Here is an 82,687-nt window from a genome sequence, read left to right on the forward strand (position 1 = left end):
CCAACTGGCGCACCAGGGGTATGTCCTTCCTAATCCTCTCGTACTAGGGAAGAATCCTCTCAAGCTTGCTACGCCCACGGCAGATAGGGACCGACCTGGCTCACGCCGGTCTGAACCCAGCTCGCGTACCACTTTAATGGGCGAACAGCCCAACCCTTGGGACCGCCTTCAGCCCCAGGATGTGATGAGCCGACATCGAGGTGCCAAACCGCTCCGCCGCTGTGGACGCTCGGGAGCGATCAGCCTGTTATCCCCGGGGTACCTTTTGTCCGTTGAGCAACGACCCTTCCACTCGGGATCGCTGGATCACTAGGACCTGCTTTCGCAACTGCTCGACGAGTATGTCTCGCAGTAAAGCTGGCTTATGCCCTTGCACTCGACGCACGGTTTCCAACCGTACTGAGCCAACCTTTGTGCTCCTCCGTTACAATTTGGGAGGAGACCGCCCCAGTCAAACTGCCCAGCAAACACTGTCCCTCGCCCGGCTTCACGGGAGTCGAGGTTAGGTCACAAACGAATTCAGGGTGGTATTTCAAGGGTGGCTCCATCCCGGCCAGAACCGGAACTTCAAAGCCTCCCACCTATCCTACGCAGAACAGGCTCGTGACCAATATTAGCCTACAGTAAAGGTCCACGGGGTCTTTCCGTCTTGCCGCGGGTAGGCGGCATCTTCACCGCCACTACTATTTCACCGAGTCGGTTGTGGAGACAGTGCTCCAATCGTTACGCTATTCATGCACGTCGGAACTTACCCGACAAGGAATTTCGCTACCTTAGGACCGTCATAGTTACGGCCGCCATTGACCGGTGCTTCAGTTGCAAGCTTCGCCTTGCGGCTAACCTACTTCTTTAACATTCCGGCATTGGGCAAGCGTCACACTGTATACGTCCTCTTGCGAGTTGGCACAGTGCTGTGTTTTTGATAAACAGTCGTCAGAGCCTTTTCTCTGCGCCCTCTCCTGGAACGGAGGAGGGCCCCCTTATCGCGAACTTACGGGGTCAATTTGCCTAGTTCCTTCACAACCGTTCTCTCGAGCCCCTGAGGTTATTCACCACGTCTACCTGTGTCAGTTTTAGTACGGAACCGGCGATTGTCCACGAACGGCTTTTCTTGGAACCTCCGCCCCCAGCGGGGCCCCGAAGGGCCCGGACATTTCTAACCGTCCTGCTGAGCTGAGAGATCCGTCGCGTCGCTTCAACCGCACGCCGGTGCGCAGGAATATTAACCTGCTGTCCATCGACTACGCCTTTCGGCCTCGCCTTAGGATCCGGCTGACCCTGGGCGGATTTACCTTCCCCAGGAAACCTTAGACTTTCGGGGAGCGGGATTTTCACCCGCTTTATCGTTACTCAAGCCGGCATATTCACTTCCTGACGCTCCACGAACCCTTCCGGGATCGCTTCAACGCTGACAGGAACGCTCTCCTACCACTCGCACAAGGCGAGTCCACGGCTTCGGTATCCGCCTTAATTCCCGATCATTATCGGCGCCGAATCCCTCGACCAGTGAGCTGTTACGCACTCTTTAAATGGTGGCTGCTTCTAAGCCAACATCCTGGCTGTCTGAGCGATTCGACTACCTTAATAACTTAGACGGATTCAGGGACCTTAGCCGGTGGTCTGGGTTGTTCCCCTTTTGACCACGGATATTATCACCCGCAGACTGACTCCCGCGACAGAGACCGATGGTATTCGGAGTTTGATTGGGACTGGTACTCTTGCGAGCCCAAGTCTCATTCAGTGCTCTACCCCCACCGGGTGTAACGCGAGGCTAGCCCAAAAACTATTTCGGAGAGAACGAGATATCTCCAGGTATGATTAGACTTTCACTCCTCCCCACAGCTCATCCCCCAGCTTTTCAACGCTGGTGAGTTCGGCCCTCCAGAAGGTCTTACCCTTCCTTCAGCCTGGCCATGGGTAGATCACCTGGTTTCGCGTTTATTCCCTGCGACTTCGCGCCCGTTTAAGACTCGCTTTCGCTGCGGCTCCGCCTCGGTGAGGCTTAGCCTTGCCACAAAGAATAACTCGCCGGCTCATTATGCAAAAGGCACGCCGTCACCCGTCTTTCGACAGGCTCCGACCGCTGTGTAAGCACATGGTTTCAGCTACTATTGCACTCCCCTCGTCGGGGTTGTTTTCACCATTCAGTCGCCTTACTGGTTCACTATCGGTCGTCAAGGAGTATTTAGCCTTACGGGGTGGGCCCCGCATGTTCATGCCGAGTTTCACGGGCTCGACATTACTCTTTGCACCCTCGCCGCTTCACCGCTGCTACAGGACTATCACCTTCTTTGGTCGCGCTTTCCAACGCGCTCGCAGCAGATCCACTTTGATTCCGGTGCCCCAGGCCGAAGCCTGGTTTGGGCTGGTCCGCGTTCGCTCGCCGCTACTGACGGAATCGCGTTTGCTTTCTTTTCCTCCGGCTACTGAGATGTTTCAGTTGGCCGGGTTTGCTTCATCAACCTATGCATTCAGTTGATGATGACCCTTACGGGCCGGGTTGCCCCATTCAGAAATCCCCGGATCGGTGCTTGTTTACCAGCTCCCCGGGGCTTATCGCAGGTTTCCACGTCTTTCATCGCCTCTTGACGCCAAGGCATTCACCATGTGCCCTTAGTGGCTTGGTCATGCCGACCTGAGCCCGTATCGATTCACACCGCTACGAACACAACTCGACATCTCCACGCGGAGGCTTTTGCGCACCTCCGCAGCTTCGAACCATCTTGCCGCCCGCCGCTCTCGCGACGGTCGCCGCCATGCCTCGAAGCCGCCCACCTGTCGTGCATTTGACAGGTCAACTCGAGATTTCTAACTCGATGATCTAAACCACGCCGCCCGGAAAAAGCGGCGTGATTCACGCGTTCTCGAACTCACTTGTCAAAGAGCGTCTGGCGAGCTGCACCGGATCATCCGGCCGCCTGCCAACAAAAACCGCCCCCTACAGGGGCAAGAGAGATAGTAGCTTTGAGCCGGGCAGCGTCAAGCCGCCGTGCTCGTCCAAACCACACATTTCTCACCCATCTTCTCAGCAACTACGCCGCTCGGGCGCCCCGGGTTCAAAACGAAAGCCGGAGGGCCCTTTGACCCTCCGGCAATACGGTAAGTCCCCGAGGCAGCCGGGTTTAGGCCCTGCCCGCCAGGGCCCGCAGGCGCTGACGCTCCGCCTCGATCCGCGGGTCGCTCGGGTCGATGACCTGGATCGAACCATCAGGCATCGCCACGAGGATCTGCACCCGCTGGTTCAGAGCCGAGCCGCCGTCCAGTTGCACAACGTCCAGCAGCGTGGCCCCGGTGAAGAAATCCACTTCCTGGGTTTCGCCGCCTGTCTCAGCAGGCGGAAAGGTCCGCTTCTCGCCGATCGGCTCGCCAGGCCGAACCGTCACGTTCATGACCCGGTGCTGACCTCTGGTGAAGGAGTACACCTCAAAGCTGGCGCTTCGATCGTCGACCGACTCGTTGTAGATGCCCGTCACTGCAAAGAACTGCCGCGGCGGATTCACGCGCACCGGCTCGGACCACTCCGTCCAAGGCGAGAGCACGCGAACGCTGCCCGCGAGGTTCTGCTGGGATTCCGCCAACCGCGACTCGCGGCCGAAGAACGGGTTGTACAACCCCACCGCCAGCCGATAGCGATACGTCGAACCCGGCTGGGCCGTGATGTCGTGCGACCAGACGCGGATGGACGGGTTCTCAAAGAGACTCTTGACTGCAGCGGTCTGGCCCATGCCCTTGGCCGTCGGCGGAGGAGCGTTGAACTTGCTGGCGCCGCCTCCTTCGAAGCCCGAGCCGCCGCCTTCAAAGCCCGTGCCGCCGCCTTCAAAGCCCGTGCCGCCAGCCTCGTCGGGCATGCCCTCAGGCGGCAGATACTCCTCCGAGCCTTTGGCTCCGCGGCCGGGCTGGGAGTAGTTGCGCCCGTCCTGCGGGGCGGTCGCATCCGGGAACTCAGCGTACTCGGGGTCGACCGCGAGCAGCGCTTTCTTGGCTTCGTCGTACGCGGCGCGGGCAGCGGCGATCCCCTCGTTGAGGCGGCGCTGGGTGCGTTCCTCGAGCGTTTCCTTGGGCCTGCCGGTGTCCTCAGACTGATCGGAGACGTCATTGCCGCCGCCTTCGAAACCGCCGGACTTGCCTCCCTTTCCGGTTCCACCGCCTCCGCTCTCGCCGCCACCAGTCGGCTGGGTCTTCTTCTTGGCCTGCTGTTCGAGGAAGCGGTCCAGAGCGCTCTGTGCCCGCCCGACCTCGCGCCAGGCCAGCTGCATGCGGCGCTCGGCGTCGATGACCTCGGGCGACTTGGGCGCCGCAGCCTTGACGATGTCGTACGACCACTCCGTGCCGTCCGCCAGGGTGAAGAAGCCGGGCTGATAGACGGCCGAGCCGTACGTCGCCACGTTGCGGAGGATCTCGTCCTTGTCGCGCGGCGCGGCCTTTTCAAGCCGGTCGCGTACGGAGAGTTGGCCCGGAATCGTGCTCACGCTTTCGGGGCTTGACCACGAGCCGTCGGGCAGCCTCTGCTGGCGCTCCACGACGACGTCAACGATGGCCATGTCCTGATCGACCCATTGGCTGGGAATCGGCTTGCGATTCTCGACCAGGCTCGACAGCGCGCTGCGCAGGGCTTTGCCGTCGAACTCGGCAGAGACGTGCACGGCGTGAATGTCGTACGGCGGCTCGCCTTCAAATCGCGACGCGAGTTCAGGCAGTTCGGTCACTTCTGCAGGGTCGATCGTGTAGTCGAGCGAAGTCACCTGGAGGTTCTTTGGTTGCGGCGCAGCGACCTCGGCGTACATCTCGGTCGCGGTGCTGGCGAAGCCTGCGTTTTCCGAGCCGATCTTGTACGTCACCGGCGCGACGAGCGCCACCGGCGGCGCCTCGGGCAGCGAGGGAGACTCGTGCTGCTGCTCGAGCCAGTCGGTCAACCGGCCGACGGACTCGACTTCAAGCGAAGTCGGGCTGTTGACCTTGGCATCCAACTGACGCGCCTTGTTCGCCAGAACCTCGTCCACTTCTGATGGCGCGAAGTTCTTTCCATCCAGGTTGACGGCGTTGGGTTCGGTGAGGAACGCCTTGGCGGCGAGGCCGAGCACAATGACGGCGGCCACGCCGATGACGATCTTCTCCACGTGCTGTTCAAAGAGGTTGATTCCCTTTGGTTTCATTTTGAATTCCTGCCTTTCGTGGCATGTTCAGGTCTGTCTCGATCAGCCTTCCGGCGCCGGCTCGACGATTCCGTAGAACGTGCGAACCGGGGGCGGCATGAGATCGACAGTCCAGTCCCTCAGCCAGAGCGTTTCGATTTCGAGTTCGACTTCGATGACCGGATCGGGGCCGTAGTAGAACCCCTGCGCCAGATCGCGGGTGACATCGAGCGGCGAGGTCTTGAAGCCCACCACACTCATGAAGTTGGTGCTGTGGAACGCCTTGAACACGTCCTGCAGCCGGCTGCTGTCCACGATGAGCGTGACGTTCACCGTGCGCTTGTCGTACAGGCCGGTCTTGGCGGGGCGGCCGCTGATCGACTTGGTGAAGTCGGGCGGGAAGGGCTGATTGGCGTCGGCATAGGAGCCGGGGTCCGCCGCGGGCGCGGCGCTCGAGGCCGCGCTGGGCGGCGCCGCTCCGTCACCGGCTTCGAAGCGGCCGAACTTGGAGATCATGGCTCCGCCTTCGGGCCCCATCGCAGTCCCTTCGGGTCCCATTCCCATGCCTTCCGGACCCATCCCCATCGGCTGGCCGGGGTCGGCTCCGCCGGGCCGGACGTTCCCTTCCGTGGCGCCGCTGAAGAGCGACTGAGGTTTGATGGTGACGATGCGCTTGATCACGCTCGAAGGCCGGCCGGCGATGGTCGTGGGCAGATCGTCTACACGATTGGCCTTGGCGACGGCCTGCATCAGGTCGAGATCGACCCAGTAGGTGTGCTGCCATTCGTACCAGCGGAACTTGTCCGGCGGGTTCTGGCTCTGCCAGGCCTCGAGATTGAAGACGGAGATGTCGGCGAAGACGGAATATTCCTGCGCCGCCTGCGCGTAGATGGCCAGCCGCCTGGCCGTCATGGCCTCGGTCAGCTTCTTCTGTTCAGAGTCGGAGAGCATCGTCTGCGAATCGACGTTGAACTGGCTGCGGCGGTAGTTGCGCTCGTACTCGACGAGTTGCTCCTGAACCGACTCCGGATCGGGCGGCATACCGGCGCCGACCTGACGGAGCAGTTCTTCATGCGCTCGCAAGAACGCACCGTGAATGCGGAACGGCAGCTCGTTGATCTCCGCGCGGGACGGCTCGGGCAGCAGGCCGGGTACGAGCTGCTGCTCCTTGCCCGCGCGGTTCACGGCGACGACCCACTGCTCGAGTTCGGTCGCGTCCTGCTTGATCTGCTCGCGCACGACGCGGTATTCCTCGAGCATCTTCTCGTTGACGGTCATGTTGTCCTCGATGGCCGGCGCACCGGGCACGAGAGGTTTGACCGTCACCGTCGTCGAAGACGCGTTTCGGATCTTTGTGTTCTGGGCGTTGACGCGGTCGGCAATCTGCTTGGCGATCTTGGCGTTCCAGGAACTGCTCGCGAAGATGACGACCGGCAGAACGATGACGCTGATCGCGCACATGATGACGATCAGCAGGTGAGCTTTGATCCAGTTAAGTACGGGTGTCATGACTTATTTGCCCTCCTGCCCGGTGGCGCCGTCGGTGGTCGCCGGGGCGTTGGGGTCGACCAGCTGGATGATCCAGGAGACTTCGACCTGGTAGTAATCGGTGTCGGGCGGCAGCGTCGCGGCCGGAGTCGGCAGCGGAGCGAGTGAATCGAGATTGAGCGACGAATTGCCCGCATAGCGGCCGCCGCCGGGTGTGACTCCGCCGGAGACGGCCATGCCCTCTTCTCCGCCGCGGCCCTTGGTGAATCCGACTTCGAAACCGCCCTCAGAGCCGCGACCGGGTCCGCGGCCGCCGGTGCTCTGCCCCGCAGTTCCTTCTGCCGGAGGCGTCTTCATCGCGTCGATGCGCACGGTCTTGGGCTGGTTTTCCGGCAGGTCGCGCAGGATGCGGTATGGCACGCCCGGGCGCTCGGCGTTCTTCCCCAGCCACTGAATGACGGACTTGTTCACGAGCGCAACGCTGTCCTTGTTCGAACTCTCGACGCGCATCCGCAGGCGCAGCTGTGGCATGGTCTGCTCGCCGCGCGGCGCCACAAAGGTGTAATCGAGCGACTTGAGTTCCAGCAGCCGCCGCTCAGCGGGCGGGATCGACGCGATCTCATCCGGATTGCCGCTGAGCAGTTCCGGCTGAGGCTTGGCCGATGCGAGCATGTTGGACACGTCGGCGAGGATGTTCGGCCACACGTCGCGGTTGTCGATCATGCCGCGAATGTTCACGGGCTTGCCGGTGATCTCTGTCTCCTGAGTAATCTTGTCAAAGTCGGTCTTGAGAGCCTGGGCCCGACTGACGATCGGCTCGATTTCGCCGCGGTAATCACTGGGCTGCGCGTTGTAGCGCTGGTCGATCATCGGGCGTGCAAACGCGATCATCGAGCCGAACACGACCAGGGCCGCGGCAGCGCCGAACCACTTGATCTTCTCGCTCCAGAGCCGGTCGCGCACCACGCTGACGGGGATAAGGTTGACGTCGATGGCGGCCATGCCGAGGCCCTGCAGGGCGAGGCCGTAGGCCGTGGCGGAGTTGAGAATGTGCTCGGCGAACACGGCGTTGCTGCCGCTGCTGAGCCGTTTGAACTCGTCGAGGCGAGAGATTTCCATCTGCACCTGCTGGCTGAGGAATTTGCGCAGCCCGGGCAGTTTAAACGTCGAGCCCACGCCGATGAGCCGGGTCAGGTTTGCATCGCGGTGGAGCGACTGGTAGTAGCCGATCGACCGCTGGACATCCTGGGCGAGGTCGCCGAAGACCGGGCGCATCGCCGAGAGAATCTGCCGGCGATACTTGCTCGTCTGGGCCTCCGACTTGAGCTTCTCCGCCTTGCTGTAAGTCAGTTTGAAGGAGTTGATGAGCGCATCGGTGAAGTTGTGCCCGCCGATGGGGAAGGTGCGGATCCAGGTGCGGCCGCCCTCGGCGATGATCAGGTCGGTGCTGGTCGTGCCGATGTCGAGGATGATCGTTCCCGGCGAGTCGGCTTCGATGTTCATGTCGTACTGCAGCGCGTTGTACGCGGCCACGGGCGAGATGTTGATGCCGTCGGGAACCAGCCCCAGTTCGTTATAGAGGTTCAGCCGCGCCTGCACGGCACCCTTGGTGATGGCGAAGATGCCGACTTCGACTTCCGGCGTCTCTTCGCTGGTGAAGGTCTCGTAGTCCCATTCGACTTCTTCGATCGGGAAGGGGATCTGCTGCACCGCCTCAAACTTGACGATGTCGGGCACCTTCTTAGGCTCGACGGGCGGCAGCTTGGCGAAACGGGCAAACGCGCCGTTGCCGGGCACGGAGACGAGAATCGGCCCCTGCCTCATGTCGGGCTGCTGGCTCATGAACTGCCCGATGGCGAGGCGAATCATCTCGTCGCCGTCCACGTCAGGCGTGGACAGCACTTTTTTGTGAGGCACGTATGCGAAATCTGCGAGACTCACGTCGTCGCCGTTGCGCTCCAGGCGCACGGCTTTCAGGGCATATGAGCCGATCTCAATGCCCCATGCACTCGAACTGGCCATAGCCAACTCCTTTGGAAACAGGTGCGTGTGAAGCGGGAACCTCGACCGCTGGGGTCGGATGGACCTGCTTCGCATGGCCGGCATGACCACGACGCGGGTTCAGTTGTCTGTGAAAAGTCACACCGTCTTTCAGCCTCTGCCAGAGGTCTGACATTCGTCATCGGGGTGGCTGGGCGTCGAAACGGATCAACCGGCTGCTGATCACCTGGGAACCGACGCTCGGTCGGCTGGCAGGGCTAAGGCAGGGGGCGGATCATTTGCTCGACGGGCAGCGTCCGAACGATTCCTGTCGGAGGTCTGGATGCCGGGAGGCCCGTACCGCGTGGGCAGGCCCGGACACAATCCGGGGGACCCACTTACCAGGATCGCCACGTGTGGCGATCGGTCGCACATCCTTTCTGGCCCGCACGGTGCGATTGATTGAATCGCCTCGGGCCGCTCGTCCGCCGACTGAGGTGCCCGCTACACACGGACAGGCCCGGCCGGCCACGAAACCCGCACGCGCCAGCGCCGAACGGCGCCAACACGATTGGGGGCTGTCTCCTACCTATTAGAACGGCCTCAACCACCGGTTGCAAGCGATTCGCCAACAAAAACTTCAAAATCGTGAATTCCGTCGCGATGGGATCCGTGCGGCGATCGATTTCGGTTCGCCATCGGCACGCCGCATGCCCCGGCGGGCGCTCGGCGCCGCACGCCCGCGCCGCAGCCGACTACACTGCACGGTCCCTGCCCCGGCTGCCACTCTTCGATGACTCTGCTTCTCTTCATCGCCATCTCGCTTCTGCTGTCCCTGTTTGCCGGCATGGCGGGCGCCATGCTCGGCCTGGGCGGCGGCGTCATCGTGGTGCCCGGCCTGACGCTGCTGCTGGGCATCGACATTCGCTACGCGATCGGCGCTTCCATCGTCGCCGTCATCGCCACCTCGAGCGGCGCCGGGGCGAGTTACGTGCGCCACCAGGTTTCCAACATCCGCGTGGGCATGCTCCTCGAACTTGCCACCGTTTCGGGCGCTCTCGCCGGCGCCTACGCCGCCGGGCAGGTCGGTGCCAAGTGGCTCCACCTCGTTTTCGGCGTGGTGCTGCTCGGAGCGGCGGTTGCGATGTGGAAGCGGCGCGAAGAGGCGCCGCAGGCGGCGAAGGCGGATGCGCTCGCCGACCGCCTGCGCCTGCACGGCTCGTACTTCGACCGCTCATTGAACGAGGTAGTTGAATACCGCGTGCGGCGCACTGCATTCGGGTTCGCACTGAGCGCGCTGGCGGGCGTGGTGAGCGGGCTGCTGGGCATCGGCGGCGGGGTACTCAAGGTACCAGCGATGAACATGGCCATGGGTCTGCCCATCAAGGTCGCCACTGCGACGAGCAATTTCATGATCGGCGTCACCGCCGCGGCCGGCGCCGGAGTCTACTTTGCGCGCGGCGACATCGATCCGTTCATCGCCGCGCCGGTTACCGTCGGAGTCCTCGCTGGCGCAATGATCGGCGCCCGCCTCATGCCGCACGTGCGCCGGCGCTATCTCAAGATCGCGTTCACGGTCGTGATGCTCCTCATCTCCATCGAGATGCTTCGAAAGGGCGTGCAGTGAGGCCTCCGGCTGAGAGCCCATCCAAACCAGACCGGCCGTCGCGCGTCGAGACGACCGTCGCCGCCTGGCTGCGCGTGGGCGTGATCGCGAGCGTGGGCATCATCCTCGCCGGCCTGATCGTGAGCCTTATGCGCAATCCCGAGTACCTCACGGACCCGGATGCGTACAGACAACTCACGTCGCCGGGCGCGGCATTTCCGCACACGGCCGAAGACCTGTTGGCCGAACTGATCGAGTTCCGCGGGCGCGCGCTGATCACGCTGGGCGTTCTGCTGCTGATCGCCACGCCGGTCGTTCGCGTCGGCCTCTCGCTGCGCGCCTATCTCCACGAGCGGGACTGGATCTACGCGATCATGACCGCGCTGGTCTTGGCGGCGCTGGCCATTTCATTCGCCGTCGGCGCGATTCCATGACGCTGGATCGGGCCGTGATCAGCCCGTGGGCAACTGGATCCCCTCGGGCCACAACCAGCCAAACGTCCCGGCGGTGAGCAGCGCGTAGATGAACCCATCGAACATGAACTTGGCCGAGATCGACCAGGGCTGTCCCTTCCAGATCGATTCGTGGAAGTAGCCCACGACGTAGCCGAGCACCGCGGCGGAGCCGGTAATGCGGAAGACGGTGAGGTAGTCAGCCGTGTGGCCAAGCGAATACCAGCCGGCGTAGGCCACGAGCACGCCCACGAGCAGGCAGTAGATGAACCACCAGATGAGGCTCTTGTTCATGTTCAGGCCGCCGGGCTGGAGCACGGTGAGCCAGCCGACCGGCCCGCGTTCGATTTTGGCCTTCATCTCCGGCGTGCACATCTCCTTCATCGAGCCCGCGCAGGGGAACATGTACATCCCCGGCGCCACGCCGCTGGCCCGAATGGAATTGAGCACCGCCTCTTCGCCCGCCATCTGCTTCACATCCGCCTTGTGGTACGGCAGGGCCATGTGAATGATCGAACTGGCGATGAAGACGAACACGGCAGAGAGCAGAATCGGAAGCCACAACTCAGTCAGGAACTCCATGAGCAGACTCCTTCGATCCACGAGGTTCCGCACCGGCTCCTGCCGCGCCACACACGCCCAGGCCGGTGCACTGCGACTCCCATCCGGGGCGCATTGTATGAACGCCCCGCCGGTGCAGGTGGGCAGGCGCTGGCGCGCTCGCATTCAGTAGGCTGTTTCAGCGTGCAGACATGGCCAGGGCGGGACCGCCGTCCGGCTCGCCGTCCCGGGCGCGGTCAGTCGATGGCTCCGGCGCGCCGCCGGCAAAGCTCGCTATGAACTGCCAGTGGAAGAGCGCGCCGGCGAGGACGGCGATGTGGAACACCTCGTGGCTCTCGATGACGCCGGGCACAAACGTGGGCCATTGCAGCAGTTCAGCCACGCCGCCCACGGTGTAGGCGATCGCGCCCCACATCAGGGGTCGGAGCATGGCCCAGCCGTACTGGCGGGCGATGAGCCAACCCGAGAGGGCGCCGAACCAGCCCATGAGCAGGTACAGCCCAGTGCCGAACCAGTCGGAGAATCCGCTGAAGAAAATGGCCTTGAAAGTGATGGCGACGATGGCCGCAGTCCAGATGAACGCCAGCGGCGCCCAGCGCCGCCAGCCGCGCAGCAGGATGATGTGCGTAGGGGTGAAGGTGCCGGCAATGAGCACGAAGATCGCGCAGTGGTCGAGCCGGGCCATGACCTCCCGAGCGGGGCCGCCTTCCGTCATCATGTGATACACGCCGCTCATAGCCATGAGCAGCATGGCGGAAAAGGCGTAGACGCCAAGGGAGATGAGCCGAGCCCGCTGGCCGCGGCCGCGCAGGATGAGCACGACGCCAAGGACGAAGAACAGAGCGGCGCCGAGCAGGTGGCTCATGGAGCTGAACGGTTCGTAGAAGCCGGGCAGTTGGAGGACCTGGGCGGCTGAGAGAAGTGCTCTGGTCATGAGGCAGAGGATAGAGCGCACGCGGCGGCGACGGCGGCAGGAATGTGGAACTCCGGGTGCCACTCCGCTATCCTTCTGTGTCTCCGTGGACGATAAGAGTCACTGGAAGACCGATGCCGGTGGCTTAGCGAGGATGCGGTCCGCGTCCGAAGACATTCCGGTTTCAAGGGCGCCGGAAGCCCGAACACTCCGGAATCAGAGAATCACTCTACATGAAGTTTGCAGCACTGGGGCTCGCTGAGCCCATCGTCCGCGCCGTCGCCGCCGAAGGCTACGCCGCGCCCACTCCCATCCAATCCCAAGCCATTCCCGACGTCATCGCCGGCCGCGACCTGCTCGGCTGCGCCCGCACTGGCACCGGCAAGACCGGCGCTTTTGCCATGCCGATTCTGCACCGGCTCGCGGCGGCGGAGCGATCCGGACAGCCCGAAGGCGGCCAGGGCCACGGTCATCGCCGGGGTCGTGACAGAAACCGCGGCCACGCGGACCGGGCGGTCCGCCTGCCGCGCGCCCTGATCCTGGCGCCGACGCGCGAACTCGCCTCGCAGATCGTCGAGAGCTTCCGCACCTACGGCCGCCATCTGCCGCTTCGCAGCGCTGCGATCTTCGGCGGCGTGAGCCAGCACGGCCAGGTCCGCGCCCTGCGGGGAGGCGTCGATGTCCTCACCGCCACCCCCGGCCGCCTGCTCGATCTCATTCAGCAGGGCCTGGTTGACCTCAGCCGAATCGAAATCTTCGTCCTCGACGAAGCCGACCGCATGCTCGACATGGGGTTCATCAACGACATCCGCAAGATCATCGAGCGCCTGCCGCGCGAGCGTCAGTCGCTGCTGTTCTCGGCGACGATGCCGGCCGAAATCCGCCGCCTCGCCGACACGATGCTCAACGAGCCGGTGTTCGTGCAGGTGGATCCCGCCGATTCGACTGCCGTCTCCATCTCGCAGTCCGTCTATCACGTCAGCCGCGCCAACAAGCCGGCGCTGCTCGAGCGACTGCTGCGAGGCGGCGGGATGGACCGCACGCTGGTGTTCACGCGCACCAAGCACGGGGCCGACAAGGTCGTCCGCCTGCTCGCGCGCGGCGGAATCAACGCCGCCGCCATCCACGGCAACAAGAGCCAGAACGCCCGTACGCACGCGCTCAACGGGTTCAAGAACGGCCGCTCGGCGGTGCTCGTGGCGACCGACATCGCCTCGCGCGGCATCGACGTCGATGAAATCACCCACGTCGTCAACTACGACCTGCCCAACCTTCCCGAGTCCTACGTGCACCGCATCGGACGCACCGCCCGCGCCGGCGCCTCTGGCACGGCCGTGTCGTTCTGCGACCAGGAGGAACTCGGCGATCTCAAGGCGATCGAGCGCCTCATCCGCCAGCAACTGGACGTCAGCGCCGACCACGCCGATCTGACGCAGGCGCCGCCGACTCATCAGCCGGCGGACTCTGAAGAGCGCCGCAGCAGCCAGTCGCAGCGCGGCAGGCGGTTCGGATCCAAGTCGGGGCCCGCGCAGCATGGAGGCGGGTCAAAGGCCGCCCGCTCGCGCGGCCCGCGCCGCCGGCGCACATCGCGCTCCGGCGCTTCGCGCTGATCGACAGCGCATCCTTTCAGCACCACGCGGCACGGGCTCGGGCTCGTGCCGCTTTCACTTTGACCCGGACCGCGGATCGTCCAGCCGCAGGGGCTCGCGGCCGCGCTTGCGGCGGAGCCAGTTGATCGGCCGGTGCACCCACCTCCGGCGAACCAACCACTTTTCAAACCGGTACTTGCCCGGCCCTTCGATGAGCAGCACGCCGAGAATCAACGTAAGCAACCCCTGCCCCGGCAGCGCCAGCATCGCCAGGCCCGCGATGACGAGCACCACGCCCAGTACGTTCTTGCCGATGCGCAGGGTCCAGCGCAGCGCCGGAGGCAGGTTCTGCCATCGGCCGGGCGGTCGCTTGCTGTGTGTGAAGTAATCCGCGGGAATGCGCACGGCGATGGCCGGCACCGCGACGAGACTACCCACAAAAACCACAAGCGAGGCAACTCCCAGAGCGATCAGCGGGCCGGGGTGGTCGTCGAACCAGTCAAACATGCCAGTGGAAGCCGTCGGCGGTCAGGGCGCGTGCTGGGCACCAATCTTTGTTCGGATGAAGCACGCGAGGCGCTGCGAATCGTCCGAGCCGATGCGGATGGTGCGGCCGTTGACGTCGAGCACCACGCATTCAGTGCCCCAGAGGTTATACGTCCAGCCGCGCCCGGGGACGTAGTGAATCCCCCATCCGTCAATGAACGAACTGCGCGCCGGCTCCGCCGACCGGATCGCTCCATACGCCACGCGCTTGCGCGCCAGAGGCAGCGGGCCGAAACGCACGAGCAGGCAAGCCCCTTCGTCCGTCACCGTCAGCGAGCCGAAGCACAGCGCCAGCGCAAGCATGACCGTGCCAAACAGCCCCGAGATCAAAGCAATCGCGGGGTCGCCCAGGCTGGCCAGCGCCATCGCGCAGCCCACCACGCCCAGGAGCGCGAGAATCCATGAAAGCGGCCCATGCTGTGTGTGCGCGTAATCCATGACCACTCAAAGCACCAGCGCTCCTCCCTATCTTATTGGGATGAAACGGCAAGGCGTTGCGCGGATTCTGCTCATGCTGGCGCCGGCGATGTCAGGATACCATCGGCCACCAGGTTCCATCACACTCAGAAAGGCTCCGCCATGGCCGTTCTCGCTCTCTCCTCGCAGGGCTACAGCATCATCGGGCTGATCATCCTCATCCTGGACATTTTCGCCATCGTCAGCGTCGTCACGAGCAGCGCTTCGATTGGAGTGAAGATCCTCTGGATCCTGCTCATCCTGCTGCTGCCGGTGATCGGCATGATCCTGTACTTCATCCTCGGCCGGTAGACAGCCCCGATCCGCGGATTCACTCGCCTTGCCCTCTGTGCGTCAGGGTTGCACCTGCCTCGCAATGACATTGGTCTTCTTCTCAAACTGGATCGCTTGGATCCAGACCAGTCTGCCCGCGGCGCCCGAGGGAATCGTCGTGGTCCAGCTCGCACGCCCGTTGGCGTCGGTGGTCTTGATCGCGCCGATCTGAACCGCGTTGCCGATCTCGATGGTGATCTGAAGCGGTGCGACGTACTGGCGGCGCAGGCCCTGAATCGTGTAACCCAGCGCAGCGCGCGTGAACGGGGCTGCATTTGAGATCGCAAACGTCGCTTGAGCACCGGCTCTCGGCGGATCGGGGGTTACCGAAAGCGTGAAGTGGACATCGTTAAACATGTAGGCAGCGCCCGTATTCTGGCCGTTGTCGCGTCGCGCGAAGGCCCCGACAATGGCGCGTGCGCCGTCCAGATCAACCGCGCTGCCGAACTCATCGAGCGCTGCACCATCAAAGGCGAAGAACAGAGCCGGCTGCGCAGTCCATGTTCCGCCAGACCTCGTGTAGACGTAGGCCGCGCCGCGGTCCGTTCCGTTCGCGTCACTTCCCCACGCGCCCACCAGAAGCGAATCTCCGACCACATCGACTCCCCCGCCGAATCGATCCCAGTGATGCGCACCGGCGCTCGCGTCGTACACCTTCTGTTCCAGCGGCCAGCTCGCATTGCCGCCACGGTACACGTAGACGGCGCCGCAGCGCACCGCGGCCGGCCAGTCATCGCTGGCGCCCACGGCGATCGTGTCGCCGTCGATGGCCACGTCCGAGCCGAACTTCGACTCTGCGGCGCCGTCGGCGGGAATGATCTTGGTCTGCTCAATCCACGCCCCGCCGAGTCGCTTGAACACGTACGCGGAACCAGAACTCAGTCCGTTGGGATCATCTCGCGGCAGACCGACCACGACGTAGTCGCCGCTGAGCGCCAACTCCTCGCCGAACCACTCGTTCGCGGACGGGTCATGGGCCCGAACCTCGGTCAGATACACCCACTGCTGCAACGAGTCCTCGTACTCGTAGATGTACACCGATCCTGCATCGTTGAACACGTCGGAGTCCATCCTGGCGCCGATGGCCATGTATCGCCCGTCAGCGTCAATCGAACACCCGAACGAATCGCCCTGCGCCGTGTCCGGCGGCACGATCTTCTGCACCTGGTTCCACGATTCGTTGAGCGGATTCCGTCTGAAGACATAGACCGCTCCGCCCGGCTCTTCGCTGATGGCCCCGACTAGGGCCATGTCGTTGTGCAGCTCCACGGCGTAGCCGAAGTAGGCAAACATCGTCGCGTCAGCGGCCTCGATCTTTTGCTCGAGTTGCCACAGCGCCCCCTCGCGCCGGAACATGTAGGCGGACCCCGAGTCGGTGCCGCCGACTCCATCGTCTCCGTACGCCCCGGCTATGGCCACGTCGCCCAGCACCGCTACCGCGTAGCCGAAGTCGTCGTACGCGCCGCCGTCTGGCGCGAGCAACTTGCTGTACTCGTAATGCTGCGCCAGCGCCCCGGTTGTCAGTGCTGCGGCGAGCGCCGCACACAACGTGAGAACCTGATGATCAATGTGTCGTTTGCACCGCATCGAATCCGCCCCTTTGCCCGCGTTCGGCTTGCGAGCCTCGCGTTTATGAGCAGGCTGCCTCGGGACGTTTTCACATATGCCATGGGACCGCTGCCTCGCCCCGAAGCGCCTGCTCTGTTGGGCGCCGCGCGCGATGCGCGGCGAGATTGGCTGCACGGTCCCCTGCACGATTCTGCCGCCAGCCCCAGCAGTCACGCACAGGGAAGCGGCCCTGCTTTGCATCGAAGCGCCAACCGTAGATACCAGCGCTTTGCGGGTGCTTCGGAGCCCGGCAGCGGGCGTTGAACAGAAAAGCACTCCCCGGCGCGGCGCCGGGGAGTGGGTGATTCACACAGCGAATCGTCGGTCCCGCAGATTACGGAATCTGCACCACGTTGCTCGGGTTGCAGCCGGAGATCTCGAGCATCTGCAGGTAGCCGCCGCATGCGCTCGTGCCGGCGTTGCCGTTGCGCTGCCCACTGCCGTTCGAGCCGGACGGGAACGTGTTCACGAGCCGGATGTTCTGATTGCCCAGCCCGAGTTGCGTGCCCTGGCACGGCCCGCCGGGAATCACGAACGAACCGGTGTTGCTCGCGAAGATCAACGCCAGCTGCCCGTTGGGCCGCGCATCGGACCAGCTGACGGTCACGGTGCCAGGGCAGGTGCCCGAAAGGCCCATGAAAAACCCGCCGGCGCCGACCTGGTCGTAGGTGAAGTTGTCAAAGTCGAAGCCGAAGAACCCGCCGTTGTTGCCCACGACGACGCGCGTGATGTCGCGCTGGTCGCTCACGAAGCCGTAGAAGCTGATCGAACTCGGATAGGGATGATTGAAGTGCTGCATCGGCCCCGAACTGAAGTAAATGTACACGTCAAAGTCATTCGAACCGAGCGATCCGAGGTCAAACCCGAACGCCCTCACTGCCCGCGGGCTGTTCGGGTCGGCGTTGTGGAAGTCAATCGTCACTTCGCGGTCTGACGGCTCGAACCCATCGAGGAACCCGCCGGTGTAGCCGCCGCCGGCGTCGATGTTGAAGAAGTTGCCCGTGCCGATCGGCGTCGAATACGTTACGCCCTCCTGAATCGTGCCGGGGAAGATCCCGATGCCCGGCAGGTTCGTCTCCGAGTTGAGAACACCCGTCGTGATCGGGAAGTGATACTGGGGCGTGAAATCCTCCAGCGTGAGCGGCCCGCCCGCGGCGTTCGTGAACGCATTGCGATCGGTGTACACCGTGATGACATCACCCAGAGCCGGCGCAATGGCGCCCACGCCCGCTGCGCACGCAGCTGCCAGACCAAGAATGAACTTCCGCATTGACATTCCCTCCTTCACACAAGCCCGGTTTGATTCTGGGGCCGCCAAACCCGACAGCCGCCACTTCACAACAGCCGCGCACGGCGTGGCTTGCTCCCTCCCGCGCGCGGCACCCGCATTGTACCAGATGATCCGGGGAGTCTGTCAAGGGTCAAACCACCCTGATCCAATCTTCACACCCACAAACCAGCGCCAGCAGGCCCGAATTCGCAGCAACACCCAACGCCGCCGACCGGCCTACGCCGCGCGCTCGACCTTCGCAGGCGTCCAGAGTTCCGTGCAGCCGCCCACCACGCGCCGCTGCGCCGGCTGCACAATCCCCTTGCCCGCTGGCGTCTGCCCCGCCCCCACCATCACCCGCGCCAGGTCGGTAAAGTTCGGAATGTCAAACGGCGCGACCGGCAGGTGCCGCGTCACACCCGCAATCACCACGCAGATATGCTTGCCGCCGCCGTATCGAAACGCCCGCTGCTGCTCTGCGAGCGACAGCCGCTTGCCTGCCGCGGCGGCGCGCGCTGGCCTTCGCCCGCTGCGCGCTCCCGCAGCCGGCTCGCCAGCCAGCGTGGGCAGCTCCACCTCCTGATATTCCTGCCCCGGCTCGAGTCCGAACACTTCGCGCTGCTCGCGCATGAGCCCGCCTTGCGTGCAGCGGGGGTAGCGCAGCTGCTCATGCCTGCCGCGCATCGTTCGGCCGACCCAGAAGATGTGCACGCGTCCCCGGCGCCGCGAGCCGTGCCGCGCCGCGATGGCCTCAAAGCCGCACGCGTTCCAGAACTCGTTCGCCTCAATATCCTGCGCGCACCACAGCCCGATCAGCCGGATCGTCGGCTCCATGTGATCGATGAAGTGCTGCACCAGCGCGGTGCCCACCAGCCGTCGGCGGGCATCGTACGACACCGCCGCCTGGTAGATGATCCCGAAGTGCGCATCGCGCAGGTAATGGCCCTTGCCCAGCAGATACGCAGCCGGCTCATCGTTCTCCAGCGCGATCGACACCCGGCCGCGCTCGATGTTGCTCTCCAGCGCCTGCGTGGGAAGAAACCCCACCTGGTTCGAAAACTTCTTCTGAAGATGATCAAGAAACTTCAGATCGCCCGGCTGCGCCGACCGGATGGTGATGCACTTGTGCTCACCATCCGGCAGACGCGCCAGTTGCTCGGCTGTGCGAATCATGTCGTCACCACCGGAAAGCCCGTGAATGCCTCGGCCGCCAGCCCCGAGCCCGCTGCGACCACATCAAACGGCGGCGGGCTGAACGTCACCGCAGTCACAGACGCCGGCGCAGCACTCAACGTGATCTGCACCACGCCTCCAACCACCGAAGCGCCCGTCACCGAAGCCGGGCCGCCCGTCGCCACCAGCCAGTTCGCCGTGTCCAGCACGCCGTCACTGAGCACCTGGTCGAAAACCATCTCCACCAGATTGGTCCCGCTCTGCCACGTCGCACTGCTCGGCTCAGGCGGATCAGGGAAAGGTCGGAATGGCATACGTACCAGCCGGGACGAAACCGCCCGCCGGTGTACGGATGCCAAAGTCACCCTCCTCTACCAAAAGACTGGTTCCCTGAACGTCGCCGGTGAACACGAGTTCAACGACGGTCGCGCTGATTTGCGAAATGCCCGAAACGGTCGCCGCCCCGGCTGCGCCCGCCCGCATCAACTGCGGCACCTGGCTCACAAGCACGCGCGGATTGAACGTGATGCGGATCGTGTCCGCCGCTTCGGCGGTGATCGCATTGATCGTGGCCGGCGCGTACATGCGCGGCACCGACGCGTCCATCGCCCGCCGATTGCGCACATACGTGCGACTGGTGGTCCTTGCTGTCATGGCTGAGTCTCCTGAAAAGCCTGTAAGGAATCAACACTTGTTGCAAACTCGGCCGCGATTGCGGCGCGCGGGGACTCGCCCCGCGCACTCCGCTTTCGCGCCGCTGCCCTCGATTTACGCTGCGATCTTCAGTTCGTCCTCGCCGCCGGCGGGCTGCCCGCCAGTCGGCACGAACATCTGCTGCTCGACCGGTCCGCCAAAGGCGATGCCCATCGCCACAGGCAGCGACCACGGCCCAACCAGGCCGCGCTGGGTGCGCCACCGCGCGAAGTACGTCGCGGTCTTGTTCGCATCGACCGGGTCGAACTCGTACAGAATCGGGTTCTTCGTGAACGCGCCCACGAACTTCGCATCATCCGGGTTCGCCGTCGCGCCCGTCGCGACGTACACATAGAGCTCGATCTGAATCGCGCCCGCTGGCTTGCGCCGGCTCGCCGGCGTGTTCTCATCGGCGTAACGAATCTGATGCGTGCCGCTGAACGCGCTGACGATGTTCAGCAGCGGCGCCGTCACCGGAGCCGGAATCGGCGTGGGCGTCGTGTCATCAACGTGGATGCCCAGCGCGAGCTTGTCATCGTTGGACACCGCGACGTTGCTCTTGATCATCATCGCGTACACGCGGCAGGAAGCCGTCGCCGAGGCCTTGAGCGCATCCTTCTGAGCGATCGAATTGGGCGTGCGCGTCGAGTTCGACTGCACGGTCTGATACGCCGCTGCATACTGCGTGTTGAGGTTGCTGATGATGACCGCGTCCGAAGCGTCCAGGCCATACTTGCCCGGATCGGCGGCGATCAGCGTCGAAAACGTGTTGAGCCAGTCCTTGAATCCCGCATCGGTTGAGGGGATGTAGGAGCCGCTCTGGTTGTATGCCTTGGTCATGGCATGATCTCCAGTGCCCCCAGCCGGCGCGCGAAAACCACGCAGCCGCCCGAAGGCGGTTCAAAGGAAACAGTTCTGCGGCTATGGTCAGTTTCCCACGAACCCGCGATCCCCGAGGGGGGACACGACATCGAAAGGCCCTGGCCGGACCGCGACAATACGAAGCGTTTCTCCCCACTCCGCATCACCGTCATGCCTCAAATCGGCGGCGAGCTCGGCAGTCTTGATACAGGCGGGGAAAAAAAGTTCAACTTATCGCTTCGGCCTCAAGAACGACCGCGATCCAGCCTCATTCGCGCGTTTGCTGCGGGGAAACAGGCAAACCGCACCGTGGTCGGCAATCGCCGAAAAAAGCCATCGCGCGGCGAGAGATTCAGCAGAGTGAAGCCCGGAAGAGAGAGCGGCCGTGCGGATCACAGGCCAGACTATGCAAATTCAGCCGCCAAGGCTTGGAGCTTGGAAATGTCCGCCTTGATCGTCGCGAGCGCGCAAGCAGCGCAGTAATGGTCAGGAGAGCGCCCGTTCCATACCTTGAGCCGCTTATCGCCTCGGGCCAGCCGATGCTTCCTGTTGTGCTGGCAATCGTGCGCTCTAATCGCTACGTCAACCGCGCATCGCTGAACCAGCGACTTCCTAGCCATCGAACACCTCCTTTTCCGCTGCGGAAACGATCGCCCCAAACTGCTCCTTGATCCCATCCAACTCTTGTCGGCTGAACTCATGGCGCTCCCCCTTGCCATGACCCAGCACCTCGTACACGCGTCGATTAATCGCGGTGATCAGAACTTGGAAGTTCGTGCGGCCAAGCCGCTTCTTATCCAAGTCATGCCCTTCATGATTGACATTCCGCTCCCCAAGAATTCGGCCAACCTCGTTACGTATTCGAGCATCAAGTGCAACTCTTGCCGCCTGGCGCTCGCGAACTCGAGTTGTGGGAACGGGCTGAAGAAGCGCATCGCGCGCTTGGTCCGCTGTCACGCCATGCTCGCGCAAGGTTTCGAAAGCCTGCTTAACATCATCTCTCTCGAGAAGCGGAATCTCTTGAAGTCGCACCGCGCTTTGCGAGCGAACCTCCAGATCCCCCGCTGCTGTTCGCACGCGCGGCGTCAGATGGAGTTCACTGGCGTTTGAGAAATCGAGAGACTCCACCGGAAGGAGTTCGCTAAAGTACTCTTGATCCGCGTCACTGTACTCGCGAAAATCATCCCACCGACTTGCGATGTTGCTTCCTGCGTGAAAAACGACCGTCCCCTGATTCAAGGCATGCCCCGGGGAGCCCTGCTGGATCACGCGCATAATCCGGCCCACGAACTGAATGAACGGAGAGAGGTTCGCGAAAATACTGAACACCGCTGCGACCGAGAGGTACGGATGATCAAAGCCCTCACCGAGTTTCCGCACTTGCACAATGACGTCCAGACCGTGATTGTCCAGTTTGTCGAACACTCGGTCGTTTGCTGCACTGTCCGCTCGGCTGTGAACATAGTCCGCCCGCTGCCCTCTCGCGCGGTAGGCCTCAACTACCTGAATGCAGTGCTCGTAGTTCAGGGCAGACGCGATGATCTTCAGTTGTTTCTCACCGGTGGACGCACGAAGCCGCTGCAATTCGCGAATCGATGCGTCTACGATTGTGTTCAGAGTTTCCGTTGAGGTCACGATGCTGCGGCGAAAATCGGCTTCCTGCTCGCCGAGCCGCCGCACCTCATCGAGTGCCACCTCGATCTCTTGACCATCTTCGCGTCGCACGTATCTCAGGCTCGCCGGATTCAGAACCAGCGCCTTCAGCCGCTTGCAGTAGCCCGCCTCGATCGCATCCGCTACAGGGTACGAGTAGATGATATCTCCGGCCATTCGCTGGCCGTCCGCCCGAAGCGGTGTTGCGCTGTAGTTGATGATCCGCGCGCGTGGAAAGTGATCCTTGAGGTTCGCCCACGTCTCCGCAACGCTGTGGTGTCCCTCGTCAAAGATGATCAGGTCGAAGTAATCGGATCGCAGCTTTCCCAACCACCGGTTGTCCGGTCCTTGCAATTGGTGGATGTTTGTGATGACAACGTGGGCTTCGTCCAGGTCACCGGTATTCGTCTTCGTTCCTCGAATCTCGACCGGTTCGGGATAGGGTGCCCCATCCAGCACTGCACACTTGATGTAGAACATCTCCGGCCGTGTGGGGTCGAAGTCATCGTGCAGCTGCTTGGCGATGCGGGTACCCGGCGCGACGACAAGAGTACGTTTCGACTCGAAGGCGAATGGCGCCAGGGTGATGCAACCGGACTTGCCGCAGCCGACTGGCAGCACGATGCCAAGCTCACGCCGCGTATCGCCGGTTGCTTTGACTTCGACGAGTTTGTTGTGCGCGGCGCGCTGGGGATCGCGGATCAACGCGTTCCCTTCGATCTTGGGCTGGCGAGTCTGAAATGGGTTGTCGGGCATAGCGTCACCTCGTTCTGTTCCGAATCGCGATCCCGTAAGGATACTGTTCGGGACAGCCCCAGGCAAGGGGGTCGGCGGACGAGATAGACACGCGAACCGCCCTCAGGAGCTCAATAAAGCCGTCGGACCTCGCGAAGCGGCCCGCAGTCGCGCGTTTGACTCGGTCTCACGGCCGAAATGAGCCGTTGTTTTGCGCGGATGGGGGGTTGCGCTGTATGTTTGCCGGTTTGGGTCATATGAATCCCCGGTTCCCTCGTATGCGGCGGCGCTTGGCCCGCCTGAGTCCCGGCCTGGCCCGTATGAATCCCCGCCTGCCCCCTGCGCGCCAGCGCGTGGCGCATCCAAGGGAACGCCCCCGCGATCAGCCCCAACCGGGCAAACATACGGCGCAACACTTCAACTCTCCGAGCCATGGGGTCAATCCATACGATCAGCGCGTGCATTCTCGCGCGTCGTGGGCGATCGGTCGGCGGTGACCCGCTTCCGACGCCGAGATTACTCCGACACGACCCGCTCGAACGTCTCTCGAAAATCCTCTTCCGTAAGTTCGGTATCCCACAGCCCCAGTTCCAGCGGGCGGTGTCGCTCCACTCCCATGTACCGCAGGCTCGCATCCTCGTACCGGCGGAACTTCCACACCGCGTCGTTCATCAGTTGGCTGTTGAACACGCCAAGTGTCACGAGCCGGTCAAAGTCCGCCGTGGTCAGGCCCGTCACTCTCTGGAAGAGTCGAGGCTCGATCTTCGTGATGACATCCTTCAATCGCTGCTCGCGATAATCGGTGAGGTACATGAACACGGGGACCCGAGCGGCAAACTTCAGAAGCTTCTCCTGCACCTGCTTTCGCAGGCTCTTGCGCTCCTTTTCTGCTTCGGTCAGTTCCTTCTTCTCCTTGGCCGACAAGTCATCACCGTCTGCAACCTTACGCTTGGCGTCCTTGATCTGCTCTGAGCGGTTGATGATCGTCTCCAGATCAGCGTTGAGATTACGGAAGCCCTCGATGTTCATCAGCGCCTTGAGTATTTCCTCATCTTCCATGAGCCGGCCGAGGGTCGCATCATCCACGTTCACCAGAAGAACGCTCTCCCAGCGCTTGGCCAGCAGCGTGGCGCTCGTGCCAGCCGTCGCGAGGTCGAGAATCGCTTCCGCGTCGAGTTGCCGCATCGCGCTGCCGTCATATGCGAGAACGGGCAGGAACCCGACCAACTCCGCCACGCGCTGCTCAGGCGTGGCATCATCCGTCGCCAGCCGCGAGCCGTAATCCGCGATCTGCCGCAGCGCGCGGTTCGGGGCGAAATCGAAGACGTAGCATTCCGGCTTGACGACGATCTCATCGCCGTTCTCTCCGGGTACGATCCACGGCGACTGCACGCGAAACGCACTTTGAAAGTACGTTTCCGGGCTGGAGCACTTGCGCAGCATCAGCATCCCCGTCCACGGCCGCACTGTGACTCCCGTCGTCAGCTTGCCGCAGGAGAGCGTGATGGTTCTCGTCGCCAGCGGTTCGCCCATCGCCTCCAGCACGGGCGGCAGCGCTTCGGCTCCGATTCCCGCCTGCGCTCCCGCCGCCACGACCACCTTGAAATCGTGATAGAACGTGTTCTGCCGCGCTTCGAGTAGATTGGCCATCGCATGACACGACGCCACGCTCGGCAGGAACCAGAAGGTGTGGTTCAGCACGCCCATCAGGCGCGCATCGGAGAACGGCAGCGGCGGCTTTTCCCGCCCAAGTTTCAAATCCTCAACCGTTGTCCCGCGGTACGCCCCGCGAATCAGGTCCAGCCACTTCTGAACTTCGTCCTCATGCTCGAATTTTGCCTGGGCTCTGTCCCCGTCTGCACGAAAGAACTCGTTCAGGTCGAACTCGTTGAACTCGCCCATCTCCGCAACCTGCCGAATGTCATCCGGAAGCGTATAGGTCATCAGGACCAGCCTCGGCAGCGCGGCGTAAGGATTCGGTCCCGGCCCCTGCCAGTCGCGCTTGGCGCGCTGTTCATCGCTGTAGGTCCAGTTGTAAATCTGCTCCTCGATGAACTCGCCTGATGCCAGCGCCCGGAACGGCGTTCCCGACAGGTACAGATAGTGCCCCGTCGTGATCGGCAAAATGTCTTCGTCAAACGCCTGCTCGTCTTTGGTCACTTCGGCCGTCACTTCGCCGGAATCTTCCTCATCCGCGCCGAAAAGTCCCTTGGCGTTCTCTCGCCATGCGCCGTAGTGGTACTCATCCAGAATCACGCAATCCCAATTGGTTTCGTGGACCCATTCATTGCGCGGCTTGATCGCCCCCGCTGGCGTGCGCTGAAGGAAATCCTGAAAGCTCCCAAAGCACACGATCGGCCTCTTCTTGTTGGCCTTCTGGTATGTCAGTTCTCCATCGCGCGTGATAAACTGCCAACCCTCGAAATCGATGTGCCGCTCAAGGTCTTCCGCCCAGGCGTGCTTGACCGCTGGCTTGAACGTCAGCACCAGGACCTTCTTCCACCCCATGCGCTTCGCAAGCTGATACGCGGCAAAGGTCTTACCGAAGCGCATTTTTGCGTTCCAGAGAAAGTGCGGCGTATGCCCCTTCTGCTCGGTGGCGGCGCGGGTGAAATAGTCGGCCGTCATTGCGACGGCCTGCTCCTGCTCCGGCCGCAGGCAAAAACTCAGCGTGCGGTCTTCGACGTTCGCCCGCCGCTCGCGCACAGCCAGAATCGCCGCCTGGACATCATTGATCGTGCAGCGGAACCATTCGTGCGACGGGTTGGGAATGCCACGCGCTCGCAAGTGACGGTGAACATCGCGGTCGGTGAAGCTCGATCCATCCGGCCTCATGGCCGGCTCGATCAATTTGATGTCGTACCCGGTGAATCCGCCGGGAAACTGCTGCGCTATGCGCCCCGCCGCGCTCTGCTCGGTGTAGCCGACCTTCAGTAAGCCCGCATGATCGGGGTGCGTGCTGGCAAAGGCGTAGATCGTCGGAGTCGCGCCAGGACGGGGCGGGAAAAAGTCGGCCATTTACTCGCTCCCCCATGGCCGAATGGTGTTCTCAATGTGCGCCACCTCATCCGCATCCAACCGTAGTTCGCCGTAAAGTTCCTCATCAGTCCATGCCTTTGTCGCCGGAAGGAGGGGGACAAACGCAAAGCGGTCCTTGGTGATGTTCTGCGTGAATAGGGAAGCCGCCACAAGATATCTCACGGTTTTGGTGGTCAGGTAGGCGATAATGTTGCTGGCTTGCCGCTCGTTCGGGTACGGTCCAATGACCAAGTAGCTTTCGGTACAGACCATGCCCGGTCCCGCAGGAAGAATGCGCGCAAATACCTTGCGCAGTCCGGCAACGTCCGCTTGTCCGCCGTGGTCGGACGACGCCTTCGACACAAACACCTTCCATGTATCGATCAAGTCGTGACCATCGGGCACCTCGCTCTTCGGAAATAAGCCAATTCCGTTGCTCGATACTAGAGTCAACCCTCCCGCATTCCGTGGCCTCACCTTCGAGTCGAGTCCGAACGGTTTCCTCGATGAAACACACTCTGAGAGATTTCGCTCCGACGCACAGCGTTTGGCCTTTCGGACGATCGAAAGCGTTGTTGAGTGTCTAACGAGAGTATCAAGCTCGTTCAGCGGTCTTACTGCGACATCGCGATGTGCGCCGTGGATATTTGTGAAGCTACAGGGGCCGTGGTAGCCACGGTCCCAAAGGAAGTAGTTCACTCCGCCGGCAATATCGACTCCCGGAAAGCAATCGCGCGAATCCGAATAATCGATGATGTATCGGATACGGTCGTCCGCGAGCATTTGTTGACGAAAGTCATCGAGACCCTTTCCCCCCGTAAACCAACGCGACGGTACAATCATTGCTAGAAGCCGCGGTGATAGCTTCTTGGCCTGCTCGATAAACAGATGATATATGGGACGGGCGCTTGAACCGGTACCGCCCCCGTCATTCAACTGATAAGGGGGGTTTCCAATAATGACGTCGAATTGCACCTCGAAGAGCTCCTGTGGATTGATGCCATGGATGAATGGATACGCATACGCCTCGCGCGCCTCGCCTCGCTCGTACCCCCCCTTGCTTGCGCCGCAGTCCTCGCACCGGCCGTTGTTGCTCCACCGATGCTTCGTGCGGGGCAGGCGAATATTGCCCTCGAATGTAGTGAATTTGGTGGCAATGGAATATCTCCCATCGGCCTTCTTTGAACAGTAGACGCTCCGCCGGCTGATCGCGCTGGTGAGTTCACTGGTGGCCAGCCCGAAGACCTGCTTCGTGAGGATGTGGTCCACGCGCTTCTGCTCGTCAGGCATCTGGTCGCGCAGGCCATCATTCAACCGGCGGGCGATTTCGCGCAGAAATACGCCGCTCTTGCAGACCGGATCGAGGAACGTCGTTTCGCCCGACCTGAACAAGTCCTGCGGCAGCATGTCAAGCATCGCGCTCGCGAGCTTGGGCGGCGTGAAAACCTCGTCCGCCGACAGGTTCGCCAAGCACGTAAGGATGTCTGGGTTATGCATTGCTGTATTCATGGGACTTCTGCGCCAGTCATCGCAACTATAAATGCCGGACGGTTCTGTCTATAGGCCTAAGCCGCGGTCGAAATCAGGTATATTAGCATTGGGAACGCTTGCCCTAACCGTGGTCCGATCCTGCGTGGCACCCACTACAAATCCGTGATTAGCCAGCACGTCTTCGACGAACTCATTGCAGTTCACGCGCCACACGATGTTATTGCCTCTACCCCTCGTGTAATCCAAGTCGGCTCGTAGAGCAACGGGCGGATCGACGTGAAAGTGGATGCGACCTTCGGGTCCCCACGCGCCTTGCTCATCGTTGGGTTCCCAGACTATCGAGGTGCTACCGTCATTCTTGCACAGGAATCCAAGAAACTCGTAGTAGTCGTTCGCATTGGAGAACCGCATCTGTCCATTCGTGCCGAAACTGCGCTGATACATCTGCTTGCGCCTTTCAGGTTGGTGACTAAGTGACGATATCGAGGTTGTGCGCCGCTGGAACTCACGCCTCAGCCATTCCCCTCGCAATTGCCTAGATTGAGATAATGAATGAGCGGCGGCGTGTCCAGTGCACGCGGTTTGAAGACAGGCTTGCCCGCTTCACAGAAGAGCGGCTCGACATCCTGCTCGAAAAGGGCGGGCGCTGCGCCCGGCAGCGGCGGCGTCAATTCGCGGAACTCGTATCGGTGGCGTTTGAACATGCCGCCGCCCATGAGCGACCATTCAGTGAACACCAGCGGCCGGGCCGGGAGGACCTTGTCCCCTACCGTGGTCATCTTGAGCGCATCACCCTGCACAATGTTGCAGCGGACAATGTGCCGCGCCGCTGTCAGGCATTCGGGCTTGATCTGGTTGCCGTAGCGCTTTGTGTAGTGCTCCGCAAACAGGGAGTAGAGGCGGTCGCGGCAGTCGTTGACGTTGTCGTGGAGCAGTTCAATACCGTAGAGGCACGCGAGGCCCAGCAGCGCATTTGGCTCCCATCGGGTTTGGGGCTTGTGCTTTCGATCAACGGCCGCCAATCGTCGACGCAATACCTCGGCCAGGAAATTCCCGGTCCCGCAGGCGGGTTCGAGGAAGCGTGAATCGACCCGTTCGCACTCGTGTGCGACTCCCGGCAGATTCAGCATGTCATTCACAAGCCCCGGCGGGGTATAGACCTCACCATGGTCGATGACGCGCTTGCGAGACTTCACATGATTGTCCACCAGTATCTGGGACGCCATGGCTGTGTCAGAGCCTTCAAATATGCCGCTGAAAACGAGCGGCCGACCGTGATTCGGAAAACTCAGGACACAGTAGTGCGCCCTTTCCACGATCCTCGGCCGGGCTTACTTGGGCGAGAGTCCCAAAGAGCCAAGCCATACCCGTCAGGTTACTGTCAGGCTGGGGCCAAGGCAACCGGCGCGCCGTCAGCTCGCCGTCGCCTGCCCGGCCGGGCGGCGCTTACGGATGTGGCGGGGTGGGAGGACTCGGGTGGCCAGGCCGAGGAGTTCGAGGGCTTTGATCTCGTAGTAGGAAACGTCGATCTCCCACCAGCGGTGCTGGTTCGAGGCGCTCGCCGGGTCGTGGTGGTGGTTGTTGTGCCAACCTTCGCCCACCGTCAGCAGCGCCACGAGCCAGTTGTTGCGGCTCTCTTCGCCCGTGTCGTAGCTGCGGTAGCCGAACATGTGCGAAAGCGAGTTGACCGACCAGGTGATGTGCCACACGACCACCGTCCGCACCAGCACGCCCCACACGAGCAGGCTCAGGGCCATCTGCAGCGCAGCCGTCAGCCGATCGGCCTCCGGCCCTGCGAGCAGCGCGCCCGCGGCCATGCCCGCGAGCATGAACAGAGCCGCGTGGGCGGAGTAGATCCAGAACACGAGCATCGGGTTCTTCTCGAGCCTGAGGTAGAACGGATCGCGGATGAGATCGGGCACGCTCGCCTGGTAGGCTGAGAGGGTGTGGATGCCGGTGTTGCGCAGCATGAGCCAGCCGACGTGCGACCAGAAGAAGTGCACGAGCGGGCTGTGGGGATCGGGTTCGGTGTCAGAGTGTTTGTGATGGTGCCGATGGTTCGCCACCCACCGCGCCGGAGTATCCTGCAGGCAGCACAACGCAAGCACCACGAACGCATTTTCCACCCAGCGCGGCGCCACGAAGCTGCGGTGCGTGAGCAGACGGTGGTAGCCGATGTTGATCCCCTGGCCGAAGACGTGCACGCCGAGGATCATCACGATCACGCCGGTCCAACTGAACAACCACGGCACAAGCGCCGCGAGCGCGAGGCAGTGAATGAGCACGATGGGAATGGCGTAGACCCAGAGGATCTCACCGGCCACCGTGGCAGGTCGGGACAGGTGACCAGATGTTTGGTTCACTGGCGATTGTAGTTCGTGCGCCCCCTACGGCCGCGCCCCAATCGCGAATTCACAGCGAGGATTACGGTTCTTTCATTTACAACGATTTGCTGCGGAAGGGCATGCCGCTGAAGTCGCACATCCGCAGCGGTCAGTCGCGGTATTTCGCGTGGCAGTCTTTGCAGGATGCGTTGAGGCGCTGGAACAGCTCGGAGAGTCGTGCTGGGTCGGGTCGGCCGGCGGCGAGGAAGTCTTCGATCTGCCCGGCGATGATCTGATCGGCGCTGAGACGATCGGCAAAGTCGGCCCCCTCGCGGCTGGCGCGATCGCCGGCGGCGAGGAAGCGCAGCAGATCGGCCAGGCGGCCGGCCTCGGCCACCGGCACGAGATCCGGGTGATCGGCCGGGGTGGTCCAGCCGGCCTTCTCGATCGCCTTGAGATGCTCGTTGATCTCATCCATCTCGACCATGCCTTTGACAAAGCCTTGTGGCCGCTGGACCTCGGGAAAGTCAGCCGGCACGGCGTCGATGCGCGAGGGATCGATGACGGCGGCCTGGGCAGCGCAGGCGTAGAGGCCCTTGTACTCGGGTGAAGTGCCCGAGATGTGCATGCGCTGCACGGCGGCTTCGGCAGGCAGCCAGCCGAGGCTCACGGCGACCGCGGCGGCGGCGCCGGCGCTGCGGTGCTGGCCGTGGTGGCAGTGGATGTACACCGGGCCGTGGGCGATGGCATCGCGCGTCGCGCGGACGAGTTCGAGCTGGCGCTGCTCGTCGAAGCCGTTGTAGCCGATGGGCAGGTGGATGTAGCGCAGGCCGTATTGGCGGGCGAGCGCGACATCGGGCGCTGCGCCATCGACGCTGATGATGGTGGCCACGCCCATGGCCGCGAGCGAAGCAAAGCCCTGCTCACCCTCGGGCGCGCTGCCGGAGATGAAATGATCGTGGTAGGCGACCATGTTGTGCAGGCCGGGGTGCTCGCGGACCGCGGCGTCGGCAAGGGTCGGCTCGGCGAGGGCGGGCTCAGTCAGGCGAGGCAACGCGCCGATCTTTTCTGGATCCTCCTCTTTCGCGGGCTTGAGCTTGTCCGGCTTGACCAGGGCGAGCTGGGCCTCGATATCTTCGATGAGCATCTCCGGCGTGGACTTGCTGCGGTAGTGCTTGACGACCTGGCCGTCGGGGCCGAGGAGGAACTTTTCGAAGTTCCAGTTGATCTCGCCGAGGCTGGCGGGGGTTTGCTCTTTGTCCGTGAGTCGCTTGTAAAGCGGGCAGATGTCTTCGCCCTTGACGGAGACCTTTGAGAACAGCTGGAAGTGCACATCATACTTGTCGGTGCAGAACTGTTTGATGTCTTCGTCGCTGCCGGGTTCCTGGTTGCGGAAGTTGTTGGCCGGGAAGCCGAGGATGACCAGGCCCTTCTTGTGGAAGCGCTGGTGGAGTTGCTCGAGGCCTTCGTACTGCGGCGTGTAGCCGCACTTGCTGGCGACGTTGACCATGAGCACGACCTTGCCTTCGTATTGTGCGAGGTCGATCTCCTTGCCGTCGATGTCCTTCATCTTGAAGTTGAGCGCCGCCGGGACGTCGGTCGCTTCCACCGGAGGCTGAGCCTCGCCGGCGTCCTGGCGGGGAAAGGACGAGGTGGCGGCCGCAAGCAGCGCGGCGACGGATACGACGATTCGCTTCATCATGATTTACTCCAGAACAACGGAAAGACGGCTCCCGGGCGTCGCCGGATCATAGCGTCACACAAACTCACAACCGCGCGCCAAGGCATGCACACCCTTGTCCAACGCACCGGCCTATGGTCAATGCGCCCATGGCGGAGCACAGGATGAAGCGGGGATTGCCGGTTTGGTTTGCAGTTGGCATGGTCTCCCTATGCGGCCTCCGCGCCGCCGGGCCGGGCGAGGCGAGCAACATCTCCCTCGAGGCACTCGAATCGCGGCTGTCTCGTGCGGTGACGATGGAGGGGATGCTCCATGGCCATGGCGATCTCGATGACCAGGTCCGCTACCTCCGCGACATCGGGGCGCGATTCGCGGGTCGCACGCTCTACCTCTGGGGCAACGAACACAATCTCGGAGCGCTCCTCGCCTCGGCGCGGCCTGCGGCGGCCAAGGTCCACGCCGCACTGCCGGATCTGATTCTCCAAGCAGCCGAGTTCGAGATAGTGACCACGCGCGTTGACGAAGTTGCGATCCCGGCCCGCGCGTTCGTTGCGTTCGGTCTGCCATTCGAGGAGCGGCGGTTCTCCTATGCGGCCATGCTCTATGAAGATGGGTCCTTCAAGGATCACTGGGGAAAGGGCGCTTCCGTACCCGACATGAGTCGCGTCGAAACGCAACTCTGGTTCTATACGCTGGGGATGAACTACGTCGACCTGGGCATCGAGGCGATTCACTTCGGCCAGGTGAGCTTGATGGATCGCCGCGATCCGGGCCATGCCCACTGGCGCGCCGTGCTCGATCGCGTGCGAGCATATGCCCGGCTGCATGCGCGGCGAGGCTTCGTGCTCATCGACGCCCACGTGCCCACCGGCGGCATCGTCGACGATGGCCGATTGCTCTTCGACTTTCACTCATTCCCCATGCGAATCGACGAAGTGGCGGATCGTCCGCACGAGGGAGTACTGAAGGTCGGCTACCGCGATAGCCTGTACGGCCGCAGCAAAGGGGGCATCACGCCCAGCGGCTGGGAGTGCGAGCATCTGCCCTACCTCGTTGAATTGGATAACTCCGGCCGCAGCGGTCGCGAAGGACAGAACATCGGCGGCTCCTGGATCTGGGGCTACGACGAGATCACGTGGTTCGCCCACCAGAGCGACCCACACCGCGCCGACTGGCTGCGCTATGCGTGGAAGTGGGTGCGCGAGCATGATTCTGCCGGCTTTGTGCAGATGCCCGGCAGCCGAACGATCGCCGTGCCTGTCGGCGAGAAGAAGTGGTACTGGGCGATGAATCCCAGCCCGGCCTGCCCCGATGGTTTCGGCGACGAGGATGTCATCAAGGCGATCTGGGCAGAAGAAACCTCGCATCGCTGAGACGGCATGGCCATGCCAACCGCATCGATTCACTCCGCACGGTCACGCCGGTGACTCTGCATCGAGCACCTCGCGCACCTTGACGAGCAGCGTGTCGGTCATGAACGGCTTGGAGAGAAAGACGGATGAGCCCGCCTCGATGCCGTGGTGCGCGATGGTTTCGTCGGTGTAGCCGGACATGAAGATGACGCGCAGGCCCGGACGTTCGGCGGTGAGTTTTTCAGCCAGCGTCACGCCGCTCATCTCGGGCATGACCACGTCGGTGACGAGCAGATCGATCGGCTGGGGGTGCGCCGCGGCCAGGCGCAGGGCTTCGAGGCCGGTTTCAGCAAGCAGGACGTGATAGCCGGCGTCGCGCAACGCTTCGACGGCCAGGTCGCGCACCATCGCGTTGTCTTCGACGAGCATGATGGTTTCGATGCCGCCGCGCGGCGCTTCGGAATGCACATCCGCCGGCGCGGGCTCGGCTGATGGATCGACCTGCCGCTTGAGGAAGACCTTGACGCTCGTGCCCCGGCCGGGCTCGCTGTAGACGGCGATGTGTCCGCCGCACTGTTCGACGATGCCGTGACACGTCGCCAGGCCCAGCCCCGTTCCCTTGCCCGGCGGCTTGGTGGTGAAGAACGGCTCGAAGAGGCGGCTGAGCACCTCGGGCGTCATTCCCGTGCCCGTGTCCGTGACCGCGAGCATGACGTGCGGGCCGGGAGTGGCGCCGACTCGGTTGCGGCAGTACGCCTCGTCGAGGCGGATGTTGCCGACTTCGATCGTCAGCGATCCGCCCTGGGGCATGGCGTCGCGCGAGTTGAGCGCCAGGTTCATCACGACCTGCTCGAGTTGCGAACCGTCGGCGAGCACCTTGCCCGCGTCGGCCGCGACGATGGTTCGCAGTCTGATATCTTCGCCGATGAGCCGCTGGAGCATGGGCTCGATCCCGGTGACGACATCGCCCGGCGCCAGCAGCGTCGGTTTGACGACCTGCTTGCGCGCGAAGATGAGCAGTTGGCGGGTGAGCGATGCGGCGCGTTCGGCGGCCTGCTTGACGTGTTCGAGTGGCGCGCGCGCCGGGTGACCGGCTTCGAGTTTGCGCGTCGCCAGCGTGAGGTAGTTGAAGATGCCCATGAGCAGGTTGTTGAAGTCGTGCGCCACGCCCCCGGCGAGCCGGCCGATGCCTTCCATCTTCTGCGATTGGAGCAACTGGCTCTCAAGGCGGCGCTTCTCCGAGATGTCGCGGAGGATGACGGTGTAGAAGCGCCGGCCGTCCGAGACGGCGTGGGAGATCGATGCTTCGATCGGAAACTCCTCGCCGTTGGCGTGCAGCCCGCTGAGCGTGCCCAGCCGGCCCATTTCGCGGTTCGTCGCGCCGGTCCGGCCGAAGGCGCGGACGTGCTCGGCGTGCGCGCTGCGGAAGCGCTGCGGGATGAAGCGATCGAGGGGAGAGCCCATCGCATCCGCGACGGAAACACCGAACACCTTGGACGCCGCCTGATTGAACATGACGACGCGCTGCTCGTCATCGACGGTGATGATCGCGTCCATCGCCGACTCGATGATGGAAAGCAGGCGCTGGTAGTCGGTGCGCACCGCGGGATGCGCGGCCGCGTGCCCGGTGAGATCGCGCGTGCGGAGCAGAAAGCCCTTGAGCAGTCCACCGCCATCGCGCAGCCCCGAGAGAAGCGTGTGCGCCTCGAAGCGCGTGCCGTCGGAGCGGGCTCGCCAGCCGGTGTGCTCGAACGTTCCATCAGCGGTAGCTCGCTCGAGCGCCCGCCGCGGCAGATTCGCAGCCCGATCCTGCCCGCTGAAGAGGACCGCGCACGGCCGGCCGATGATTTCGCTCGCGTGAAAGCCGGTGATGCGTTCGGCGTCGGCGTTCCACGTTGTAATTCGGCCTGACAGATCGAGCGTGCACAGCGCCGAGTTCTGCATGGCTTGCGCGATTTCGCGGTAGCGCGATTCGCTCTCCTTGAGCAGCGCTTCAACGCGGCGGCGATCGGTGATGTCGAGCACGACGACCGAAGCCCCACCCTGCTCATCGCGCCGCCCCGACGCGATGAGCCGAAACCAGCGGCCGCCCGACGAGCCGCCGCACGCGATGTCGATGGTGAACTCGTTGGTTTGCCCGTCGAGCACGCTCACGAGGCCGCTGGACGCCCGGCCGCTCGACGACACCTGGTCGAGCACTGCGGGAAAGATCGTCCCCACGGCCGTCAGCAGTTCGTGACGACCTACCGCCTCCGACCACGCCTCATTGGCGGCGAGGATGCGACCCTGCCTGTCGAGCAAGGCGCAAGGAGTCGGGAACGGTTCGCCGTGATCGTTGTGCGTGTCGCTCATGCGTTCGCGTGCTCCATCATCGCGCCCGAAGGCTGCATCCATCCGCCCGGTCCAGGCGCTGGAAGGATAGTCGGACCCACGCGGCGTAAGAAGCGCGGACCAGTGGCGCCGCGGCGTGTAACATTTCGTTGACAGGGGTAAGTCATGGCCCACTCGCAGCCCTTTTTCGCGGAGGTCCAGGCCCACTACGACCTGTCCAACGACTTCTTCGCCCTGTTCCTCGATCCATCCATGACCTACTCGTGCGCCTACTTTGCGCGCCCGGGAATGAACCTTGAACAGGCGCAGTTGGCCAAACTCGACCTTGCCCTGAACAAGTGCGATCTGCATCCGGGCATGCGCCTGCTCGACGTCGGCTGCGGGTGGGGCTCGTGCGCGCGGCGCGCCGCGGATCGATTCGACATCGAAGTGATCGGCCTGACGCTCAGCCGCAATCAACTCGCCTCCGCCCGGTCGCAGCAATGCGCCGGGACGGGACGATTGCCCGGGCGCATCGACTTTCGCCTGCAGGGCTGGGAGGAGTTCGAGGAGCCGGTCGATCGCATCATCTCCATCGGCGCGTTCGAGCATTTCCGGCGCGAGAGGCACGCGGCCTTCTTCGAGCGATGCCGCGACATTCTGCCCGGCGACGGCCGCATGCTGCTCCACTGCATCGTCGAGGTGGAGCGCGGGCATTGGCGCGAGCCGCGGCGCCACACGCGCGAAGATACCGCTTTTGCCCGCTTCATCCGCCGCGAGATCTTTCCCGGCGCGCAGTTGTGCACGGCGGCGGCGGTCATCGGCGGCGCCCAGCGCGCGGGCTTTCGCGTCACGCGCGTGCAATCGCTGCAGATGCACTACGCCAGGACGCTCGATTTCTGGTCGGCGAACCTGCGAGCCGCGCGCGAGCACGCCATCGGCGTCACCAGCGAGCGAACGTACAACACCTATGACCGTTATCTCTCCGGGTGCGGCCGGTACTTCCGCATCGGCCGGATGGATGTCGTGCAGTTCACCTGCGAGTGCGCCTGATCAGGGCTGCACTTTGACCAGCGACACGACGAGGTCGAACGCGTCGCGGAACGCCGCCGGTCCGCCCTCCCGTGCGTTCCGCCAGCTCCAGCCCAGGTCATGGTTCTCGCCTTCATAGATGTGCAGCGTCAGGTTCTCTCGATCCGCGTCGCGCAGCGCCTGCTCGGCTTCGTGCACGCCTTCGACCCGGCATGTGCCATCCAGCGTGCCGTGGAAGATGTGCAGCGGCACATCGAGCGGCTGGAGATTTTTCCAGTTCGGGTCCGCGTCCCACCATTCGAGCAGGTAGGCGGAGGAGAGATTCATGAGTTGCGTCCACAGCACGTCGTCGTTGCGATCTTCAACGGCTTTGAGAAGGATCTGCAGGCGCGGCCTGTTTATCAGCTCCAGATCCTCGGCCGTGAGTTGGCCGCTCTGATCCGCGTCAAGCGGATCGAAAGGCAGGATGCGCGCCAGCGACGCGTTGGCCGCGATCGCCTCGTCGTACTCCGCTCGAGACAGTTCGCCGTCGCGGGCGGCGGCGATGAGATTCTGCACGTTGCGCCAAGGTCCGATGCTCGACTGCCAGACGACGGTGTCGCGCGCGTTGTCGGCGGCGTAGCCGAGCATTACCACCCCCACCACTCCCTGCGGCTCGCGCCGCGCCAGCAGCGGCCCCAGGCGGGTGCCTTCGCTCGACCCCATCAGCACGATGCGCGAGGCGTCGATGTCATCGCGCTGCGCGAGCAGGCGCAGCGCCGCGGCGTAGTCATCGAGCAGCACACTCATCGTCGCCTTCGAAAACACTTCGCGCTCGATCTGCATCCACTGTGGCGGCCCGACGGCCTTGCAGCCGCGCTTGCTCATGCGAAAGAACGCCACGCCTCGCTGCGCGAGTTGCTCGGCGAAGAAGTCGAGGTAGCGGCCCACCTGCACCTGTCCGGCTTCGTCGCGATAGCCGAAGGGATTGTCGTAAGTGCGCGGCCCGGCGCCATGCAGATAAAAGACCACCGGTGCGCGACCGTCGCGTTTCGGCAGAGAGAGTTTGGCTTCAAGATCAGCGCCGTCCGCGGCCTTGAAGGCGATGACCTCGTCCGTCCAGGCCGGGCCGGCCGGCTCGGCCGGCTCCTGAGCCAGCGCCAGCCGCAACGGTGAAATGCACAGTCCCGCCAGGCACGCCACGATCAGAGGGGCGCTTCGCATCAGTCCATTCCTCCATAGGGTTTTGTCCCACGGGGCAGTTCACCTAAACTGCCGTTGGTCGCGCGATTTCGGATATTCTACTCTGCTTATGTGGGTACAGTCATACATAAGCGCGCTGGTACCCTTTGAGCCAGCAAGCGCCGCTGAAGAAAGGCCGTGTCGTGACTCTCGAGACTGCTCCATCTCCGAATCTTGAAGATGCTCGCCAGCGCTACGCCTTCGACGCCGTCCTGCGCGACGGCTCGGTGGTGCGACTCCGCCCGATCGAAGGAGACGATCGGCCGGCGCTGGATGAGTTCATCGAATCGCTGCCCGGCGAGAGTGTCGAGCCTCGCTTGCTGCAATTGCACGTCGCCGACGAAGCGCTGCTTGACAGCCTCATGGATGTCGACTACGCCGACCGCTTTACGCTCGTGGCCGAGTCGCAGGGGCGGCTCATCGGCGTAGGCCACTATCGGCGCGATCCCGGCCAGCCCGAGGAAGCGCAGATGGCCTTTGTCATCAACGAATCCGCCCAGGGCAAGGGGCTGGGAACGGCCCTGCTCGACCGCCTCGCCGAAGTCGCCCGCGCGCAGCACATCCGCTCGATCGTCGGCGACGTCCTCATTCAGAACCAGCGCATGCTCAAGATGCTCGCCGCGTCGGGCTTTGAAGTGGTCAGCCGGCTCGCGGGCGGGATGATGCGCGTGCGCCTCGACCTGCAGCCCACACCCGTCTACGAGCAGCGGCTGCACGAGCGGCAGGCGCAGTCGGCCGTCGCGTCGGTGCGCATCTTCATCGAGCCGCGCAGCGTCGCGGTCATCGGCGCCAGCCGCGACCCAGGCAAGATCGGCTCGGTGGTACTGCACAATCTGCTGCGCATCGGCTACACCGGCCGGTTGTACCCGATCAATCCGCAGGCCACGGAGATCGAGTCGGTGCCCGCGTATCCCCGGCTCATTGACGTACCTGAGCCCATCGATCTCGCCGTGATTGCCGTTCCCATCGCCCACGTGGACGCCGTCGTGGATGATTGCATCGCCAAGGGTGTGCGCGGCATCCTGCTGCTCACCGCCGGCTACTCGGAGACGGGAGCAGAAGGGCGATTGCGCGAGCGCAAACTGGTGCGCAAACTGCGCACCGCGGGCATCCGCCTCATCGGGCCCAACTGCTTTGGCGTGATCAACACCGATCCCAAGGTCCGGCTTAACACGTCCTTCTCGCCGATCCAGCCTCAGCCCGGCCACGTGGGTCTGCTCACGCAGAGCGGCGCGCTGGGCCAGGCAATTCTCGATTACGCGCGCGGACTCAATCTCGGCCTGTCCAACTTCGTTTCAGTAGGCAACAAGGCCGACGTCTCGGGCAATGACCTGCTGCAGTACTGGCTGCATGACGAGCGCACCAGCGTGATTCTGCTCTACCTCGAGAGTTTCGGCAACCCGCGCAAGTTCAGCCGCATCGCCCGCCAGGTCGCGCGCGTCAAGCCGATCGTCTGCGTCAAGTCCGGCCGCTCGCTGGCCGGGGCGCGGGCGGCCAGTTCACACACCGGTTCGCTCGCCGGAAGCGACCGTGCCGCCGATGCGCTCTTTCGCCAGTGCGGCGTCATCCGCACCAACACGCTCGAAGAACTCTTCGACATCGCCACGCTGCTGGCGCACCAGCCGCTGCCGGCCGGGCCGCGCGTCGCGATACTGACCAACGCCGGCGGGCCGGCCATCATGGCGGCCGACGCGTGCGAAGCCGCGGGGCTCGAACTGCCCACACTTGACGACCGGACGGTGCAGACGCTGCGCTCGTTCCTGCCGCCGGCCGCGAGCGTGGCCAATCCGGTTGACATGATCGCCAGCGCCGACGCCGAGCAATACGGCAAGGCGATGAAGGCGCTGCTCGATGATCCGCACGTGGACAGCGTCATCGTGCTGTTCGTGCCGCTGCACGTCGGTTCGCCCGATCGCGTCGCCCGCGCCATTCGCGACGCGGTCCCGCCTTCGTGCGCCAAGCCGGTGCTCGCCACCTTCCTCAGCGCCCAGGGCATGCCGCCCTCGCTGTCGGGCATTCCGAGTTATCGCTTCCCTGAGGGCGCTGTGACCGCGCTTGCACGCGCACTCAAGTTTGCGCGCTGGCGCGACCGGCCCGCAGGCGAAGTGCTCGAAGTCGGCGACCTCAATCAGCCGGCCCTTCGCGCGGTGATCCAGGCGGCGCACGAGCGCGGCGGAGGCTGGCTCAGCCCGGGCGAGGTGACGACGCTACTCGAGGCGGCGAAGATCCCCATTGCCCGCTCCGTCACCGCGCCAGACCTCGACGCCGCTCTCGCAGCAGCGCAGGCGATCGGCTATCCCGTCGTGCTCAAGGCCATCGGACCGAAGATTCTGCACAAGACCGAAGTCGGCGGCGTCAAACTCAATCTCGCCGACTCAGAAGCGCTGCACCGGGCGCACGCCGATCTGGCCGCGCGACTTGGCTCGCAGATGACGGCCGTGCTCGTTCAGCAGAGCATTCCCAAGGGAATCGAAATCCTCATCGGCGCCACGCTCGACGAAACCTTCGGCCACACCATCGCCTACGGCCTCGGTGGAACGCTCGTCGATCTTCTCCAGGATGTCGCGCTCAGGCTCACGCCGGTCACGGACAACGACATTACCGACATGCTCGAAGAGGTGCGCGGCACGAAGTTGCTCCGCGGCTGGCGCGGCGCTCCACCTGCCGACGAGCACGCCGTCCGCGACATCCTCGCTCGCCTCTCCACGGTGCTCGAATGCTGCCCCGAAATCGAAGAGGTGGACTTCAACCCGACAATCGTCAGCGAGCGCGGCGCGGTGGTCGTCGATGCCCGCGTGCGCATCGGCTCGGGCGAACTCCGCCGCGGCGCCAGGCCGGTCTACTGAGCGAGGAATTCACTCAACGCGGACGACGTTGCTTGTCGCGCAGGAGTCAAGGTCGAGCAGTTGCACGTAGCCGCCGCAGGCGGCGCCCGGCGCGGTGGCATTGAGAACGCGGCGGCCATCAGCGCCGGCACTGCCTCGGTACGCGATCTGAATCTGATTGGCGCCCAATCCAAGCGGCGTTCCGGCGCAGGGCTGCTGCGGCGGAACGACGAATGAGCCCTGGTTGCGGGCGAATAGCAGCGCCGCCTGTCCGCCGGGCGTCGCGCCGGTCCACTCCACGCGAATCGCGCCTCCCTGCGGGCACGAGGCGTCAACACCCAGCACCGGCCCTTCGCACTCATCCGGCACGCCGTTTCCGTTGCGATCGAGCGACCGGCCCTCGGCGATATCACAGCCATCCGGGAGTTCATTTCCGTTGCAGTCGGCGAACAGCCGGTTCAGATAGAGGAAGTTGCCCAGGCTCGGATCCCAGTTCGTGATCGCCATGTCGATTTCCGGCGACCAGGTGAACTCAACCTCAAGCGAAGAGCCGGGCAGACGCATGTCGACGCTCACGCAGCCGCGCACGCGATTCCACATGTACGCCGACGGCGGCAGCGGGTTGCCGTCGAGGCGCACCTCGACCACACTGCTGATCTGGCTGCGCGACAGGTGGAATTGGCGAGGCTGCGATTGCGGCGCGTCGAAATGATCGGTGATGCGCTGCTCGACTCCGCACGACGGATTCACGTCACCCAGCACGATCTTCTCGACCACGCTGCTGCGCCGGCTCGACCAGGACGGCGCGGCGGGCAGGCCGGCGCCGTTGTTGTAGAACAGCCTCGAGTTATCCCACCAGGCGCCCGTGGCCAAGTCGAGGCGGCCGTCCAGGTTCACATCGCCCAGCGCAACGGCAGAGCCGTATCCGTCGTAGTAGGACCACGAGCACGAGGTGGCGTAGTAGCCGCTCTCGCGGCCGTCGTACTGGCGGAAGTAGCCGGCCCCGCTGAGTTGGATGTTGTCCGTCGTGAAGAGTTCGGGCAAGCCGTCTCCGGTCACGTCGCCGGTTGCGACCATGATCGAATCCTGGCCCGGGTTATTGAGCGTCGTCCAGGCGGGCTCGGCGTCGAGCGTGCCGCCAGCGTTGCGGAAGACCGCGGTGTGGCTGAAACTGCCGGTCTCAATGAGATCGAACCAACCGTCGCCATCGGCGTCATCCCACGCGCAGCCGTTGTAGATGTAAGTTTGCTGCGACTCCCAGTCGGGCGCCGGCGAGAGCACGCCATCGAGGTTGAGGTGCACACGAGCCGGGTACTCGTCGCCGCCATACATCCATCCTGAGGCCAGGGCCAGATCGGGCCGGCCGTCGCCATTCATGTCGCCAAAGGCGCAGCCGAACGATGCATCACGTTGCTGGCTGTACCAGTCCGGCAGGCTCGAGAGCGTGCCGTGGTTGTTGAGATACACCTTGGCGCTGGCCACGTCCGGCAGCAGCACGGCGACCGCGACGTCGATCCAGCCGTCGCCGTTTACGTCGGCCACGTCGAGATGGCCGTTGTACTCGGCGTCGCTCGACTCCCAGTCCGGCGTGCCTGGGAAAGCGCCGCCACCCTGGTTGTAGTAGACGGCCAGGCGCTCACGGCGCATGTCGTTGCCGTTGGCGACGACCAGATCGAGCAGACCATCTCCGTTGATGTCCGCCAGCGCTGCGCCGGTCGAGTAGCGAAGATCGGTCGATACCCAGTCCGGATCGTCGGCGAATGGATGCTGCGCCAAAGCGACGGATGCAGTGAGAAGAATGCAAGCGAGTCCGGTGGTGCTGAGTTTCATGACGCCCCCTGCTGAATCGTGCAGCCTCGGCGCAGCGCGGCCATCGCGCGACGGCCGCCTGCCCATAAAGTCGCGGCATGAAATGAGTATTCCCGGTCTGCCACCGTGCTCAGCGCGGAGAGCACAATCAGGGCGGGATTCCCGGGGTGGATTCCCCGCCCCCTTGCAGCCAGTGACGCCGTCGGTCCGCCGGGCACGGCGGACGCACCTCAATCCGGCCAGCACCGCTGCAGTTCCTGCGGCAGATTGCTGATCACACCACAGATCTCGCCGGCGCTCACGTGCCGGTTGAGCAGCTTGAACACGGCCTCGATCACCTGTTCGACGGGCATGTCGAACACGCGGCCGGCGCGGACACACACCTGCTCGCACAACTCGCTTTGCCGGTGAATGCGCGTGGGCGTGGCGGCCGGCTTCCAGCCTTCGTAGAACAGGCCGCGGATCAGCATCGGCAACTGCGCCGCCAGTTGCACCGCCTGATCAGCCGGCAGCCGGTCGCGCAGCGCATGCAACGTGCCCCGCAAAGCCGCGTACGCCTGCTGCGGATCGCAGTCGAGGTCGCGCTGGAGTTCGTGAATCCACTCCTCGCTCTTGTGTACGGTGGCGGAGAATACGTCATGGGCAGTGGTTGCGGTCATCGGTTCACCTCTTCCTCGAGTTCGGTTCGCTGGAGCAAGCAGATGCAGTCCATCAGCGGTGCTTCGCTTCAGCCGGGGCGGCAAGCACGCCGAGGAGATCGAGCGTCGTGATGATCCCTTCAGGAAAGCCCTCGCCGTCGATGACCACAACCCGGTGCACTCCGGCGTCGCACATGAGGCGGGCGATCTCCTGTGCCGTGGCCTCCGGCTTGACCGTGATCGGCTCCTCCGCCATGCACTCCTCGACGAGAATCTCCGTCGCGGGCACGGCCTCTCCGATGTCCTCGCCCGACTCTTCGAGCGACTCGAAGAAGAACGCCGGAGCGACGGCCATGCCGCCCTCGGCCAGGCGGCGAACCAAGTCCGTCTTGGAAATCACCCCCACCATCCGACCTGACTCATCGACCACGGGCGCGCCGGAGATGTCGTTCTCGACCAGCAGGCGCGACACCTGCCGAAGCGTCATCGAAGGCGCGGCGCACACCGGATCAGTTGACATGATCTCGCGAGCCGTAGTTCCCATGCGGATTCTGGTCATGGCGATGCTCCTTGCGAGCGGCTGAAATCGCCGACTGCTCACTTCGATGCTACTCGGTTGGCTGCCTCGCGCAAGCAGGGAAAACGCCCATACTTGTCGAGCCGGCACATCGCACAAAGGCGGCGCCGGAAGCGCGCTGGCGCCGCACACTGTTTCGATGGCGATCGAGCCAGCCCGCCCGCACCGAACGGGCGCCGCAGAAACGCTACGTCTCTCCCGACCCATTGCTCGCCGTTCAACTACACTTCATCAGAGGTTGCATGCCCCGGCACGAGCCGCTCACTTCCGGCCCCGGTGTTCGCGACGCCGACGGACGGCGCCGTGCCGGGTGGCTCACCTGGCCGAACCTGCTCACTTGCTCACGCATTGTCGGCTCTGTCGTGCTGTTTATTCTCGCTGGACTTGGCCAGGAGACTCTCTTCTTCTGGTTGCTGGGTGTGATGCTCTTCACCGACTGGCTCGACGGCCGCCTGGCGATCCTGCTCGACCAGTGCTCGGTGATCGGCGCCCGCCTCGACAGCATCGCCGATGCGCTCATGTATTCGTCGCTGCTCTTTGCCGTGGCGATGCTCCGCCCGGAGTTTGCCCAGCGGAACTCAATTCTGATTGCGGTGATGATGACCAGTTACGCGGTTTCGGTCTTTGCCGCGCTCTTCCGCTTCGGGCGCCTGCCGGCGTACCACACCTGGGCGGCCAAGATGTGCTGGGTGTTCATCCTCGGCGCCGCCATCACCATCTTCGCGCGCGGCCCGGACTGGCCGGCGTGGTTGGCGATGAGCGTGGTCATCCTCACCAACATTGAAGAGACGCTCATCACGATGGCCCTGCCGGCCTGGCGCGCCGACGTGCGATCGATCTTCACCATCCGGCGTCGATCGGCTCGCGGGCGCACCTCGCCGGCGGCGGGCGTCGGGCCCGCCGGGTAGCATGTACGCGATGCCCGTTGCGTCGCATCCTCCATTCACCGCTGCCGCACTGTTCGAAATGGAGGGCATCAGCAAGTCATTCGGCGGACAGCGGGTGCTGCGCGAGGTCAGTTTCGACCTGCACTGCGGCGAAGTCCACGTTCTGGCGGGCGAGAACGGCGCCGGCAAGAGCACGCTGATGCGCATACTCGGCGGCGCTCTGCGCGCCGATGCAGGCCGGATCGACGTCGCGGGCCGCCCGGCATCGCTGCGCAGTCCGCGCGACGCGGCTGCGCACGGCGTCGCCATCATCCACCAGGAACTCTCGCTCGTCGGGTCCATGTCCATCGCCGACAATCTCTTCCTCGGCCGTGAACCATCAACCGCGGGCTGGCTTCGTCGAGCCGGCTCGCTGGAGCGCAGCCGCGCATTGCTCGCGCGCGTGGGGCTGCACGTTGACCCCCGCCGCACGGTGGACAGCCTGGCCATCTCAACGCAACAACTCGTCGAGATCGCCAAGGCTCTGGCGCTCGATGCCCGCATCATCGTCATGGATGAACCGACCAGTGCGCTCAGCGAGCCCGAGGTGCGCCACCTTTTCACCCGGATTGCCGATCTGAAGGGCGCCGGCTGCGGCGTCATCTACATCACCCACCGTCTCGAAGAGATTTACGCCATCGCCGATCGCATCTCGGTGCTGCGCGACGGCCGGCTCATCGCCACGCGCCGCGCCGCGGACCTCCCGGCCGGCGAACTCGTGCGCCTCATGGTCGGGCGCTCGATGAGCGAGCAGGCGCCGCGGCGCGCCGCGGCCAACGGCGATGTGCGCCTGCGCGTAAGCCACTGCACCGTCCGCGGGGCTCGGCCCGGCCTGCCGCCCGTCGTCCGCGACGTGTCACTGCAGGTCCATCGCGGCGAGATCCTGGGGCTGGTCGGTCTCGAAGGCTCGGGCGTGAGCGAACTGCTCTGGACCATCTTCGGCGCGTTCGCCGATCGCGGCACCGCCCGCGTCGAAATCGACGGCCGGCCCGCGTGCATCCACTCGCCTCGCGCCGCCATCGCCGCCGGCCTCGCCCTCGTCACCAACGACCGCAAGCGCACGGGGCTGGTGCCGGCGATGGACATCATCGCCAATTCCACTCTGGCGACGCTGCCGAGGCTAAGCCCGGCGGGCTGGATCGATCGCGCTGCCGAGGCGCAGCAGGCGCGCGAATCGGCGCGGCAACTCAATCTATCAGCCGCGTCGCTGCGCCAGCGCGTCGCGACGCTCTCGGGCGGAAATCAGCAGAAGGTCGTTCTCGCTCGCTGGATGGGCGCCGATCCGAGCATCCTGCTGCTTGATGATCCGACGCGCGGCGTGGACGTCGGCGCCAAGCACGAGATCTACCTGCTCATGAACCGATGGAGCGAGCAAGGCCGGAGCATCGTCTTCAGTTCGTCGGAGTGGCTCGAATTGCTCCAGGTAAGCCACCGCATTATGGTGATGCATCGCGGCCGCGTCGCCGCGTCGTTCGAAGGCGGCCGGGCCGGGCCCGCCGAACTGCTCCGCGCCGCGATGGGTTCAACTGCCGATGCCTGAAGCGCCGGACAACCCGACTGCGCTGCTCGCGCTCGAACATCGCGAGCGGTCCGGCTGGCGCGCCTGGATCACCAGTTCCTCGGCGACGGCATTGCTCGCCCTGTGTTTTGTCCTGCTCATCGGCGTCATCTTCTCGGGCGACGGCGCTTTCTACAAGTGGAACACGCATCGCGATGCGCTGCGCCAGGCGTCGGTCTACGGCATGCTCGCGTGCGGCATGACGTTCGTCATTATCACGGCCGGGATCGATCTCTCGGTGGGCAGCGTGCTGGCGCTGGTCGCCGTGGCCTTTTCGATTCTGAGCATTCACTGGTCGTGGTCGCCCTGGCTGGCCGTTCCGGCGTGTCTGGCGCTGGGCGCTGCATGTGGCGCCGCTTCAGGCGGCATCATCGCGCGGCTGCGCATTCAGCCGTTCATCGTTACGCTGGCGATGATGGTCTTTGCGCGCGGGCTGGCCAAGAGCATCAGCGGCGGCAGAAAGGTTTCGACGGCGATGCAACTGCCCGACGGCTCCTGGACCGCCGCCGACGTGCCGCACGTGTTTCGGACCATCGACTCGCGCCTGCTGGGCGACAATGTCTCCGTCGTCAGCCTGATCTTCCTCGCGTGCGTGCTCGTCTCGTGGATCATCCTGTCGCGCCTGCGCTGGGGGCGCTATCTCTACGCCATCGGCGGCAATGAGGAAGCAGCGCGGCTCTCGGGCGTGCCGGTCACCATGATGAAAGTCCTCGCCTACGCGCTGGCGGGAGTCTTCTCGGCCGTCGCCGGCCTGTGCCAGGCGGCGCAGGAGCAGCAGGGCGACCCGGAGGCGGGCATCGGCTATGAACTCACCGCCATCGCCATCGTCGTCATCGGCGGCACCAATCTGATGGGCGGTCGCGGCGGGATCGGCCTGACCCTGCTGGGCACGCTCACGATCGGCTATCTCGATAAGATCCTCAGCATCAACGCCGTCCCCGAGGCCAGCCGGCTGATGCTCACCGGCGTCATCGTCATCGTCGCCGTACTTCTCCAGCGGCGCACAGATTAGCCAGACAGGTGGTCCACATGAAACACGCTGCGTTCCTCAGATTGCTCGTTTCGCTGCTGCTGATCGCGCCGGCTGCGGCGGGCTGCAAGCGCTCGACGCCGACCTCCTCCAGCGGCGGCGCCTCATCCGGCGCCGGGGCCTCGTACACCATCGGCATGAGCCAGTGCAATCTCGGCGAACCGTGGCGCGTGCAGATGAATGATGATGTCCGCAAAGCTGCTGAGGCGCACACGGAACTCAAGATGATCTTCAAGGACGCACAGAACGACACCCTCAAGCAGCGCGCTCACGTTGAAGAGTTCGTCAGCGCCGGCGTCGATCTCATCATCATCAGCCCCAAGGAGGCCCAGCCGCTCACCGAGCCCGTCGCCAAGGCGGTGCAGGCCGGCATTCCTGTTATCGTGCTCGACCGACGCGTGATCGGTGATGAATACACCTGCTTCATCGGCGCCGACAACAAACTCATCGGCCGCAAGGCCGGCGAGTGGATCGTCCAGACCCTCGGCGGCAAGGGCAACGTCGTCGAACTCAAAGGCCTCATGACCTCCACACCCGGCCAGGATCGTCACTCCGGTTTCCGCGAAGCCATCAAGGGCAGCGAGATCAACATCATCTTCGAAGCCGACATGAAATGGCTCGAACCCGATGCGCGCAAGGAGATGGAGTCGGCCCTGTCACGCTTCGACAACATCGATCTCGTCTACGCCCACAATGACCCGGGAGCCCACGGCGCGTATCTCGCCGCCCAGGCCGCGGGTCGCGCAGACAAGATCAAGTTCGTCGGCATTGATGCGCTGCCGCAGGAAGGCGTCGTCTATGTGAAGCAAGGCATCCTCGCCGCCACGTTCCAGTATCCGACCGGCGGCGCTGAAGCGATCGACATGGCCCTCAAGATCCTGCAGGGCGAAACCGTGCCGAAAGAAATCACGCTGGGCTCGCGCGTCTTCACCAGCGAAAACGTCGAAACCGGCGGCGATCCGATTTGAGGTCCTGAACGCCGCGCGGCGCCACCCGCGGCGGCGCTCTGTGCGCGGAGATTACGCATGGCCACTCCGGAATCCAACGCATCAACATGTGACTGCAGTGGATCATGCCTGCCCACCCGCCGGCAGTTCCTCCACGCGACGGGAGCTGGGTTGACTGCTCTGACCCTGCCGGGTCTCTCGCAGGCCATCATGGCTGGGCCGTTCGAACAGCCGGATGGAATCTCCCACTTCGTCCCGGCCGACAAAAAACTCGCCGCAGAGTGGGTCGCAGCGCTGACGCAGCGCGGCCAGCCGCGCGTTTGTCGCGGCGACGATCTCAAGTACATCGGCATGCCGGTGGGCGGCGTCGCAGCCGGCCAGCTCTACCTCCTCGGCGACGGCACGCTCGGCTGTTGGCAGATCTTCAACCAGCAGTACTTCAGCGGCTACGGGCGCGACAACTACGACCTGCCGCCCGCCGCGTCCCCCATCGAGCAGGGCTTTGCGATCGTCATCGACGACGGCGGCACGAACACCGTTCGACGCCTGTCGTCAGCCGGCTTCCGCAGCGTCGAGTTCGCCGGCCGCTATCCCATCGCCGACGTGCACTACGCCGCGGCGGACTGCCCGGCGAAGGTGCACCTGGAGGCCTTCTCGCCGTTCATCCCGCTCAACGCGCCCGACAGCACACTGCCCGCGACCATCTTCAATCTCACCGTTCGCAATACGTCGAATCGCACCGTTGCAGTCGGCGTGCTTACGTGGCTGGAGAACGCGATCTGCCATCACAATGGAAAGTACCTGCGGGCTCAGCGCGTCGGTCGCGTTGAGTCGCGCAAGGGGCGCGGCGCCATCGTCCACTCCATGCGGCCGCTGCCCAAGCCAGCGCAGCCGATCCGTGAACCCATCGTGCTCGCCGACTTCGAAGGCGCGGATTATGGCAACTGGAGGGTCGAGGGCCCGGCCTTCGGCGCCGGGCCTTCGCACGGCACGCTTGCCAACCAGCAGCGCGTCAGCGGCTTTCAGGGCCAGGGCCTCGTGAACACCTTCCTCGGCGGCGATGGACCAACCGGCCGGCTGACCAGCCCCGAATTCGAGATCAGCCGCCATTACCTCAACTTCATGATCGGCGGCGGCGACCACAAAGGCCAGACCTGCATCAACCTGCTCGTGAACGGCAAAGTCGTTCGCACCTCCACGGGCCGCAACCAGGAACTGCTGCGCTGGGATTCGTGGGATGTCCGCGAGTTGGCCGGGAGCAAGGCAGCCATTGAGATCGTGGACGCCCACTCCGGCGGCTGGGGCCACATCAACATCGACCACATCGAACTCGCCGACGAGTCGCGCTTCGGCCCAAGCGGCCCGCTCGAAGAACTTGACGACTACGGTACGATGACGCTCATGTACGATGGACCCTTCGTCGGCAGCGCGGATGTCGCTCGCTCCGCATCCAAACTCGGCGGCGTTGCGGCACCGATCTCAGATCGCAACTTCACCTGCGACGCCGATGTGCGCCGCTCCATCGGGCTGCAGGCTGACTCCGTAGAACTTGAGCCCGGCGCGGCCCACACCTTCACCTTCGTCCTCGCCTGGCACTTTCCCAATCGCTCCGGCGTCGGGCAGCAGTATGCGAGCCGTTTCGCCGATGCAGCGCACGTTGCTACCGATGTCTTCGACCATTCCAAACGACTCACCGAGGACACGCGCCTCTGGGTCAAGACCTTCTACGAAGACAGCACCCTGCCGTGGTGGCTGCTCGACCGTCTGCACTCGACGGTCTGCAACCTCGCGACCGGCACGACGCAGTGGTGGAAGTCCGGCCGCTTCTGGGCGTGGGAGGGCGTCGGCTGCTGCTCAGGCACCTGCACCCACGTCTGGAACTACGAGCACGCCATGGCCCGACTGCTTCCCGAACTCGAACGCAGTGTCCGCGAGAATCAGGACCTCGGCGCAGCGCTTCACGAAGATGGTCTTGTCGGCTTCCGCGGCGAGCGAAACAACGCCTATGCCGCCGATGGTCAGGCCGGCACCGTGCTCAAGTGCTACCGCGAGCATCTCATGTCGCCCGACGACGCGTTTCTCAAACGCAACTGGCCCAACATCAAGAACGTGCTGCTTTATTCGATCACACAGGACGGCAACGACGACGGCCTGATCGAAAGCAGTCAGCACAACACCTACGACATCAACTTCTTCGGACCCAACACCTTCGTCGGCTCGCTCTATCTCGCGGCCCTTCGCGCCGGCGAAGAGATGGCCCGCCTCATGGGTGAGATCGACTTTGCCCATCGCCTGCATCGCATCTTCGAGAACGGCCGCGACCTGTCGGTGAAGCAACTCTACAACGGCGAGTACTTCATCCAGCAGGTCGATCTCGCGGCCCATCCGCGCGATCAATACGGCCAAGGGTGTCTGTCCGATCAACTCTTCGGCCAGGGCTGGGCTCATCAACTCGGCCTCGGTCCCATCTATCCGCCGGAACTCGTGCTCACCGCGCTCCAGTCGATCTGGAAGTACAACTGGGCGCCCGACGTGCGCCCGCAGAACGAAGCGCATCATCCGGAGCGCTGGTTCGCGCGGCCAGGCGATGCGGGTCTGTTCACCTGCACCTGGCCCAAGTCGGAGTATCTGGCGCAGGGCGTGCGCTACCGCGAAGAAGTCTGGACCGGCATCGAGTACCAGGTGGCCGGCCACATGATCTGGGACGGCTTGCTCAGAGAGGGCCTGGCGATCTGCCGCGCGATTCATGATCGCTATCACCCGAGCAGGCGCAACCCATTCAACGAAGTCGAGTGCGGCGACCACTATGCCCGCGCCCTGGCCAGTTGGGGCGTGTATCTCGCGCTGTGCGGCTTCGAGTACGACGGACCGCGCGGACATATCGGTTTCGCACCCCGGCTCGCTCCAGAGAACTTCAAAGCGGCGTTCACTGCCGCCGAGGGTTGGGGCTCATTCGCCCAGACCAACGACGCGCAAGGGCATCGTGTTGCCATTGACATGCGCTGGGGGCAACTGCAATTGTCGTCGGTCGCGATCGCACAGCCCGAGGCCGTCAGGCAAGCAAAGGGTCGACCCGTGGCCATGATCAATGACCGCATGATCAATATGGAAATGAACATCGCCGATGGCCGCATTCACATTCAGTTTGACCCGCAGATCACGCTCGAAGCCGGCCAACGGCTCGAAATCCAACTCGCCTGATGAATCCTGACATCGAGGACCTGGCATGCGTGGGAGAACTCTGCTCATAGGTATTGGATCCCTCGGTCTTGCTCTGTTCGCTGGTGGATGCGAAGTGAACGTCGCGGTGCCGATTCCCACGGCCAGCGCCGGCTCGCTTTCCAACCTTCTCATGCTCAGCAGCGATCGATCGATGCGTGTGTCCTCGGCCGCGCCGGAGCGTTCGAGCAACCGGGATAATCGCCGCATCGAGCCCGGCGGCACGTTGACGCTTGCCGACATCGAAGGCCCCGGCGTCATCACGCACATCTGGATCACCTTTCCCGACCCCGCGCCCGGCTGGCTCGGCCGCGATGGCAACGCGAACCACTCCCAACTCGTCCTGCGCATGTACTGGGATGGCGCCCAGCGCCCCGCGGTCGAAGCGCCGCTGGGCGACTTCTTCGCGGCAGGCTTCGGCCACCGCGCCGAGGTGCTTTCGCTCCCCGTGCTCGTGCAGGGCGGCGATGCGTACAACTGCTTCTGGCCCATGCCCTTTTACAACTCGGCCCGCATCGAGATCGAGAACCAGTCCACGCTGCCGCTCAACGCGCTCTACTACCAGATCGATTACGTGAGCAAGAAGTGGCTGCCGCCCGAGACGCCCTACTTCTGCGCCCAGTACCGCCAGGAGTTTCCGGCGCAATCGGATCGCGACTACCTCATCCTCGACGCCACCGGCGCCGGCCATTACGTCGGCACGGTGCTCAGCGTCCGCTCGCGCAGCCCGGAGTGGTTCGGCGAGGGCGATGAGAAGTTCTACATTGACGGCGAAACGACGCCGAGCATCCAGGGCACCGGCACCGAAGATTACGCACTCAACGCGTGGGGCATGGCGATGGGCACGTATCCGTACTTCGGCGTGCCGCTGCTGCAGGGCGAGTGGGGCGCGGTCGGATACACGACCACGATCTACCGCTGGCACATCCCCGATCCCATCTACTTCACCCGCTCGCTGCGCGTCGAGATCGAAGACGCCGGCTGGATCTCGACCGACGAATTGGCGGATGGAGTCAACCGCGGTTTTGTCGAGCGCAACGACGACCTCGCCAGCGTTGCGTTCTGGTACCAGGTCGGGCAGCCGTTTGGTTTTGCCGAACTGCCGGGCGCTCAGGAGCGCGTGCTGCCGAATCTGGATGTCGTGATCGAAGGACGTGAACTGCTCTCCACCGCGCGCAGCGAAAGGGTCGAAGGGCTGCATCTGCAAAGCGGCTTCCCGTGGACCGGCGACGGCCAGCTCTTCATCGACAACAACCACGGCTCTGGGGCGTGGGTCGAATTCGATTTCACGGTCGCGACGGACGATCTCCGGCAACTCACCATTCGGTTCACCAAGTCCTACGACTTCGGCCGCTACCGCATCCTTCTTGACGGCCAGGAGGTGCGCGGCGGCGTGGACTTCTACAGCCCCACCGTCGCACTCGACGAGATCAATCTCGGCAGCGCAAACTGGACAGCCGGCACACACACAATCCGCCTCGAGTGCCTCGGCTCCAACTCGTCATCCACGGGAACGAAACTCGGCGTGGATTCCGTGCGCCTGCGCCAGCGCTGGGAGGTGAAGCGGACGACGCCGAAGGACTTCTGATGGGACTTGGCGCCCTCCGGGCGTCCGCGGCGCGTTGTCCAAGTAAAACACAGCACCCGCCCTCATCGCATCAACGCGCGATACGCCAACTGATCTTCGTACATGCGGTGGAACACGCGATGCTTGGCGTCGTGGAAGGCTCTGACAGAGCCGCCCGACGGCTCGATGATCCGGTCGGCATGGTTCATCGCCGCCATCGCGTCGAGCACGGTCGCGAACCGCCCCGACGCGACCGCCCCCAGAATTGCCGAACCCAGCAGGATCGCCTCCGGCTCGCGCGGCAACACGATTCGCAGTCCGGTGACGTCGGCGTGCTCGCGCAGGAAGACCGGGTTCTTCGTCCCGCCGCCGCACGCGAACATCGTGTCAACCCGGTAGCCGCTGCCGTTGAGGGTATCGACGATGTGCCGCGTGCCGTGCGCGACCGCCTGCACCGTCGCCAGGTAGAGCAGCGCGAGGTCGTCGATGGAGTCGGACAGGCGCAGGCCCGAGATCATGCCGCGCAGCGTCGCGTCGGCGCGCGGCGAGCGGTTGCCGTGGAAATCGGGCATGACGTGCAGGTCGCGCGTGAGTTGAGCGGGAAGGTCGCTTCCCGCAGCGAGTCGCTCGAGATGGCCGTTGAGAATCTCGTAGACGCTCTTGCGCGCATCGTTCGCTTCACGCTGAAGTTCCGCCGCCCGGGCGTGGGAGAAGATAATGTGATCGATGAGCGCTCCCGTGGCCGACTGCCCGCCTTCGGTCAGCCACATGTCGGGAATCATGGCGCCGAAGTACGGCCCCCACACGCCGTCGATGAAGTGCGCCCGGCGCGACACGGCCATGTGGCACGTGGACGTTCCGCCGATGAGCGCCAGGCGATGCTCCATGTCAGCCGGAGTGGGATGCTTGCCCTCCAGCGGCGCGCCGAGCAGGCCGAGCCCGCCCGCGTGCGCGTCGATGATCGACACACCGACCGAGGTACCGGGCTTCAGGCCGAGTTCTCCTGCGGCCTTCTCCGTCAGACCCGTACCCATTGCTTCGCCCGGCGGGCGAATGCGCGTGCCGATGCGCTTGAAGCCGTCAGCTGCCAGGTCGCCCAGGCCGATCGCCTTCCAGTATGTCGCATCCCACCGTCCGAGCGAGTCGGCTGCATCGGAAGGTTCGTGACCGAGGTACGTCCACTTGCACACCGTCGAGCAAAGCGAGCGGCCTTCGCAACCCGTGGCGCGATAGGTCAGAAAATCGGGCAGGTCGAAATAGCGCACGGCGCGAAGCCACGTCTGCCGCAGATTCTCCATGAGCCAGAGCAGTTTGGGCGACTCCATCTCGGGCGAGATGCGCTTGCCGACGTAGCGGAGCACATTGTGGCCCATCGCGTTGATGCGCTCGGCCTGCTCGATGGCCCGGTGATCCAGCCAAACGATGACGTTCTGCTCGTCGTGCCCGCTGGGGCTCACCGTCACCGGACGGTCATTCTCGTCCAGCGCGACCAGCGAACACGTCGCGTCAAAGCCGACGCCGGCCACGCGATCGGCGCTGGCTCCAGCCAGGCGCATGGCGTCTTTCACCGCCGTGCAGCACGCCTGCCAGATGTCATCGGACGATTGCTCGACAAAGTCGGTCTGGGGCCGCCACATGCGGATCGGATGCGCCGCGCTTCCCAGCATGCGGCCCTCGGCATCGAACACGCCGGCCCGCGCGCTGCCCGTTCCGACATCCACGCCGACGAACACGGGCGCCTCGGCGGTCATCGCAGATCCGTCCCCTGCATGAGCCGCACTTTGAATCCCAGCGAAGCGCTCAGTACAACCATCTCATCGAGAATGTCGCCGTAGGCCACGGCAATGTGATTCGACATGTAGTGGGCCATGACCGTGTCCTGCCGCACGCCGAGGTCAGCCGCCATGAACGGCCACTGCCGCGTCGTGCCGTTCCACCAGGCATCGCGCTTCTCGGCTGGCAGTTTGATCACTTCGCCGGCGCCCACGTCCATCCAGAGGTTGCCGCCGCGGATATACGCGCGCGCCCATGTCATCTTGCCCGGCAGGCTTTCGCCGGCGAACGTGCCGCCGGGCACCGGGAAGTAACCCGCCGGCTGGCGATACGAGTGCACGCCCCTGAGCGTGTCGGGATCGTGATTGAAGGCGTAGGCGCCGCACGATCCGGAATTGAGCAGCACCCAGACGAATCGGCCTTCATGCTCGCCGCCCCAGCGCACATCGTGGAACATGAGCGCCTGGTGCAGTCCCTTGGCCTTGAGCAGCCGTTTCATCATCTCCATCGGCACGAGGTTGCCCTGATCGGCTTCGGTCGAGCAGACGATGGTGTCGCCGCTGCTTTCCGGCCGGCAGGTTGAATTGAACAGCCCTTCGGCAAAGTCGCTCGGCGGGCGCAGGTTGATCAGGCCCAACTGATACTGCCAGCCGAGACAGTCGCACTTGAACTCGTCAACCAGATCGAGCACGGCGAGATAATCGCGCAACTGCTCGCGCGTGGCATTCCTGTCAAAGTCCTTTGCATCGCGTTCGCCGTAGTGGAATTGCACGCCCTTGGAATTGACAAAGGCCAAAGCCTCGTCGAGGCGCGCGTCTTTGATGGATCGGCCGCGATCGATGATCCACGCCTGGTCCACCTTGTGTTCGGTGAAGCCGACGGGATTAAGCAGGCGCGGCCCGAAGTAGCCGTTGATCATGCCCATCGACGTGTCGCCGAGCATCAGGGCCAGCACGCGCCGCCGGCGAATGTCGGCCGCCACCTGATCGGCAAGCCGCTTGGCTTCGAGCGTCGGGGTGTGCGGCGTCTTGAGTTCATCTTCGCGATACTCGACCCGGCCGGTGGTCACCCAGTCTTCGAGCCGGGCCATGAAGTCGTTGTCCTGCGTCCAGTCGGCGGCACTGGTCCAGACGCGCGAGAAGGAACGGTTCACGCTTTCGAGGCAGGCGCCGGTGTTGAGCAGACCCACCAGCCCGGGCCAGGTGCCCGAGAAGTTGCTCGCCAGCAGCAGTGGGTTGTCTTTGCCGACCACGCCGTCGGTCGTGTGCGGACCGTAGAACCAGTGCGCGCACACGCCGATCATCGGATCATCGATGGGGCCGAGTCTTTCGATCGCTTCGTGGGGCCGCGTGAGAAAGCCCTCCACGCGGTAACTCGACCGCCCGAGCCGCTTGAGCGCCGCCTCGAGTTGGCCCGTGGCCTGCTCGACGTTGGGCCGCGCCAGTTCGTTGGGTGTGGCACGGTAGTCCCCAGGCCAGAAGATGGCGATGCGCTGGGTCATGGGTCGATCCCTCCGGGAGTGTCGCCGGCGCCTGCTGCCGCCGGCGTTGACAACGACGGGCCGTCTCGCCCCGGCTCACCCCATACGGTACCCGGTTGCGCCCGGCAATGGAAGGGCGCTGCCGACCGATCAGCCTCGTCGGCTGCTACGATACTCGATCGGCCCGCCGCCCGCGCCAGGGCAGGCTTCTCGCCACGCAGGATCAACTCGCCATGCGGCCGGTGCATGAAAAGGACGAGAGCATCATGCCGTCACCCGTCCACCCTCCTCGACCGCATCAAAAAGGCGGCGCCGCGGACCAGGCTGCAGGTGCAGTGGGCGATGAGCAACACACTCGCAGCGATCGGCATCCGCAACGCCGGACGCCGCGAGCGCGCCGTCGCCGTCTGCGAGAAGAATTGCGACAGGGCCATCCGGGACGCCTGCTTCGCCTCATCGTCACGATCTTCCTCCAGGGGCTTGTCGGCCTGCTTCCACTCATCGTCACGCTTGTCGTGCTTGGTTGGCTCTTCTACTACACTGAGCAGGTGCTTGGCACGGCGCTGCTGTACGTGATTCCTGAATCGTGGTACACCCGGGGCATGGGCCTGGCCATCGGCATCATCCTCATCTTCCTCTTCGGCCTGCTCATCAACCAGCGCGGCGTTCCAGGACTCATCAATATCGCTGAGCGCATGATCGGCCGCGTGCCGCTCGTGAAGACCATCTACGGTGCGGTACACGACCTGCTCAGTTTCTTCTCGCGCTCAGGTCGCGAAGGAGCCGTCAGCCAGGTCGTCGTGGTTACGTTCGGCGACTCGGGCATCAAGGCCGTCGGCCTGCTGATGCGCGACACCTATGAAGACCTGCCCCAAGGTCTCGGCGGCGAGGATTACCTCGTCGTCTACTTTCCCCAGTCGTATCAACTCGGCGGCATGCTGCTGCTGGTGCCGCGGGCCAACGTCACACCGCTGGACATGAACCTTGAAGATGCGCTGCGCTTCATCATCACTGCCGGCGCAAAGACCTCGGCAATCCCCGAAGACAGCACCGCCACCGAACCGAACACCACCGGCCGGAACACCCCCCCGGAATCGTTGCCGACGATCTGATACAGAGCGGCGGACGCTGTGATTCAGACCCGCGAGAGCGACGAAAGTGCTGGCCACGGGTTCCGCTCGCCGGGCTGCGCCCGCGCTTCGCTTCACCCGTGGCTACACTCGCGCCCCCCCCGCCGGGGCGAAATCCTCGCGCGAGGCGGAGTGCATGAACGCCGCAACCGATCCGCCGTGTCTGGGATCGCCGTGCCAAAATCTCGGCTTACACGCATGGCTCGTGTGGCCGCGTGCTTCCGTGGTTCGGTTCCGCGTGCTCAATCGCCAGCGCCGTCCATGAGGCGCATTGCGGGAAGCGCAGGGTGAAGAGGTGGGCGAAGACGCCGCCGAAGAGCAGCAGGCCGCCCACCCCCGACCATCTCAATGGCCCGGCGATGAGGGCAACCGCAACGGCGGCGATGAAGAGCGCTCGGCCGATGTTCCAGATCATGCTCGCCCGCCGCTGCGCACCCAGCAGCACGAACGCTGCAATCACCGCCAGCCAGGCGACGGCATGCGCGCCGATCCACGGGGGGGTGAGCAAGAGGAAAGTCAGCACAAACACGGCCAGTGAGATCCACCAGAGGATTGGACGCGTCCGATACGCGGATACACCGCCGCGCCAGACCTTGACCACGGACGCCGCCCACGTCATCCCCCACGATGCAAGCAGCAGACCGGCGGCGATCATTCCCGAGCCGACCCGAACGGCGGCGAGTCCGGTGTAGACGATCGTGCTTGAGACAGTCGGTTGAAACGTGCCTCCGGTTCGAGATGTGATGACGAGGTGCTGGGTGATAACGCCTCGCCAGCCGACCCAGACGAGAGCGGCGCCCCCACCGGAAACGAGGACGCAGAAGATGATTGCCAGGAGGCGGCCGGGCCATTGGGCGTCGCGCTTATCGCGGCGGACGCCGGCGCTTTGTACGCGCGTGATCATCGAATCCTCCCTCCTCCTGCGCGCAGCGAACGGACCAATTCGAAAGCGGCGCAATGGTACACGCCATCCGGGGTCTGCCTCGCCCTTCGCGCAGCGCCGATGCCCTGCGCCGTTGATGAGCGGCCCGACTTCACGCGCCGGTCTGCGTCCGCTCGCACAGGTTCAGATCCCTCGCCACGGCCGTGTGTCCGCCCGCTGATAGAATGACCTCGCGGCGGCCCGTGTCTGGGGGCGCCGCCCCATCGCTTTCGTCGGGGAGGCTGACATGAACAATGCTGCGGCCATGATGTTCCTGCTGATGATCGTTCTCGCGGGAGGGTGCGCGATGCAGACGGTGAATGTGACGATGGTTCCGCACCCGCCCGTTGACTCGACCAACGCCCACTACGTCTCCAATCGCCCGCCGCTCGCGCCCAGCGCGATGATCAAACTGCCCGTGGGCGCCGTCACCGCCGAGGGCTGGCTGCGGCGCTGCCTTGAACTGCAGGCCGACGGCGTCACCGGCCATCTCGAAGAACTCAGCCCGTGGCTCGAGAAGCAAGACAACGCGTGGCTCTCGCCCGACGGCCAGGGCAAGTGGGGCTGGGAGGAAGTCCCCTACTGGCTCAAGGGCTACGGGGACATCGGCTATCTCCTCGGCGACGAGCGCATGATCGCCGAAGCGCGCATCTGGCTCGAGGGCGCGCTGCGCAGCCAGCGAGCCGACGGCAACTTCGGCCCCGTGCGGATCTTCGAAGACGACGGCTCTCAGGACTTCTGGGCCAACATGCCCATGCTCTTCTGCCTGCAGTCTTACTACGAGTACACCGGCGACCAGCGCGTCATCGACCTCATGACGCGCTACTTCCGGTACCAGATGACCGTGCCGGATGACAAACTCCTCACGCACTACTGGCAGCACCTGCGCGGCGGGGACAACCTCTTTTCCATCTACTGGCTCTACAACCGCACGGGCGATGCGTTCCTCCTCGATCTCGCGCGCAAGATCCACGACAACACCGCCGACTGGACGAAGAAAAACACCCTGCCCAACTGGCACAACGTCAACGTCGCGCAGGCCTTCGGCGAACCGGCGACGTACTGGCTGCAGTCAAAGCAGCCCGGCCATCTGCAGGCCGCCTATGACAATTTCGAAACCATCCGCCGGCTCTACGGCCAGGTGCCCGGCGGCATGTTCGGCGGCGATGAGAACTGCCGCGTCGGCTTCGACGATCCGCGCCAGGCCATCGAAACCTGCGGCATGGTCGAGCAGATGCTCTCGAACGAAACGCTGCTCACCATCACCGGCGATCCGTTCTGGGCCGCGCACACCGAAGAAGTCGCCTTCAACTCCCTGCCCGCCGCATTCACGCCCGACTTCCGCGGACTGCGCTACCTCACCAGCCCGAACATGGTCGTGAGCGACTCAGTCAGCCACTCGCCCGGCTTTGACAACGGCGGGCCGATGCTGACGATGAACCCCCTGAGCCACCGCTGCTGCCAGCATAACCACTCGCACGGCTGGGCGTACATGGTTGAGTACCTGTGGATGGCCACGCCGGACAATGGAGCGTGCGCTGCGATCTACAGCGCCAGCCGCGCGAAGATCAGAGTCGGCGACGGCACCGAGGTGGAGTTCATCGAAGAAACCCGCTACCCCTTCGAAGACAACATCCGCTTCACACTGCGCATGAGCCGCGATGTCGCGTTTCCGCTCTACCTGCGCATCCCGGATTGGACGAGCGACGCAACCGTCAAAGTCAACGGGAGAAAGAGCAGCGCCGAGTTGAAGGCCGGCTATGCGCGCCTCGACCGCACCTGGCGCGATGGCGACACCGTTACGCTGCACCTGCCCATGCGCCTGAGCGTCAAGCGCTGGGACAGAAATCACAACGCAGCCAGCGTCTCTTATGGCCCGATGACCTTCTCGCTGGAGATCGGCGAAGAGTACCGCAAGGTCGATGGACGCACCGCGGCGCTGCGCGATGCCAAGTGGCGCGAAGACGTGGACACTGAGAAGTGGCCCGCGTTCGAAATCCACCCGACCACCCCGTGGAACTACGGCCTCGTCCTCACCGGCGACGTGAACAAGGACTTCCGCATCGAACGCCGCGACTGGCCCGCCGACGACTTCCCCTTCACGCTTGAAGCCAGCCCGATCCGCCTCATCGCCAGGGGCCGGCGCATCCCGCAGTGGACGCTCGATCAATACGGCCTGTGCGCCACGCTCCAGGACAGTCCGGTGCGCACCAGCGAGCCAGTCGAGGAGATCGCGCTGGTTCCGATGGGCGCGGCGCGGCTGCGCATCTCGGCGCTGCCCGTCGTCGGCGACGGGCCCGATGCCCACGCGTGGAAGCCGCCGGTCATGCCAAAGAAGATGTACGAGGCGAGCGCTTCACACTGCTACCAGGGAGATTCGACCGCGGCCATCGGCGATAACCTTGAACCCGAGAGTTCGGAGGATCAGACCGTGCCGCGCCACACTTTCTGGCCGCACAAGGGCACGGCGGAGTGGTACGAGGCGAAGTTCGATGAGCCGCGGCACATCGACCACGTGCGGATCTACTGGTTTGACGATCGCGACATCGGCGGGCAGTGCCGCGTGCCGGCGTCGTGGAAGCTGCTTTACCGCGACGGGGAGCAGTGGCGGCCCGTCGAAGGCGCCGGCGAATTCGGCGTACAGCGCGATGCGTGGAACGACGCGTACTTCAAGCCCGTCACGACCAGCGCCATGCGCATCGAAGTGCAGTTGCAGGACAACTACTCAGCCGGGCTGCTCGAATGGAGCATCCTCAACGTCGGCCAGAGCTTGATGAAAACGCGCTGGACCGATGATGTGGACGCCGCGAACGTGCTGCCCGAGTATCCTCGGCCGCAGTTGCGCCGCAGCCAGTGGGTGAATCTGAACGGGACATGGCAGTACGCCATACGGCCGCGCGAAGAGGGCGAGCCCGCGCACTGGCAAGGCGACATCCTCGTGCCCTTTCCCATCGAATCGCAATTGAGTGGCGTGGTCAAACCGGTCCTGCCCGAGCAGGCGCTCTGGTACCGCCGGTCCTTCGAGCGGCCGGCGCTGGGCAGGGGCGAACGGGTGCTGCTGCACTTTGGCGCCGTGGACTGGCACGCGACCGTCTGGTGCAACGGCGCGCTGCTAGGCGAGCACAAGGGCGGCTACGACCCGTTCTCGTTCGACATCACCGATGCCCTTCGCGAGGGCGGGCCGCAGTGGATCACCGTGCGCGTCTGGGATCCGACGGACACCGGCGCTCAGCCGCGCGGCAAGCAGGTGCTCAATCCGCAGGGCATCTACTACACCGCGGTCACCGGAATCTGGCAGACGGTGTGGATGGAGACGGTGCCACGCGCGTACGTGAAGCGCCTCACCATCGAACCCAGGCTGGATGAGTCGAGTGTGGAGATCCTCGTCGAGTCTGACATGCCCGTAGCCTACGAGGCGACGGTGCTGGACGGCCGCAGGGTCGCCGCCACCGCGCGCGGCCAGGCCGGCGAGCCGCTGAGGATCAGGATCGACAATCCCAAACTCTGGTGGCCCGAGGCGCCGTTCCTGTACGACCTCATCATCCGTACCGGCGACGACGAGGTGCACAGCTACTTCGGCATGCGCTCCATCGAGATCGGCCTCGACAGCGACAACCTCAATCGCATCTGGCTCAACGGCCGGGTGGTGTTCATGTTCGGCCCGCTCGACCAGGGCTGGTGGCCCGACGGGCTCTACACGGCTCCCACCGATGAGGCGCTGCGCTACGACGTGGAGAGGACCCGCGCCATGGGTTACAACATGGCCCGCAAGCATGTCAAAGTCGAACCCGCCCGGTGGTACTACTGGGCCGACCGGCTCGGCCTGATGGTCTGGCAGGACATGCCCTCGCTCGCCGCGCGCGGGCAAAAGCACTACGTCGCCCCCGGCGCGCCCAGCGACGTCGAACTCAGCGATGACACCAGAAATCAATACCGCGCCGAGTTTACCGCCATGTACGAACTGCTGCGCAATCACCCCAGCGTGGTCGCCTGGGTGCCCTTCAACGAGGGCTGGGGACAGCACAACACCAACGACGTGCTCGCCTGGGTCAAGCGCCTCGACCCCACGCGCCTCGTGGACGGGCCCAGCGGCTGGGAGGATCGCGGCTACGGCCACTTCAAGGACCAGCACAACTATCCCGGGCCGGGCATGTTTCCACCCATGCCCGATCGCGTTTCCGTCCTCGGCGAGTTCGGCGGACTCGGCCTGCCCATGATCGGCCACCTCTGGCAGAGCGATCGCAACTGGGGCTATCGCAACATGGCCGACACCGAGCAACTTGCAAGCGACTACGAATCGCTCGTGCGCGATTTGCGCCTGCTCGTCGGCAAGGGGTTGTCGGCCGCGGTCTACACGCAGACCACCGACGTCGAAGGCGAAGTGAACGGCTTGATGACCTACGACCGCGAGATCATCAAGATCGGCGCCGAGCGCCTCGCGTCGATCAATCGCAGCGTCTACGAGCCGCCGCCGGTGGTGCGCGAGGTGGCGCCGACATCGCAGACGCAGGGTCAGCCGTGGCGCTACACGCTCGCCGCGCCCGGCGGCCAGTGGATGAGCGTCGAGTTCGATGCGTCGAACTGGAGCCAGGGGCGCGGCGGGTTCGGCACCAGCGGCACGCCCGGCGCCTTCGTCAACACGACCTGGTCGGGCAGCGACATCTGGATCCGCAGCGAGTTCGGCCTCACGGCTCGCGATGCGCAGGCTCGCGAACTGATGCTATCGATTCACCACGACGAAGACGCCGAGGTGTACATCAACGGCGTGCTCGCGGCGAAACTTCAAGGCTACACAACCGGCTACCGCCTCGTGCCGCTCACGCCCGAGAGCCGCTCGGCGCTCAAGCCAGGCGGCAACGTCATCGCCATTCACTGCCGCCAGACCACCGGGGGCCAGTACATCGACGCCGGGCTCGTGGCCCTGGAGGAGCGCCAATGACGCGGCTCGCTTGAGGCATCTTGGCCGGTGCGCGCGCAGCCGATACGATGGCTGCTGACTCACCCTGCTGCATGCCAGCCCTTTTCAACTGAGGTGCCCGCCATGACATCCGCCGCCCGACCGCACCGCTGGACCCAATTGATCCTCTTGTGTGCAGCGCTCGCCGCTGGCGCGATCGCGCTTCAGGGATGCAAGAAATCATCGCCCACTTCAACCGGCGGGAACGGCGCCGGCGAAGCGAAGCTCGTCGTCGGCTTCTCGCAGATCGGCGCTGAGTCCAGTTGGCGCACCGCCGAGACGAACTCGATCCGCAGCGAAGCGGAAAGCCGCGGAATTGACCTCAAGTTCTCCGATGCTCAAGGCAAACAGGAGAACCAGGTCAAAGCCATCAACGCGTTCATCGCGCAAAAAGTAGACGCGATTATCCTCGCGCCCAAAGTCGAGACGGGCTGGGAGCCTTCGCTCAAGGCGGCCAAGGCCGCGGGCATCCCCGTCATCCTCGTCGATCGCGGCGTGGACGTCGCCGACGACAGCCTGTACGCCACGCTGATCGCATCGGACTTTGTGGCTGAAGGCCGCATGGCCGCGGAGTGGCTTGCAAAGAAGCTCGACGGCGAAGGCAACATCGTCGAATTGCAGGGCACGCCCGGTTCGGCTCCGGCCATCGATCGCAAAAAAGGCTTCGAGCAGGGCATCGCTCCCTATGAAGGGCTCAAGATCACGCGCTCGCAGACCGGCGAGTTCGCCCGCCAGACCGGCAAGGAAGTGATGGAGGCGTTTCTCAAGTCGGCGCCCGGCGAAATTGACGCCGTCTACGCCCACAACGACGACATGGCCCTCGGCGCCATTCAGGCCATCGAAGAAGCCGGCCTCAAGCCCGGCACCGACATCATCGTCGTCTCCATCGACGGCGTGCGCGATGCGTTCGCCGCCATGGTCGCCGGCAAACTCAACTGCACCGTCGAGTGCAATCCGCTGCTTGGCCCGCTCGCCTTCGACGCCGTCGAAAAAGCCGTGGCCGGCGAAACACTGCCCAAGTGGACCGTCGTCGAGGATCGCGTCTACGACCAGTCGGTCGCGGCGGAAGTGATCGACAGCCGCAAGTACTGATCGGACCCCGGGAGCGGCCGTGTCTGACCCGTTGATCGAGATGCGCGGGATCGTCAAGACGTATCCCGGCGTTCGCGCGCTCGACGGCGTGGATTTCACGCTCCATCGCGGCGAGGTGCACGCCATCGTCGGCGAAAACGGCGCGGGCAAGAGCACGCTGATTCGGATCCTCACCGGCGCCGAGCGCCGCGAAGCCGGGCAGGTGCTCCTCGGTGGCTCCCCCGTCGAGTCGCGCACGCCCGTGCAGGCCCAGCGTCTGGGCATCGCCACCGTCTATCAGGAAGTCAATCTCGTTGCTGATCTGTCTGTGGCCGAGAACATCATGCTCGGCCGCGAGCCGCGCACGGCATGGGGGACCATCGACCGCCGCGCCATGAACCGCCGCGCTCAGGAGGTCGCTAAGGGATTGGGTCTGCGGGTGGAGGTCAGGCAGGACCTGCGCGCCTGCTCGATCGCACTTCAGCAGATGGTGGCCGTGGCTCGCGCCGTTGATCAGAAGGCCTCGGCCCTGGTTCTCGATGAACCGACCTCGTCGCTGGACGCCGGCGAAACCGCCCAGCTCTTTTCCATGGTTCGGCGGCTGCGCGCTCAGGGGCTGGGCGTCATCTTCATCACCCACTTTCTCGAACAGGTCTACGAGATCAGTGATCGCATCACCATCCTGCGCGGCGGGCGCTGCGTGGGCACGCACGCCGCGGCCGATCTGCCGCGCCTCACGCTCGTCTCGCTCATGCTCGGCAAGGCCGCCGAGGCGGCCCCGTCGCCGAGGCCGGGTGCCGGCGAGATTAGTCCCACCACTCCCATACGTCTCGAAGCGCGCGGCCTGTGGCGCCGCGGCGCCGTCGAACCGCTCAATCTCACCCTCCGCGCGGGCGAGGTGCTCGGCCTCGCGGGACTGCTCGGCTCGGGCCGCAGTGAAATCGTCCGCCTGCTCTTTGGAGTTGATGCGCGCAGCGGCGGGACGCTCTCGATTGGCGGCCGGTCAATCGCAAGGCACTCGCCTCGCCGCGCCATCGCCGCGGGCATGGCCCTGGCCCCGGAAGATCGCCGCGCTGCCGGGCTCGTCGCCCAACTCAGCGTGCGCGAGAACATGATGCTCGCGCTTCAAGGCGCACGCGGCTGGACGCGGCGCCTGCCCCGGCGGCAGCAGAAGGCGCTCGCTGCAAAATTCATCCAGGCGCTGTCGATCTCCACGCCCGATCTCGAAAAGCCCGTCGGGCAACTTTCCGGCGGAAACCAGCAGAAAGTCAGTCTCGCGCGCTGGCTGCTCATGCAGCCGAGCATCCTGATGCTCGATGAGCCGACGCGCGGCATCGACATCGGCGCCAAGCGGCAGATCGAGTCGCTCATCGAAGACCTTCGCGCCAAGGGCATGGCGATCATCTTCATTTCCGGTGAACTCGAGGAAGTCGTGCGGGTCAGTCAGCGCATCGTAGTGCTGCGCGACCGCCATGCCGTGGCCGAACTGACCGGCGCCGATTGCCACGTGCACACCGTGATGCGGCGCATCGCCGGCGAGACGGGCGGCTCGCATGTCTAGCGCCACACGCCAACTCATCTGGCCCCTCGCCGCCCTGGTGCTGCTGCTTGCGTTCAACGCGGCGTTCCATCCATCTTTCTTTCACCTCCAGGTGCAGCACGGCCGGCTCAGCGGTTCGATGATCGACGTATTCAACCAGGGGGTGCCGGTGCTGCTGCTGGCTCTGGGCATGACGCTGGTGATCGGCACAGGCGGCATCGATCTCTCCGTCGGCGCCATCATGGCCGTGGCCGGCGCCGTCGCAGCCGCGGCGCTGCGCCAGGAAGCCCCGGTCGCACTGGCCGTCGCCGCGGCGCTGGGCGCGTGCGCCGCCGCGGGATTGTGGAACGGCGCGCTCGTCACCCTGGCGGGCATCCCCCCTATCGTCGCCACGCTCATACTCATGGTCGCCGGTCGCGGCGTGGCGCAACTCATCACCCATGGGCAGACCATGCTCATCGATTCCGACAGCGCCTTCACGCTGATCGGGCGCGGCGTCGTGCTCGGCGTGCCGGCTCCCATCCTCATCGTCCTCGCGGCGGCGCTCGCCCTGGCAGCGTTGGTCCGGCTCACGGCGCTGGGGCTGTTCATCGAGTCCATTGGCGGCAACGAGCAGGCCAGCCGCTACGCCGGCGTCCGCGTCGGCTCGATCCGCATGGCTGTGTACCTCCTCATGGGCGTGCTGGCCGCCATCGCCGGGCTCATCGACGCCGCCGACATCGCCGCGGCCGACGCGAACAACGCCGGCCTCTATCTCGAACTTGACGCCATTCTCGCCGTGGTCATCGGTGGCACGGCCCTGACCGGCGGCCGCTTCACGCTGCTGGGCTCGATCATCGGCGCCATCATCATTCAGACGCTTTCGACGACGATTCTCAGCTTTGGTCGCAATGCGCCCGTCGAACTCAACCTCGTCATCAAGGCCGCGGTCGTGCTCATCGTCTGCCTGCTCCAGTCGGGCGAACTTCGCCGGCTCATCGCGCGAGTGTGGAGAGGATCGCCATGACCGCCGCGCTGCGAAGACACGGGCCGCTGCTGGGCACCGCCCTGGTGCTCATCGTGCTCTATGCCGCGGCATCGCTCCTGTTTCCCGGCTTTGCTTCGCTCTACCAGTTCGCGCACCTCTTCGACGACAACGCCACGCTCGGCCTCGCCGCCGTCGGCATGACGTTCGTCATCCTCTCGGGCGGGATCGATCTCTCCGTCGGCGCGGTGGTCGCGCTGGCGAGCATGGGCCTCGCGCTGCTCATGCGAGACGCGGGCTGGTCGATCATCGCAGCCGTCCCGGCGGTACTCGTCATGGGCGCAGCCCTCGGCGCCGGCATGGGCACGATCATCCACGTCTTCCGCCTCCCGCCGTTTCTCGTCACGCTGGCGGGCATGTTCCTGGCCCGCGGGGCGGCGCTGCTGCTCACCGCCGAGAAGCGCATCGAAATGAGCGGCCACGCGCAGATCGAGAGCCTGTCGTCGGTGCTGATCCAGAACTTCAACCTCCCCGCCATGGTGTTTCTCGCGGCGGTCGTCATCGCGTGGGCGACCCTGCGCTCCACACGCTTCGGCCGGACGGTCCACGCCCTTGGCAGCGACGAGACCGCCGCGCGGCTCATGGGCCTGCCCGCGGCATCGACGCGCATCGGTGTCTACGCCGTCAGTGCGCTGTGCGCCGCAGCCGGTGGAGTCGTGCAGGTCATCGGCACCGGCGCCGGCGACGCCTCGGCGGCGCTGCTGCTCGAACTCGACGCCATCGCCGCCGTCGTCATCGGCGGCACCGTGCTCGCCGGCGGACGCGGCTCGGTCCTCGGCACGCTGCTGGGCGTGCTCATCCTCGCCATCATCACCCTCGTGCCCAGTTACCACGGCTCTCTGAACAGTTGGTGGACCAAGATCGCCATCGGCCTGCTCCTGCTCGCGTTCGTCCTGCTTCAGCGCCTCAGCCAGCGATGGGCCGGCCAGCAGACATGACGGCGGAACACGCCGATGTGCCGATATGATGCGTAGTCTGCTTTGCTGCAGGATGCCGCGATGCGCCCCGTTTCACTTCGTGCCAAGTTCGTTCGCGACCTGGCGCTCATGCTCGTGGTGACGGGCGCGGTCAACATCGTCATTCTCTGGTTCGCCAATCGCCGCGCCGTCCACACGCTTTCGGCGTCGATCATCCGCCAGACGCTGCAGACGATCGAACGCGAACTCGACTCCTTCTTCAACCCCGTTACGTTTTCTCTGGAGGTGGCGGCGTCGTGGAGCGCCGAAGGGGCGCTCGACCTGGAGACGCGCTCGGGACCGTTTGGCGACCAGGCAGGATTCGTCGTCCTGCGCCGCCGGATGACTGAGCGCTTCATTCCGGTCATGGAGCAGTTGCCCCGCCTTTCGTCGCTGCTCGTGGCTGACGAAACCGGGCGCGAGTTCATGCTCCTGCGCACCGACGCGGGCTTTGAAGCCTGGCAGACCTTCGTGCAGGATGATGGTTCGCTCCTTCGCCGCCGAACGTGGAGCGACCACGGCGCCGACCTGACCGTTTCGCGCATCGATTACGATCCGCGCCATCGGCCGTGGTTCACCGGCGCCATTGCGGCGGGCACCGGAGAGGTCTACTGGACCGAGCCCTACACCTTCTTCACCACCGGCCAGCCGGGCATCTCGGCCTCGATCGCGGCGCGCACGCCCGGCGGGCTGACGCAGGTGATCGGCTTTGACGTGCTGCTGCGCGACATCTCGGAGTTCACCCGATCGCTGCGCGTGACGCAGCGCGGCAAGGTCGTGGTGATGACCACCGATGATCTCGTCGTCGGTCTGCCCAACGATCCGCGCTTCGATGACCCGCAGGCTCGCGAGGCGGCCCTGCTCAAGGGGCCCGATGAACTGGGCCTCGAACTGGCGCGCGACGCGACGCAGGCGTTCGGCGACGCCGTCGTGCAGGCCATCGAGCAGCAGCGTGATCCGCAGGAAATGACGGTGCGCTTTCGCAGCCTCGGCGAGGCATGGTGGGGCGAGTCGCGCCTGTTCAGCCTGGCGCCGACGCGGCATCTGCGCATGGCCGTCATCGTGCCCGAGTCTGAACTGCTGGGCAATCTGATCTACCAGCGGCTCGTCATCGCTGCGGCGCTGCTGGCCGTGCTGCTCGTGGGCCTCTGGCGCACCATCGTGCTCGGCCGCACGCTCAGCCGCCCCGTCGAGCAACTCGTCGGCCAGACGGACCGCATCGGCCAGGGCGACCTCAGTCCGGCGCCCGCGATTCGCACCGACATCTCCGAAGTCCGCCGCATCGCCGCAGCCCATGACCGCATGCGCCGAAGTCTGCAGAATCTCATGAAACTCGAGCGCGACATTCAGATCGCCCGGCAGATTCAGCAGAGCACGATGCCGCACGCGCTGCCGGCGCTAGACGGCTTCGAAATCGCCGCATGGAACGAACCTGCCGACGAAACCGGCGGCGACACGTTTGACGTGATCGGCCTGCCCGACCGCAGCACTGGCGCCGACGCCTTGCCGCACGGCCGCGCCGCCGCGCCCACTGCACGCGGCGAGCACACCGCGCCTCGCGCCGTGCTGCTGCTGGCTGACGCCACCGGCCACGGCATCGGCCCGGCCCTCGCCGCCACCCAGATCCGGGCCATGCTGCGCATGGCCCTGCGCCTGGGTAGCGATCTGCCGCAGATTGCCCGGCATCTCAACGAGCAACTCGTCGCCGACCTGCCTGACAATCGTTTCATCACGGCATGGATGGGGGAAGTGGATGCGAGAGCCGGCACGCTCACCTCGTTCTCAGCAGGACAGGGCCCGCTGCTGCTCTACCGGGCAGCCGCGCGGACCATCACCCACGTGCCCACCGATGCGCCGCCCTTCGGCGTGACGCCCGACCTCATCGCCACCCCCGCCGCCGCCGTGCGCATGGAGCGAGGCGACGTCTTCGCCGTGCTCTCCGACGGCTTGTTCGAAGCCCGAAACGCAGCCGGCGAGCAGTTCGGCCTCGATCGCGTCGAAGCCGTGCTGACCGACGCGGCGGCCGATGGCGCTGACGCAATCATCGCTGCGCTTCGCGCTGCCGTCGAATCATTCACCTCAAGCGCCGCTGCAGATGATGATCGCACGATCATCGTCATCCGACGCACTCGATGACAAGAGCGAGCCTCCGCCACTTACGCCGCCGGCGGCAACGCTCGACCATCGCACGTCCAAAGCACGGCCAGTGAGTATCGCATGCGCGGCGGCAGGAGCATGCGGATTATAAACCGCACCACCGGCCGGCCCGTGACCAAACCGATGGCAAGTCCGGCAAAGTAGAGGATCATCGAGAAGCCAAGAAATGGCGGCATCAGTTGCGTGCGACCGGCCATCCATCCCCAACTCGGCTCGCGTGTCATGGCTTCCAGAGCCGGAACGGCCGCGAATCCTGCGGCGAGAATAAGCACGGCTCCACCCCAAACCAGCAGGCCGCGCCGCGAGAGTTGAACCAGCATCGCCGCCCAGAACCAGCCGATCGCCAGCATCGCCAGCACGCTGAATGCCCAGATGGCGATGCTTTCCGGCGTAAGCCCGTTGCGCCATCCTCCCGCCTGCCGGAGCATTGCGGCCTTGTCCTGCGCCGACCACCATTTCTGGAAGCTGACTGAATCTCCGAGCAGTCCGCCAACCGTCGTGATCTGCTGCGCCCCGCCGGGGCGGTTGACAGTGACCGTTCCCGGTGAAAGGCTCAAGTTGGCATCTGACGGTGCTGCGGCGGCCTGACGGGCCGCCTGCCGCTCGACTTCCGAAAACACGTTCTGGATGAAGTAGGAATAGGGCTCAGCAGCAGTCTCAGATGCGCCCAGCGCCAGACCCATCATCATGCCGCTCGTGCCGACGAAGGCGCCGACGATGAGCAGCATCCAGATCGCGGCCAGCGCCATCGCCCATCGATGCGCCCACCGCCCCAGCAGCGGATATTCCTGCACCGCGGCGCACGTTCCGCACTCCGGACACCGCGCAATGAGCAGTGCGTAGTGCGGCTCACGGACGATCGCCTGGCCGACGAGGTTGTAGCCGCAACTCGTGCACAAACGGTCGCCGGTGATGAACGCGGTTGGAGCATCAGGCCGCGCGACTGGCGTGGAAGTTGAACCGCTCGTTTTCACTTCGGCGCTCATGTGCTGCTCCTGTGCCGCAACCTCCGGCGACGGGCCCGCCACCGCTGCCGGCGGAACGCCTGCCACAGCATCCCCAGTCCCTTCCCCGCCGGGATGCCTGCAGTGGCCACGAACATCATGATGGCAAGCAGGCCGAGGCGAATGATCCACTCTCGCGGATAGAACGGGATGCGTATGTCGTCAGCGACGACGCAGTCCACGACCCAGACCAGACACGGGCCGATAAACACATCCGAACCGAGCACCACCGTCATCCACGCCACGAAACTCGACCACGCCACCCATCGCCGCCAGTGCGCCAGCCCGATGGTGAGCCAGACCCCGATCGTCACGCTGAGCACCGCGATCAGGCCGAGGATGATGAACTGAGCCAGCGTCTCGCGCGGGCCGGGCAGGCGACCGGCGCGGAGGCTGCCGGCAGACGCGATGCAGACCAACGACACCCAGATGGTCAGCCCCGCGAACATCGCCAGCTGGAGCACGATGGTCATGGCCGTGCGCTCGAGGCGCCAGAACTGCCTCCACCGAACAATGGCCGGGTGTCGCCGGCGCGCCGCCACCGCGCCGCACTGCGGGCAGATCACGAGCGGCAATCCATAGTGCGGATCTCGAAACGGGCGAATACGGGCCAGATCAAGCCCGCAATCGAGGCAGATATGACTGATGGCCATGAAGTACCGCGTTCCCTCGATGACGGCGGCTCAATCCTCCACCCGCTCGGCTACCAGCCGGTTCGGATTTCAGACCGCATTATTTCAGCGCCGCCGACGACGGCCCATCGAGGCCCATCTCGAATTGAAGCCCGCGCGTGGATTCGCGATATGCTTGAGCGGCAAGTCGCGGAGCATCCATGCCCTTTGTGATCGCGCTGGATCAGGGGACCACCAGTTGCCGGGCCATCATCTTCGATGAGGCGGCGCAGGTGGTGTCGATTGCGCAAAAGGAGTTCCGCCAGATCTTCCCACAAGGCGGCTGGGTGGAGCACGACCCGAACGAGATCTGGTCTACGCAGGCGGGCGTGATCACCGAAGCGATGGAGCGCGCCGGCCTTCGCGCCCGCGACATCGCTGCGGCCGGCATCACGAACCAGCGCGAGACCGCGATCGTCTGGGACCGCGCGACGGGTCGGCCGATCGGCAACGCCATCGTCTGGCAGGATCGGCGCACGGCCGGCATGTGCGATGATCTCCGCCGCCGCGGCCTGGATGAGATGATCCGCGGCAAAACCGGCCTGGAGATCGACGCCTACTTCTCGGCCACCAAAATCGCATGGATGCTCGAACACATCGACGGCGCCCGGGCCCTTGCCGACTCGGGCCGCCTCGCCTTTGGCACGGTCGATTCCTGGTTGGCGCATCGACTGACCGACGCCGCGCTGCACATCACCGACATCAGCAACGCAGCTCGCACCATGCTCCTGAACATCCATACCGGCCAGTGGGATGAAGAACTGCTCGACCTGTTCAACATCCCGCGCGCCATGGTCCCGCAGGTGCGATCGTGCAGCGAGGTCTACGGCGAGATCGCCGCGCCTTCCGCGCTGGCCGGCGTGCCGCTGGCGGGGATGATCGGCGATCAGCAGGCCGCCACGATGGGCCAGGTCTGCACCGAGCCCGGACTGGCCAAGAACACCTACGGCACCGGCTGCTTTCTGCTGCTCAACACCGGCAACACGCCGCGCGAATCGGCCAATCGACTCCTCACCACCATCGCCTGGAGGCGCGGCGCCGAAACGACCTACGCGCTCGAAGGCAGCGTCTTCGTCGGCGGCGCCATCGTCCAGTGGCTGCGCGACGGCCTGGGCATCATCGACCGATCCGAAGACATCGAGCCGCTCGCCGCGCGCGCGGCCGACAGCGGCGGCGTGGTGCTGGTGCCCGCGCTCACCGGCCTGGGCGCGCCGCACTGGGACCCCCACGCGCGCGGGCTGATCATCGGCCTGACGCGGGGCACGACCGCAGCGCACATCGCCCGCGCAGCGCTCGAAGGCATCGCCTTCCAGGTTGCCGACGTGGCCGAGGCGATGCAGTCGGATGCGGCGGCGCCCCTCAGCGAACTGCGCGTCGATGGCGGCGCGGCGTGCAACGACCTGCTCATGCAGTTCCAGGCCGACATACTTCGAATCCCTGTCGTGCGCCCGAAACTCCTCGAAACCACCGCCCTTGGCGCTGCGTACATGGCTGGACTTGCGACGGGCCACTGGCCGTCGATTGACGCCGTCAGACAGAACTGGCAGGTCGATCGCATTTTCGAGCCGCGCATGAATGCGGTGGAGGCGCAAGCACATCGGACGCGGTGGCGCGAAGCAGTCCAGCGGGCCGGCGGCTGGACCCTCACGGCATCCCGTCCAGATACTCGGCGCTGAAGTTGCTTCGCAGTTCGATCCACATCGGCAGGTGATCGGACATCTTGTAGGTGCGCCAGGTGTTGTACGACACGTTGCTCGTGATCTGCGGGCTGTAGATCGGCTCATCCGCCGTCGTGAAGACGTGTTCGAAGTAGTCGAAGATGTTGGCCCCGACGATGTCGAGCCTGGCGTAGCCGCGATCGCGGTCGGGCTTCCAGAAGGCGATCTGGTCGTAATGCTGGTCGCGCGACACGTTGGAGCCGGGAATGCTTTTGAGCGATTCGGGCACGACAAAGCCGCTCGACTCGAGCGCCGCCATTGTGGGGTGGCCAGCGCCAATGATGTTGAAGTCGCCCAGCAGTCCCAGGAACGCGCTGCGGTCGTACTTGAGTTCGCTTTCCGCTTTCTTTGCCAGCGCTGCGGCGAGCAATTCGATCTCGCGGCGGCGCTGCTCCATCTTCGCCGGATCGTCATCCTCGCCGTAGTAGATGTGCACGGTGCACAGGTTGATCTGCAGCCAGCCGGCCTGGAAGGAAATCAGAAACGGCGTCCGGGCGAACTGGCGCAGCGAATCATCGAACGAATCGTTGGGAAAGCGCAGCCGCAGCCGCTCCTCGCCGACGATCGGCGCCGGCAGATCGATATCCGCCTGACCCGTGCCGGGGCTGTTCACCGGCGTGTTCTTCACCACGACCACGGAGCAGCCATCGGGCAGCTTGAGCGTGCATCCGGCGGGGAGGTTGATCTCGACATCGCGATCGAGCACCTTGCCTCCGCTTTTGCTGCGCAGCCGTGCCGCATAGGTGCCGCTGAGATCAGTGCCGCCGGGTAATATGACCTCGACCGTCGGCGCGAGCCGGATGCGCTCGCCGAACGCGGCGCGGATCTTGCCGTCTTCGGCGAGCGTGAGTTCGCCGGCAATGTTCCGAAACTGTGCCCGCGAGCGGTTGTAGGCGAAGACCATGCGCTCGCCGTTGCCCGGCCCGCCGTCGGTCACATCCGTGGCGAGGTAGTCCCAGTCGGGCCGAGCAGCCGCATCAGCTTGCTGAATTCATTGAGATCGGCCCGGATCTCCTGAAGCGCGACGATGTCAAAGTTCGAGATGATCTCGGCGATGTAGTAGAGGCACTCGTCGTCATCGCGGCCGCCGTACTTGCCGTTGCCAAACTCGCGCAGATTCCACGTGCCGATGCGCACCGTTTGAAGACGATCGATCGGAGCGGGCGCCGGCCCCGGCCGAGCAAAGTGGTTCGACAGCGCAGCGCGCAGTGCGATCAGTCTGCTCACCACGCGCTGCTTGTGCGCGGCGGTGGCAGCGTCATCAGTCGCTTTGAGTTTCAATCCGGCGTAGAAAGGCATGAGGCCTCCGATCTTCCGGCGCACCGCCGAAGTGTCATCCCGCGAAGGCAGAATCTGCTACGTAAACAACCCTGTCGGTTCATCCTCGACGGGTTTGATCAATGACGGGTCGGAGTTCTTCGGGCTGTTCACGCGCGTGCTCACGCGATATGCGTGGAGCATCGACGCGGGCGCGGGATCGAGCAGCTCGTTGAGTTGCTCGGGCGCCGCCTTGGGATTGAGCCACGCGTCGAACTCATCCGGCGAGAGAATCACCGGCATGCGATCGTGAAGGTCTTTGATGTTGTCACTGGCGTTGGTGGTGATGATCGTAAAGGTGTCGATCGGCTCGCCGCCTTTGTCCCACCGCTCCCACAGGCCCGCCAGGCACATGATTGAGCCGCGGCTCGGGTGGATGTACCACGGCTGCTTGCGGCCGGCGATCTTCTGCCACTCGTAGAATCCGGAAATCGGCACGAGGCAGCGCCGCCGCGCGAACGCGCTGCGAAACGCCGGCTTGCTCGCCAGCGACTCGGCGCGGGCGTTGATGAGGCGATTGCCGATCGCCGGATCGTCCGCCCAGTGCGGGATCAGTCCCCAGCGCGCAATGGCGATCTCGCACTGACCCTGGTCATCCAGCCGGGCGATGACCGAGTCCTGCGTCGGCGCGACGTTGTACGAAAGCGGCAGCTGCTCACCGGTGCTGGACTGCAGCACGCTCAAAAACGTGTGCACTTCCTTCCACGTGTACTCGCGCGTAAACCGCCCGCACATGGCAACATCTTACCGGTGGCCGAGCAGATACAGCGACGTTTGCCCAAATGCACAGGTTTCGGGAAAGGCCGGCTGGATACCTAACAAATACTTGACAAATATACCCCTCGCGGCTACCCTTGGCGCATGGAGGCGCTCACGAGAATCCCTCAGAATAAGGCCACGGAGCGGCAAAAACGGGCTTTGGCCATCATCCAGGCCGTGTCGGAGCGGCACCCGGGCACGGCGGCCCCGCGACAGGCCGCCGTGCCTACCGGCTTTCTCGACAGCGCCATGCCGCACGGCGGGCTTGCGCGCAGCGCCGTGCACGAATGGATAGGCGTCGATGAGCCTGAACCCGCATCTTCCGACGAACCGACCACCAGCAAGCAGCTCCACACGCGGCGGCCGGCCAGCCGATCCATCCAGCGACCCTACGGCTGGTCGCCCCCGCTCACGCTGCTCGTGCAGATCGCCCGGCAGTCGCTGATCGGACCGGACAACCCCGCCCACGTCATCTGGATCGGCCAGCCGATATGGCCCTACGCGCCGAGTCTGGCGCACGATCCGCAGCAGTCGCAAAGCCAGTCTCTGCTCGCCGCATCGCTCTTCGTGCAGGCGGAAACGGTGCGCGAGCGCGTGTGGGCCGCGGACCTGGCGCTGCGCAGCCGGTGCGCCGCTTCGGTCATCGTCGATGGATCGGGTTTCGATCTGTCCGCGACGCGGCGGCTGCAACTCGCGGCCGAGGCGGGCGGCGCGCTGTGCCTGCTGGCCCGGCCGCCGTGGGAGCGGCACGTGCTCTCGGCGGCGAACACGCGATGGGCGGTGCGGTGCTGCCCGTCATTCACCACGACAAGGCGATGGACCGTCGAACTGCTGCGCTGCAAGGGAGTGCAGCCCACTTCGCAGGCTGCACGCCTGTGGACCCTGGAGCGCCACCATGCGACGCGCCATGTCGCTGTGGTTCCCGACGTTCTCAGCCGACCTCGTCAGGCGGAGGCTCAGCACGCGCCCGCCCGGCGTACCGGCTGAGCACCAGAGCCGGCGAAAAGTCATCCTCCTCACCACGCAGGTGCACGGCCGCGAGATCATCGCCCGGCACTGCGATCGCGCCGCGGCGCTGGGCATCTCGGCAGGTATGGACCTCGCCCACGCGCGCTCGCTGATTCCGACTGGAACCGCCCTGCACCTCGAACCCCATCGCATCGATCGCGAACTGCAGACCCTGCACGCGCTGGCGTGCTGGGCGCTGCGCTACTCCCCTCTTGCAGCGCCTGATCCGCCGGATGGATTGTGGCTCGACATCACCGGCACGCAGCGCGTGCACCGCAGCGAATCGAGGCTGATTCGATCCGCATCCGCTGCGGCAGCGAGGCTTGGCTTTGCCAATCGCATCGCCACCGCTTCGACCTTCGGCTGCGCCTGGGCCGCGGCACGGTTCGGCTCGCGCGATCTGGCCCGCATCCCCGACGGCCGTCAGCGCCAGGCGCTGGCGGACCTGCCCACCGCCGCGCTGCGGCTCGAAAACGAAACCGTCTACGGCCTCGAAGAAATCGGCGTTACCTGCATCGGACATCTGCTCGAACTGCCCCGCGCTTCGCTCGCCTCCCGATTCGGATCCGAAGTGATCGACCGGCTCGATCAGGCCCTGGGGCTGATGTTCGAGCAGATCGATCCCGTGCGCCCCCAGCCCCCGCCGCGCGCGGAACTCATCTTCGACGGGCCGACCGATCAATGGGAATCGATCGAAGCAGCAGCCTGGCAGACGCTCGAGCAACTCGCCGGCCACCTGGCTCGGCGCGAGCGCGGCGTGCGGCGGCTTGACGTGGAACTCCTGCGCCCGCTGATCGGATCAGAGCGGTTCGCCATCGATCTGAGTCGCGCGAGCCGAAGCATCAAACACCTCTGGTCACTGCTGCACTCGCGGCTCGAGCGCATCGATCTCACCGCCGGCATCGAAGGCGTGGTTCTCACGGCAACGCGCACCGCGCGACTGCGCCACCAGCAGGCGTGCAGCGAGGCGCTGGGCGGCCGGAGCGAAAATGAATCGAACCGGGCATGGGGCGAACTCGTGGACACGCTCGTGCAGCGCCTGGGCGTCGATCGCGTGCTGCGCGTCGAGCCCGTCGAGTCGCACCTGCCCGAGTCGTGCTTTCGTCGGCGCTCGGTCATGGAGCCGCCGCTCAGGTCAGAGGCGCAGGTGACCAGCGCCGATCGGCCGACGCGGCTGTTCGATCAGCCCGAGCCGGTGGAGGTCACGGCGCTGACGCCCGATGGGCCGGTCATGACGATCCGCTGGCGCGGCCAGTGGCGGCAGGTGATCTCGTGCATCGGGCCCGAACGCCTCGGTCCCGAGTGGTGGCGCTGGCGCACGCTGCAGGCCCAGCCGGCCACTAGCGCGCAGCGCCGCCGCCTGGTGCAGTTGCAAAGCCAGTGTCGCCAAGCGCCGCCCGATCGCGATTACTTTGCACTCCAGACGGAGACGGGCCGGTGGATGTGGGTCTGCCGGCAGGCGGGCACGGGGCGCTGGTTCGTGCACGGGCAGTGGAGTTGAGGCGTGCCTGAGAATGAATTTCCCAAACTCAAGCCGCATCCTTTTGTGCAGGCGAAGATGCAAGTGGAGGCGAAGGCGCAAGCGGGCTCGGATTCGCTATCAACGCAGTACGACGCAGGCGCAGCGCCTCCATACGCAGAATTGTGCGTCACGAGCAACTTCACCTTCCTCACCGGCGCCAGCCACCCCGAGGAGTTTGTCGAGCAGGCCGCGGCGTTGGGGTACCGCGCCATTGCGCTGACCGATCTGCATACGCTCGCCGGCGTGGTGCGCGCTCACGTGGCCGCGAAAGAGTCGTGCATCCACTTCGTGCTCGGCACGCGCCTGCCGCTCACCGACATGAACGGCCTGACGGTGTGCGTCTATCCGACCGACCTGCCCTCCTATCGCCGCCTGTGCCGCCTGCTCACCATCGGCAAGCGGCGCACGACCAAGGGCAAGTGTGAACTGGGCTTTGATGATCTCGCTGCGCATGCGCAGGACCTGCTGGCGGTCACCATTCCGGATGGCATGCCCGATGAAGGCTTTACCGAATCGCTGATGCGCCTGCGCACCTGCTTTGATGATGATCGCCTCTCGCTGGCGGCGACGTGGCTCTACGGCCCCGATGATGCTGAACGCTTTGAGCGACTGAGCGATCTCGCCCACCGCTGCCGCGTGCCTCTGGTGGCCACCAACGATGCGCATCACCACATCCACGAGCGGCGCATGCTGCAGGATGTGCTCACCTGCATCCGCCACGGCTGCACGCTTGCCGAGGCCGGCTTTCACCTGCACGCCAACGCCGAGCGCCACCTCAAAGCCCCCGAAGAGATGCACCGCCTCTTTGCCGCGTGTCCCGAGGCGATCGAACGAGCCGTCCAAGTCGGCGAGCGCACGCGCGGCTTCAGCCTCGACCAGATCCGCTACGAATATCCCGATGAGATCGTCCCGCCCGGCGCCACGCCCATGAGTTACCTGCGCGATCTCGTCTGGCAAGGCGCCCGGCGCATGCACGGCGGGCGCGTTCCCGGCAAGGTGATCGCCCAGATCGAACACGAATTCGAACTCATCGATGAACTCAACTACGCCCCCTACTTCCTCACCGTCTACGACCTCGTGCAGTACGCCCGCAGCCTCGACCCGCCCATTCTCTGCCAGGGGCGCGGGGCGGCGGCGAACTCGGCGGTGTGCTACTACCTCGGCGTCACCGCCGTCGATCCGGTGCGCATCAACCTGCTCTTTGAACGCTTCGTCAGCCGGGAGCGCAACGAGCCGCCCGACATCGACATCGACTTCGAACACGAGCGGCGCGAAGAAGTCATCCAGTACATCTACCGCAAGTACGGCCGCGACCGGGCGGCGCTCACGGCCGAGGTGATCTCGTATCGCCGCCGCAGCGCCGTGCGCGACGTGGGCAAAGCCCTGGGCCTCTCGCTCGACTGCGTCGATCGCCTCGCCAAGACCATCGACTGGTGGGACGGCGGCGTGGTCGAGCCGCAGCGCCTGCGCGAGATGGGACTCAACCCCGACGAGCCGATCCTGCAGTGGCTCGCGCGGCTCGTGGGCGAGCTGCTTGGATTTCCGCGCCACCTCTCGCAGCACGTGGGCGGGTTCATCATCACCCGCTCGCCGCTGTGCGAACTCGTGCCCGTCGAGAACGCGGCCATGCCCGACCGCACCGTCGTCGAGTGGGACAAGGACGACATCGACGCCATGGGCATGCTCAAAGTGGATGTGCTCGGCCTGGGCATGCTCAGCGCGATCCGCCGCTGCCTCGAACTCATCAACCGGCACCACGGCACGGACCTGGCGCTGGGCACGATCCCCCCTGAAGATCCAGCGACGTATGAGATGATTCAGCACGCGGACACCGTGGGCGTGTTCCAGATCGAGAGCCGCGCGCAGATGTCGATGCTGCCGCGGCTCAAGCCCAGGAACTTCTATGACCTCGTCATCGAAGTGGCGATCGTGCGCCCCGGTCCGATCCAGGGTGACATGGTGCATCCCTACCTGCGGCAGCGCGCCGGCGAGGAAAAGATCGATTACGTACACCCGGCGATTGAAGAAGTGCTCAGCCGCACGCTCGGCGTGCCGCTCTTCCAGGAGCAGTGCATGGCCTTGGCGGTGAAGGCGGCCGGCTTCACGCCCGGCGAAGCCGACCAGTTGCGCCGCGCCATGGCGGCGTGGAAGCGCAAGGGCGATCAGATCTACCGCTTCGGGCAGAAGTTGATCGACGGCATGGTGCGCAACGGCATCCCGCTCGACTTTGCCCAGCGGTGCTTCGAGCAGATCAAGGGTTTCAGCGAGTACGGCTTTCCCGAGAGCCACGCCGCGTCGTTCGCCCTGCTCGTCTACGCCTCGGCGTGGATGAAGCGGCACTACCCGGCCGAGTTCTCCGCGGCTGTCATCAACAGCCAGCCCATGGGCTTCTACGCCCCCGCCCAACTCGTGCGCGACGCCAGGGAGCACCGCGTGCAGGTGGGCGGCGTCGATGTGAACTGCAGCGACTGGGACTGCACCATTGAAGACGGCGCCTTGCGCCTGGGCATGCGACTGGTCAAGGGAATGAAGGAGCAAGACGCCCGGCAATTGCGCGAGGCGGTCGCACAGCGCGGCCCGTTCAGCACGATGATCGATCTCTGGCGCGCCAGCGGCGCCCCGGCGGCGGCGCTGCGCCGCCTCGCCTCCGCCGATGCGTTCGGCTCGATGGGCCTGACGCGGCAGCAGGCGCTGTGGCACGCCCGGCTGCTGCGCGATGATGATCTGCCCCTGTTTGATTCGGTGAACGAGTCAACCGAGCCGCCCGCGAAACTGCCCGGCATCGGCCCGCAGCGCCAGGTCGTGCTCGATTACCACGCGACCGGCCTGTCGCTCAAGGCGCATCCCGTCTCGTTCGCCCGGGCGCGGCTCGATGCGCTGGGCGTCATGCGGTGCGCGGAGTTGGCCGATCCGCAGCGAGCGCCGGACGGGGCCCGCGTCAAAGTGGCCGGCATCGTACTCGTGCGCCAGCGGCCGGGCACGGCCAGCGGCGTCACGTTCATCACGCTCGAAGATGAAACGGGCATCAGCAATCTCGTCGTCTGGAAGCGCACCTACGATCGCGATCGCCGCGAAGCCGGCGCGAGGCTGCTCATCGCCCACGGCCGGGTGCAGCGCGAAGGCGAAGTCGTGCACGTCGTCGTCAGACGCCTCAAGGGTTTTGACGAGGCGCTTGACGGTCTGAGCGCGAACTCGCGCGACTTCCGTTAGAGCGCTGCGTCATACGCCTGCCTGAGCCAGCCGGTCAGCTGCTTGTCCACGTCCTTTGGGTCACTCAGCCGCACGCGATGCGACACCATCGCGTTGAAACTGCCGGAGGCTTCGAGCCGGTCCGTCGGCTTTTCGCCTTTGAGATTGATGCCGACATCGAGGCGCGTCGCGGTCGATGGCTGGAGGATGGCAAACTGCTTGGCCCGGCGGACGCTGACGTACGCCTTCTTGGGAGCGAACTCGACGTCGTTGCCAAATTTGCCGATGGCGGCGACGAGCGCGTCGTAAACGGGCTTAAGCCCCGCCTTGGCGCCGCTGTACTGCGCGGCGACAAGATCATCGGGCTGGGCGTCCGACGCGGCAGACTTGAGTGCGGAGTGCGCCACGAGGTTCGCGTAGCCGTGTGTGAGACCGTGGTCCTTCTTGAGCATGCCCACGATCTCGCCGTGCTTTGAGAGTTTTGAGGCCGTGGCGATCTTGACCCACTGCTCAAGGCTCTTGCCGGTCTTCTCCTTGAGATTGGCGATCATCGTGGCGGTGGCGTCGTCGGGTGATTTGGCCATGATTGGCTCTCCAGTAGAGGGTGCTCAAGTGGCGGCGCCGGGCGGCGCGGGGCGCGCCTTGCGCTTGCGGGCCATCGCGCGGTCCTGCGGAGCGGCAGCACCGCCATCCGTCAGCCCGCGCCCGGCCGGCACGTGGCGCTCGATGATGCAGTCAACAAGGCGGCGCGCTATGGCGATCGTTCCCGGGTTGCCCGTTACGCTTCGCGTCACGTACAGACCCTCGATCACCATGCAGAACTCTTCGGCAAACCCGTTCGGATCGATCACGCCGGCGCGCTCGGCCAACTCGTAGACGAAGTCCTCAAGCGCCCGCTTGTGGCGCAGTGCCGCCTCGTGCGCCGGATCGTGGGGTACGGGAAACTCCATCGCCGCGTTCACAAAAATGCAGCCGTGAAAATCTTCCTGCTCGATCACCTGCTGCACGACGTCCAGCAGCGAGCGGATCTGCCCGATGGCCGAGCGGCCGCCGACTTGCCGCACCATTGCGCGGAACGCACCCTGCAGGAAGGCATCCACGCTGTCGAGCACGCCGACCATCAGGTCGTCCTTGCTCTGGAAATGCTTGTAGAACGCCGTCTTGCTGATGCCCACGTCCGTGAGGATCGCGTCGATGCCCACGTTGCGAAACCCGTCGCGGTAGAAGCGCGTTCGGGCGGCGTCGATCAATCGCTGGCGGGTGTCGGTGGGCACAGCATCCTCGTCTGGTGGGGCCGGTTGACCACGAGTCAACCGGAAGTGTACTCCAAGTGGATTGGCGACGAAAGCCGCGAAGTCGATACTTGGCTCAACCTCAACCAAAGGAGCCTCGCATGCAACGCACTGTCTTCTTCGTCTACGGCCTGTTCTGCCACCTGCTGTTCCTCATCGTCTACGCGTGGATGGCGGTGTTTGTGGGCAATTTGGGCTTCGGACTCATTCGCACCATCGACGGCGCGCCGGAGCGGCCGGTCCTCGCGGCCGCGCTGATCAACCTCGGTCTGATCGCCGCCTTCGGCCTGCAGCACTCCATCATGGCCCGCCCGGGCTTCAAGCGCTGGTGGACGCAGTTCGTGCCCCAGCCCATCGAGCGCAGCACCTACGTGCTCTTCTCGTGCATCGCCATGTCAGCGCTGCTGTGGCTCTGGCAGCCGCTGGGCGGCATGGTCTGGCAGGTGAGCCATCCCGCCGCCCGCTGGGCGCTGCACGGCTTGCTGGCCTTCGGCTGGCGTAGCGGCGCGACCGAAACCGCCAGATGCGACACGAAACCGCCAGACCATCTAGCGCAGCACATCGCCCGGGTGCCTTGCCCGGGCTTTTCTGTGGGCCGCGGAGCCGGCCCTCAACGGGTTGTC

The 82,687-nt window shown here is 64.8% G+C and carries 59 protein-coding genes and 1 rRNA gene; 25 read left to right on the forward strand and 35 right to left on the reverse strand.

Going from position 1 to position 82,687, the window contains the following annotated elements:
* The 4 genes from IT430_04555 to pilM all read right to left on the reverse strand — a co-directional run.
* Positions 1-2,627, reverse strand: a 23S ribosomal RNA gene (locus IT430_04555); the annotation flags it as partial.
* Between the two features lie 495 nt (positions 2,628-3,122).
* Entirely contained in the window at positions 3,123-5,153 is a 2,031-nt protein-coding gene (locus IT430_04560) for a hypothetical protein (GenBank protein ID MCC6907192.1), read from the reverse strand.
* 42 nt (positions 5,154-5,195) lie between these two features.
* On the reverse strand, positions 5,196-6,641 hold the full coding sequence (locus IT430_04565) for a hypothetical protein (protein ID MCC6907193.1): 1,446 nt from the start codon (positions 6,639-6,641) through the stop codon (positions 5,196-5,198).
* A gap of 3 nt (positions 6,642-6,644) precedes the next feature.
* Positions 6,645-8,642, reverse strand: a complete 1,998-nt coding sequence (gene pilM / locus IT430_04570; protein MCC6907194.1) for a type IV pilus assembly protein PilM — start codon at positions 8,640-8,642, stop codon at positions 6,645-6,647.
* Between the two features lie 751 nt (positions 8,643-9,393).
* Between pilM and IT430_04575 the strand changes: the two genes are divergently transcribed.
* Positions 9,394-10,227, forward strand: a complete 834-nt coding sequence (locus tag IT430_04575) for a sulfite exporter TauE/SafE family protein (protein MCC6907195.1) — start codon at positions 9,394-9,396, stop codon at positions 10,225-10,227.
* The gene (locus tag IT430_04580; protein ID MCC6907196.1) at positions 10,224-10,640 is read left to right on the forward strand and encodes a DUF1634 domain-containing protein; all 417 of its coding nucleotides are present in this window, start codon (positions 10,224-10,226) and stop codon (positions 10,638-10,640) included. The genes IT430_04575 and IT430_04580 overlap by 4 nt, the downstream gene beginning before the upstream one ends.
* An 18-nt stretch (positions 10,641-10,658) precedes the next feature.
* Here the strand turns inward: IT430_04580 and IT430_04585 are convergent, their stop codons facing one another.
* Both IT430_04585 and IT430_04590 read right to left on the reverse strand, forming a co-directional pair.
* A complete protein-coding gene (locus IT430_04585) occupies positions 10,659-11,240 on the reverse strand; it encodes a hypothetical protein (GenBank protein MCC6907197.1) in 582 nt (193 codons plus the stop codon).
* A gap of 157 nt (positions 11,241-11,397) precedes the next feature.
* Positions 11,398-12,153: a hemolysin III family protein gene (locus IT430_04590; GenBank protein MCC6907198.1), complete on the reverse strand. Its 756-nt coding sequence runs from the start codon at positions 12,151-12,153 to the stop codon at positions 11,398-11,400.
* Between the two features lie 212 nt (positions 12,154-12,365).
* Here IT430_04590 and IT430_04595 point away from each other — a divergent pair, with 212 nt between their 5' ends.
* Positions 12,366-13,742: a DEAD/DEAH box helicase gene (locus IT430_04595; protein ID MCC6907199.1), complete on the forward strand. Its 1,377-nt coding sequence runs from the start codon at positions 12,366-12,368 to the stop codon at positions 13,740-13,742.
* A 54-nt stretch (positions 13,743-13,796) separates the two neighbouring features.
* Here IT430_04595 and IT430_04600 read toward each other — a convergent pair whose 3' ends face one another.
* Positions 13,797-14,228: a hypothetical protein gene (locus IT430_04600; protein MCC6907200.1), complete on the reverse strand. Its 432-nt coding sequence runs from the start codon at positions 14,226-14,228 to the stop codon at positions 13,797-13,799.
* A 21-nt stretch (positions 14,229-14,249) separates the two neighbouring features.
* A complete protein-coding gene (locus tag IT430_04605) occupies positions 14,250-14,705 on the reverse strand; it encodes a hypothetical protein (protein MCC6907201.1) in 456 nt (151 codons plus the stop codon).
* A gap of 141 nt (positions 14,706-14,846) precedes the next feature.
* On the opposite strand from IT430_04605, the gene IT430_04610 reads away from it, so the two are divergent.
* Positions 14,847-15,035, forward strand: a complete 189-nt coding sequence (locus IT430_04610) for a PLDc N-terminal domain-containing protein (GenBank protein MCC6907202.1) — start codon at positions 14,847-14,849, stop codon at positions 15,033-15,035.
* A 42-nt stretch (positions 15,036-15,077) separates the two neighbouring features.
* On the opposite strand, the gene IT430_04615 is transcribed toward IT430_04610, so the two are convergent.
* The 12 genes from IT430_04615 to IT430_04670 form a co-directional block, all read right to left on the reverse strand.
* Positions 15,078-16,643 (reverse strand): FG-GAP repeat protein, encoded by a 1,566-nt coding sequence (locus tag IT430_04615; GenBank protein MCC6907203.1) that lies wholly within the window; start codon positions 16,641-16,643, stop codon positions 15,078-15,080.
* A 355-nt stretch (positions 16,644-16,998) separates the two neighbouring features.
* A complete protein-coding gene (locus IT430_04620; protein MCC6907204.1) occupies positions 16,999-17,934 on the reverse strand; it encodes a hypothetical protein in 936 nt (311 codons plus the stop codon).
* Between the two features lie 237 nt (positions 17,935-18,171).
* Positions 18,172-19,107, reverse strand: coding sequence for a GNAT family N-acetyltransferase (locus IT430_04625; protein MCC6907205.1), 936 nt, complete (start codon positions 19,105-19,107; stop codon positions 18,172-18,174).
* Complete coding sequence (locus IT430_04630) at positions 19,104-19,421, reverse strand: hypothetical protein (protein MCC6907206.1); 318 nt, start codon at positions 19,419-19,421, stop codon at positions 19,104-19,106. Before IT430_04630 ends, IT430_04625 begins: the two co-directional genes overlap by 4 nt.
* Positions 19,399-19,713, reverse strand: coding sequence for a hypothetical protein (locus IT430_04635; protein MCC6907207.1), 315 nt, complete (start codon positions 19,711-19,713; stop codon positions 19,399-19,401). The genes IT430_04630 and IT430_04635 overlap by 23 nt, the downstream gene beginning before the upstream one ends.
* Before the next feature lie 162 nt (positions 19,714-19,875).
* The gene (locus IT430_04640) at positions 19,876-20,640 is read right to left on the reverse strand and encodes a hypothetical protein (protein ID MCC6907208.1); all 765 of its coding nucleotides are present in this window, start codon (positions 20,638-20,640) and stop codon (positions 19,876-19,878) included.
* A 633-nt stretch (positions 20,641-21,273) separates the two neighbouring features.
* Positions 21,274-23,070, reverse strand: a complete 1,797-nt coding sequence (locus IT430_04645) for a DEAD/DEAH box helicase family protein (GenBank protein MCC6907209.1) — start codon at positions 23,068-23,070, stop codon at positions 21,274-21,276.
* Positions 23,071-23,565: 495 nt separating this feature from the next.
* Positions 23,566-26,067, reverse strand: a complete 2,502-nt coding sequence (locus tag IT430_04650) for a GIY-YIG nuclease family protein (GenBank protein MCC6907210.1) — start codon at positions 26,065-26,067, stop codon at positions 23,566-23,568.
* Complete coding sequence (locus IT430_04655; protein ID MCC6907211.1) at positions 26,068-27,576, reverse strand: Eco57I restriction-modification methylase domain-containing protein; 1,509 nt, start codon at positions 27,574-27,576, stop codon at positions 26,068-26,070. It abuts the gene before it with no gap.
* Between the two features lie 494 nt (positions 27,577-28,070).
* Entirely contained in the window at positions 28,071-28,874 is an 804-nt protein-coding gene (locus tag IT430_04660) for a hypothetical protein (protein MCC6907212.1), read from the reverse strand.
* 96 nt (positions 28,875-28,970) lie between these two features.
* Complete coding sequence (locus tag IT430_04665) at positions 28,971-29,921, reverse strand: fatty acid desaturase (GenBank protein MCC6907213.1); 951 nt, start codon at positions 29,919-29,921, stop codon at positions 28,971-28,973.
* A gap of 130 nt (positions 29,922-30,051) precedes the next feature.
* Positions 30,052-31,452, reverse strand: a complete 1,401-nt coding sequence (locus IT430_04670; GenBank protein ID MCC6907214.1) for a redoxin domain-containing protein — start codon at positions 31,450-31,452, stop codon at positions 30,052-30,054.
* Between the two features lie 416 nt (positions 31,453-31,868).
* Between IT430_04670 and IT430_04675 the strand changes: the two genes are divergently transcribed.
* Entirely contained in the window at positions 31,869-32,936 is a 1,068-nt protein-coding gene (locus tag IT430_04675; GenBank protein MCC6907215.1) for a hypothetical protein, read from the forward strand.
* Between the two features lie 42 nt (positions 32,937-32,978).
* Here IT430_04675 and IT430_04680 read toward each other — a convergent pair whose 3' ends face one another.
* Positions 32,979-35,267 carry a PAS domain S-box protein gene (locus IT430_04680; GenBank protein MCC6907216.1) on the reverse strand — a complete coding sequence of 763 codons (2,289 nt, stop codon included), beginning with the start codon at positions 35,265-35,267 and terminating at the stop codon, positions 32,979-32,981.
* A 144-nt stretch (positions 35,268-35,411) separates the two neighbouring features.
* On the opposite strand from IT430_04680, the gene IT430_04685 reads away from it, so the two are divergent.
* Positions 35,412-36,278, forward strand: coding sequence for a class I SAM-dependent methyltransferase (locus IT430_04685; GenBank protein MCC6907217.1), 867 nt, complete (start codon positions 35,412-35,414; stop codon positions 36,276-36,278).
* Here the strand turns inward: IT430_04685 and IT430_04690 are convergent, their stop codons facing one another.
* Complete coding sequence (locus IT430_04690; GenBank protein MCC6907218.1) at positions 36,279-37,460, reverse strand: hypothetical protein; 1,182 nt, start codon at positions 37,458-37,460, stop codon at positions 36,279-36,281.
* Between the two features lie 161 nt (positions 37,461-37,621).
* Between IT430_04690 and IT430_04695 the strand changes: the two genes are divergently transcribed.
* Positions 37,622-40,324 carry a GNAT family N-acetyltransferase gene (locus IT430_04695; protein ID MCC6907219.1) on the forward strand — a complete coding sequence of 901 codons (2,703 nt, stop codon included), beginning with the start codon at positions 37,622-37,624 and terminating at the stop codon, positions 40,322-40,324.
* Positions 40,325-40,333: 9 nt separating this feature from the next.
* Here the strand turns inward: IT430_04695 and IT430_04700 are convergent, their stop codons facing one another.
* The 3 genes from IT430_04700 to IT430_04710 form a co-directional block, all read right to left on the reverse strand.
* Positions 40,334-42,133, reverse strand: coding sequence for a VCBS repeat-containing protein (locus IT430_04700; GenBank protein ID MCC6907220.1), 1,800 nt, complete (start codon positions 42,131-42,133; stop codon positions 40,334-40,336).
* A gap of 209 nt (positions 42,134-42,342) precedes the next feature.
* On the reverse strand, positions 42,343-42,771 hold the full coding sequence (locus IT430_04705; protein MCC6907221.1) for a DUF2267 domain-containing protein: 429 nt from the start codon (positions 42,769-42,771) through the stop codon (positions 42,343-42,345).
* A 52-nt stretch (positions 42,772-42,823) separates the two neighbouring features.
* Positions 42,824-43,309 carry a CBS domain-containing protein gene (locus IT430_04710; GenBank protein ID MCC6907222.1) on the reverse strand — a complete coding sequence of 162 codons (486 nt, stop codon included), beginning with the start codon at positions 43,307-43,309 and terminating at the stop codon, positions 42,824-42,826.
* 260 nt (positions 43,310-43,569) lie between these two features.
* Between IT430_04710 and IT430_04715 the strand changes: the two genes are divergently transcribed.
* The 6 genes from IT430_04715 (at position 43,570) to IT430_04740 (ending at position 52,595) form a co-directional block, all read left to right on the forward strand.
* Positions 43,570-44,235 (forward strand): CDP-alcohol phosphatidyltransferase family protein, encoded by a 666-nt coding sequence (locus IT430_04715; GenBank protein ID MCC6907223.1) that lies wholly within the window; start codon positions 43,570-43,572, stop codon positions 44,233-44,235.
* Between the two features lie 10 nt (positions 44,236-44,245).
* Positions 44,246-45,793, forward strand: a complete 1,548-nt coding sequence (locus IT430_04720) for a sugar ABC transporter ATP-binding protein (protein ID MCC6907224.1) — start codon at positions 44,246-44,248, stop codon at positions 45,791-45,793.
* Positions 45,786-46,823, forward strand: a complete 1,038-nt coding sequence (locus tag IT430_04725; protein ID MCC6907225.1) for an ABC transporter permease — start codon at positions 45,786-45,788, stop codon at positions 46,821-46,823. Before IT430_04720 ends, IT430_04725 begins: the two co-directional genes overlap by 8 nt.
* Positions 46,824-46,840: 17 nt before the next feature.
* Positions 46,841-47,809: a substrate-binding domain-containing protein gene (locus IT430_04730; protein MCC6907226.1), complete on the forward strand. Its 969-nt coding sequence runs from the start codon at positions 46,841-46,843 to the stop codon at positions 47,807-47,809.
* Between the two features lie 150 nt (positions 47,810-47,959).
* Complete coding sequence (locus tag IT430_04735) at positions 47,960-50,989, forward strand: hypothetical protein (protein ID MCC6907227.1); 3,030 nt, start codon at positions 47,960-47,962, stop codon at positions 50,987-50,989.
* Positions 50,990-51,083: 94 nt separating this feature from the next.
* On the forward strand, positions 51,084-52,595 hold the full coding sequence (locus IT430_04740; GenBank protein ID MCC6907228.1) for a DUF2961 domain-containing protein: 1,512 nt from the start codon (positions 51,084-51,086) through the stop codon (positions 52,593-52,595).
* Positions 52,596-52,657: 62 nt separating this feature from the next.
* Here IT430_04740 and IT430_04745 read toward each other — a convergent pair whose 3' ends face one another.
* Both IT430_04745 and IT430_04750 read right to left on the reverse strand, forming a co-directional pair.
* The gene (locus IT430_04745; GenBank protein ID MCC6907229.1) at positions 52,658-54,325 is read right to left on the reverse strand and encodes an FGGY-family carbohydrate kinase; all 1,668 of its coding nucleotides are present in this window, start codon (positions 54,323-54,325) and stop codon (positions 52,658-52,660) included.
* The gene (locus IT430_04750; protein MCC6907230.1) at positions 54,322-55,848 is read right to left on the reverse strand and encodes a hypothetical protein; all 1,527 of its coding nucleotides are present in this window, start codon (positions 55,846-55,848) and stop codon (positions 54,322-54,324) included. The genes IT430_04745 and IT430_04750 overlap by 4 nt, the downstream gene beginning before the upstream one ends.
* 398 nt (positions 55,849-56,246) lie before the next feature.
* On the opposite strand from IT430_04750, the gene IT430_04755 reads away from it, so the two are divergent.
* A complete protein-coding gene (locus IT430_04755) occupies positions 56,247-56,939 on the forward strand; it encodes a DUF502 domain-containing protein (protein MCC6907231.1) in 693 nt (230 codons plus the stop codon).
* A 208-nt stretch (positions 56,940-57,147) separates the two neighbouring features.
* On the opposite strand, the gene IT430_04760 is transcribed toward IT430_04755, so the two are convergent.
* Positions 57,148-57,861: a hypothetical protein gene (locus IT430_04760; protein MCC6907232.1), complete on the reverse strand. Its 714-nt coding sequence runs from the start codon at positions 57,859-57,861 to the stop codon at positions 57,148-57,150.
* A gap of 265 nt (positions 57,862-58,126) precedes the next feature.
* Between IT430_04760 and IT430_04765 the strand changes: the two genes are divergently transcribed.
* From IT430_04765 to IT430_04790, 6 genes are all read left to right on the forward strand, one after another.
* The gene (locus tag IT430_04765) at positions 58,127-62,818 is read left to right on the forward strand and encodes a glycoside hydrolase family 127 protein (GenBank protein ID MCC6907233.1); all 4,692 of its coding nucleotides are present in this window, start codon (positions 58,127-58,129) and stop codon (positions 62,816-62,818) included.
* A gap of 102 nt (positions 62,819-62,920) precedes the next feature.
* A complete protein-coding gene (locus tag IT430_04770; GenBank protein ID MCC6907234.1) occupies positions 62,921-63,928 on the forward strand; it encodes an ABC transporter substrate-binding protein in 1,008 nt (335 codons plus the stop codon).
* A 19-nt stretch (positions 63,929-63,947) separates the two neighbouring features.
* Complete coding sequence (locus IT430_04775; protein ID MCC6907235.1) at positions 63,948-65,468, forward strand: sugar ABC transporter ATP-binding protein; 1,521 nt, start codon at positions 63,948-63,950, stop codon at positions 65,466-65,468.
* A complete protein-coding gene (locus IT430_04780) occupies positions 65,461-66,453 on the forward strand; it encodes an ABC transporter permease (protein MCC6907236.1) in 993 nt (330 codons plus the stop codon). Before IT430_04775 ends, IT430_04780 begins: the two co-directional genes overlap by 8 nt.
* Positions 66,450-67,409: a hypothetical protein gene (locus tag IT430_04785; protein MCC6907237.1), complete on the forward strand. Its 960-nt coding sequence runs from the start codon at positions 66,450-66,452 to the stop codon at positions 67,407-67,409. Before IT430_04780 ends, IT430_04785 begins: the two co-directional genes overlap by 4 nt.
* A gap of 60 nt (positions 67,410-67,469) precedes the next feature.
* The gene (locus IT430_04790) at positions 67,470-69,563 is read left to right on the forward strand and encodes a SpoIIE family protein phosphatase (protein ID MCC6907238.1); all 2,094 of its coding nucleotides are present in this window, start codon (positions 67,470-67,472) and stop codon (positions 69,561-69,563) included.
* A 20-nt stretch (positions 69,564-69,583) separates the two neighbouring features.
* Here IT430_04790 and IT430_04795 read toward each other — a convergent pair whose 3' ends face one another.
* The gene (locus tag IT430_04795; protein ID MCC6907239.1) at positions 69,584-70,570 is read right to left on the reverse strand and encodes a hypothetical protein; all 987 of its coding nucleotides are present in this window, start codon (positions 70,568-70,570) and stop codon (positions 69,584-69,586) included.
* Positions 70,567-71,241 carry a hypothetical protein gene (locus tag IT430_04800; GenBank protein MCC6907240.1) on the reverse strand — a complete coding sequence of 225 codons (675 nt, stop codon included), beginning with the start codon at positions 71,239-71,241 and terminating at the stop codon, positions 70,567-70,569. The genes IT430_04795 and IT430_04800 overlap by 4 nt, the downstream gene beginning before the upstream one ends.
* A 179-nt stretch (positions 71,242-71,420) precedes the next feature.
* On the opposite strand from IT430_04800, the gene glpK reads away from it, so the two are divergent.
* Positions 71,421-72,935 carry a glycerol kinase GlpK gene (glpK, locus tag IT430_04805; GenBank protein MCC6907241.1) on the forward strand — a complete coding sequence of 505 codons (1,515 nt, stop codon included), beginning with the start codon at positions 71,421-71,423 and terminating at the stop codon, positions 72,933-72,935.
* Here glpK and IT430_04810 read toward each other — a convergent pair.
* The 3 genes from IT430_04810 to IT430_04820 are packed head-to-tail and all read right to left on the reverse strand — an operon-like array spanning position 72,904 to position 75,029.
* On the reverse strand, positions 72,904-73,914 hold the full coding sequence (locus IT430_04810; protein ID MCC6907242.1) for a hypothetical protein: 1,011 nt from the start codon (positions 73,912-73,914) through the stop codon (positions 72,904-72,906). The genes glpK and IT430_04810 overlap by 32 nt on opposite strands.
* A complete protein-coding gene (locus IT430_04815; GenBank protein ID MCC6907243.1) occupies positions 73,911-74,276 on the reverse strand; it encodes a hypothetical protein in 366 nt (121 codons plus the stop codon). The genes IT430_04810 and IT430_04815 overlap by 4 nt, the downstream gene beginning before the upstream one ends.
* A gap of 57 nt (positions 74,277-74,333) precedes the next feature.
* Complete coding sequence (locus IT430_04820) at positions 74,334-75,029, reverse strand: SOS response-associated peptidase (GenBank protein ID MCC6907244.1); 696 nt, start codon at positions 75,027-75,029, stop codon at positions 74,334-74,336.
* Between the two features lie 183 nt (positions 75,030-75,212).
* On the opposite strand from IT430_04820, the gene IT430_04825 reads away from it, so the two are divergent.
* Genes IT430_04825 through IT430_04835 form a run of 3 tightly spaced genes read left to right on the forward strand, consistent with a single transcriptional unit; the run spans position 75,213 to position 80,793 of the window.
* Positions 75,213-76,040: a hypothetical protein gene (locus tag IT430_04825; GenBank protein MCC6907245.1), complete on the forward strand. Its 828-nt coding sequence runs from the start codon at positions 75,213-75,215 to the stop codon at positions 76,038-76,040.
* Positions 75,949-77,562 carry a DNA polymerase Y family protein gene (locus IT430_04830; GenBank protein MCC6907246.1) on the forward strand — a complete coding sequence of 538 codons (1,614 nt, stop codon included), beginning with the start codon at positions 75,949-75,951 and terminating at the stop codon, positions 77,560-77,562. The genes IT430_04825 and IT430_04830 overlap by 92 nt, the downstream gene beginning before the upstream one ends.
* Positions 77,563-77,619: 57 nt before the next feature.
* Positions 77,620-80,793 (forward strand): error-prone DNA polymerase, encoded by a 3,174-nt coding sequence (locus IT430_04835; protein MCC6907247.1) that lies wholly within the window; start codon positions 77,620-77,622, stop codon positions 80,791-80,793.
* Here the strand turns inward: IT430_04835 and IT430_04840 are convergent.
* Positions 80,790-81,356 carry a DUF4287 domain-containing protein gene (locus tag IT430_04840; protein ID MCC6907248.1) on the reverse strand — a complete coding sequence of 189 codons (567 nt, stop codon included), beginning with the start codon at positions 81,354-81,356 and terminating at the stop codon, positions 80,790-80,792. The two genes, IT430_04835 and IT430_04840, sit on opposite strands and share 4 nt — an antisense overlap.
* A gap of 24 nt (positions 81,357-81,380) precedes the next feature.
* Positions 81,381-82,046: a TetR/AcrR family transcriptional regulator gene (locus IT430_04845; protein MCC6907249.1), complete on the reverse strand. Its 666-nt coding sequence runs from the start codon at positions 82,044-82,046 to the stop codon at positions 81,381-81,383.
* A gap of 119 nt (positions 82,047-82,165) precedes the next feature.
* On the opposite strand from IT430_04845, the gene IT430_04850 reads away from it, so the two are divergent.
* The coding region (locus tag IT430_04850; GenBank protein MCC6907250.1) for a hypothetical protein at positions 82,166-82,687 on the forward strand (522 nt) is incomplete at its 3' end.

It is taken from the genome of Phycisphaerales bacterium, assembly GCA_020852515.1.
Classification (GTDB): Bacteria; Planctomycetota; Phycisphaerae; order Phycisphaerales; family UBA5793; genus UBA5793.

Coding starts and splice junctions, on each gene's coding strand:
- IT430_04560 (MCC6907192.1), bottom strand. CDS start 5,153: ATGAAACCAAAGGGAATCAACCTCTTTGAACAGCACGTGGAGAAGATC.
- IT430_04565 (MCC6907193.1), bottom strand. CDS start 6,641: ATGACACCCGTACTTAACTGGATCAAAGCTCACCTGCTGATCGTCATC.
- pilM (MCC6907194.1), bottom strand. CDS start 8,642: ATGGCCAGTTCGAGTGCATGGGGCATTGAGATCGGCTCATATGCCCTG.
- IT430_04575 (MCC6907195.1), top strand. CDS start 9,394: ATGACTCTGCTTCTCTTCATCGCCATCTCGCTTCTGCTGTCCCTGTTT.
- IT430_04585 (MCC6907197.1), bottom strand. CDS start 11,240: ATGGAGTTCCTGACTGAGTTGTGGCTTCCGATTCTGCTCTCTGCCGTG.
- IT430_04590 (MCC6907198.1), bottom strand. CDS start 12,153: ATGACCAGAGCACTTCTCTCAGCCGCCCAGGTCCTCCAACTGCCCGGC.
- IT430_04595 (MCC6907199.1), top strand. CDS start 12,366: ATGAAGTTTGCAGCACTGGGGCTCGCTGAGCCCATCGTCCGCGCCGTC.
- IT430_04600 (MCC6907200.1), bottom strand. CDS start 14,228: ATGTTTGACTGGTTCGACGACCACCCCGGCCCGCTGATCGCTCTGGGA.
- IT430_04605 (MCC6907201.1), bottom strand. CDS start 14,705: ATGGATTACGCGCACACACAGCATGGGCCGCTTTCATGGATTCTCGCG.
- IT430_04610 (MCC6907202.1), top strand. CDS start 14,847: ATGGCCGTTCTCGCTCTCTCCTCGCAGGGCTACAGCATCATCGGGCTG.
- IT430_04615 (MCC6907203.1), bottom strand. CDS start 16,643: ATGCGGTGCAAACGACACATTGATCATCAGGTTCTCACGTTGTGTGCG.
- IT430_04620 (MCC6907204.1), bottom strand. CDS start 17,934: ATGCGGAAGTTCATTCTTGGTCTGGCAGCTGCGTGCGCAGCGGGCGTG.
- IT430_04625 (MCC6907205.1), bottom strand. CDS start 19,107: ATGATTCGCACAGCCGAGCAACTGGCGCGTCTGCCGGATGGTGAGCAC.
- IT430_04630 (MCC6907206.1), bottom strand. CDS start 19,421: ATGCCATTCCGACCTTTCCCTGATCCGCCTGAGCCGAGCAGTGCGACG.
- IT430_04635 (MCC6907207.1), bottom strand. CDS start 19,713: ATGGACGCGTCGGTGCCGCGCATGTACGCGCCGGCCACGATCAATGCG.
- IT430_04640 (MCC6907208.1), bottom strand. CDS start 20,640: ATGACCAAGGCATACAACCAGAGCGGCTCCTACATCCCCTCAACCGAT.
- IT430_04645 (MCC6907209.1), bottom strand. CDS start 23,070: ATGCCCGACAACCCATTTCAGACTCGCCAGCCCAAGATCGAAGGGAAC.
- IT430_04650 (MCC6907210.1), bottom strand. CDS start 26,067: ATGGCCGACTTTTTCCCGCCCCGTCCTGGCGCGACTCCGACGATCTAC.
- IT430_04655 (MCC6907211.1), bottom strand. CDS start 27,576: ATGAATACAGCAATGCATAACCCAGACATCCTTACGTGCTTGGCGAAC.
- IT430_04670 (MCC6907214.1), bottom strand. CDS start 31,452: ATGAAGGACATCGACGGCAAGGAGATCGACCTCGCACAATACGAAGGC.
- IT430_04675 (MCC6907215.1), top strand. CDS start 31,869: ATGCTCCATGGCCATGGCGATCTCGATGACCAGGTCCGCTACCTCCGC.
- IT430_04680 (MCC6907216.1), bottom strand. CDS start 35,267: ATGAGCGACACGCACAACGATCACGGCGAACCGTTCCCGACTCCTTGC.
- IT430_04685 (MCC6907217.1), top strand. CDS start 35,412: ATGGCCCACTCGCAGCCCTTTTTCGCGGAGGTCCAGGCCCACTACGAC.
- IT430_04690 (MCC6907218.1), bottom strand. CDS start 37,460: ATGCGAAGCGCCCCTCTGATCGTGGCGTGCCTGGCGGGACTGTGCATT.
- IT430_04700 (MCC6907220.1), bottom strand. CDS start 42,133: ATGAAACTCAGCACCACCGGACTCGCTTGCATTCTTCTCACTGCATCC.
- IT430_04705 (MCC6907221.1), bottom strand. CDS start 42,771: ATGACCGCAACCACTGCCCATGACGTATTCTCCGCCACCGTACACAAG.
- IT430_04710 (MCC6907222.1), bottom strand. CDS start 43,309: ATGACCAGAATCCGCATGGGAACTACGGCTCGCGAGATCATGTCAACT.
- IT430_04715 (MCC6907223.1), top strand. CDS start 43,570: ATGCCCCGGCACGAGCCGCTCACTTCCGGCCCCGGTGTTCGCGACGCC.
- IT430_04720 (MCC6907224.1), top strand. CDS start 44,246: ATGCCCGTTGCGTCGCATCCTCCATTCACCGCTGCCGCACTGTTCGAA.
- IT430_04725 (MCC6907225.1), top strand. CDS start 45,786: ATGCCTGAAGCGCCGGACAACCCGACTGCGCTGCTCGCGCTCGAACAT.
- IT430_04730 (MCC6907226.1), top strand. CDS start 46,841: ATGAAACACGCTGCGTTCCTCAGATTGCTCGTTTCGCTGCTGCTGATC.
- IT430_04745 (MCC6907229.1), bottom strand. CDS start 54,325: ATGACCGCCGAGGCGCCCGTGTTCGTCGGCGTGGATGTCGGAACGGGC.
- IT430_04750 (MCC6907230.1), bottom strand. CDS start 55,848: ATGACCCAGCGCATCGCCATCTTCTGGCCTGGGGACTACCGTGCCACA.
- IT430_04760 (MCC6907232.1), bottom strand. CDS start 57,861: ATGATCACGCGCGTACAAAGCGCCGGCGTCCGCCGCGATAAGCGCGAC.
- IT430_04765 (MCC6907233.1), top strand. CDS start 58,127: ATGAACAATGCTGCGGCCATGATGTTCCTGCTGATGATCGTTCTCGCG.
- IT430_04770 (MCC6907234.1), top strand. CDS start 62,921: ATGACATCCGCCGCCCGACCGCACCGCTGGACCCAATTGATCCTCTTG.
- IT430_04780 (MCC6907236.1), top strand. CDS start 65,461: ATGTCTAGCGCCACACGCCAACTCATCTGGCCCCTCGCCGCCCTGGTG.
- IT430_04785 (MCC6907237.1), top strand. CDS start 66,450: ATGACCGCCGCGCTGCGAAGACACGGGCCGCTGCTGGGCACCGCCCTG.
- IT430_04790 (MCC6907238.1), top strand. CDS start 67,470: ATGCGCCCCGTTTCACTTCGTGCCAAGTTCGTTCGCGACCTGGCGCTC.
- IT430_04795 (MCC6907239.1), bottom strand. CDS start 70,570: ATGAGCGCCGAAGTGAAAACGAGCGGTTCAACTTCCACGCCAGTCGCG.
- IT430_04800 (MCC6907240.1), bottom strand. CDS start 71,241: ATGGCCATCAGTCATATCTGCCTCGATTGCGGGCTTGATCTGGCCCGT.
- glpK (MCC6907241.1), top strand. CDS start 71,421: ATGCCCTTTGTGATCGCGCTGGATCAGGGGACCACCAGTTGCCGGGCC.
- IT430_04815 (MCC6907243.1), bottom strand. CDS start 74,276: ATGCCTTTCTACGCCGGATTGAAACTCAAAGCGACTGATGACGCTGCC.
- IT430_04820 (MCC6907244.1), bottom strand. CDS start 75,029: ATGTGCGGGCGGTTTACGCGCGAGTACACGTGGAAGGAAGTGCACACG.
- IT430_04830 (MCC6907246.1), top strand. CDS start 75,949: ATGCGACGCGCCATGTCGCTGTGGTTCCCGACGTTCTCAGCCGACCTC.
- IT430_04835 (MCC6907247.1), top strand. CDS start 77,620: ATGCAAGTGGAGGCGAAGGCGCAAGCGGGCTCGGATTCGCTATCAACG.
- IT430_04840 (MCC6907248.1), bottom strand. CDS start 81,356: ATGGCCAAATCACCCGACGACGCCACCGCCACGATGATCGCCAATCTC.